The sequence below is a fragment of the Mycobacterium sp. 663a-19 genome, from assembly GCF_035616495.1.
Classification (GTDB): Bacteria; Actinomycetota; Actinomycetes; order Mycobacteriales; family Mycobacteriaceae; genus Mycobacterium.
Genome location: NZ_JAPJAV010000011.1, coordinates 57,672 through 173,014, shown reverse-complemented (window position 1 = coordinate 173,014; position 115,343 = coordinate 57,672). Strand labels below are relative to the sequence as shown.

Below are 115,343 nucleotides of genomic sequence, written 5' to 3'. Positions count from 1 at the left end.
GCGCGTCCACGGATACTTGGTGACCGCATCCAGCGACGCGCGGGTCAGGTTCAGCCCGACGCTGTCTCCTTGCGCGTCAAGCACTTTCGGTTCGAGGCTGGTCAGGATTCGGAAGTTCTGCGCATTGCCCTCGAAGCCGCCGTAGGCGGCGGCGACCTCGTCGAGGGCGCGCTCGCCGTTGTGGCCGTAGGGCGGGTGCCCGATGTCGTGGGCCAGGCCGGCGAGCTCGACGAGATCGGGGTCGCAGCCCAGGCCGACCGCCATGCCGCGGCCGATCTGCGCCACTTCCAGCGAATGCGTCAGCCGGGTGCGCGGGGTGTCGCCCTCCCGCGGCCCGACGACCTGCGTCTTGTCGGCCAGCCGGCGCAGCGCGGCGCTGTGCAGGACGCGGGCCCGGTCCCGCGCGAAGTCGGTGCGATGCTGGCCTTCGGTGCCCGGCAGGCCCGCGGTCTTCGGCGCTTCGGGCACCCGTCGCTGACGGTCGAAGTCGTCGTAGGGATCTTGCTGTTTTGCGGCCACCGCAGCACAGTCTGCCAGGGACGGGCGCGCCTCGATGCCCGCTCGGCCGCACCGCGGGCCGGGCTTTAGATTGACGTATGCGCACTCGCCTGTTCGGTGTGATCCTGGCGATCCTCGCCACGGGGCTGCTGCTGGCCCCCGCGGCCGTCGCGCAACCGCCGTTTCGGCTGCCGGGGCAGATCACCGACAACGCCGGTGTCCTGTCGGAGTCCGGTCGCGCCGCGGTGACCTCCTCCGTCGACAAGCTCTACACCGATCGCCACATCCGGCTGTGGGTGGTCTACGTCGACGACTTCTCCGGGCAGAGCTCAGAGGACTGGGCGAAGCGCACCATCAGCGTCAGCGACCTGGGCGACTACGACGCGCTACTGGCCGTGGCCACCGCCGGCCGGGCGTACGCGTTCCTGGTGCCGTCGGCCGTGCGCAGCGTCACCCGAAGCCAGGTGGATAGCCTGCGGCACAACCGGATCGAACCCGCGCTGCACGCCGGCGACTTCGGCGGCGCGGCCGTCGCCGCGGCCGACGGGCTCGACGCGCCGCCCGGATCGGCCAACCGGGTGGTTCTGCTGGTGGCGCTGGGTGTCATCGTCATCGCGGCGGCGGTGCTGGTGTCGGTCATGCGCTTTCGCGCCCGGCGGCGCCGCGGCGCCGCGCTGGCCGCGGCGCGGCGAGTCGACCCGACGGACGCCGATGCGCTGGCCGCCGTGCCGCTGGAGGCCCTCGACGACCTGTCCCGCTCGATGGTGGTGGAGGTCGACAACGCGCTGCGCACCAGCTCCAACGAACTCGCCCTTGCCGTCGACGAATTCGGCGAAGAGCGGACCCAACCGTTCACCCGAGCGGTGGACAACGCCAAAGCGGCTCTGTCCCAAGCGTTTACCGTGCGACAGCAGCTTGACGACGGCATACCCGAGACACCGGCGCGGCGTCGCGAGCTGCTCACCCGCGTGATCGTGTCGGCGGCGCGCGCCGACCGCGAACTGGAGTCGCAGGCCGAGGCGTTCGAGAAGCTGCGGGATCTGGTGATCAACGCGCCCTCGCGGCTGGACGCGCTGACCCGGCAGGTGGTCGAGCTCACCAGCCGCCTCGGCCCGGCCGAACAGCGGCTGGCCGAGCTGCACAACGAATTCGACCCCGCCGCACTGGCTTCGGTCTCCGGGAACGTGACGACCGCCAAGCAGCGGCTGGCGTTCGCCGACCGCAACATCGGCTCGGCCCGCGCCCTCGCCGACAAGGCGGTGAGCGGGCAGCAGACCGGCCTGGTGGACGCCTACCACGCCGCCGAGTCGGCGCTCGGCCAGGCGCGCACGTTGCTCGATGCGGTCGACAGCGCGGCCGGCGACATCCGGCACGCCATCGACAAGCTGCCGTCCGTCATGGCCGACGTCCAGGCGGGCATCGAGCACGCCGACGAGCTACTGCGCGACCGGAACGCCAAGTCCGCCCACGGCGGCGAGCTGCTCGCGGCGCGGGACGCGGCCGCCAACGCCGTCGACGGCGCGCGCAGCGGCGGCGCCACCGATCCGCTGGGTGCGTTCGCCCGGCTGACCAAGGCCGACGCCGACCTCAACCGGCTATTGGCCACCCTCGCCGAGGAACGAGCGAACGCCGAACGGCTCAACCGTTCCCTCGAACAGGCCTTGTTCACCGCCGAGTCGCGGGTGCGCGGGGTTTCCGAATACATCGACACCCGGCGTGGCAGCGTCGGACCCGAGGCCCGGACCCGGCTCGCCGAGGCCAACCGGCACCTGGCGGCCGCGCGGGACAAGAAGGCGGCCAACCCGGCCGAGGCGATCGCGCACGCCAACGCGGCGTCGACGCTGGCCGCCACCGCGCAGTCGTTGGCCAACGCCGATGTGCAATCGGCGCAACGCGCCTACGCCGGACGCAGAGGCGACGACACCGGCGCGCTGCTCGGCGGAATCATCCTCGGCGACCTGCTCAGCGGCGGCATGCGGGGAGGGTTCGGCGGCTGGAGCCCCGCGTCGTTCGGCGGCGCCTCGTCCGGGGGCGGCTTCATGGGTGGCGGCGGGCGCTTCTAGGGCGCCCGCGCACCGGCCAAACGGGCTCAGGCCCAGCTGGACCCGACGGCGCTGTCGGTGCTGGCCATGTTGCTGCCGGCGGTCTGCACCTTCTGCCCGTGGGCGTTGGCCTGCTCGTAGATCACCTGGAAGTTGCGGCCCAACTGGGTGATGAACTCCTGGCAGGCCACCGAGCCGGCGCCACCCCAGAAGTCACCGGCGGCAATCACATCGCGCACGATGGCCTGGTGCTCGGCCTCCAGCGAGGCGGCCTGCGCGCGAATCAACGCGCCGTGGGCGTCGACATCGCCGAACTGGTAATTGATCGTCATATCGGTGTTCTCCCGCTAGTGGCTGAGGATCTGCTGCGAGGCCTGCTCTTGGGTCTCGTAGTTGTTGGCGTCGCGGATCAGCCCGTCGCGGACCCCGTGCAGCATGTTGACGATGTTGTTGAACGCCTGGTTCATCTGGCCCATGGTGTCGTAGGAGGTCGCCTGGGCCTGCCCACTCCAGCCGGCGCCGGCGATGTTCTGCGAGGACGCCCACATCTTGCGCGCCTCGTCGGCCACCGTCTGAGCGTGCATCTCAAAGCGGCCCGCCATGGCCCGCATCGCGTGCGGGTCGGTCATAAAACGTGCTGGCATTGGGTGTCTCCTTCTCGACTCGATGTGTTCAGCCAGATCGGCGGCTGTCTTGGGGCGTCAACCGGCCGCCGGAGAATGTGGCACCACACCCGTGATCCGCGGCACCTCGAAGCGGGGCTCGGCTTCGCCTTCCCACTCTTCTTCGGGCGCCGCCTCGGAATTGCGCGCGTCGGGGATCTTGTCGTCGGCATCGGCGCCCTCTTCGGGTTTCGGTGCCCAATGGTCGTAGTCGTCGGGGGGAACGGCCACGCCCCAACTCATCGGAACCGACAAGCGACCGAGCAGACCCGATTCACCCCGAAATGCCAACACCGCATCGTCCGGCAATGGCGAACCAAGAGGCAATAACACGATGCCCCCTTTCACACAAGCGCCTTTATCGTAAATCAGCCCCGACCTTGATATCGGGGATTGACCATTCCTATCCGGCCCCGGTCCGGGGTACGACGGTGGGCCGCGTCGGCACCACGTGAACGCCGCGGCCCGTCATCTTCTTGGGCACGCCGTTGGCGCCCACACCCACGGGCATCGGTGACACCGGTCCGGCGGTCGCGGGAGCGACCTCAGCGGCCTCGGCCAACGCGGCGCTGGGCAGCGCGGACATCGCCGGAGCGGCCAGGCGCATCGGCATCGCCCCCTGCCAGGTCGGCGGCACCGATATCGCGCCCACGAACCGCGCCTGACCGATCCCCGCGCCGACCGGCCCCAAACCGGTGGCGGCGCTACTCAGGGGATTCAGCTGGGGAGCAGGCGAACCGACGAACTGGGGGACATTGGACATCCCGGGGGTCACCGAGCTGACCAACCCCGCTCCGTTCGCGACGTTCGCGACCTGCGCCAGGCCCATCATCGGCGTCGCGACCATGCTCGCGGGGTATATCCCCGCCTGCGCCACCGACACCAAGGACGCCACCGGCACCGACAACGTCGCCGACAGCTGACCCACTGCGCTACTGAGGGCGGCGGGAATCCCCGCTATCAGGGTCTGGATCTGGCCGGCCACGCCCGCCAGGCCCCCGACCGGCAACAGGCCCGACAGGGAGGACACGATCGAGGAGAAGATGTTGCCCAGCCCCGCGCCGAGCCCCGCCAGGCCCACCGGGGGCGCGCTGAACGACGGCAATGTCGAGGCCACCGACATGGCCGAGGCGTGGTAACCGGTCATCGCGGCCACGTCGAGGGCCCACATCTCCAGGTACTCGAGCTCGGTCATCGCGATCGCCGGCGTGTTCTGACCCAGGAAGTTGGTGGCGATCAGGACCATCAACCTCAGCCGATTGGCCGTCACCGCGGACGGATGCACCGTGGCCAGCTGCGCCGTCTCAAACGCGGCCGCCGCCGCCAAGGCCTGCGCGGACGCGCCGGAGGCCTGTGCCGCCGCGGCGTTCAGCCACGCCACATACGGCACGGCCGCGGCCGCCATCGCCAGCGACGACGGGCCCGTCCACATTCCGCCGGTCAATCCCGAGATCACCGAGTCGAACGACGACGCCGCGCCCGCCAGATCCGCCGCCAACGCGTCCCACGCCGACGACGCCGCGAGCAACGGTCCCGGACCCGCGCCGGCGTACATCAGCGCCGAGTTGATCTCGGGAGGCAACCAGGGAAAGAACATCACAACCTCTACACACACCCGCCCGCGGCGACTAGACATGTGAAACCCGCCACAGTGATCCTAAGGCAATCCGGCGACAAAAGAGCCAGGCGGATTGGCGGATCAGCTGCCCTTGAGCCGCACCGCCAGGTAATCGGCGACGGCGTCCATGCCGATCCGCTCCTGTGTCATGTCGTCGCGCGCGCGCACGGTGACGGCGTTGTCCTCGAGCGAGTCGAAGTCCACCGTCACGCAGAAGGGCGTGCCGACCTCGTCCTGGCGCCGGTAGCGCCGCCCGATGGCGCCGGCGTCGTCGAACTCGATGTTCCAGCATTTCCGCAGCTCGGCGGCCAGGTCACGCGCCTTGGGGCTCAGGTCGGCGTGCCGCGACAGCGGCAGCACCGCGGCCTTGACCGGCGCCAACCGCGGGTCCAGCCGAAGCACGGTGCGCTTGTCCATCCCGCCCTTGGCGTTCGGAGCCTCGTCCTCGCTGTAGGAGTCGATCAAAAACGCCATGAACGACCGGCTCAGCCCGCCCGCGGGTTCGATGACGTACGGCGTGTACCGCGTGTCGGTGACCTGGTCGTAGAAAGAAAGGTCGGCGCCGGAGTGTTTTGCGTGCGTCGCCAGGTCGAAGTCGGTTCGGTTGGCCACGCCTTCCAGCTCGCCCCACGGATTGCCCTGAAATCCGAACTTGTATTCGATGTCGACGGTGCGGTCGGAATAATGCGACAGCTTGTCCTTGGGGTGCTCCCACAGCCGCAGATTGTCCGGATTCATGCCGAGGTCGACATACCACTGCAGGCGGGTGTCGATCCAATATTGATGCCATTCCGGGGCGGTCGACGGCTCGACGAAGAACTCCATCTCCATCTGCTCGAACTCGCGGGTCCGGAAGATGAAATTGCCGGGGGTGATCTCGTTGCGGAAGCTCTTGCCGATCTGGCCGATGCCGAACGGCGGCTTGCGCCGGGCGGTGGTCACCACGTTGGCGAAGTTGATGAAGATGCCCTGGGCGGTCTCGGGCCGCAGATAGTGCAGCCCCTCCTCGGTCTCGATGGGCCCGAGGTAGGTCTTGAGCATCATGTTGAACTCGCGCGGCTCGGTCCAGCGGCCGGGCTCGCCGGTCTCCGGGTCGCGGATGTCGGCCAGCCCGTTGGGCGGCGGATGCCCGTGCTTGGCCTCGTAGGCCTCGATGAGGTGGTCGGCGCGGTAGCGCTTGTGGGTGATCAGCGACTCGACCAGCGGGTCGTGGAACACCTCGACGTGGCCGGAGGCCACCCAGACCTGCCGCGGCAGGATGATCGACGTGTCGATTCCGACGACGTCGTCGCGGCCGGTGACCACGGACCGCCACCACTGCCGCTTGATGTTCTCCTTGAGCTCCACGCCCAGCGGGCCGTAGTCCCACGCCGATTTCGTGCCGCCGTAGATCTCGCCCGAGGGGTAGACGAAGCCACGCCGTTTGGCCAGGTTGACTACGGTGTCGATGACGGACGCCACGGGGCGGTGCACTCCCTTTCCGGGTCGGGGTCCGCACCGGCGGCGATCGACCGCCGTGCGCAAAACATCAGTCATGGTATCGACCAGCGCCGCGGTCTTTGACATGCGTCATCATGCATGTGACAGTGGAGGAAGCCCACGCCCGTCCGACGGCGGGCGCTGCTATGGCCCGAGACTTCTCGAGGTGATGACTCTCCGATGGTGATGTCCTCCTCAACGCCGACGGCGGCCGACCACCAGCACGACGCGGCCGGGTCGGGTGCGCACTCCGAATTCGCCGAATACCCCGTACCGCCGCCGCGGGAGATCCTGGACGCCGCCGGCGAGCTGCTGCGCGCGCTGGCCGCACCCGTGCGGATCGCCATCGTGTTGCAATTGCGCCAATCCCACCGCTGCGTGCACGAGCTGGTCGACGCACTGGGTGTGCCGCAGCCGCTGGTCAGCCAGCATCTGAAGATCCTCAAGGCGGCGGGCGTGGTCGCCGGGGAGCGATCCGGCCGCGAGGTGCTGTACCGGCTGGCCGACCACCACCTCGCGCACATCGTCGTCGACGCCGTCGCGCACGCGAGCGAGGACGCGGAGTGACAGGCGCGAGTGTCCGGTCGACCCGCCAGCGCGCCGCGATCTCCACGCTGTTGGAAACGCTCGACGACTTCCGCTCGGCGCAGGAATTGCACGACGAGCTGCGCCGCCGCGGGGACAACATCGGGCTGACGACCGTGTACCGGACGCTGCAGTCGATGGCGGCGGCGGGATTGGTCGACACCCTGCGCACCGACACCGGGGAGTCGGTCTACCGCCGGTGCTCGGAGCACCACCATCACCACCTGGTGTGCCGCAGCTGCGGTTCCACCATCGAGGTGGGCGACCACGAGGTCGAGGAGTGGGCCGCCCAGGTGGCCGCCAAGCACGGCTTCTCCGACGTCAGCCACACCATCGAGATCTTCGGCACCTGCTCCGAGTGCGGGTCATAGGCTGACCCGACGCGGCCCCCCACCGCGTCCCCGGAGAAAGTTCCGGAAAATGTGTCCGACACGCGTCCGCCGCGTGCTCCTACCCATGAGTGGCCCACGGGCCGAGATCCTCAAGGGAAGTGAGAACACGATGCGGGACCACCAAGCGCCCCACCTGCGGCCGGTACGCGACGTCGAGGCTCCGTCACTGCAATTCCGGACCATCCACGGCTACCGCCGCGCCTTCCGGATCGCGGGGTCCGGTCCGGCTCTGCTGCTGATCCACGGTGTCGGCGACAAATCCGCGTCATGGGGGCCGGTGCACGCCAAGCTTGCGCAACGGTTCACCGTCATCGCACCGGACCTGCTGGGCCACGGCGAGTCCGACAAACCACGAGCCGACTACTCGCTGGCCGCCTTCGCCAACGGCATGCGCGACCTGCTCACCGTGCTCGGCATCAACCGCGTCACCGTCGTCGGGCACTCGTTCGGTGGCGGCGTCGCGGCGCAATTCACCTATCAGTACCCCCAGATGGTGGAGCGCATCGTGCTGGTGAGCGCCGGCGGCGTCGCGCAGGACGTGAGCCTGGCGCTGCGGATGGCGGCGAGGCCGATGGGCGCCGAGGCGCTGGCCATGGTGCGCCTGCCGGGCGCGCTGCCCGTATTGCGAGTCTTTGGCCGCGCGGTTCAAACCCTCTTGGGTTCCACCAAGTTCGGGCGCGACGCCGTCGACACCGTGAACCTGCTCGAGGGCTTCCGGGACCCCGCCGCGCTGTCGGCGTTCGCGCGCACCCTGCGGTCGGTGGTGGACGGACGCGGCCAGTTCGTCACCATGCTGGATCGCAGCTATCTCGTGCAATCCGTTCCGGTGCAAATCATTTGGGGCGAAGACGACTTGATCATCCCGGTGGACCATGCCCACCAGGCGCACGCGGCGATGCCCGGTTCGCGCCTGGAGATCTTCAAAAACTCCGGGCACGTACCGCATCACGACGACCCGGATCGCTTCGTCGAGGTCGTCGAGCGGTTCATCGACTCCACCCGACCGGCCGATCACGACCCGGACCTGATGCGCTCGCTGTTGCGCACCGGCGCCCGCGACGCCGCCGGTTCCGTGGCCGTCGCGCTGACCGAATCCACCGCCTCCTAGCCCGTCAGCGTGCGACGTATCTGGGCGCCCGTGTCCAGCACCAGCAGGATCAGGGTTCGCAAGGCGTCGTCGGCCAGGCCCGCGCCGGGAAAGTTGTAGCGCAGCATCACATCCGCGGTCTTCGCCGCGCCCCTGCCGGAGTTGCGCCGCACCGCTTTTTCGCTGACCTTCTCGACGATGGTGACGTTGCCGAAGTTGCTCTCGCGCGCCTGCTTGGCCACCAGGTCGCTGACCTTCTTGGTCAGCGGCAGGTCCCACACCAGTATCTGGGTGAGCGACACCAGGTCGAGGCCCTCGGCGATGTTCACCACCCGCAGCGACGCGATGGTGCCGTCGTGGCGCACGGTCAGCGCGCCGTCGGGTTCGTCCTCGACGGGCAGCACGTCGCGGAGGATGACCGCCAGCCGCTCCTGCAGTGATGGCATCAGGCGCTCCCGAACCGTCGGTTGCGCGACGCGTATTCCTCGCAGGCCGCCCACAAGTCGCGCCGGTCGTAGTCGGGCCACAGCTTGTCCTGAAAGATGTACTCGGCGTAGGCGGCCTGCCACAACATGAAATTGCTGGACCGCTGCTCCCCCGACGTCCGCAGGAAAAGATCGACGTCGGGAATGTCGGGGCGCTGCAGGTGGCGGGCGATGGTCCCCTCGTCGATCCGCTCCGGGTTCAGTCTGCCCGCCGCCGCCAAACGCGCGATTTCCCTTGTCGCATCGGCGATTTCGGCGCGCCCGCCGTAGTTCACACAGTAGTTCACCGTGATGACGTCGTTGCCGCGCGTCATGGCCTCCGCGATCTCCAATTCGTTGATGACGCTGCGCCACAGGCGCGGCCGTGAGCCCACCCAGCGGATCCGGACCCCGATCGTGTTGAGGTTCACGCGGCGCATGCGCACCACGTCGCGGTTGAATCCCATCAGGAAGCGGACCTCCTCGGGGGAACGCTTCCAGTTCTCGGTGGAGAACGCATACAGGCTCAGCCACTTGATACCGAGTTCGATTGCACCGCAGACGATGTCGATGACGACGGCCTCGCCGGCCCGGTGGCCGTCGGTGCGGGCCAGCCCGCGCTGGGTGGCCCAGCGGCCGTTGCCGTCCATCACGATGGCGACGTGATTGGGCAATCGGTCGGCCGGGATCCGCGGCGCGGCCGCCTTCGAAACGTGCTGCGGGGGCCGGCACGGACCCCCGTCGGCGGGCGGCGGCAACTCCGGGAAGACGACCGGCCATGTCGATTTGTCGGGGAAGGTCGGGTAGTCGTCGGGGGCGGGGGGCAGCTGCGGGAAGTCGGTGGACTTCGGCTTGCGCTCGGCCTTTCGGCCGGATCCGGTGGCCCGGTACTTAACCACAGGCCTCATCCTGCCCGATCGGCGCCGCGCGCCGTTCGGCGATCTGATAGGTGCGCTCCACCAGCGGCAACGTCTTGAGCTGCCGTTCCAGGTGCCACTGCAGGTGCGCGGCGACCAGCCCGCTGGCATAGCTGCGATGGGATTGCGGCGCCGCCCCGGCGGCCTCCCAGTCGCCGTCGTGCAGCGCCGACATCAGGTCCAGCACCCCCAGCGGCGGCGTGCTGGAACCGGCCGGGCGGCACTGCGCGCAAACGCTGCCCCCGGCGGCGATGTGAAACGCCCGATGCGGACCGGGCGTGGCGCAGCGGGCGCACTCGGTCAGCGCCGGTGCCCACCCGGCGATGGCCATGGCGCGCAGCAGGTAGGCGTCCAATAGCAGGTCACGGGGGCGGTGCCCGTCGGCCACCGCCCGCAGCGCGCTCACCGTGAGCCGGTGCAGGGCCGGGGCAGGCGCGCGCTCCTCGCCGGCGAGGCGCTCGGCGGTTTCCAGCATCGCGCATCCGCAGGTGTAGCGGCCGTAGTCGCTGACGATGTCGGTGGCGAACGCGTCGATCGAAACGACCTGGGTGACGATGTCGAGGTTGCGCCCGGGGTGCAGTTGCGCATCGATGTGCGCGAACGGCTCCAGCCGCGCGCCGAATTTGCTGCGGGTGCGGCGGACGCCCTTGGCCACCGCGCGGACCAGCCCGTGGTCGCGGGTCAACAGGGTCACGATCCGGTCGGCTTCGCCGAGCTTGTGCTGGCGCAGCACAACAGCCCGGTCTCGATATAGCCGCATCACAATAGTTTTGCACCCCGCCGCGACATTGCGGGTATCCGCGCCGTTAGTCTCGTACCCCGTGGTCGGCGCTTCTGGGTCCCTTTCCGGGTCCGCTTCGGGGTCTCGCAGCCAGCGCCTGCCAACGCTGACCGACCTGCTCTATCAGCTTGCCAGCCGCTCGGTGACGTCCGTCACATTGGTGCGCCGCTCGCTGCAGGCCATCGAGCAGAGCCAGCCCACCCTGAACGCGTTCCGCGTGGTGCTCACCGAGTCGGCGCTGGCCGACGCCGCCGAGGCCGACCGGCGGCGGGCCGCCGGCGACACGGCCCCGCTGCTGGGCGTCCCGATCGCGGTCAAGGACGACGTCGACGTTGCTGGAGTGCCCACCGCGTTCGGCACCGAGGGGTACGTCCCGCCGGCCACCCAGGACGCCGAGGTGGTCCGCCGCCTGAGGGCGGCCGGCGCGGTGATCGTCGGCAAGACCAACACCTGCGAGTTGGGCCAATGGCCGTTCACCAGCGGACCCGGTTTCGGGCACACCCGCAACCCGTGGTCGCGCCGGCACACCCCGGGCGGGTCGTCCGGCGGCAGCGCCGCCGCGGTGGCGGCGGGTCTGGTCACCGCGGCCATCGGCTCCGACGGGGCGGGCAGCGTCCGGATCCCGGCCGCGTGGACGCACCTGGTGGGCATCAAGCCGCAGCGCGGTCGGATCTCCACCTGGCCGCTGCCGGAGGCTTTCAACGGCATCACGGTCAACGGCGTGCTGGCGCGCACGGTGGCCGACGCCGCGCTGGTGCTCGACGCCGCGTCCGGCAATGTCGAGGGCGACCGGCACAAGCCGCCCCCGATCAAGGCATCCGACTATGTCGGGATCGCGCCCGGCCCGCTGAACATCGCGCTGTCAACCCGCTTCCCGTACACGGGTTTTCGGCCCAAGCTGCATCCCGAGATCCTGGCTGCGACGCGTGCTGTGGGCAAGCAGCTGGAACTGCTCGGCCACACCCTGGTGACCGGAAACCCGGACTACGGGGTGCGGTTGTCGTGGGACTTCCTCGCCAGATCTACTGCGGGCCTTCGGGAATGGGAAGAGCGGTTGGGCGACGGCGTCATCTGGGATCCCCGCACGCTGTCCAATCTGCGCGTGGGCCATGTGATGGGTGAGGCGATCCTGCGCAGCGCGCTCCGGCATGAGGCCGCCGACCAGCGTCGGGTGGGTTCGATCTTCGACATCGTCGACGTGGTGCTGGCGCCGACGACCGCGCAGCCACCCCCGCTGGCGCGCGCCTTCGACCGGTTGAGCGGCTTCGGCACCGACCGCGCGATGATCGCCGCGTGCCCGCTGACATGGCCGTGGAATGTGTTGGGCTGGCCGTCGATCAACGTGCCGGCGGGGTTCACCTCCGACGGCCTGCCCATCGGCGTGCAGCTGATGGGGCCGGCCAACAGCGAGGGCATGCTGATCTCGCTGGCCGCCGAGCTGGAGGCGGTCTGCGGCTGGGCGAGCAAGCAGCCGGTGCCGTGGTGGCAGCACGGCATCGAGTCCGTACACGATTGACGGACGCTAAAATCCCAGCCGGCCAAGCTGTTTCGGGTCGCTCTGCCAGTTCTTGGCGACCTTGACCCGCAAGTCCAGGTAGATCTTGGTCCCGAGCAGCTTTTCGATCTGAGCGCGCGCCGCGGTGCCCACTTCCCGCAGCCGGGCGCCGCCCTTGCCGATGACGATGCCCTTCTGGCTGTCCCGCTCGACGTAGAGGATCGCGTGCACGTCGATCAGATCGTCCCGGTCCTCGCGCGGGTTGACCTCGTCGATCACCACCGCCAGCGAGTGCGGCAGCTCGTCGCGCACTCCCTCGAGGGCGGCCTCGCGGATGAGCTCGGCCATCAGCATCTCTTCGGGTTCGTCGGTCAGCTCGCCGTCGGGGTAGTAGGCCGGGCCGGGCGGCAGCGCCGCGGCCAGCACGTCGATCAGCACGTCGACCTGGGCGCCGGTCACCGCCGACACCGGCACGATCTCGGCCGGGTTGTCCAGGTCCTTCACCAGCTCGCTGACCGCCACCAGTTGGGCGGCGACCCGGTCCCTGGGCACCTTGTCGATCTTGGTGACGATGACGACCAGCGTGGTCTTGGGCGCGACCGAACGGATCTGGTCGACGATCCAGCGGTCGCCCGGGCCGATCCCCTCGTCGGCCGGGATGCACAGCCCGATGACGTCGACCTCGGAGTAGGTGTCGCGGACCAGGTCGTTGAGTCGCTTGCCCAGCAGCGTGCGCGGCCGATGCAGGCCGGGGGTGTCGACCAGGATGATCTGGAAGTTCTCCCGGTGCACGATTCCGCGGATGGTGTGGCGGGTGGTCTGTGGCCGCTTCGAGGTGATCGCCACCTTGGTGCCGACCAGCGCGTTCGTCAGCGTCGACTTGCCGGTGTTCGGCCTGCCCACCAAACAGACGAAGCCGGAACGGAATTCAGCCATGCCTGCCCGCCGCGGGGGCTGCCGCCGAGACGTTCGGCGTCACGTCGGGACCCCGTCGCGGTCGGTGAGGATGACCACCGCCGTCGGGGACAGCTCGCGCACCGAGGCAATGCCCGGGTCGTCGGCGGATGCGGCCACCAGCACGGCGGCCTCCAGGCCGGTCGCCCCGCTGGACACCGCGGCGGCCACCGCCGCCTGCAGCCCGGTCAGCCGCAACGTCGAAAGGTTCACCGGCGCGGCCGCATACGTGCGGCCATCGACATCGCGCACGGCGGCGCCGCTGTCGGCGTCGGCGCGGGCCATCGCGGCCCGCGCCAGCACCACCAGCTTGGCGTCCTCGGCGTCCAGTTGCTCAGCCATCATGATCGCCTCCCTGCTCGACGGGCTCGGCCGGGCTCAGCAGCACGGTGTTGATCCGCACCCGCCCGCGATGGTCGGGACCGCCCTCGGCGCGCAGCCGCAGGCCGTGCGTGACCACCTCGGCGCCCGGCAGCGGGACCCGGCCCAATTCCAGGGCCAGCAGGCCGCCCACGGTGTCGACGTCGAGGTCGTCGTCGAATTCCACTCCGTACAGTTCGCCGACGTCCTCGATCGGCAGCCGCGAGGAGACTCGAAAACGCTTGTCGCCCAGGTCTTCTATGGGCGCCGTCTCTTCCTGGTCGTACTCGTCGGCGATCTCGCCGACGATTTCCTCCAGCACGTCCTCGATGCTGACCAGGCCGGCTATCGCGCCGTACTCGTCGACCAGAAGCGCCATGTGGTTGCGGTCGCGCTGCATTTCCCGCAGCAGCGCATCCAGTGGCTTGGAGTCCGGCACGAACACCGCGGGGCGCATCACCTGCGACACTTTGGTGTCCCGTCCGCCGTCGGGAGACAAAACCGTCTGCTGGACAAGGTCTTTCAGGTACACCACCCCGACGATGTCGTCGACGTTCTCGCCGATCACCGGGATGCGGGAATGCCCGCTGCGCACCGCCAGGTTGATGGCTTGGCTGGCGAACTTGTCGCTTTCGATCCAGATCATCTCGGTGCGCGGCACCATCACCTCGCGCGCGGGGGTGTCGCCGAGTTCGAAGACCGACTGGATCATCCGCCGCTCGTCGGCCGCGACCACGCCGCGCTGCTGGGCGAGGTCGACGACCTCGCGCAGCTCGATCTCGGACGCGAACGGCCCGTTGCGCAGGCCGCGGCCCGGGGTGAGCGCATTACCCACGACCACCAGCAACCGGCTGAGCGGCATCAGCAGCCACGAAAGCGCCTGCAGCGGAAGGGCCGTCGCTAACGAAATGGAGTACGCGTGCTGGCGGCCGAGGGTGCGCGGGCCCACGCCGATGACGACGAAGCTGGTCAGCACCATGGTGGTTGCGGCGCCGAACAGCGCCCACTTGATGCCGAAGTTGTCGTAGAGGAACACCACCAGCAGCACGGTCGCCGTGATCTCGCAGATGATCCGCAGCAGGACGACCAGGTTGATGTAGCGCGGCCGCTCGGACATCACCTTGAAAAGCGCGCCCGCGCCGGGCCGCTCGTCGCGCACCAGCTCCTGCACGCGGGCCAGGGATACCGTGCTGATCGCGGCGTCGATCGCCGCGAAGAGTCCGCCCAGCGCGATCAGCGCGATCGCGCCGAGCAGCTGGGACACACCGGTCAATTGTCGAAATACCTTGACTTGTCCAGCAACCGACGGTCCCGTTCCTCCTGACGGTCCTGCTGGTAGGCCTCGACCTGTTCGGCGACCCACTCCTCGAGCAGCCGCTCCTGCAGGGCGAACATCTCTTTTTCTTCGTGGGGTTCGCCGTGGTCGTAGCCGAGCAGGTGCAGCACGCCGTGGATGGTCAGCAGCGCCAACTCATGTCCGAGGCTGTGGCCGGCCGCGGCCGCCTGCTCGGCAGCGAATTCCGGGCACAGCACGATGTCGCCCAGCATCGACGGCCCCGGCTCGGGGGCGTCGGGGCGGCCACCGGGCTCGAGCTCGTCCATCGGGAAGCTCATCACGTCGGTCGGTCCGGGCAGGTCCATCCAGCGCATGTGCAGGTCGGCCATCGCCGCGGTGTCCAGCAGCACCATCGACAGCTCCGCGCTCGGGTTGACGTCCATCTTGGCGATGACAAACCGGGCGACGCTGACCAACTCGGCCTCGGAGACGTCGATGCCCGACTCGTTGGATACCTCGATGCTCATGGGACCATCACCGGCGATTGCGGCCACCGGAAGCCCGCCGGGCCGCCCGATTCATACCCAGGCCAGGTTCCTCGGATTTCGCGTAGGCGTCGACGATTTCGGAGACCAGCCGGTGACGCACCACGTCGACACTGGTGAGCTCGGCGAAGTAGATGTCATCGATGCCCGCGAGGATGTCGACGGCGGCGCGCAGCCCGGACCGAGCGCCGCCCGGCAAGTCGATCTGCGTAACGTCGCCGGTGACAACGACTTTGGACCCGAATCCCAGCCGGGTGAGGAACATCTTCATCTGCTCGGCGGTGGTGTTCTGCGCCTCGTCGAGAATGATGAACGCATCATTCAAGGTCCGCCCACGCATAAATGCCAGTGGCACAACCTCAATCACGCCGGAGGCTATCAGTTTGGGGATCAGCTCGGCGTCCATCATGTCGTAGAGCGCGTCATACAGCGGGCGCAGATACGGATCGATCTTTTCGCTCAGCGTGCCCGGCAGAAAGCCGAGGCGCTCGCCGGCTTCCACCGCCGGGCGGGTCAGGATGATCCGGCTCACCTGCTTGGTCTGCAGCGCGTTGACCGCCTTGGCCATGGCCAGATAGGTCTTCCCGGTGCCCGCCGGCCCGATCCCGAAGACGATGGTGTTGGCATCGATGGCGTCGACGTAACGCTTCTGGTTGAGCGTCTTGGGACGGATCGTCTTACCGCGGCGCGACAGGATGTCCAGCGTGAGCACTTCGGCCGGTGATTCATTGCCGGTGCCGACCAGCATGGCGACGCTGTGCCGCACCACCTCTGGCGTCATCGGCTGGCCGCTTCCCACGATCGCGACCAGCTCGGAGATCACCCGCTCGGCCAGCGCGACGTCGGCCGGCTCACCCGAGAGCGTGACGGTGTTGCCGCGCACATGCAGGTCGGCGTTGAGCATGCGTTCCAGAGCACGCAGGTTCTCGTCGGCCGAACCAAGCAAGCCCACGACGAGATCGGGCGGTACATCGATGCTGCTGCGAACCTGAGCGTCGGGCTGCAAGGCCCCAGTTGCGTCAGCGGCGCTGGTGTCGCGTGGCGTCACGTGGTTTCCGATGCCTGCTTCCTCGGCTTCTCAGGGGTTTGCTCAGCTGACTCAGTCTACGCCGGGGGCCCCTCGATGGTCAGCCTTCTAGTCACCGTCGCTTGTGCTAAGGGCCCGGATCAACCGATCGATGACCGCGCCGGCATCCCGGCGTGCCGTGTCATGATCCTCCGCCCTCGCCACGTAGAGAGTCGCCTCACGCATGGCGCCAAGCATCGTCAGCGCGGTCGCCTCGATTGGTTGCGGCGGGATGCGGCCGGCCACGATGGCGCTGGAGAGCAGCGCCTGCACCAACCCGATGTTGTAGCGGTTGCCGATCTCGGTCCACCGCGTCCAGCCGAGCACCGCCGGCGCGTCCACCAGCGCGATGCGCTGGATTTCGGGATCGGAGCAGGCGTCCAGCCAGAAAGCGGCGCCCAATCGCATGACCTCTATGGCGTCGGTTTCGCCAGCCGCTGCGATGGCCTCGCCCATGCGCGCGGCGACCTCCGCCTCGACTTGCTCGAACACCGTCGCGAACAGCTCGGTCTTGTCCGCGAAGTGATGGTAGAGCGCGCCGCGGGTCACGCCCGCCGATCGCACGATCGCCTCCAGAGCCACCTCCGAGAAACCGTGGGCCGCGAACAACGGCCGCGCCGCGGCCACCAGCGCCTCCCGTGTCTCCGCGGAGCGCTCCGCCTGGGTGCGGCGATCGTCGTTCAAAGCAGTTGCCTTTCATACATACTGTATGTAGGTTCATACATACTGTATGAATCCCGCCCTCAAGATAGCAGCGGGAAGACCCAACCACGGAAAGGGACACGGTGACATGAGCTCAGCGATACAGGCCGTCGAGGCGGACCGCGCGGCGTTGCTGGCGATTTTTCCGCTCCTCGGAGAATCCGACTGGGCCCGGGCAAGCGGGTGCCCTGGCTGGTCGGTGCGGGACGTCGTGTCCCATATGGCGTGCAGTTTCTGGCTGGCCGTCGACCCGTCGCAGTTACCCGATCCCGACGGCCTGCCTGCGGAGCGGGCAGCGGACCTGTACGTCGAGTCGCGCCGGTCCATGACCTCCCGGGAAATCGTCGACGATTACGAGTCGGTCAGCTTGAAGGGCCTCGAGGTCCTTGCCGCGGCGGAGGGCCAAGACTTCGAGGTGCCGCTCGGCGATGTCGGAACCTATCCCGCATCGGTGATACCGACGGCGTTCGCCTTCGAACATTACGTGCACATCAGGCACGACCTATTGCGGCCGCATGGCCCGCTGCAGGCGGAGCCCCCGGCGTCCGACGGATTGCGGCTGGAGCCAACCGTCGACTGGATCGAGGCGGCGCTGCCCCAGCAGAACGCTGCCCTGCTCGCGCGCATCGGTGGCGCGGTCGAGGTTCGCCTGACCGGAGGCTGCACGCGCACACTGCGCTTCGGGGGTGGGGACGTGACCGCCCAAATCACTTCCGACGCCGACGCATTCGTCCGGTGGGTCAGTCAACGCGGAACGTGGGAAGCCCTCGGTGTGCAAGCGGAGGGGGACCGAGCGAACCTCGAGATCGTGCGCCAGCTCAGCGTTTTCTGAAGCGGCGCCGCCGAGGCGTCATCGGCCGCCGTCCAAACCGGCAGCGTCCCACCGCGGGGTGAGCACGCCCAGCGCGCCCAGCCCCACCGCGGCCGCGCTCGACGTCCGCAGCACCTGCGGGCCCAGTCGGACCGCCACCGCGCCCGCGTCGGTCAGCTCCGCGAGCTCGTCGGGCGCGATGCCGCCCTCCGGTCCGACCACCAGCAGGATCGAATTCGCTTGCGCCACAGCGACATCCGCGAGCCGATCGGTCGCGGACTCGTGCAACGCCAACGCCGTCGCGCCGGCCGCCACCTCGTCGCGGATCCGACGGGCCAGCGCCGCGGTGGACAGCACGCCGTCGACGGACGGGATGTGCGCCCGACGGGATTGCCGGGCCGCCGACCGGGCGACGGCACGCCACCGGCGCAGGCCCTTGTCGACCCGAACCCCCTGCCAGCTCGCCACACAGCGCGCCGCCTGCCAGGCCACGAACGCGTCGGCGCCGGCCTCGGTGGCCAATTCGATCGCCAGCTCCGAGCGCTCGGACTTGGGCAGCGCCTGCACCACCGTCACCGGCGGCCGCCCCGGCGCCACGCTCCAGCGGTCCAGCACCCGGGCGCGCAGGCCGTCGCGCCTCGCGTCTTCGACCACGCAGCGGGCCAGGCCACCGGCCCCGTCGCCGAGGACCAGCTGCTCGCCTGGACGGGTCCGGCGCACGGTGGCGGCGTGAAATCCCTCGTCACCGTCGACGACGGCCAGCGCGCCGGCGTCAGGCAGTGCGTCGATGTAGAACAGCGTCGCCACCATGTGCGCGGTCCGTGGAGCTGCGGCTAGCGCCCGGTGAACGTCTCGCGCAGCCGGCTGAACAACCCGCCGCCGCCGTGCGTCGAACGGACCTCGGCCACGTCGCGGCCGCGGCGGTTCTTGAACTCGCGCAGCAGCTCGGTGTCCTGGTGGTCCAGCCGGGTCGGAACGACCACCTCGACATGGACCTGCAGATCGCCGCGGGTGCCCGAGCGCAGGTGCGGCATCCCGTGGCCGCGCAGCGTGATGACCGAACCCGGTTGCGTGCCAGGCGGAATGGTGATCTCGCTCATGCCGTCGAGGATGGCGTCGAAGGTGACGGTGGTGCCCAGCGCCGCGTCGACCATCGGCACCGAAATCGTGCAGTGCAGGTCGTCGCCGTCGCGGACGAAGATGTCGTGGGCCTGCTCGTGGACCTCGACGTACAGGTCCCCGGCCGGCCCTCCCCCGGGCCCGACCTCACCCTGAGAGGCGAGCCGGACCCGCATGCCCTCGCCGACGCCCGCGGGGATCTTGACGCTGATGTCCCGGCGGGCGCGCACCCGGCCGTCGCCCATGCACTGGTGGCACGGGTCGGGAATGACCACCCCGACGCCGCGACAGGTGGGACACGGCCGCGCCGTCACCATCTGGCCCAGCAGCGAACGCTGCACCGTCTGCACCTCGCCGCGGCCCCCGCAGGTGTCGCAGGGAATCGGCGCGGAATCGCCGTGGGTGCCCTTGCCCTGGCAGCGGTCGCACAACACCGCGGTGTCGACGGTGACCTGCTTGGTCACGCCGGTCGCACACTCTTCGAGGTCCAACCGCATCCGCAGCAGCGAGTCCGACCCGGGCCGAACCCGGCCCATCGGACCCCGTGACGTCGCACCACCGGTGAACCCGCCGCCGAAGAAGGCCTCGAAGACGTCGCCCAGGCCGCCGAAGCCGCCGAACCCTCCGGCCGACGCGGCCGCGTTCTCCAGCGGATCCCCGCCCAGGTCGACGATCCGGCGCTTCTCCGGATCGCTCAGCACCTCGTAGGCGACGCTGATCTCCTTGAATTTCGCCTGCGCGGCCTCATCGGGGTTGACGTCGGGATGCAGTTCGCGCGCCAGCTTGCGGTACGCGCGCTTGATGTCCGCATCGCTGGCGTTTCTGCTCACGCCGAGCAGCCCGTAGTAGTCGCGTGCCACGCCTGACCTTTCTTAGGCTTTTTGCGGCCGCGCTACGGCGGCCGTCCACAAATTGTCGGGGTGCGCGTTCATCGAGCACCCAGGACTTCACCTATATAGAGAGCAACCGCGGCCACGCTGGCGATAGTTCCCGGATAGTCCATCCGGGTGGGCCCCAGCACACCCATGCCGCCGTACACGGTGTCGGTGGTGCCGTAGGCGGTGGACACCATCGAGGTGCCCGCCATCTCCTCGACCGCCGTCTCGTGACCGATGCGCACCGTGACCTTGCCGGCTTCCTGCTGCGCCGCCAGCAGCCGCAGCACCACCACCTGCTCCTCCAGAGCCTCCAGGATCGGGCGCAGCGACCCGCCGAAGTCCGCGGCGTTGCGGGTCAGGTTGGCGGTGCCGCCCATCACCAAGCGTTCCTCGGTGTGCTCCACCAGCGACTCCAGCAGCACCGTCGCCGAACGGCCGACCGCGTCACCCAAACCGCCGGCGCCGTCGAACCGGCTGGCGAGGTCGGCGACCGCGGTCGAGGCCGCCGCCATCCGTTTGCCTTCCAGCGCCTGGGCGAGCAGCTCGCGCAGCTGGGAAAGCTGGTGGTCGTCGATGACGTCGCCGAGTTCGACGATGCGCTGGTCGACGCGGCCGGTGTCGGTGATGACCACCATCAGCAGCCGCGCCGGTGTCAGCGCGATCACCTCGAGGTGGCGAACGGTCGAGGTGGACAGCGTCGGGTATTGGACCACGGCGACCTGCCGGGTCAGCTGAGCCAGCAGGCGCACCGCGCGGCGCAGCACGTCGTCGAGGTCCACGCCCGACTCCAGGAAGTTTTGGATCGCGCGCCGCTCGGCCGACGACAGCGGCTTGACGTCCTCGAGCCGGTCGACGAATTCGCGGTATCCCTTCTCCGTGGGCACCCGCCCGGAGCTGGTGTGCGGCTGGGTGATGTAGCCCTCGGCCTCCAGCACCGCCATGTCGTTGCGGACCGTCGCGCTGGATACGCCCAAGTTATGGCGTTCCACCAGCGACTTCGAGCCGATCGGTTCCTTGGTGGCGACGAAGTCGGCGACGATGGCGCGCAACACCTCGAAGCGACGCTCGTCCGCGCTTGCCATCGACTCCCACCTCCTTGACCGCGTTCATTTTACGGTCTCGGGAGGTGTCACCTGCCATTCGCGGGCGTCGGCGGCCGCGGGCGACGGTTTTGCGGCTAGCCTGTCCAACATGCATCCGTCGGGCCTGGGCGACGCGTAGGGGAAGTTCCACCGATGATTTTCAAGGGCGTGCGGGACGGCAAGCCGTACCCCGAGCACGGGCTTTCCTACCGGCAGTGGTCGCAGATACCGCCCCAACAGATCCGCCTCGACGAACTGGTCACCACGACGACGGTGCTGGCATTGGACCGCCTGCTGTCCGAGGACTCCACCTTCTACGGCGACCTCTTCCCGCACGCGGTGCGGTGGAGGGGCGTCACCTATCTCGAGGATGGCCTGCATCGTGCGGTGCGCGCCGCGCTGCGGAACCGCACCGTGCTGCATGCCCGGGTGTTCGACATGGACGTGCCGCTGAGCCAGCAGACCTGACCGGTCACATTCGGCGGTCGCCGGGTGTCGACGTAGTGAGGACCATTGAAGGTCCGCACCGCGAATCGTCAGGAGGACCGCCATGGCTCGTCTCGAAGGGGTGTCCGACCGCGACGCCGGCCTGGGCGCCAAGATCGCCTTCTTCTTCACCAAGCGCAAGCTGGCGCAGATGACCGGCCTGGAAACGGCCGGGATGCTGGAGCCGCTGCGAATGTACGCGCACATCCCCCGCCTGCTCAACGCCTACGGCAAGCTCGAACAGGCGGAGTCCAAGCTCGACGTCCTCAGCCCGCGCGAGCGCGCGCTGGCCGAGCTGAAGTCGGCAACGACGGTGCGCTGCGAGTACTGCATCGACCTCGGCTCACAGATCGCCCGCCAGTGGGGCATCACCGACGAGGAACTGTTGGCGATGGCCGACTACCAAAACGCCTCGTGCTTCTCCGACGTCGACAAGCTGATTCTGGAGTACGCGACCGCGATCAGCCGCACCCCTGTCGAGGTGAGCGACGAGCTTTTCGACGCGCTGCGCGCCCATTTCGACACGCCCCAACTCGTCGCGCTCACCCACGTCGTCACGCTGGGCAACCTGCGCGCGCGGTTCAACATCGCGCTGGGCATCGGGTCGTCGGGATTTTCCGGCAATCAGGTGTGCGCGCTGCCCGACAAGGGCCGCGCGTGACTCTGGACGCGTCGCTGGCGGAGCGTTTCGAGGCGGCCCGCCCGCAGCTGGGCGCCGTCGCCTACCGCATGCTCGGCTCGATCGACGACGCGCAGGACGCGGTGCAGGAGGCGTGGCTTCGGCTCAGCGGCAGCGCCGACACCGACGGCATCGCCAACCTCGACGCCTGGCTGACCACCGTGGTGGCCCGCATCTGCCTGAACATGTTGCGCGACCGGCACGGCCGCCACCGAGAGGAACCGGTCGCCCACCTGCCGGACCCGATCGTGGATCCCGTCGGCGAGTCCGACCCCGAACACCGGGCGATGCTGGCCGACGCGGTGGGCCTGGCACTGTTCGTGGTGCTGGACACGCTGCCGCCGGCGGAGCGGCTGGCGTTCGTGCTGCACGACGTCTTCACCGTCCCGTTCGACCAGATCGCGCCCATCGTCGACCGGACGCCGGAGGCGACACGGAAGCTGGCCAGCCGGGCGCGCCGGCGCATCGAGCGGGCCGACCCGGTTCCCGACGCCGACATGGCCGCGCAGCGCGAGGCGGTCGACGCGTTCTTCGCGGCGGGTCGCAGCGGCGACTTCGACCGGTTGGTGTCGGTGCTGCATCCCGACGTGGTGCTGCGCGGCGACTTCGGCGCCGGGACGGCCGGGTTCCGGGCCGACGGCGCCGCCGCGGTGGCCAAGCTGGCCCGCAGCTACGCGGGACCCGAGCGCGAGGCCCGCGCCGCCACCGTCAACGGCGCCGCCGGCGCGGTCGTCTTCGTCCGCGGACGCGCCACGGCGATCATGGGTTTCGTGGTGCGCGACGGGCGCGTCGCGGCCATCGACGTCCTAGCCGACCCCGCGCGCATCGCCAAGCTCGACCTGAGCGCGGTCGGCACCGATCACTGACCGGCGGCCTGCAGCAACTCCATCGCCGAGGCGCGCGACAGCACCCAGCCGCCCTGGTTGACGAACGTGACGGTCTGGGTGACCGGCGACGTCAGCTTGGGACCCGAGACCGACACGTCGGCCGTGGCCGAGCCGGGCGCGCCCGGTTGAATGTTGGTCACGTCGAACGCCAGCGGCAGGTCACCGTTCTTGGCCGCCTTCTGCAGCTTCTTGTCGGCGACATGCGCCTCGATCCCACTGATGCCGCCCTGGACCAGGCTGCTCTTGCTGGAGAACGAGACGCTGGGGTCGGCCAGGCTGTTCAGGACACTGGTCAACTGATCGGCGGTCGGGACGTTCGCGTCCACGGCCGGGGCGGGCGGCGGATCCTGCGGCAGTGGCGCACCGACCGCGGCCAGGCGCACCGGGGCCGGCTGGCCTGGCTCCGCGAGCGAAGCCATGCCGGCGGCCCCGATGACGGCCAGCGCTCCCGCGCCGGCGGCAAGGGTTCTAACGATTTTCATGGTCTCCCTTTCATGGGAACGGTTACTCGGTGGTGACCGGTCAGGTCGTCGCCGACGCCGCCTGTATCAGAGCGATCGCCGCGTCGTGCTGCAGGACCCAGTTGCCCCCCTGGTTGATGAACACGAGGTGCTTCGTGACCGGTCCGGCGAACTTCGGGCCCGAGATGGCCACGTCGGCCTGGGCCATGTTCGGGCCGGCCGGCGCGATGTTCGTCACGTTGAACTGCTCGGGAAAGTTCCCGTTGCGCCAGGCCTTTCGCAGGTCGTGGTCGGCCACCATGCCCTCGTTTTGACTGATGCCGTTCTCGACGAAGTTGTTCTTGTCCCGGTAGTTCACGCCGGGATCGGTGACCTGGTTGCACAGGGTGGACAACTGCTCCGGCGTCGGCAGCCCCGGCGCCGCGGGCGGGGGCGGGGGCGGCGGCGGGTCTTGCGGCAGCGGCGCGCCGACCGCGGCCAGCTGCACCCCGGCCGGGCCGGCCGGAATGAACGCGGCCGACGGTAGGACGACGGCGACGCCGATGGCGCCCAGCGCCGCGACGCCGGTCGCGACGGATTTCACGGTCTTCACGGTCTTCAAGGTCGCTGTCATGGTCAGGTTCTCCCCCTTCGATGCGCATGCAATGTATCGGACGGTCCGGTGCCGCCCGTCTTCCATGCGGTTAGGTGCAGTAATTCTGCCCGCTGCGACCGCTGTTTGTGTCACGGCCCGGTCACGTTACGACCAAGCTTCGCGTCTGTTCGGGGGTTCGACGCCCTGGACGGATTGGTGGTGGATCCCAGCACCCGGTCGGACAGCAGTCCCAGGCAGCTCAGGTTGGGAAACCCGGGGCCCTGGGTGAGCCCGGCCAGGTTCGGCAGGAAGAGCTTCGGGGCGACGTCGGTGACGGACAGGTCGTAGCCGATCGCTTCCTGCAGGGTGTCGGCGGTCAGCGGCCCGCCCAGGCCCAGCTCGAGCAGGTCGAGCGCGTCCTGGCCGAACAGGGAGGTGAACCAGAGCGGGTCGGCGCCGGAGCCGTCGATGACGAGATCGAAACCGTGGACCGTCTCCAGGTTCTCGGCGCCCCGGTTGGTGGACAGCGTCAGCCGGATCTGGCCGTCCCAACCGACCGCGTGGGCGACGCGGCCGCGCAGATGGTGGATGCGGTCGTCGGCCAACAGCGCTTCCTGCACGTTGGCCGAGAACACCCCGCGGTCGGTGCGGGCCAGGGCGTCGCGTCGCTCGTCGAGCGTCAGGGCGGTCCAGTCGGTGGGGTCGGAGAACAGCGAGTTCTCGAAGAAGCCCTCGCCGCGGGTGAACAGCGTCACCTGCGGGGAGATTACGGTGATGGTCGAAACCCGGTGGCGGAACAGCTCGTTGAGCATCGACGCGGCCGTCTCGCCGCCGCCGATCACCGCCACCCGCTCGGCGCTGATGCGGTCGTGGCCCGCGGCGCGATCCCAGAACTGGGCGATCGAGAGCATTCGCGGATTGCCCGGCAGCAGCGACTTTTCGGCCTGGCCGGGCCCGGTGATCATCAGCGCGTCGGCGTGCACCGTGGTCTCGTGGGTGTGCAGCGCCCAGCGGTCACCGGCGACGGCCAGCCCGTCGACCTCGCCGTGCACCACGTTCAAGCCCACGTGCTGGGCGACCCAGCCCAGGTACTGGCTCCACCGGCGATGGGTGGGCGCCGGCCTGCCGCGGTCGATCCATTCGGCGAACGACGCCGTGGCGATCAGGTAGGACTGCCAGCTGTAGCGCGTCATCCGCTCGTCGAGTTCGGCGTTGCGGCGCGGCACCAGCGCCGACCGGTACGGAAACCCGACGTCCTTTTCCGGGCTGGTGCCCAGCCGATGCGCGCCGTCGGTCCAGCCGCCGCTGGCCTGCCAATTGGCCCCGACCCCGGTGCGTTCGACCGCGACCACGTCGGGGATCTCGACGCCCATTTCGCGCAGCACGAACGCCTTGGCGGCCACCGCCACCGCCTTGGCTCCGGCGCCCAGGACCGCAAGCGTGCTCATGTCGCCATCTCCCGCAGTGTGTCGGACCAAAGTTCTTGCAGTGCAGCGATATCCGCGGCATCGAGGATGTCTGGCAGCGTGCGCCACTGGGCAATTAGGACGCGGCGATCGCCCGTCCCGACGATTCCCGCAACCACGGTCAGTTCGTGGCGCACCGCCTGTTCGGGCTCCGGCGCCCGATCCAGCCCGGACATCAGTTCGCGGTCGAGCTCCAGGTCGCCCACGCCGCCGTGGACGGTGCCGAGGTAGTTCAGCAGCAGCTGGGGTTCGGGGTGTTCACGCAGCCGCGTGTCGGGCCGCAGATACCGCAGCAGGCCGTAGTCGACGGGGCTGCCGGGAATGCGGGCAAGGTCGGTGGGGCCGTCGCGGTGGATGCGCAACGGGTGGATCGCGCTGAGCAGCCCGACGGTGTCGCTGGTGTCGACGGTTTCGTCGAAGTCCGCGCGGCCGTGCGTCTCCAGCGCCAGCAGCGGTGCCGGTGTGTCCTGGCCGCGGCGCCGCCGCCACGCGGTGACCGTGCGCGCGGTCGCGGTGACGAGTGTGTGGTGGATCGGCTGCGGCATCGCGAGCAGCCGGGCGGTCAGGTCGGCGTCGCAGGTCGAGACGCTGATCGCCATGTCGCCGACCCGGTCGGCGCGCGGGCGCAGCCTGCGGGCGCCCAGCGGCGGGTCGGCGCCCTGCAGTTCGGCGGCCCAGAAGGTTTCGGTGTCCAGGGCCGCGGCCCGCTCGGCCAGCAGCCGCGACCACTGTCGGTAGTCGGTGTGCTCGCGCGCCGGCGCGGGTGTGCGTCCGGCGGCCAGCGCGTGCAGGCCGGCGTCGAGCTCGCCGAGCACGATGCGCCACGAGGCCGGGTCCATCACCAGCACGTGGGCCGTCAGCACCAGCACGCCGGGCCCGTCGGGCACGCGCAGCCACACCGCCGACATCAGCCGGCCGGCCTGCGGGTCGAGGCTCTCGAGCGCGTCGCGGGCCCGATCCGCGACGGCGTCGACCAGGTCGCCGTGGACGCGGACCTCGCCGAGGATGTCCGGTTTCGGTTGCGCGACAAGCGTCATCGCGTCGCGGTCCAGCCTGCAGCGCAGCACCTCGTGGCCCTCGATGACCGCGCCCAGCAGCGCGTCCAGGCCCTCGCGGGTGATCGTGTCGGGCAGCCGGATGACTTCGGTCTGCGCGAGCCGCCGCGGTTCGCCGTATTCGTAGAGCCAATGCGCGTTGGGTAACAACGGGATTGGCTCGGCGGCGTCCGCCGCGCCGTTGACGGACGCGTGCCGGGCGGCGTCGGAGTCGACCGCCGCGGCGAGCTCGCGGATGGTGTCGCACTCCATCATCAACCTCGCCCGCAGCGCGATGCCGCGGCGGCGGGCCGCCTGCACGACCGACAGGGCCGCGATGCTGTCCAGCCCCATGTGCAGGAAGCCGGCCGTGACGTCGACGTCCGCGGTTCCCATCACGTCGGTGAACGCCTCGGCCAGCGCCGTCTCGGTCGGGGTCTCCGGCGGGGCGCCCGGCCCCTGCACGACATCGTGTGCCGCCAAGGCGTTTTCGTCGATCTTGCCGTGCGGGGTCAGCGGCAACTCGTCGAGGACGACGATGTGGTGGGGCATCAGGTAGCGGGGCAGCCTCTCGAGCAGCATGGAACGTAGCTCGGCCACCGCCGGCGGATTGGGTCCGCCCGCCACGTACGCGGTGAGCCGCGGCCCGCCGGCGTGGCCGTGGGCCATCACGTGCGCGCCCCGCACCGCGTCGTGACTGTTGAGCGCCGCGGCGATCTCGCCCGGCTCGACGCGGTAACCGCGGATCTTCAGCTGGGCGTCGCCGCGTCCGAGGAACGCCAAACCGCCATCGGGCATGCGGCGCACCACATCTCCGGTGCGGTACATCCGGCCGCCGCGGCCGTTCGGGTCGGCGACGAACCGCGCGGCGGTCTCCGCCGCGCGCCCGAGGTAGCCGCGGGCAAGCTGGTCGCCCGCCAGGTACAGCTCTCCGGCGACGCCGTCGGGCAGCGGCCGCAGCCAGGGGTCCATGACGTAGGCGCGGGTGCTCCGGGTCGGGCGCCCGATGGCCGGGCGCGTGTGTTCGTCGACGGCGGCGACGACGGCCTCGACCGTCGTTTCGGTCGGCCCGTAGCAGTTGAAGGCGGTCATTCCCGTTCGGGCGCACTCGGTTTGGATCGCTTGCCACGCGGTGCGGCCCAGGGCCTCGCCGCCGAGCGCGAGGACCGCCAGCGGCACCCGTCGCAGCAGGCCCGCGTCGTGCAGCTGGGCGAACATCGACGGGGTGGTGTCGATCATGTCCAACCCGAGCCGGTCGATCGTCTCGACGAGGGCTTCGGCGTCGCGGCGCTGGTCCTCGTCGACGACGTGCACGCAGTGGCCGTCGAGCAGCGCCGCCAGCGGCTGCCAGGCGGCGTCGAAGGTGAACGACCACGCGTGTGCGACGCGCAGCGGCCGCGCGAGCCGGGCGGCCGCGGGCCGCAGCACGCGTTCGATGTGGTCGTCGGCGTAGGCCGACAGCGCGCGGTGGGTGCCGACGACGCCCTTCGGCGTGCCGGTGGTGCCCGAGGTGAAGACCGCGTAGGCGGCATGGTCGAGTGGCACGTTGGCCGCCGGGTAGTCGGCGGGTCCGGCGATGGCAGCCGTGAACAACTCGTCGTTTACGACGACCGGGGCGGACGTCTGGTGGAGGATCTCGGCCACCCGCTCGTCCGGCATCGCCGGGTCGAGCGGCACGATCGTGCCGCCGGCCTTGAGGACCGCCAGCATCGCGGCCACGTAGTTGGGGCCCCGCGACAGCATGATCGCCACGGGTGTCTCGGCGCCGACGCCGGCCCGGCCGAGGGCGGCGGCCACCCGGTCGGCGAGCGCGTCGAGCTCGCGGTAGGTCAGCCGTCCGTCGGCCCAACTGAGCGCGAGCGAATCCGGTTGCGCCGCGGCGATTTCCGAGAATCGGGCATGCACCGTCGGCCCCGGTGCACTCACATCCGTCGGGTTCAGCGGATCTCGCTCGCCGTCGAGCAGGATGTCGACGTCGCGCAGTGGCCGGTCCCACCGCTCCACCAAGCGCTGCACCAGCGTCAGCAGCCGCCGGCCCAGGTCCTCGGGCGCCATTGCGCCCAGCGCTCCGTCGAGTGTTTCCACCAACACCGTGAGGGCGCCGGCCGTCGGGTGCGCGGCGATGGTCACCGGGAAGTGGGACAGGCTCTCCAGCGCCACCGGGCGGATGGTCGCCCCGTTTGCAACGAACTCCAGGTTCCCCACCACCTCCCGGGGCGGGGCGTTCTCGTATACCAGCAGCGTGTCGAACATCTCGCCGACGCCCGCCAGCGAGCGCAGTTCGGCATGCGGCAGGTAGCTGTGTTCGCGCAACGCCGCGAATTCGCGTTGCAGCGCGGCGCATTGCGCCGCGACGGTGTCGCGGGGATCCAGCCGTACCCGCAACGGCACGGTGTTGATGAACAGGCCGATCATGGTGTCGATGCCCGACAGTTCGCTCGGCCTGCCGGCCACCGTCACGCCGAACACCACATCGCCGCGCCCGGTGAACGCGGAAAGCATTATGGCCCAGGCGATTTGGAACATGGTGTTGAGAGTGACCCCGCGCGCCCGCGCGGCATCGGCCAGGGCCGTCGTGCGATCCGGGTCGAGACGCAGCATGGTGCACCGCGGGATGCCCGTCGACGGTGGAGTCGCGGTCAGCGCCGGGGTCAGGAAAGTCGGCGCGTCAAGGCCTTTCAGGTGTTCGGCCCACAACGCGCGGCTGGCCGTCTGGTCCCGGCCCGCCAGCCAGCCGATGTAGTCACGGTACGGCCGCGGCGGCGGCGGCAGCGCGGCGGTGTCGCCGCCGGCGCGATACAGCGCGAGCAGCTCCGAGACGAACAGGGGCAACGACCAGCCGTCGATGACGATGTGGTGCGCGACGATCAGCAGGCGCCAGCGCTCGTCCGGCAACTCGATCAGCAGGAACCGGATCAGCGGCCCGCGACCCACATCGAAAGGGCGCCGGCGCTCTTCGGCCTCCAGCGCCTCGACCTCGTCGGGGGTGGCGCGCAGGCGCCGCCAGGGCACCTCGACGCGGGTCGGTATCACCTGCACGGGCCGACTCAGATCGCCGTGCACGAAGCTTGCCCGCAGGTTCGGGTGGCGCGCCAACATCGTTGCGGCGCAGTCCTGGAGCAGCGCAACGTCGATCGTGCCGATCACGTCCGCGGCCATCGCGATGACGTAGGGGTCGGCCTCGCCGGATTCGGCATCGGTCAGCACCGCCATCGAGTAGAGCCCCTGTTGCAGCGGGCTGAGTGCCATCACATCCTCGAGGGCGGGTCGCTCGCCGGCTCGCGTCACGGCCGATCACCCCACGACGCGGTCAGGGCCGCCAGTTCGTCGGGGGGCAGCCCCGATGCGCTCATGGGTGCGTGATGCGTGTCGTCCGACTCGGTTTCGTCGTGCAACTTGGCATCGAGCGCGGCGGCGACCTCGCCGAGAACGGGATGCTCGAAGAGCATTCGCGGGGTCAGCGGCATCCCGTCGTCCCGGGCCCGTGCGGCGACCCGCACCGCCAGGATGCTGTCGCCGCCGAGGTCGAAGAAGTCGTCGTCGCGCCCGACGTCCTGCGCCTCCAGGACCTCGGCGAGAATGGCCGCCAGGGCCCGTTCGGTCGCGGTGCCGGGCGGCCGTGCGGCACCGGCGAGCGACGCGGCCCGAGCCGGCGCGGGCCGTTCGGGGCCCGCGAACAGCTCCAGTTGGCCGTCCTCGGTCCACATGCCGCGCTCGCCGTTGCGGTAGAGCCGCGAACCCGGTTGGGTGGCAAAGGGATCGGCGACCAAGCGGGTCGCGGTGAGCGATGGCCGCGCCAGCCGGGCGATGACGGCCGGACCGCCGCCGTAGTACACGTCGCCGGCCACCCCGACCGGAACGGGGTTCAGCGACGCGTCGAGCAGGTACACCCGCGCCGCACCCGGATGCGCGTTCGCGAAGTCCAGGACGCGGCGCCTCTCTTGCGGGCCGGTGATCTCGACCTCACGCAGCGGTTGTTCGGGACGGTCGGCGAACGCCTCGACGACGTTGGCGAGCCAGCCGGCGAATCGCTCGGCGGTGCCGCGCCGATACAACTCGGTGCGGTAGATGACGTAACCCCGGTAGCCGTCGCCGTCGGCGAAGAAATTGACGGACATATCGGCTTGTGCGACATCGAATGTCGGTTGCAGCGGGCTGAACGTGGTGTCACCGTCGGGCCCGGTGTCGATGACGCGATCTTGCTGCGACAGTTCGCGAACGTGTACCACCACGTCGAACAGCGGGTTGCGGGACAGCGACCGCGCCGGGCTCACGGCTTCCACGACCTGTTCGAACGGCAGGTCCTGATGCGCGTAGGCGGCCAGCGTTGTTTCCCTGGCTCGCTGCAGGATCTCGCGCAGCGTCGGGTTTCCGTGCAGGTCGTTGCGCAGCACCAGGATGTTGGCGAAGAATCCGATCAGCTGATCCAGCTCGGACTCGCTACGACCGGCCGTGGGTGTGCCGATCGGGATGTCCGTGTTGCCGCTCGCCTTGTGCAGCACCACCGCGACCGCGGACTGCAACAGCATGAACTCGGTGATGCCGAGGTCGCGGGCGAGGGTAAGCAGCTTGTCGCGGGTCTGGCTTCCGATGCGCAATTCGACGGCGTCACCGGCGCCGCTGAGCACCGCCGGGCGCGGGAAGTCCGGGCGCACAACATTTTCGGTGGGCAGCCCCGCGAGATGCCGTATCCAGTAGTCACGTTGCGGGCCGGCGACGCCGGCGCCGTCGTCCAGCAGCGCCGCCTGCCAGACGCTGTAATCGGCGTATTGCACGGGCAGCGGCTCCCACGATGGCCGCTGTCCGCGGCTGCGGGCCCGGTACGCGGTGAGCACGTCGCTGAACAGCACCCCGGCGGACCAGTAGTCACCGGCGATGTGGTGCAGCACCAGCGACAGCACGTTGCGGTCCGGCAGGCTCAGCACCGCCGCCCGCATCGGCCAGTCGTTCTCGAGGTCGAAGACGTGACGTCGCTCGTCGGCCAGTTCGGCCTGCAGCCAGTCCTCGTCGGGTCCGGCGGCGCGGCGCACCAACACCTCGGCGGGCGGGTGGATGACCTGGTGCGGCACGCCGTCGATCTCGCGGTAGGTGGTGCGCAGGATCTCGTGCCGTCCCGCGACGTCGGTGATGGCCGCGGACAGCGCCTCGGTGTCGCAGGGGCCGCGCAGCGCCGCGGTGAACGGGATGTTGTTGACGGCACTGGGACCGTCGAAGCGATACGTGAACCACGAACGCAGTTGCGACGAGGACACCCGCAAGGGGCCGTCATGGCCCACCGCGGTCAGGCGCGGCCGCGCCGACGCCCGATCCAGGGTGCCGATAACGTCAATGTGCGCGGCGATCCGCGCCACCGTCGCCAGCTCGAAGACGTCCCGCACGCCGATGTCGACGCCGAACGCCTTGCGCACTGCCGCAACGAATTTCGTCGCCAGCAGCGAGTGGCCGCCGAGGTCGAAGAACGAGTCGTCGGCGCCGACACGGTCCCGGCCGAGCAGCTCGGCGAAGAGCTCGGCGACGCGGCGCTCGGTCCCCGGCTCGGGCTCGCGGAACTGGACGCCGGAGCTGACCTCGGGATCGGGCAGCGCGGCGCGGTCGATCTTGCCGTGCGCGGTGATCGGAATCTCGTCGAGCACAACGTAGGCCGCCGGCACCATGTACTCGGGCAGCGCCGCGGCGACGCGTGCCCGGATGCGGTCGAGGTCGACCTCCGCCGGTCCGTCGTCGCCGGCCGCGGGTGTCACGTAGCCGACCAGGCTCTTGCCCAGCCGCGGCAGGTCGCTGACCACCACGACGGCCTGCCCGACGGTGGGATCGACCGAGATGGCCGCGGAAACGTCGCCCAGTTCGATTCGGAAACCGCGGATCTTGACCTGTTCGTCGGCGCGGCCCACGAACTCGACGTCGCCGTCCGCGTTGCGGCGCGCGAGGTCCCCGGATCGGTACATCCGGGCGCCCGGGTTGAACGGGTCGGCGACGAACCGCTCGGCGGTCAGCGTCGCCCGCCGATGGTAGCCGTGCGCCAGATGCGTTCCGCCGAGGTAGATCTCGCCGATCACGCCGACCGGCACGGGCCGCAGCGAATCGTCGAGCAGGTGCATCGTGGTGTTGATCTTGGGTCGGCCGATGGGCACGATGCGGGTGCCCTGCGGGCCCTCCACCTTGTACCGGCTGGCGTTGATCACGGTTTCGGTCGGGCCGTAGAAGTTGTGCAGCAGCGCGTCGAACGTGGCGTGGAACCTGTCGGCGACCTCGCCGGGGAGCGGCTCGCCGCCGATCGGCACCCGCTGCAGCGTCCGCCACTGGTTTACCCCGGGCAGCGACAGGAACAGGCCGAGCAGGGAGGGCACGAAATGCATTGCCGTGATTCCCTCGTCGCGCAGCAGGGCGGTGAGGTAGCCGATGTCGTTGAGCCCGCCGGGGCGCGGGATCACCATGCGTGCGCCGCAGGCCAGCGTGCCGAAGATCTCGGCGATGGAGACATCGAAGCTCGGCGAGGCGACCTGCAGCAGCCGGTCGGTGTGGTCGACCCCGTACTCGCCCTTGAACCAGACGAAGTACTCGGCGACGGGGCGGTGCGGCACCGCGACGCCCTTGGGCAGGCCGGTGGTCCCCGAGGTGTAGATCAGGTACGCGGTGCTGTCCGGGGTGAGCGGCCGGACCCGGTCGGCGTCGGTGGGGTCGTCGGCGCGGTAGCCGGCCAGGTCGGTCACCGGCTCGCGCAGCACCAGCTTCGGGTCGCAGTCGCCCAGGATGAAGTCCAGCCGGTCGCGCGGGTAGCTGGGATCCACCGGCACATACACCGCACCGGACTTGGCGATGCCCACCGCGGTGACGACCAGATCGGGTGACTTGTCGAGCAGCACGGCGACGCGGTCCTCGCTGCCTATCCCCCGCTCGATCAGCCAGTGCGCCAACCGGTTTGCGGCCTCGTTGATGTCGCGGTAGGTGAGCCGGCGGCCCTGGTAGCTGACGGCGACGGCGTCCGGGGTGCGCGCGGCCTGCCCGGACACCAGGTCGGCGAGGGTCTTCGGGGCGGTATCGAACGCCTCGCCGCGCGACACCGCGCGCAGCCACCCGGCGCCGGCCTCGTCCATCAGCGTCAGCGCGGCCAACGGCTGGTCCACCCGGGCGAGGGCGTCGTCGAGCAGCACCGCGAAGTGATCCAGCAGCTGGCGCGCCAGGGCGGGTTCGAGGATCTCCAGTTGGTGTTCGGCCTCGACCAGGGCGCCGGTGCCGTCGAATTCGACCATGAAGCCCAGCGGCAGCTGGGTGAGGTTGGCGCGCAGGTCGTAGCGCTCACACTCGACGCCGGGCGGGCGGAAGCCGCCGCCGTCGGGCTCGCGGAATCCGAAGCTGACCCGGGTCATGCGTTCGGCGCCGTGGCGGCGATCGGGGTTCAGCTCGCGCACCGCGCGGTCGAGGCTGACCCGCTGGTGCGCGAAGGCCCCGGTGGCGACGTCGCGTGTCGATTCGAGCAATTCGTGGAAGGTCATCGTCGGCCGCGGCCGCAGCCGCATCACCACGGTGTTGCCGAAATAGCCGATGGCGTCGTCGGTTCCGGCGGCGCGATTGAGCACCGGTGCGGCCACCAGGAAGTCGTCGCTGTGGGTGTAGCGATGCATCAGGGCGCCGAACGCGGCCAGCAGCACCATATAAGGGGTGCAACCGGTTTCGCGCGCCATCGCCTGCACCCGCCGCGCGGTGTCGCCGGGCAGCCGCAGCGTGGCGCGGGCGGCGCGCCAATTGGTCGGCATGGTCGTGCCCGCCGGCCCGGGCAGCTCCAGCGGCTCGGGCGGGTCGGCCATGACGGCGCGCCAGTAGTCGAGGTCGGCGTCGATGGTGTCCGGCCCGGACGGGGCCGGCGGGTGGCGTTCCGGTCCCAGGTCCTCGCCTTCGTAGGACCTGGTGAGGTCTTCGAAGAACACCCGCCACGAGCCGTCGTCCCAGGCGATGTGGTGGGCCACCAGCAACAGCACGTGTTCGTCGGCCCCGGTGCGGATCACGGCGATTCGCAGCGGCGCGTCGGTGGAAAGGTCGAAGGGAGCGGCGAATTCGCGCTGGGCCAGCACCTCGAGTCGCAGCCGCCGGGCGCGCTCCGGCATGTCGGTCAAGTCGTGTTGCGCCCAGCCCGGCCGCAGGTCGGGGTGCACGGTCGGCCGCGGGTCGCCGTCCTCGCCGACGTTGTAGGTGGTGCGCAGGATGCGGTGGCGGCGCGCGACCGCGTCGATGGCGTCACGCAGCCGACCCGGGTCGATGTCACCGGTGATGCGGTACGACACGCAGACGTTGAGCAATGCGCTGCCGGGGTCGGCCATCTGCACGAACCACATTCGCGCCTGACCGTCGGAGAGTTGGTCGGCCGCGGGCGCTCTGGGTGCCTCGGCTTCCGACGAAAGACCGCGATCGGCGAGCCTGCGGCGAAGCAGTTCCAATCGGGCCTCGTCGAGCCGGGGGCCGGTGTCGGCGATATCAGTCACGCGAAACTTCCACTTTCCGTTCGGTGTCGGGGCGCTCGTGGGCGCCCTCGAGTTTCTCGACGAGTTCGGCGCCGGTGATCTCGCCCATCAGCGTGGCCAGGGACACGGTCCGGCCGGTCATGCGTTTGAGGCGGTTGCGCAGGTCCACCGCCAGCATCGAGTCGATGCCCAGGTCGAACAGCGATTCTTCCAGGTTCAGCTCGCCGGTCCGCCGGACTCCGAGCACCGCCGCGAGCTGGGTGCGCACCGTGTCGGCAATCGTCGCGTTGTCGGCGGGGGTAATCACTCGGGCGTCACGCGGTCGGGATTGCCTGCCGTCCAACAATTCCCGCAGCCGGGCCGCGTCGGCGGCGAACACCAGTGGGTCCGCGGAGTGCTCGCGCAGGCTCGCCTCGATCGCCCGCCGGGGCGTCATCTGGCGCAGGCCGGAACGCTCGATGTGGGCGATCTCTGCCGTGTCCGCGATGCCGCGACCCGGTTCGCCTTCAGATGGGGGCTGCCACAACCCCCATTTCACGGCGGTGCAGTGCCTGCCCGCGGCACGCAACTGGGCGGCCATCACGTCGAGCAGGCGGTTCGCCGCCGAATACGCGACGACCCCGTGTCCGCCCCACACCCCCATCACCGAGGAGCACAACAACATTCGCGCGTCCGGGCGCACCGGCCACAGCTCGATTATGCGGGCGAGACCCGCGACCTTGGCCGCGAAGTTTTCGGCGGCGGCCGCCGCCGTCAGCACCGGAGAGGTGCCGGAGACCGCCCGGCCCGCCGCATGGATGATCAGCGAGGCGCCGGAACCAGCGAATTCGGCTGCGGTCGCCGACAGTTGGGCGGCATCGGTGATGTCGCACGGCGGTGACACGACCGCGGTGCCGCACCGCTGCGCCAGCGCCGCCAGCGTGGCCGGGTCCGCGGGGTGGCGGCTCAGCAGCACGATGCGCCGCGCGCCGCGCTCGGCGAGGTGCCGGGCGTAGTGCAGGCCGATGGCGCCGGCGCCTCCGGTGATGACCACCTCGTCCAGCAGCCCGGAGTCCAGGGGCCACTCCGGCGCGGCCGGCGCGTCGCCGAGTGTGCGCTCGAATCGCGCGTATCCACTTACGGCGCGGCGCAGTGCGGTCTCGCCCGCGCACGCCAACAGCGCCTCGACGATGCCCGCGGTCACGTCCGACGACGGCAGGTCGAGGTGGCTGAAAACCAAATCGGGATACTCGATTCCGACGCTGCGGTGCATCGCCGCCAGCGCCGCCTGGCCGGCGGACGGCACCGGATCCCCCGGGCCCACCTGCTCGGCGCCGACGGTGACGAGGCACACCGTTTGACAATGCGGACCGACTTCGGCGGGATAGTCGAGCAGACCGTCCCCGACCAGCTCGGCAAGCACATCGGCTGCGCGGTCCGCGGCGACGTGGTCGAGCGGGGGCGCCGTCACCACGACCAGCTCCGCGTCTCGCGGTGCGCTCCGCTCGGTCGCCGGGTGTTCGTCGATCGCCGCACCCAGCGGTCGGGCGAGCACGCCGTCGGTGCCGAGGTCGAGCACGGCCACGCGCCGGGGCGCCGTTGCGACCGGCCGCACCGGCTCCCGCTGCTCCCAGCGCTCCACCGCGATGGTCAATGCGGTGTTCGGCATCGACGGCAGCGGCTCCGGGTGGGCCCACAAGGGGATCGCCCGCATCGGCGCGTTGGGGAATCCGCGCAAACCGACATCGGCCGCGGCACCGTCGAAATCACCCCACGGGTAGCCCCGGTCGGCCACCGCCGCGGTGACGATGTTCGCCGACAGCGCGTCGACAAGCGGCTCGTCCCTGCGGCCCGAGCCGACCAATACCGCGGGGTCTTCGGGCAGGTTCGCCTCGAAGACCTGGCCGATGGACAACAACAGCGCGGGATGCGCCGACAACTCGATGAACGACCGCGCGCCACAGCGGATCGCCGACTCGAACGCGCGGTCCAACCGCACCGTGTTGCGCAGGTTCGCATACCAGTACTCGCCGAAGGGCGTGTCCGGCGCCACCACCTCCCCGGTGGCGCCACCGATGAATTGCACCGGGGCCTCGGCAAACTCGGACGACGGCAGCAGCGCGAGGAATTCGTCGCGGAGCGGCTCGAGCAGGCTGGTGTGCCCCGGGAAACCCGCGGTGATCTCGCGGGCGAACCGGCCGTCGGCGCGAACCTTGTCGACGATGGCCAACACCGCATCCCGGTCGCCCGATATCGCCACGGTCGAGGCGGAGAAGACCACGGACAGTTCCACCCAGCCGTCGGTGGCCGCGATCAGCGCCCGGGCCGCCTCGGCGCCGACGCCCAGCGTGGCCATCGCGTAGCAGCCGGGGAGGCGGTTCACCACGCCGGCGCGGGCGGCGACCACCGCGACCGCATCCGGCAGGGTGATGCTTCCGGCGATGAGGGCCGCGGCGACCTCGCCGAGGCTCTGGCCGATGGTGAGGTCGGGGACAACGCCGCACGAGCGCCAAACCTCCGCCAGCGCAACGGCGTGCACGAATTGCGCGCCCTGGACTTCGATTTCGGTAAAGGCCCGCGAATCGTCGGCGGCCGTCAGGTAGGCCAGCGGCGACACGATGCCGGCGCTTTCGAACGCCGAGTTGCAGCCATCGGCCACGGCTCGATAGCCCGGGAGCGCCAGGTAGGGGTCGGCGCCCATGCCGGGCCAATGAACGCCCTGACCGGGAAGCACGAACGCCTGCCGTGGCGCCGAACTCAGCTCCGACCGGGCGATCAGCGGATGCTCCAGCCCGTCGGCGAGTGCCCGCAACCCGTCGACGAGCTCCAGCCGATCCGCGGCGCGCAGCACCGCCCGGTGCCTGCGGACGCGGCGGGTCCTGCGCAGTTGCCGGGCCACCTGGTCCACCGTTGTTTCCGGAAAGCGCTCGAGATAGTCGGCGATCGCCCGCGCATCGACGGAGACGAGTTCGCCGGCGTGCGCGCTCAGCAGAACCGGAGTCCGCCCATCGGGGAGTCGTCTAACCGACATCGGCGACCTCGTGACCGGACGCGTTCGCGGTGTCCGGCATCGAGACGATCACATGGGCGTTGGTGCCGCTCATGCCGAACGCGGATACCGCCGCGGTTCGCAGCCCGTCGACCGCGTGCCACGGCGTCAGCTTCTCCGCCAGCCGCAAACCTTGGCCCTCCCAATCTATTTCGCGGCTCGGCTCGTCGACGTGCAGCGTCGGGGGTATCGCGGCGTGTTCGGCGGACACGATGACCTTGGCCAGGCCCAGCGCGCCCGCGGCGGCCTGCGCGTGCCCGATGTTGGACTTGACCGATCCCAACAGCGGTCCGCGCGCGGCCGGTGCCGAGCCGTAGCTGGCCACCAGCGACCGCAGTTCGGTCCGGTCACCGAGCCGGGTGCCGGTTCCGTGCCCCTCGATCATCCCGACGTCGGCGGGCTCGACCCCCGCCTGCGCGATGGCGCGCCGAAACAGCCGCAGCTGCGCGTCTCCGCTCGGGGCCGTCAGCCCGTTGCTTCGCCCATCGGAATTCAGGCAGCTGGCCCGTACCTCGGCGAGGATCCGGCGCCCGTCGGCCTCCGCGCGGGACCGGCGCTGAAGGACGAACATGGCCGCGCCCTCCGCCCACACGGTTCCGCTGGCGTGGGCGCTGTAGGGCCGGCAGTGGCCGTCGTCGGACAGCGCGTGCTGTTTGGAGAACTCGACGAAGTAGCCCGGTGTCCCCATCACGCACACACCGCCGGTCAGCGCGATGTCGCAGTCGCCGGCCCGGATCGCCTGCAGCGCCGTGTGAAACGCGCTCAGCCCCGACGAGCACGACGTGTCGATCGTCAGCGCGGGACCGGCCAGATCGAGCGTGTAGGCGATGCGTCCCGAGATGACGCCCAGCGACGTCCCGCTGATCAGATGCCCACTGTGATAGGAGAATTCGAAGAGCCCGGGACCGTATTCGAGCGCGGAGGCGCCCACGTAGCAGCCGACGTCGTGGCCGGCGAGGTCATCGGGGTTGATGCCGCTGTTTTCCAGGCTGCGCCATGCCAGTCGCAGCCCGACCCGCTGCTGGGGGTCCATGGCGGTGGCCTCGCGCGGCGAGATGCGAAAGAACTCCGGATCGAACGTCGTTGCGCTGGACAGAAACCCACCAAGGTCGTGGATGGGCTTGAAGCCGTCGCGCCGCGAGCCGTCGAACAGCTCGCCCAGCGCCCAGCCCCGATCGGTGGGGAACGGGCCGAGGCCCTCGCGCTGCTCGGACAGCAGCGCCCAGAAATCGTCGGCGGTTTCGACCCCGCCGGGGGCCTCCAGCGCCAACCCGATGATGACGACCGGGTCGTTATCGGACATCGGCGCTCACCATCCGGGCCACCGCGTCGAGGTGGTCGTTGAGGTAGAAGTGACCGCCGTCGAAGTCCGAGAGCGTGAATCGGCCGGACGTGTGAGTTTCCCACGCGGCCACCATGTCCCGGCTGATCCGGTGGTCGCGGTTGCCGCCGACCGCTTGGATGTCGGCGCGGATCCGCACGTCCGGCCGGCACGAATAGGCGTTCATGGCGGTGTAGTCGGCCTGCACCGCCCTTACCAGGAGCTCGACGAATTCCTCGTCCTCCAGCAGCACGGGATCGGTGCCCCCGAGGTCGATCATGTCCGCCAGCACGCCGCCTTCGGTGGTCGGCAGCGGGCCCGTGGCGGTGACCGTCGACGGCGCCTGCCCGGCCGAGGCCCACAGCACGCGCACCGGCACGCCGTGGTGTTCGGCGATGCGGGCGAACTCGAAGGCCACAACCGCGCCCATGCAATGACCGAACAGGCTCAGTGGAGCCACCGTGGCCCAGTCGCCCGCCTCGAACAAGTCGAGCGCCAACGCGCCGACGCTGCCCGCGCCGGGATGGTCGCGCCGGTCGGCCCGCTGCGGGTACTGCACCACGTACGCGTTGACATCGTTGGCGGCCAAAGCTTTTGCCAGCGACCGGTATGCCGCAGCCGCTCCGCCGGCGTGCGGGAAGACGACCACCGAGCCGCTCGCGCGCTCACTGGTGAACCGCTTCACCCAGGGCTGGAACGGCCGCGGCGCCGGTTCGGCCTTCGAATTGTCGAGCGCGGACAACACGTCGCCGCGGGACATGTCCGCGATCTCCAGGTACACGTCGGCGACCAGCTCGAGCCGGTTCCGGTCGGTTTCGCGGCCGACGAGCAATTCCGCCAGCGCGGCCGCGGTCCTCGCGGCGAAGACGTCGGCGACCATGAGGCTCGGCGAGTCCAGCCATTGCCGAATGGCCGCGACCGCCTGCGTCGCCAGCACGGAATCGCCGCCGAGGGAGAAGAAGTCGTCGTGCACGCCCACCGTGTCGCGGTTGAGGAGGCCGGCGACGATGTGGCACAGCGCCCGTTCCAGTTGTGTGCGCGGCGCCGCGTGCGTCGCCGCCGCGTCGCGCGAACTCTCGGCGACCGCGGCGGCCAGCCGGCCGGCGACGGCATTGCGGTCGATCTTGCCGCCGTCGGTGAAGGGGATGCGATCCACCAGCGATATGTGCCGCGGAATCATGTGCGCGGGAACGAGATCGGCGAGGGCCTCGCGAATCGGTTCGGCGTTCGGCCCGGTGTGCCCGGCGTCGGCGCAGACCTGCGCCGCCAGCACCTCGGGGCCGCCGGCCCCGGGCAGCACCGCGGCGACCGCCGCGCGCACGCCGGGCACCCGGCGCAGCGCGGCCTCGACCTCCCCGAGCTCCACCCGATACCCGCTTATCTTGATCCGGTGATCGGCGCGGCCGACGAACTCGAGGGTGCCGTCCGGCCAGTAGCGGGCCAAATCGCCGGTGCGGTACCAGGTCCGGCCGTCATGGCGGACGAAGCGTTCCGCGGTCAAATCGTCGCGGCCGCGGTAGCCCCGCGCCACGCCGCGCCCGGATATCCACAACTCGCCCGTGACCCAGTCGGGGCAGTCCGCGCCGGTGTCGCCGACGACGCGGCACGCGATATTCGGGAACGGGACGCCGTAGGGCACCGCGGTCCAGTCGGCCGGAAGGTCGTCGTCCACCTCGAAAATGGTTGCATGGACGGCGGTTTCGGTGGCACCGCCCAGCCCAGCGAAGCGCACGTTGGGCGCCAGGTCCCGCAACCGGCGGGCCAGGCCGGGGCGCACCCAGTCGCCGCCGGTGGGCACCACCCGCAGCGACGACAGGCGCCCCTGGAATGCGGCCTCGCCGACCTCGACCAGCATCTCCAGCCAGCCCGGCAGGAAGTTCAGCACGGTGACGTCGTGGGCGGCGATGAGCCGGGCCCACGCATCGGGATCGCGTCGCTGCGCCTCGTCGACCACCACGATCGCCCCGCCGGCGCGCAGGGTCGCGAAGACGTCGAGCACCGACATGTCGCATTCCAGCGTCGACAGGGCCAGGCACCGATCGGCGGCGCCGAGATCGAAGTGGCGGCTGATAAATTCCACGGTGTTCATCGCGGCGTCGTGCGTCACCTCGACGCCCTTGGGCTCCCCCGTCGAGCCCGAGGTGAACAGCACGTAGGCGACGTCGGCGGGATCGCAGCTCGCGGGCGCGACGTCCGGCGCGGCGGGCGGGTCGCGCAGCACGTCCGCAATCGTCAACTGCGGCACCGGAAACGACAGCCGCTGCCCGCCGCACACCAGGGCCAGCCGCACCCCGCCGGTGCCCAGGATGCGGAGCGCGCGATCGCGCGGCTGGTCGACACCGATCGGCAGGTACACGCCGCCGACGGCCAGGATCCCGAGCAGCGCGGGCACCTGCTCGGCGGTCTTGGGCCCCATCACCGCGACCGTGTCGCCGACGCCGATCCCGTTGGCGCGCAACGCCGCAGCCACCGCCAGCGCCTGATCGCGCAGCCGCGCATAGCTGAGGTCGCCGGAACCGGCGAACACCGCCGGCGCATCGGGCTGGAGGGCGGCCCGGCGAAAGAAGCCGTCGTCCAGGGTTTCGCCGCTGGGCTCGGCGGTGCGGCCGTTGACCGCGTCGCGCACCGCGCGCTGCGCGGCCGGCAGCGGCGACGGATCGCGCGCGTCCCAAGGGTCGTCGGCCGCGGCCAGCCGGAGCAACTCGTCGACGTGGTGGGCGAACATCGCGTCGACGACACCGGGCGCGAAGACGCCGTCGCGCACGTCCCAGTTCACCAACACCCCGCCGTCGAACTCGGTGACCTGCGCGTCGAGCAGCACCTGCGGGCCCTGCGAAATGATCCAGCCGGGGCGGCCGAATTGCTCGGTGACGTCGGCGCCGAACAATTCGCCCAGCCCCAGCGCACTGGTGAACACAACCGGCGCCAGCACCTGGGTGCCGCGATGCCGGCTCAGGTCCCGCAGCACCGACAGCCCGGGGTACGCGGAGTGGGCGGCGGCGGTGCGCATGGCGTCCTGCACGACGTGCGCGCGCGCCGCCGCGGTGCCCGCGCCGGTCAGGTCGATGTCGAGCAGCAGCGACGAGGTGAAGTCGCCGACCAGCAGGTCGACGTCGGGATGCAGGGCCTGGCGGCCGAACAGCGGGACGTTCAGCAGGAACCGCGGCCCGGTCGACCAGCGCGCCAGGGCGTTGGCGAACGCCGCGGCCAGCGCCATCGCCGGGGTGATGCCGCGCGCCCGGGCGCGGGCGAACAGCGCGTCCCGGCTGGCCGGATCCAGCCAGTGCCAGCGACGGATGCTCCGGCGCGATCCGCGGCCGCCGGTGGTCGGCAGGGCCGGCGGGTCCGGCAGCCGCGGGACGCGCTGCGCCCACCAGTCCCGGTCGGCGTCGTGGGCCGGTTGCGTCTCCTCCCGCGCGATAGCCTGCCGGTATTCCCGGTAGGTGTAAGCCAATTCGGGCAGATCGCGCCCGAGGTAGAGGGCGGCCAGGTCCGACATCAGGGTGCGGTAGCTCATCGCGTCGGCGGCCTGCATGTCCAAATCGACGTGCAGGCGCGAACGCCCGCCGGGCAGCAGCGTCAGGGCGAGTTCGAGGACCGCGCCGTCGAGCTGCTGGTGCGACTTCGCCTCGCGGATCGCGGCCAGCCGCGCCTCGACGAGATCGCCGTCGAGGTCGCGCAGGTCCTCGACGGCGACCGGGAAGTCGCGACTGTCGTTCGCCGGGGCGATCCGCTGCGTGCCGTCGGAGCCGAACCGCACGCGCAGCATCGGGTGGCGGCGCGCCAGCCGGGTGGCCGCGGCGCGCAGCCGGCCCGGGTCGGTGGCGCCGCCGTCGAACTCGACGTAGAGGTGCCCGGCCACCCCGCCGAACCGCTGGTTGTCCTGGCGGCCGACCCACATCGCGTGCTGCATCGGGGCCAGCGGAAACGGCTCCGACGCATCGCCGGCTCCATCGACAGCCGGGGCGGCCGGGGCGGCCGTGTCGGCGGCGATGGCCGGCGAGCCGACGGTCACTAGTTCCGACCACGCCTCGATGGTCGGGGTCGCGGCCAGCGTGGCGAAGTCGATGCCGATGCCGTGCCGGCGCCAGCGGCCGGCCAGCGTCATCATCCGGATCGAGTCGAGCCCCTGGCCGATCAGGTTGCTACCTGGGTGAACGGAGTCGGTGGGGACGCCGAGCAGCTCGGCCACCTCCGCGCGGATATCCTCCGAGCACGCCGGGGCACGCACCACGAACCCTCCCTGGAATTAGCAAAGGCTGCCCTAATTTCTTTGGGTACCCTATCCTCGATCACCGGGTCGCCGCTACCACGCCCCCTTCTAAGGAGTCCGATGCCCGCAGACACCGCGCAACCGGCGGCGGGAGGCCCGGACGGATTCGTGCCGTTTCCCGCCGATCGGGCCGCCGCGTACCGGGCCGCCGGGTATTGGACGGGCCAGGCCGTGGACACGATCCTCACCCGTGCGGCGCGGCGCTGGCCCGACCGGCTCGCCGTGCTCGATGCGCTGCCCGGTGCGCGACTCAGCTACGCCGAACTCGACGAGCGGGCCGACCGCGCCGCGGCGGGCCTGCGCAGCCTGGGGATCGCGCCGGGCGATCGGGTCCTGCTGCAGCTGCCCAACGGCTGCCAGTTCGCGGTGGCGCTGTTCGGGCTGATGCGCGCGCGGGCGATCCCGGTGATGTGCCTGCCCGGTCATCGGGCCGCCGAATTGGCGCACTTCGCCGCCCTCGGCGAGGCCAGCGGGCTGTTGATCGCCGACACCGCAAACGGTTTCGACTACCGGGCGATGGCGCGCGAGCTCGCCGGGGACAACCCCGCGCTGAAGCACGTCATCGTCGACGGCGACCCGGGGCCGTTCGTCTCGTGGGCGCGACTATGCGAATCGGCCGCCCCCTCGCCGGCACCGCCCGTCGACCCGGAATCGCCTGCCCTGCTGCTGGTTTCGGGTGGCACCACCGGCCTGCCCAAGCTCATCCCCCGCACCCACAACGACTACGTGTTCAACGCGACCGCCAGCGCCGAGGTCTGCCGGCTCACCGCCGACGACGTCTATTTGGCGGTCCTTTCCGCGGGCCACAACTTCCCGCTGGCCTGTCCGGGCCTGCTCGGCGCGATGACGGTGGGCGCCGCCACCGTGTTCGGCACCGATCCCAGCCCGGAGGCCGCCTTCGCCGCCATCGACCGGCACGGCGTCACGGTCACCGCCGTGGTGCCGGCGCTGGCGAAGCTGTGGGCACAGGCCTGCGACTGGGAGCCGGTGACACCGAAAACGTTGCGCCTCTTGCAGGTTGGCGGGTCCAAGCTGGAACCCGAGGACGCCCGACGGGTGCGCGAAACACTGACCCCGGGCCTGCAGCAGGTGTTCGGGATGGCGGAGGGCCTGCTCAACTACACCCGCCTCGAAGATCCGCCCGAGCTCGTCGACCACACCCAGGGCCGGCCGCTGTGCGCGGGTGACGAGTTGCGCATCGTCGACGCCGCGGGCGCGCCCGGCGACGAGGGCGAGCTGCTGGTGCGCGGACCGTACACGTTCAACGGCTACTTCCGCGCCGAGCGCGACAACGAGCGCTGCTTCGATCCCGACGGTTTCTTCCGCAGCGGCGACCTCGTCCGCCGCCGCGCAGACGGCTACCTGGTGGTCACCGGCCGGGTCAAGGACGTCATCTGTCGCGGCGGCGAAACCATCGCCGCCGCCGACCTCGAGGAGCAGATGGTCAGCCACGCGGCGATCTTCTCGGCCGCGGCCGTGCCGCTGCCCGATCCCTACCTGGGCGAAAAGATCTGCGCCGCCGTCGTGTTCAACGGCGAACCGGTCAGCCTGGCGGAGCTGAACGCCCACCTCGACCGGCGCGGCGTGGCCGCCCACGCCCGGCCCGACATGCTGGTGGCGCTGCCGTCGCTGCCCACCACGCCCATCGGCAAGGTCGACAAGAGGGCGATCGCCCGCCGGGTCGTCGGCGCCGACTGACCGCTGACTGACGTCGTGCGCCCGCCCCGCGCGTGGTGCTACGTTCGACGGCGGGACAAAGGAGCGCGATGGTTGAGTCCGGCTTGTGGGGTTTTCTGACGCTGCTTTCCCTCGCGCTGGCGCTGGTTTTCGTGGCCGTCGCCGCCGTGTTCGTCAAACGGCTGGGCGACCGGCCGACCACCCTGATAGGCGAAGAAATCGGCAGCGCCACGGCGGTGACGAAAAAGGTGCGCAACCGCGAACCGATGTCCGCCGACGAGTTGGACTTTGCGCGACGGATCGTCGCCGCCCGTAGCTCCCCGATGGCGCTGTGCATCCCCGGTGCCCTGTTCATGGTGGGCTGCTTCTACGTGTTCGGCAGCCTCTACCACCTGCACGGTGCGACGCCCTCGGAGCGGACGTTTCTCGGCGTGTTCCCGATGTTGGCCTCCATCAACTTCACCGCTCAGATTCTGCGCAGCGCGCGGCTGAAAAGGCTCCTGCGGAAGATGTCCTGACCCACCCAAGGGTGTCCATTGGGCACAGGACCGTCTACTATTTGCACTTGCATGAGCGTCGGCGGAGCGAAAACACGAGGTCTCGGGACCTCGGCGGGGAGGTGGTCGGGTGAGCCCTCGTTCGGCCGGCAGGACTGTCCTGGCGCGAATCTGGATGCCGTTGGTCGCCGTCGTCGCGGTCGGGGTGGGCGCGGTGTGCATGTGGAAGGTGCACCAGTTCTCTGCTCCCCCGCCCGTCATCACGGTCAACGGCCCGGCGGCGCCCGAGCAAACCACTCCCAAACAGCTCACGTATGAGTTGTTCGGGTCCCCCGGCGACGGGGGAATGCTCGTCTACCTCGACATCGACGGGCATCCGCATCAGGTCAATCTGACGACCCTGCCGTGGTCGCACACGGAGACGACCACGCTCACCGTGGTGTCCGGCAGCATCTCGGCGCAGGTGCACGGCGGTCAACTCGGCTGCCGGATGCTGGTGAACGGCGTTGTCCGCGACGAGCAGTCCGATAGTCACGGGGACGCGCACGTCATGTGCAGGGTGAAGTCCGCATGAGCGAGCCCATGATCGAACGGCGGCCCCAGCGGCCGTTCATCCCCCGCATGGTTCGCGTCCTCGCGATACCCATCATCGCCTTCTGGGCGCTGCTGGCCGTGTCGACGAACACGTTCATGCCGCAGGTCGAGAGGGTCGCGGAAGAACTTGCGGGGCCGATGGTCCCGCACTACGCGCCGTCGCAGCGGGCGCTGCTGCGCATCGGCGAGAAGTTTCACGAATCCAATTCGACCAATCTGACGATGCTCGTGCTGGAGGCCGACCGGCCGCTGGGCGACGTGGACCATCGCTATTACGACGATCTGGTGCGCCGGCTGAAGCGCGACCCCAAGCATGTGCAGTACGTCATGGACCTGTGGGGCAAGCCGATCACCGCGGCGGGGGCGCAGAGCGTCGACGGCAGGGCCGCGTACGTGCTGTTGCGCCTCGCGGGCGACATCGGCCAAATGGAAGCGAACTATTCCGTCAACGCCGTGCGCGACATCGTCGCGAAGGATCCCGCGCCGCCCGGGCTCAAGGTCTACGTCAGCGGCGCGGCTCCGCTCGCGTCGGACACCGTGGCCATCGCCAATTCGAGCCTGAACAACATCACGATCGTGACGATCATCCTCATCGTCACGATGTTGCTGCTGGTGTACCGCTCGATCAGCACCCTGCTGGTGCCCCTGCTCGGGGTCCTGATCGAGATGCTGGTCTCCAAGGGCGTCATCGCGACCCTCGGGCATTTGGGGTACATCGAGCTCTCGTCGTTCGCCGTGAACATCGTCGTCGCGCTGACCCTGGGCGCGGGGACGGATTACGGCATCTTCCTGATGGGCCGCTATCACGAGGCGCGGCAGGCCGGCGAGAGCCGGGAGGACGCGTTTTACATCGCGTACAAGGGCGTCACGCCCATCATCGTCGGCTCGGGGCTGACGATCGCCGGGGCGTGCTACTGCTTGACCTTCGCGCGGCTCAACTACTTCCACACCATGGGGCCGGCCGTCGGCATCGCCATGCTGTTCACCATCGCGGCGGCGCTGACGCTCGGGCCGGCGCTATTGACCGTGGGCAGCCTGTTCGGGCTCTTCGACCCGAGGCGCAAGGCCAAGGCGCAGCTGTATCGGCGGATCGGGACCAGCGTGGTGCGGTGGCCGGTGCCGATCCTCACGGCCAGCGCCGCCGCCGTCCTGCTCGGGGCGATCTTCGTGCCGACCTACCGGCAGAACTACGACGACCGCGCCTACCAGCCGCACAGCGCCCCCGCCAACCGGGGTTTCGCGGCGGCCGACCGGCACTTCCCGAAGAGCAAGCTGTTCTCCGAGATGCTGATGATCGAGACCGATCACGACATGCGGAACTCGGCCGATTTCATCTCGCTGGACCGGGTGGCCAAGAGCCTGATTCGCCTTCCCGGGGTCGCGATGGTGCAGAGCATCACCCGGCCCCTGGGCCGGCCGCTGGAGCATGCCACCCTGCCCTACCTGTTCACCACGCAGGGCAGCGGGAACGGCCAACAGCTCCCGTTCACCAAGCAGCAGAACGCCAACACCGACCAGCAGGCGCAGATAACGCGGCACACCGTCGCGGTGTTGCGCAAGGAGATCGTCTTCTTCCAGGGCATGTCCGACGAGTTGCACAAGACCGTCCTCACCGTCGAGGACCTGCAGAAGATCACCGACGAGATGAACCAGGAGATCGCGAACGTCGACGATTTCTTCCGACCCGTCAAGAGCTATTTCTATTGGGAGAAGCACTGTTTCGACATCCCCATCTGCTGGGCATTCAGGTCGCTGTTCGACGGGCTGGACAACATCGATCACCTGGCCGCCGACATCAACGACGCCAAGACGTCCCTCGAAGCCGTGGACAGGCTGCTGCCGCAGGTGATAACCCAGCTGAAACTCACGGCCGACGACTCGGAGGAGCTGGCCGCCCTGTTGGTCAGCAGCTACGGCCAGTCGGCCCTGCAGTCGACGGCGACGGACCAGACATTCGACGACCTGGTCAATGTCGGACTCGACTTCGACCGGTCCCGCAGCGACGACTTCTTCTACATCCCGCACGAGGGTTTCGACAACGACGACGTCAAAACCGGTATGCAGCTGATGATGTCGCCCGACGGCAGGGCCGCCCGGTTCATCGTCACCCACGAGGGCAACGCCATGGGACCCGAAGGGGTGCAGCACGTCGACCAGTTCCCCACCGCGATCACCACGGCGCTGAAGGAGACGTCGTTGGCCGGCGCCCGGGTCTACATCGGCGGGTCGGGATCGAACGACAAGGACATCAAGGAATACGCCGCGTCCGATCTGCTCATCGTGGCGATCGCCGCGTTCGTGCTGATCTTCCTGATCATGTTGTTCCTCACGCGAAGTCTGATGGCCGCCTTGGTGATTCCGGGCACCGTCGCGTTCTCCTACGCCGGGGCGTTCGGCCTCGCCATCCTGGTCTGGCAGCACCTCATCGGCCTGCCGCTGCACTGGCTGGTGTTGCCGCTGACGTTCATCATCCTGGTGGCGGTGGGTTCGGACTACAACCTGCTGTTGATCGTCCGGGTCAAGGACGAGCTGCACGCCGGCTTGAACACCGGTCTCATCCGCGCGCTGGGCAGCACCGGCGGTGTGGTGACGTCCGCGGGATTGGTGTTCGCGTTCACCATGCTGGCGATGCTCACCAGCGATCTGCGGACCGTCGGCCAGGTGGGTTCGACGGTGTGCATCGGCCTGCTGCTGGACACGCTGATCGTGCGTTCGTTCGTGGTGCCCTGCATCGTCAGGATCCTCGGGCCGTGGTTCTGGTGGCCCACGCTGGTGCGTTCCCGCCCGCTGCCGCAGCGATCGGCGGTCGGCTAGAAGTTGAGGCCCGAGAACATGATTCGGCCGGGGTCGTACTTCTGCCGCACGGCGACCAGCCGGGGCAGGTTCGGGCCGAAGTAGCGTGACGGCGGCTGGTTGGCCTCGATGTAGTTCACATAGCCGCCCACCGAATACTGTTGCACCGCTTGGTGTGCCGTGTTCAGCCAGCTGGTCGCGGCCGCCGGGTCGCCTGTTTCCACGTACCACTGCACCAGCGCGGACTGCCGGCGCCACGGAAACGCCGTCGCGTCCGGCGCCACGCTGGCCAGCGCCCCGTCGAGCGCGTGCATGATCGCCAGCATGCGGCCAGCGTTGCGGGGAAAGGCGTTCACCGCCGCGGCGATTCCCTGCGCGACGGCCGCGTTGACGGTGGGAAAGACATCGGAGCCGCCCACGTACCCCAGCGGCGACGGGTTGAGATTTCCGACGGCGAGGTAGTTCACCAGGTCCATGTAGTTGAACGTGTGGGTCTCGGTGCCGGACGGCTGCAGTCCCACCGCCTGGGTGATGGCGGCCGCCGCGTTGTTTCCCGATCCGGCGGGGCAGGTCGCCAGGATTCGGCAGTGCGTGCCCATCCCGTCGACGGTGGCGTCGGCCAGCGCCCAGCTGTTGCGGTCGGCGGTGCGCAGCCAGTTCTGCCAACCGACCAGCACCTGCGCGAACGACTGCGGCGGGAAGTTGAGGTTCACGACGTCGACGTCCTTGGTGGGGAACGTGGCGAAGGTCAGCGCGGTCGTCACGCCGAAGTTGCCGCCACCGCCGCCGCGCAGCGCCCAGAACAGGTCGGGGTTGCTGGCCGCGGACGCGGTGACCGCCTGGCCGCTGGGCAGCACCACCGACGCCGACGTCAACTGGTCGGACAGCAGGCCCGCATGGCGGGATTGGGCGCCCATGCCGCCGCCCAGGGCATGCCCCGCGGCACCGACCGACGGGCAGGTGCCCGTCGGGACCCCCCGTCCGGCCGCGGCCAGCGTGCGGTGCATCGTGTACAGGCTCGTGGCCGGCGTCACCGTGACCTGCCCGGTGGCCGGGTCGTAGTGGGCGTCCCCGGGCAGTTGGCGCAGGTCGAGCACCATGGCGCCGTTCGCCGTGGACGCCCCGATATAGGAGTGCCCGCCGCTGCGCGGGGCGACCTTCAGATTGTTGGCGGCGGCGAACGCCATCGCCTTTTGCACGTCCGCCGCCGATTTCGGGGTGACGACCGCCGCCGGCGTGAAGCCGTTGTAGTTGGTGTTGAAAACCTGCTTGGCCCCCGCGAATTGCGGACTGCCCGGCAGCAACACCTCGCCGCCGAGGGCGCTCGAAAGCCCTTCCCAGCCAGTGGGATTCGGGGCCGCGACGGCCCGCATCGAGCCGATTCGGCCCGACGAAAGAACCGCGCCGGCGGCCAACGCCCCGGCGGCGCCCCGCAGAAACGCCTGCCGCGAGATCTCACGCGCCATCGTCGGGCTCCCGCGACTGCGTCATGTTCCGCATTCTCGACCAGGGGAACCGCGACGCCGGGTGACGTGTCGCGGGGTGATTGAAATGTGCCCGGACCGTGACCCGCCCGATTGAGTCAGCTATGGCGGCCAGAGCGAGGACAACACGTGCGGTGTCCACGTCGGCCAGGTGGGGGCGCCGATGACGTGGCCGCTGCTCAGTTGGGCGACGACGCGAGGACCTTTGAGTGCGCTGTTGTCGAACACGGTGGCGGTGTCGCAGCGGGCGATCGCGGTTGCGACGAGTGGCCAAAGGCGTTGGTAGCGTTGACGAATCTTGCCCTCGGGGACGTTGTGTCCGCCGGCGTCAACTCTGTGTCTGACGCGCTGCACGGCCAACTCTTCGGGGACGAGCAGCACGTGCAGGATCACCGTGTAGCTCGCCGCGTGTGCGGCGTCGATCAGCTCGAGTTTGGCGGCGTGTGAAAACACGGTCTCGGCGATGAACGATCGGCGCAGTTCGATCAGCCTGGTCCTGGTGTCCGCGGCGACCCGGGCGGCGTCGTAGGCGTGTGCGGCCGGGTCGGCGGGCCAGCGATGTTTGGCGATCTCGTCGGCGTTGACGACGACGCTTCTCGGTAGCAGCGGGGCGAGAGTGAGCTCGACGAATGTCGATTTGCCGGCTCCGTTGGGACCGACGACCAGGTCGAGCCGGTTCATCGGGCCGCGGCGTTCACTTCTTGTTGCGTCGTGTCGGTCGGCGTTTGGCCGTCACCACCACCGAAGTGCCGTCGGGCCGGTGCTCGACGATCTCACCGGCCTCGTTCAGGGCTACGGTCGTGATCCCGCGCTTGGCCAGCACCTCGCCGTAGTTTGACTCCGCCAGGTTCTCCTGGATCGCCGCGGCGATCTCGGCGTTGAAGACGACGCCTTCCTCGACGCTGAGTTCGCGCAATTCCAGTTCCCCGGCCAGCGCCGCTTCGACCCGTCGACGTGCGGCGGTGTGCTGGCTCGACACGGCGCGCCCTACCCGTGCCCAGTGATCGAGTTGCTGCTTGGCCGAGCGGCTCTGCCGTGCGCCCTCGGCCGCGGCGCTGTCGAACAGGTCCGCGGCGAACCGGGTAACCCGATCCGCGGTATCAGCCATTCGCCCCTCGATTCTGTAGCAATCTGCAACAAGCGTAGCACCTAGCTACGGATGGCGGGTCCGCAACGACCGACCGCAAAGCTGCCATTGACTAATGTCACCATTTGGTATTGACTGCGTTGCATGACGGACGTCGTTCCGGCCCGGGGGTCACTGCGCTCCCGCGGCGCGGCCGCGGTGAGCGCGTACACACTGCGGCCGATCACCGCGGCGATACCGCCGGAGCGGGCGTGGGGCATCTGGATGTCGCGCCGCATCATCGCCAGGATCATGGGCACGCTGGGCCCGTCGCTCGCGGGCACCCGCGTCGAACAGGTCGACGCCAGGCTGCCCGACGGGCGACGCGTCAAGGGCGAATGGGTGAGCGGGCCGCGGACCCCGGCGAGTGAGACCCCGCGCGCCATCGGAACCGGCGCGGGCGCCATCTACTACGTGCACGGCAGCGGCTACGCCGTCTGTTCGGCAAAAACCCACCGGCGGTTGACCTCCTGGCTGTCGTCGTTGACCGGTTTGCCGGTGTTCTGCGTGGATTACCGGCTGGCGCCGCGCCATCGCTTCCCCACCGCGGCCGACGACGTCAGGGCGGGCTGGGACTGGCTGCTGCAGGCCCGCGAGGTGTCGCCGAAACAGCTTGTGATCGCCGGCGATTCGGCGGGCGGGCACCTGTCCGTCGACTTGCTGCTGCAACCCGAGGTCGCCGCGAATCACCCGGCCGCCATGGTGCTGTTCTCGCCGCTGTACGACATCACCTTCGAGCTGTCCCTGGCGCGCGAACGGGTGCGTCCCGACCCGGCCGCCCGCGCCGCCGACGCGCTTCGCTTGGTCCGCCTCTACCACGGCGACATCGATCCCACCCATCACCGGTTGACGCTCGACGTCGCCGGCGGCCCCCCGCTTCCCCCGACCCTGATCCAGGCCGGCGGGGCCGAGATGCTGCAAGAGGATGCGCGCCAGCTCGCTGCCGACATCCAAACCGCCGGTGGCCGTTGCGAACTGCAGATCTGGCCACACCAGGTGCACGTCTTCCAGGCGTTGCCGCGGATGACGCCCGAGGCGGCCAAGGCGATGGCGTACGTCGCGCGTTTCATCGCCCACACGCTGCAGGACGCGCGCGTCCTCGCCGACGAGGCGGGCTGAAAATGCTTGGGCCGCTGGGCAACCTACTGGGCACCTCGAAGACCACCAGCCGCGGCGCGTCGGCCGTGGTGACCGGGGCCGGCAGCGGCATCGGCGCGGCCTTCGCCGTCGAACTCGGCCGCCGCGGTGGCGCGGTGGTCTGCAGCGACATCGACGAGGCCGCCGCCCAACAGACGGCCGACGCGATCACCGCGGGTGGCGCCAAGGCGGTGGCGGTCCGTTGCGACGTGTCCCGGTTCGACGACGTGTGCGCGCTGGCCGAGCAGGCGCAGGCCTGGTTCGGCGCGCCACCCACGCTGGTGATCAACAACGCCGGCGTCGGCTCCGGCGGCGCGGCCATCGGCGATGCGCCCCTGGACGATTGGGCGTGGACCCTGGGCGTCAACCTGTGGGGCCCGATTCACGGCTGCCACGTCTTCACCCCGATCCTGCGCGAGGCCGGCCCGTCGCACGCGCCGCGGGGCATCATCAACGTCGCGTCGGCGGCGGCGTTCGGTGCCGCCCCCGGCATGGCCGCCTACAACGTCAGCAAGGCCGGCGTGCTGTCGCTGTCGGAGACCCTGGCGGCCGAATTGTCCGGAACCGCGGTCAAAGTCACCGTGCTGTGCCCGACCTTCGTCAAGACCAACATCGTGGAATCGGGCCGCATCAGCGAGGAGTCCGGCGAGCTGGCCACCAAATTGATGCGCTGGACCGGCTTCTCAGCCGCGCGGGTCGCCCGCATCTGCCTGAACGCGCACGACCGCGGCGAACTGTACTGCATGCCCCAGCTCGACGCCAAGCTCGGCTGGAACGCCAAACGCCTGGCCCCGCAGGCATACACGCGTGCCATCGGCCTGCTGTCCCGGGCGACGACCAACCACTAGAACGAAAGGAGCTTCCGGTGGCCATCGACATGGAAGCCATGCTCGCCAAGATCAAGGATCGCCAGTGGGCGCTCGCCGACATCGACTGGGACGCGCCCGGCGCCGACATGATCACCGACGAGCAGCGGCCACAACTGAAGGCGTTCATGGCCGACCTGTGCTGGATCGAAAATATCGGCGCCAGAGGATTTGCGGCACTGGCCAAGAAGGCACCCACCCCGACCGTCGGCGAGATCTACCGCTACTTCCACGCCGAGGAGCAGCGTCACGCCAACGCCGAACTGGCGCTGATGAAGCGCTGGGGCATGCTCGAGGACGGTGAGGTTCCCGAGCCGAACGTGAATATCCGACTGGCCATCGACTGGCTGGACCGCTGGGCTGACGACATGCCACTGTCGCTGCTCGGCACCGTCATCCCGATGCTGGAAGTCGCGCTGGACGGCGCTCTGCTGAAATTCCTCCTCGACGAGGTGCACGATCCGGTGTGCCATCAGGTCTTCGAGAAGATCAACAATGACGAATCACGGCATCTGGTTGTCGATTTCGAAGTTCTCGACATGATTGGTCACGCGAAGATTCGACGGCTGCTGATCGACTTCGTCGGCCACCACGCAACCCCGGGCCTCATCATCGGCGCGGTCATGGGCGCACCGCTCATCAACAGAATCCGCAACGAGATCACCGCCATGGGCATGGAGCCCGAGCGGCTCTACAAGGCCGTGAAGCGATTCAAAGAACTGGGCGACCGCGCCGAACACGCCAGGCGGGTGCCGACCTACCGGTTCCTGAGGCGCTACGCCGGCGTGGTGACGAATCCGCGTCACCCCTACCATCTGCTGGCCAATTCGATGGTGTGGCTTTCCGACCGGTATCCGCGGCCGCTGCTGCCGTCGGTACCCACCTGGGTCCGAGAAGTCACCTACAAGCCGGCGGCGTGACGATGGCGAAAAACCACACCCACGCCGCCCTCATCGTCGGGGCGGGCTTCACCGGGCTCGGCGCGGCGATCCGGCTGGCCGAGGCCGGCATCGACGACATCGCCATCCTGGAGCGTTCCGACCGCGTCGGCGGAACATGGCGCGACACCACCTATCCCGGTGCCAGCTGCGACATCCCGTCGCTGCTGTACTCGTACTCCTTCGTCAAGAACCCGGCGTGGTCGCGCACCTACTCGCGCGCCCCGGAGATCCGCGGCCACCTGGAGGACATGGCGACGTCGTTCGGCGTGCGCCGCCACATCCGGTTCGGCCACGAGGTCAGCGGCCTGACGTTCGACGAGGATGCCGGCGTGTGGACGGCAAAAACAAAGGCCGGCAAGAAGTTTCGTGCCCGCACCGTCGTGCTGGCCTCCGGGCCGCTGTCCGACGTCAGCCTCCCCGACATCCGCGGGCTGGACAGCTACGAAGGCCACAAGATCCACAGCGCCCGCTGGGACCACGACTACGACTTCGCCGGGAAGCGGGTGGCCGTCGTCGGCACCGGAGCCAGCGCCATCCAGATCATCCCCGAACTCGTGAAGAAGGCCGGGTTCGTCAAGGTCTTCCAGCGCACCCCGGGCTGGGTGCTGCCGCGCCTGGACGTCGCCACCCCGCCGGCCGTGCAAGCGTTGTTCGCCAAAGTGCCCGCGGCACAGCAGCTTGCCCGTCAGGCGCTGTTCTGGGGGCACGAGGCCAGCGCCACGGCGCTGGTGTGGGACACGCCGCTGACCTCGCTGCTGGCGCGGCTGGGGCGGGCGCACCTGCGGATGGCCGTCAAGGACCCATGGCTGCGCCGCCAGCTGACGCCCGACTTCACCCCGGGCTGCAAACGCATGCTGGTGTCCAGCGACTACTACCCGGCGCTGCAGCGCGACAACTGCAAACTCATCGACTGGCCGATCGCGACGCTGAGCCCGGCCGGCATCCGCACCAGCGACGGCATCGAACACCACCTCGACTGCATCGTGTTCGCCACCGGTTACGACGTCCACCTGACCGGGCCGCCGTTCGAGGTGACCGGGCTGGGCGGGCGCTCGCTGGCCGCCGAATGGGCGCGTGGCGCACAGGCTTACAAGAGCATCAACGTGCACGGGTACCCGAATTTGTTCTTCATGACCGGGCCCAACTCCGGCCCCGGCCACAACTCGCTGCTGGTCTACATCGAGGGCCAGCTCGATTACGCGGTGCGCGGCATCACCACCATCCTCGCCAGCGACCTGCGCTATCTCGATGTGCGCGAGGACGTCCAGCGCCGCCACAACGAGCGGATTCAGCGCCGGCTCACCAAGACGACCTGGATGTCGGGTTGCCGCAGCTGGTATCTCACCGCGGACGGGTTCAACGGGTCGATGTACCCCGGGTTCGCCACGCAGTATCTTCGCCAGATGAGGGATTTCCGAGTCTCCGACTACCACGCGGTGGCACGCCACGCCCAGACGTATGCCGTCTCGTCCGCCTGAACCCGGCACGATCGCCAGCGTGCTGCACAACGTGCGGCGCGCCCCCAAGCGCGTCCGGCGGCAGTCTCGCGATTTCATCGAGACGGCCGTGTCGCAGCTCTTCGACGCGGCGACCCGCCATGGCGCCGCACCATCGGGGGCGTCCGGTGAGTACCGGATCGACGACCTGGCCCGGCTGGCCGGCACCACCACCCGCAACATCCGCGTCTACCGCGATCGCGGGTTGCTGCCGCCGCCGTTGCGCGTCGGCCGCATCGCGTTGTTCAACGACACGCACCTGACGCGGCTGCGACTGATCACCTCGATGCTCGACCGCGGATACAACATCGCGCACGTGCGCGAAATGCTCAGCGCGTGGGAGGAGGGCAAGGACCTCGGCGACGTGCTGGGCCTGGAGACGGCGATCGTGGGCACCTGGACCACCGAGAAACCGGAAACCATGCCGCTCGGCGACGCCCAGCGGCTCGTGGACGACCCACGCGCGTTCGATCGGCTGGTCGCGCTGCAACTGATCCGGGTCGACGGCGCCCAGGCAACCCTCACCCGGCCCAAACTCATCGAAGCCTTCAACGAAATCCGCGGCTATGGCGTCAAATTGGGCAAGCTCATCGACCTGCACGAGCAGATCGTCCCCGAGATCGACAAGATTAGCGACCTGCTGGTGCGCGCGGGCGCCGAACACGTCATGGACCGGATCAAGCCCGGCCAGCCGCTGCCGGCGGACGCCGAGATCGCCGAGCTGATCACGATGCTGGTCCGGTTTCGCACCCAGGCCGTGGCGAGCGTCACCGCCACCCTGGCCGCGTCGATCGAATCGAACATCGAGTCGCTCGTCAGCCGCATACTCGCCGACTACCTCGAGCAGTCCGCCGACAGCGAGCCGCACCTGCGGCAGGTGAAGTAGGCGGCTACCTGCCGCTGAGCGTAAGCGTCCCTTCGGTTTTGAGCACCCGGCTGGCCGTGATCCGCTCCGCCTTGCGGGCTTCCCGCTCCAGGTAGCGCTGCTTGGATTCGTCGAACTTGTCGCCGGCCACCTCGAGTTCCTTGATCAGCACGGCCAGGTCGTCGCGCATCTGGGCGGCGTCGCCGGTGAAGTCCTCGCGTTCGAAGATGCGCCACTTCTTCAGCACCGGCATGACCACCTCGTCGAGATGGATCCGCGGGTCGTAGACGCCGCCGACCGCGATGATCACGGCCTTGCGCCGAAACTCCGGCACCGTGAACCCGGGCATCTTGAAGTTGCGCAGGATTCGGTGCACCGACCTCATCGCCTGGTTGGGCGCGATGTCCAGGCCCGCGGCGCTGACGTCCCGGTAGAAGATCATGTGCAGGTTCTCGTCGTGCGACACCCGAGCCATCAACTGTTCGGCGATCGTGTCGTCGGCGGCCTTGCCGGTGTTGCGGTGCGCGACGCGGGTGGCCAGCTCCTGGAATGACACATACATGACCGAGTCGAACAGGCTCTCGGCGAACATGTCGCCCTGCTGGTTCTGGCCCGGGCTGAAGCCCCGCGTCATTTGCTCCATGCGCAGCTTTTCCAGCTCGACGGGGTCGACGGCGCGGGTGACCACCAGGTAGTCCCGCAGCGCGGTGCTGTGCCTGTTCTCCTCGGCCGTCCACCGATTCACCCACTGCCCCCACGGGCCGTCCATGCTGAAGTTCATCGCGATCTCGCGGTGATACGACGGCAAGTTGTCCTCGGTCAGCAGGTTTTGCACCATCGCGACCTGCGCCACGTCCGAGAGCTGGCTCTGTTCGGGCTCCCAATCCTGACCGTCCAGCGCGTAGAAGTTCTTGCCGTCCGACCACGGCACGTAGTCGTGCGGGTTCCACTCCTTGAACAGCGAGAGGTGGCGGTTGAGCAATTGCTCGACGACGGGCTCGAGCTCGTGGAGTAGCTGCAGGTTGGTCATGCCGTCGGACACGAAGTCCTCCCAGTTATGTGTGGCGATCAGTAACACTGACTTTACCTGTGTCGTGCAGTTACACCAAGGTGACACGCGGAAAATATGGCGACTAGTGCCAAAAGTCCCTACGGACGTCACGAAACGGCAGCAGCGGTTCGGGCGCTACTGCCGGGCAACCAGGTACGGGGCGAGCGTGGAGAGCTTCTCGCAGGTCTCCTCGAACTCGCGCTCGGGGTCCGACGCCTCGATGATGCCGGCCCCCGCTCTCAGCCAGGTCTTCCCGTCGCACTCGTAGGCCGCCCGCAGCGTCAGCGCCGCGTCCAGCCCGCCGCCCGCCGAAATCATCACCACCGCACCGGAATACAGGCCACGCGGGCGGTCGTCCAGGCGCAGGATGGCCTCGACACCCGCCGCCTTCGGGATGCCCGATGCGGTGACGGCGGGGAAAAGCGCCTCCAGCGCGTCCATCCGGTCGCGCGACGGGTCCAGCCGCGCGCTGATCGTGGAGCCCAGGTGCTGCACGCTCCCCCGCTCGCGCACCGTCATGAAATCGGTGACGGCCGGCGTCCCCGGCACGGCGACCTCGGAGATCTCCCGAAGCGAGCTGCGCACCGAAATCGCATGCTCGACAATCTCTTTCGAGTTCGACTCCAGCTCTTCGCGGGCCGCACGGTCGAGCGCCGAACCACGGCCGAGCGCGCGGGTGCCGGCCAGCGGCTCGGTCACCACTTCGCCGTCGTCAGCGACCGCGGCGACCAGCTCGGGACTGTAGCCCACGGCGCGAATCCCGCCCAGCCGCAACAAGAACGAGCGCACCGGGGTGTTGTGCCGGCGGCCGAGCCGGTAGGTCGACGGGAAGTCCACCGCGAAAGGCACTTCGACACAACGCGACAGGATCACCTTGTGGTAGCCGCCCGCGCCGATCTCGCGGACGGCCGTCGCCACCCGATCGCGGTAGCCGGACGGGTCGGCCGTCACCGTTACTCCGCGGGCGTCGCCCACGTGTGGCACGCCGTCGCCGACCACCCCGAGCACGGCGTCGCGGTGGCTCGCGCCCGCGTCGAAAAGCTGAACCGCCCCGGGGGTGACCACGATGCGCGTCCGCGGCCAAAACAGCCGGGCCAGTGGCGTTCCCGGCGACAGCCGCTGCTGCAGCCCGTAGCGATAGACGCCGAATTCGAACGCGATCCAACCGAACACCTGATCGGTTTCCAGCAATAGCCGGTCGACGGCCTCACCCAGGGCAGGCCCCGGGCGCCCGGACCACTGCTGCCGCTGAATCACGCCGTCGCGGATGACGCGCAGCTCGTCGCTGTCCAGTTCGACCATCGCCTGCACGCCGCTGGCGAGCACCCATTGACCGCCGTGCTCGTAGAGCAGGTACTCCTTGCCGAGCCGCTCCGGCAGCACCGCGGCCAGCTCGGCCGCCAGGTCGGCGGGGTCGATATGCGGGGGCAGCGGAATCGGCGGGGATGTGATGCCGGCGGAACTCGTCTCGACGCTGACCCCAGTCACGGTTAGTAAATGTAGCCTAACCTATGTAAGCGCGCGCAACCCCCTCCGCCTCGGGGCAAAGGTCGCGGCGGCCCCGCCTCCGGGTGGCCCGCCCGGCCCGACGGGCGGTGTCCCCCGTGTTTCCCGCGTCACGATTTCGAGGAAATCGCCCATTTTCTTCGCGTTAATGCTGCGTTCACCACACAGTAGATGCACAGCTGATTCACACTGAATTGTACTGATGGCTCGTTTTCCCGCGCGACCAGCGCGGCTGTGACCTCTGGTTTTATTACGGCCAGCCATACCGGTACCGAGCGGACTGGCCTGCGCTTTTCGCAGTCTCGCTGAGTGGCGGTTTGGCGGTGGCACGGCTAAGTTTCTGCACGGTCGTCGGGAAGTTCGTGGTTGGTCCGCTTGCGGATGGTGCTTTCCCGACCGTCACACGGTCAAGGAGAGGCCCCCAAATGCTGCAAGAGTTCTGGCACAACTTCACCCACAACCTATTCAAGCCACTCCTGCTGTTCTTCTACTTCGGCTTCCTGATCCCGATCCTCAAGGTGCGGTTCGAGTTCCCGTATGTCATATATCAGGGCTTGACGATGTACCTTCTGCTGGCGATCGGCTGGCACGGAGGCGAAGAGCTCGCCAACGTCAACGCCTCCAGCGTCGGGGCAATCGTCGGATTCATGGTGTTGGGCTTCGTGCTGAACTTCGTGATCGGGGGCATCGCCTACCTGCTGCTGAACGCGCTGACATCCCTGAAGAGCGTCGACCGCGCGACGGTGGCCGGCTACTACGGATCGGACTCCGCCGGAACTTTCGCCACCTGCGTGGCGGTCCTGGCCGCGGTCGGTATCGCGTTCAACGCCTACATGCCCGTGATGCTGGCCGTGATGGAGGTTCCCGGCTGCCTGGTGGCGCTGTACCTGGTGGCGCGCCTGCGGCACCGGGGTATGGACGCATCGGGGTACATGCCCGGCGAGCCGGGCTACACGCCACCGGCCAAGGTCGGGGTCGGGCCGGGCACCGCCGCACGGCCGCCGCACGGCCAGAGCCTCGAGTCCGAGGAGGAACGCGCCATCGAGCAGGAGCTGGAGCTCTCGCTGGAAAAGATGGAGCATCCGGACTGGGAGCCCAGCCCCGTCGTCGCGAAGCGCAAGGCGCCGCTTTTCTCCCGCGAGCTCTTCCAGGAAGTGTTCCTCAACCCGGGCCTGGTCCTGCTCTTCGGCGGAATCATCATCGGGCTCATCAGCGGCCTGCAGGGACAGAAGGTCGTCGCCGACGACGACAAGTTCTTCGTCCTGGCATTCCAGGGAGTGCTGTGTCTGTTCCTGCTCGAGATGGGCATGACGGCGTCGCGCAAGTTGCGGGACCTGCGCTCGGCAGGCCTGGGTTTCATCTTCTACGGTGTGCTGGCGCCGAATCTCTTTGCGACGCTGGGAATCATCGTCGCCCACATCTACTCGTCGGTCAGCCACGTCGATTTCAAGCCGGGAACCTACGTGCTGTTCGCGGTGCTGTGCGGCGCCGCGTCCTACATCGCGGTCCCGGCGGTCCAGCGGCTGGCGATCCCCGAGGCCAGCCCGACGCTGCCGTTGGCCGCATCGTTGGGCTTGACGTTTTCCTACAACGTCACCATCGGCATCCCGCTCTATATCGAACTCAACCGGCTGATCTCACACTGGTTCTAGCCGGCCGAAATCGGTCCGGTGAGCGACGAAACATCCTGGGCAACAGGACTATTGGCAGTATCGATGGATTGCGTAGATGCCTTTGCCTCGCAAATCCCGCTGAGCACACCGACAACCGGTGCGCCGCACGGATTATTGCGCCTGTCAACAAGTTGTTAATTGTTCGTAAAGACGCGTTCACCAAGTTGACTCGGATTTCGTGAGTCCTCAAGGTTTACTCGTGTCCGTAGAAGCCCCTCGTCGATCCGCCGCTTCCCGCATTGCCGGACTGACTCAGCGGAAGAGACCACCGGGTCATGAGGCCGCTGTCGTCGGCCGTCCACACGCGCGACAGGCGTTAGCCGTTGCAACCGAAAAACCCCGCAACGGCCTGGCCGGTCTCAAACACTGGCGATACGACCTTCGCTCGGGCTTCACCGTGGCCATGATCTCGCTACCGTTCTCGATGGGAATCGCGATGACCTCGGGTGCGCCGCCGATCTGCGGGATCATGTCGGCGATCATCGCCGGTTTCATCCTGCCGTTCTTGGGCGGCTCGTACGTGACGATCAGCGGCCCGGCCGCGGGGCTGGCGCCGGCCCTGTTCGCCGGCATGATCGCGTTAGGGCACGCCCGCCTGGGTCGGGGCGCCCCCACATCCGAATTGCTCGCGGTTGGTTACCCTCTGGTCCTGGTCGCCATCGCCATCGCGGGCGTGCTTCAAGTGATCCTCGCCAAGTTGAAGGTGGCGCGCCTGAGCGCCATCTTCCCGGCCGCGGCCATCCAGGGCATGCTGGCGGCGATCGGCCTGATGATCATCGTCAAGCAGATTCCGCTCTTCATGGGAGTGAAGTTCGAGGCCCACGAGTTCTGGGCGGTCCTGGGCGAAGTGCCCAGCCACGTCTCATCGATGCACCCACAGGTCTGCGCGCTGGGGATCGGTTGCCTGGCGGCGCTTTTCGTGCTGGCGGCCCTACCCGGGCGGCTCCTGAAGATCATGCCGCCTCCGGTCTGGGTGTTTCTCGCCGGCACGATGTTCAGCACATTGATCCTGAAGTTGGACAAGCACTACCTGATCAACGTGCCCGACTCGCTCGAGCACGGGATCGTCTTTCCGCAGTTCGGTGAGGCACTCACCGATACCGCACTGTTGCTGCCGCTGGGCTACCTGGTTGTCACCCTGCTGTTGATCGACGCGACCGAGTCCCTCGCGACGATCGCGGCCGTGGACAACATCGACCCCTATCGCCGCCGGTCCGACCCGGACCGAACCTTGCTCGCCATGGGGGTGTCCAACGGCGCTTCGAGCATGCTCGGTGGCTTGACCATCATCCCCGGCATGGTCAAGAGCACCGCGAATGTCCTGGCCGGCGGCCGGACCCAATGGGCCAACTTCTACAACGCCTGCTTCCTGCTGACGTTCGTGCTGTTCGGCCGCTACGTCATCGACATGGTCCCGATGGCGGTCCTGGGCGCCATCCTCGTCTTCATCGGCTACAAGCTGTGTAAGCCCGCGGTTTGGTTCAAGGTCGCGCGGGTCGGCACGGAGCAGTTCGTTGTCTTCGCCACCACGTTGCTCGTGACGGTGACGACGGACCTGCTCATGGGTATCGTCGCCGGCATCGTCCTGGAGCTGGTGCTGAACCTGTGGTACGTGGGCCTCTGGCACACGCTGCGGAACGGCTCGGAATTTGTGAAACCGAATTTTGCCGTCCGCTTTCTCAGCCTCTTCCGTAATCCGGTGTCGGAACGGGAATTCGAGGACGGCGCCTACCACTTGTACCTGGATGGTCCACTGGTCTGCTTCAACCTGTTCCACGTGATTCGGGAGCTGCGGCAGCTTCCGTCGGATACGCGCACGGTGCATCTGCACTTGAGCTCGCATGTGCCTCTGGTCGATCACACGACGGGTGAGTCCCTCCGTTATTACCTGGACGAGTTCAGCGGCCGAGACCAGAGTCCGAGGCTGGTCATCGAGGGTTGGGATCACATGCGGCGCCTGTCCAAGCATGAGACAAGCACGCGCATCGCCCTGGGCAGCCTCGAGAAGTTGGGAATCCCACAACCAACGGATTGACGGGGTCGATTAATGGAACCCGTTTATCCCAGCAGCGTTCGCACCACCCCGTCGGCCAGCAGCCGCCCGCGCGACGTGAGCACCAGCCGGTCGCCGTCGGGCACCAGCAACCCGTCGGCGACCACGGCCTGGGCACGTTCGCGCTCGGCAGCCCCCAGCCGGCTTAACGGAAGCCCTTGGCGCAGACGGGTTTTCAACAGTAGTTCCTCGGTGTGCAAGGCGTCCGGGCCGAGCTCCTCGAAGTCTGCGACAGGCAGGGCGCCAGCGGCCAGCATTTCCGCATAAGCGTTGGGGTGCTTGACATTCCACCATCGTGTCGTGCCCACGTATCCGTGCGCCCCGGGGCCTGCCCCCCACCATTGACCACCGTCCCAGTAGCCGAGGTTATGCCGGCACTCAGCGCCCGGTCGCGACCAGTTGGACACCTCATACCAGGTCATCCCGGCCGCGGACAGCCGGGCATCGACCAGCTCGTAGCGATGCGCCAGCACGTCGTCGTCGGGCGCATCCAGCTCCCCCCGCCGGACGCGCCGGGCCAGCGCGGTGCCCTCCTCGACGAGCAGGGCATAGGGCGACACGTGATCTACGCCCGCCTCGACCGCCGCGTCGACGGACCGCATCAGGTCGTCATCGCTTTCCCCGGGGGTTCCATAGATCAAATCGAGGTTGACATGTTCGAAGCCCGCGGCCATCGCCTCGCCGGCCGCGGCGCACGCCCGCCCGGGCGAGTGCACACGATCCAGGGTCGCCAATACCCGTGGGGCCACGGACTGCATGCCGAGCGACACCCGCGTGTATCCGGCCGCGCGGATGGCATCGAAAAATTCTGGCCACGTCGACTCGGGATTGGCCTCGGTGGTCACCTCCGCATCCGGGGCCAGCGCAAACTGCTCGCGCACCATGCCCAGCAGTGTCGCCAGGCGTTCACCACCGAGCAGTGACGGTGTCCCGCCCCCCACGAACACCGTGTTCAGCGTCGGTGCGTCCAACCGTTTGGCCGCGAGTTCGAACTCCGTTCGCAGAGCCGCCAGCCAGGCATCCGGGTTGACGCCGCCCAACTCCGCCGGCGTGTAGGTGTTGAAGTCGCAGTAACCGCACCGGGTGATGCAGAACGGGACATGCACATACAGGCCAAACGGCCGTCCACGAGTCGGCTGCACGTCGGGCAGGTCGACCGGTGCGTCGCGAAGGGCCATGCCAAATCCTCCCATGCCGGGCAGGTTGAACCGCGTGCTCGAGAATTCTCGTCGAGATCGACCCTAGGGCGAAGAAGTCCGAGAGTGGACCGCACGCCGGCGGCGATGGTCGGCGTGCAAGGAGGCCGGCGCTCTCAGCGGATTCTCGGCTTTGTCAACCCAATCACCCAGGATTGATCGCTAGTTTTAATCACTGTGAAAAGAAATTTGACCTGGTGGCGACGCCCGCCGGGATTCATGGCAGAATGGGCGCCGTGACCGTCGCCAACCCCACCCTGCGTATCGCCTTAGTGGCGCGGCGGCACATCGACCTCAAGCGCGTCTGCAGCTGTTGCTGTCTGCCTTGACGTCGTAGACCCAGCCCCCTGTACTTCCAGCCGGCCCCGGATCTGCGCAGCCCGGAGATACCGGTTGTTTTGCGCGCCCATGGCTGGCACCGTCCGCGAAGGAGAACCCCCCGGATGACCACGGCACGTCCCGCTGGATCCGCAAACAAGGCCCCCCGCAGCGAGGGCCAGTGGGCGCTGGGCGATCGCGAGCCGCTCAACCCCAACGAAGAGATGAAACAGGCCGGTGCCCCGCTCGAGGTTCGGGAGCGCATCGAAAACATTTACGCCAAGGGCGGATTCGACAGCATCGACAAGAGCGATCTGCGCGGCCGTTTCCGCTGGTGGGGCCTGTACACCCAGCGCGAGCAGGGTTACGACGGCACGTTCACCGGCGACGAGAACGCCGACCTGCTCGAGGCCGAGTACTTCATGATGCGGGTGCGCTGTGACGGCGGCGCGCTGTCGACGGCCGCGCTGCGCACGGTGGGTCAAATCTCAACCGAGTTCGGCCGCGACACCGCCGACATCTCCGACCGGCAGAACCTGCAGATCCACTGGGTCGAGGTGGAGAACGTCCCGGAAATCTGGCGCCGGCTCGACGAGGTCGGGCTGCAGACCGCCGAGGCGTGCGGCGACTGCCCGCGCGTGATCCTGGGCTCACCGCTGGCGGGCGAGTCGCTCGACGAGGTGATCGATCCCACCTGGGCGATCGAGGAGATCGTGCGCCGCTACATCGGCAAGCCCGACTTCGCCGACCTGCCGCGCAAGTACAAGACCGCCATCTCCGGCCTGCAGGACGTCGCGCACGAGATCAACGACATCGCGTTCATCGGCGTCAACCATCCCGAGCACGGCCCGGGCCTGGACCTGTGGGTCGGCGGCGGCCTGTCCACCAACCCGATGCTGGCTCAGCGCGTCGGCGCCTGGATTCCGCTGGACGAGGTGCCCGAGGTGTGGGTCGCGGTGACGTCGATCTTCCGCGACTACGGCTACCGGCGGCTGCGGTCGAAGGCGCGGCTGAAGTTCTTGATCAAGGACTGGGGCATCGAGAAGTTCAGGGAGGTCCTCGAGACCGAGTACCTCAAGCGCCGGCTGATCGACGGCCCGGCCCCCGAGCCCGTCGCGCACCCGATCGACCACGTCGGGGTGCAGCGGCTCAAGAACGGGCTCAACGCCGTCGGGTTCGCCCCGATCGCCGGCCGGGTCAGCGGCACCATCCTGTCGACGGTGGCCGACCTGGCCGAGCAAGCCGGCTCCAACCGGGTCCGGTTCACCCCCTACCAGAAGCTGGTGGTCCTCGACGTGCCCGACGACAAGCTCGACGACCTGATCGCGGGCGTGGAGGCGCTGGGCCTGCAGTCGAAGCCGTCGCACTGGCGGCGAAACCTGATGGCCTGCACGGGAATCGAATTCTGCAAGTTGTCGTTCGCCGAAACGCGCGGCAAGGCACAGGGTCTGGTGCCCGAGCTGGAGCGCCGGCTGGAGGACATCAACGCTCAGCTGGACGTGCCGATCACCGTCAACATCAACGGCTGCCCCAACTCGTGTGCGCGAATTCAGGTCGCCGACATCGGGCTCAAGGGCCAGATGGTCGACGATGGCCACGGCGGCTCGGTCGAGGGCTTCCAGGTCCACCTGGGCGGCAGCCTAGGCCTGGACAGCGGATTCGGCCGAAAACTGCGTCAGCACAAGGTCACCAGCGACGAGGTGGGCGACTACATCGATCGGGTGGTGCGCAACTTCGTCAAACACCGCAACGAGGGTGAACGCTTCGCGCAGTGGGCGATTCGCGCCGAGGAGGCCGACCTGCGATGAGCGACCAAACACGGACCGAAGCCCAATTGCGTGAGCTCGCGGCGCGCGGCGCCGCGGAACTCGAAGGCGCCAGCGCGACGGACCTTTTGCGATGGACCGACGAGAACTTCGGCGGTGTCAACGGACCCCGCGGCTGGGCGACGTGCAACTACGTGGTGGCCTCCAATATGCAGGACGCGGTGCTGGTCGACCTGGCCGCAAAGGTCCGGCCCGGCGTGCCGGTGCTGTTCCTGGACACCGGCTATCACTTCGTCGAAACCATCGGCACCCGGGACGCGATCGAATCCGTCTACGACATAAGGGTTCTCAACGTCACGCCGGAACACTCGGTGGCCGAGCAGGATCGACTGCTGGGCAAGGACCTGTTCGCCCGCGACCCGAGCGAGTGCTGCCGGCTGCGCAAGGTCGCCCCGCTGGGCAAAGCGCTGCGCGGTTACTCCGCCTGGGTGACCGGACTACGCCGGGTCGAGGCACCCACGCGTGCCAACGCGCCGCTGGTCAGCTTCGACGAGGCGTTCAAGCTGGTGAAGGTCAACCCGCTGGCGGCGTGGACCGATCAGGACATGCAGAACTACATCGACGAGCACGACGTGTTGGTCAATCCGCTTGTCTACGAGGGCTATCCGTCGATCGGCTGCGCCCCCTGCACCGCCAAGCCCATCGACGGCGCCGACCCGCGCAGCGGGCGCTGGCAGGGGCTGGCCAAGACGGAATGCGGGTTGCACGCCTCGTGACTCCCCTGGTGCTGACCGCGCACGGAAGCAGGGATCCACGATCGGCGGCCAACGCGCGGGCCGTCGCGGACCTTCTCGCGCGCATGCGGCCCGGCCTCGACGTGCGGCTGGCCTTCTGCGAGCTCAACGCCCCCTGCCTGGGCGATGTGCTGACGGACCTGTCCGGCCCGGCCGTCGTGACCCCGCTGCTGTTGGCCGACGCGTACCACGCCCGCATCGACATCCCCCGCCAAATCGCGGGTTTCGCGGGCGTGCGGCAGGCGCCCGTGCTCGGCGAGGACGAGCGGCTGGTGGCGGTGCTGCGGCACCGGGTGGCGGAGTTGGGGGTTTCCCGGTTCGACGACCGGCTCGGTGTGGCGGTGGTGGCGATCGGCTCATCGGACCGCGACGCCAACACCCGCACCGCCGAGGTCGCGCGGAAGCTCGCGGCCGGCACCCGCTGGGCCGGCACGACGACCGCGTTCGTGACCCGCCCGGACGTCTCGCCGGCCGACGCGGTTCGCGAGTTGCGGCGCCGGGGCGCGCGTCGGGTGGTTTTCGCGCCGTGGTTTCTGGCGCCGGGGCTGCTGCCCGACCGGCTGCGCGCCTACGCGGCCGACGCCGGCGTCGCGATGGCGCAGCCGCTGGGCGCGCACCGGCTGGTGGCGGCGACCGTGCTGGATCGCTACGAGCAGGCCCGCAAGGCCGCCGCCGACCGGATTGCGGCCTGAACACCGTTCAGTACACTTCGGGTGTTGAAAACGCCCTGGGCAATTGGAGCTGCGCTGGCTGCGCTGGTGCTGTTCCTGGCTGGGTGTAGCGGCGCCAACCACGTGGCCGCGCCGAACGCGGCGGCTCAGTGCGAGATCGTGCCCAACGGCACGCCGGGCCCGGGGACGCCGCGGGCGCCGTCGTCGCGGGTCACCGCGACCAATCCCGAGGTCGCGACCGGGTACCGCCGCGACATGACCGTCGTGCAGACCACCCATTACGCGGTGGCCACGGCCAATCCCCTGGCGACGCAGGCGGCCTGCCGGGTGCTGCGCGACAGGGGCACCGCCGCCGACGCCTTGGTGGTCGCCCAGGCGGTGCTGGGTCTGGTCGAACCGCAGTCGTCGGGGCTCGGCGGCGGTGGCTTCGTGCTGTATTACGACGCGGGCACGGGCTCGGTGCAGGCCTACGACGGCCGCGAGGTCGCCCCCGCGGCGGCGACCGAGAACTACCTGCGCTGGGTCGGCGACGCCGACCACGCCGCGCCCAGGCCCGACGCGCGGGCCTCGGGGCGGTCGATCGGGGTGCCGGGCGTCCTGCGAATGCTCGAGCTCGTGCACAACGACCACGGGCACACGGCGTGGCGCGACCTGTTCAACTCCGCAATGGCGTTGGCCGACGGCGGTTTCGACGTCAGCCCGCGGTTGGCGGCCGCCATCGCCGACTCGGCGGCGCAACTGCGGGTCGACCCGCAGGCCCGCGAGTATTTCCTCAATCCCGACGGCGGCCCGAGGCCCGCGGGAACGCGGTTGACCAATCCCGCGTATGCGAAGACCTTGTTCGCGATCGCCTCGTCGGGCAGCAATGCGTTCTATACCGGTGCCATCGCGCACGACATCGTCACGGAGGCAACCGCTTCCACGGACGGTCGCACGCCGAGCCTGATGACGGACAAGGATCTGGCGGGCTACGTGGCCAAGAAGCGCGAACCGCTGTGCATGACGTATCGAGGCCGACAGGTCTGCGGCATGCCTTCGTCGGGTGGCGTCGCGGTGGCCGCCACGCTGGGGATCCTGCAGCATCTCCCGGTGAGCGACTACCCGCCCGACCGTGTCGATCTCAACGGCGGGCGCCCGAGCGTGATGGGGGTTCATCTGGTCTCCGAGGCCGAGCGGCTGGCCTACGCCGACCGCGACCAATACGTCGCCGACGCCGATTTCGTTGCGCCGCCAGGCGGTTCGCTCAACACGCTGATCGACCCGGGCTACCTGGCCGGGCGCGCCGCGTTGATCTCGCTGCAGCGCAGCATGGGAACCGCCAGGCCGGGCGACTTCGGCGCGCCCGCCGATCTCGTGCCGCCCGGCAGGGAGCACGGCACCAGCCACGTCAGCGTCATCGACTCCTACGGCAACGCGGCCGCGTTCACCACGACCGTCGAGTCGCCGTTCGGCTCCTTCCACATGGTCGACGGGTTCGTTCTCAACAACGAGCTCACCGATTTCGCCGTCGAGCCGCGCACGCCCGACGGGTCGCCGGTGGCCAACCGGGTCCAGCCCGGGAAACGGCCGCGCAGCTCGATGGCGCCGACGCTGGTGTTCGACTCCGCGCCGGCCGGGCGGGGACCGCTGTACGCGGTGACGGGCTCGCCCGGCGGCTCCACGATCATCCAGTACGTCGTGAAAACGCTTGTGGCGATGCTGGATTGGGGGCTGAACCCGCAACAGGCCGTGTCCCTGGTCGACTTCGGCGCCGAGAACTCGCCGCGGACCAACGTCGGGGGCGAGGATCCCGAGATCAACGCGTCCGACGACGGCGACCACGACCCGCTGGTGCAGGGTCTGCGCGCGCTGGGACACCAGGTCAACCTGGCCGACCAGTCCAGCGGGCTGTCGGCGATCACCCGCGCCTCGTCGAAGTGGGCCGGCGGCGCCGACCCGCGCCGCGACGGTTCGGTGATGGGCGACAACGGATAACGGCCACTTACCGGGCCGGGCTACGCCGTCGTCAGCGTGGTCCGTTCCTCGTCGGCGCCGCCGCTGCCGACGATGGGCGGCACCCGGGTGGCGCGCACGTATACGGTGTCGCCCTCGCGCAACGCCAGCGCCTCGGCGTCGCCCCGGGTGATCTGGGCGGTGAACGCGCCGCCGGTGGCCGCGCTGGTCAGCTCGACGCGCACCTCGAAACCCAGTGCCACCACCCGGTCGACGACGGCGCGCACCACCCCGATGGAGTCGGCGGTGCCGTCGCCGCCGGCGATCGCCATGTCGGGCCGACGCCCCACGCGGATGTCGTGCGGTCGGACCAGGGCGCCGTTCAGCGCGGAAACCGCGCCCAAAAAGGACATCACGAACGCGTTCGCCGGGGAGTCGTAAACCTCGGTGGGCGATCCGACCTGCTCGATGCGGCCCTTGTTGAGCACGGCGATCTGGTCGGCCACGTCCAGCGCCTCGTGCTGGTCGTGGGTGACCAGCACGGTCGTGACGTGCACCTCGTCGTGCAGGCGCCGCAACCAGGCCCGCAGGTCCTCGCGGACCTTGGCGTCCAGCGCGCCGAACGGCTCGTCGAGCAGCAGCACCTGCGGGTCGACCGCCAGCGCCCGGGCCAGCGCCATCCGCTGCCGCTGGCCGCCGGACAGCTGGTTGGGATAGCGGGTCTGAAACCCGCTCAGCCCAACCACTTCCAGCAGATTGTCGACCTTCTTCTTGACCTCGGCCTTGGGCCGCTTGCGGATCCTGAGCCCGTAGGCCACGTTGTCGCGGACGGTCATGTGCTTGAACGCCGCGTAGTGCTGGAACACGAACCCGATGCCGCGCCGCTGCGGCGGCACCCGGGTCACGTCGCGGCCGTTGATGGTGACGGTTCCGGTGTCGGGCTGGTCGAGGCCGGCGATGGTGCGCAGCAGGGTCGACTTACCCGACCCGCTGGGGCCCAGCAACGCCGTCAGCGAACCGGCGGGCACGACGAAGTCCACGTGGTCGAGCGCGACGAAGTCGCCGTAGCGCTTGTTGGCGTCGCGCACGACGATCGCCTTTTCGCGCCGGTCCGTCTCGGCGGTGGTCATTTCACGTCCCCCTCGTTTACGCCGTTCTGGTTGCCCGGGCCCGGCGGGCGTCGACAACCACCTGGAAGATCAGCACCAGCACGGAAACGGCCATCAGCAGCGTCGACAACGCGTACGCGCCGTACTCGGCCCCACGGTTGTAGCGGTCGGAGACCAGCAGCGTCAGCGTCTGCGACTTCCCCGGCAGGTTGGAGGACACGATGAGGACCGCGCCGTATTCGCCGAGGGTACGCGCGACCGTCAGCACGATGCCGTAGGTCAGGCCCCACCGGATGGAAGGCAGCGTGATCCGCCAAAACGTCTGCCACCAACCAGAACCCAGCGTGGCCGCCGCTTCCTCCTGATCGGTCCCCAACTCGTGCAACACCGGTTCGACCTCGCGCACCACGAAGGGCAGGGTGACGAAGACGCTGGCGAGCACGATGCCGGGCAGGCCGAAGATGATCTTGAACCCGAGGTCTCTTTCGACGAAGCCCAGCGCGCCGGCCGATCCCCACAGCAGGACCAGCGCCACACCCACGATCACCGGCGACACCGCGAACGGCAGGTCGATGATCGCCTGCAGCACACCCTTGCCGCGAAAACGGTTGCGCGCGAGCACCAATGCCGTCGGGATGCCGAAGACGACGTTCAGCGGCACCACGATGGCCACCACCAGCAGCGACAGGTTGAGCGCCGATACCGCCGCCGGGGTGCTGATCCAGTCGAAGAACTGGCCCAGCCCCGGCCGGAAGGTGCGCCACAGGATCACCGCCACCGGGACGACGAGCAGCACGAAGATGTACGCCAACGCGACATAGCGGATGAGGTAGCGAACCCGCGCGGACGATCTCATGCGGCCAGCTCCTGCCGTTTGGCCGCGCGCGCCCCGACGATGCGCAACACAAGAAGCACGACGAACGAGATCGCAAGCAGCACAATGGATATCGCCGCCGCGCCGGTGCGGTCGTCGTTCTCGATCAGCGTGCGGATCCACTGCGACGACACTTCGGTCTTGCCCGGCACCGCCCCGCCGATCAGCACCACCGAACCGAACTCGCCGATCGCGCGCGAGAACGCCAGCCCCGCACCGGATAACAACGCCGGGGTCAGCGACGGCAGCACCACCGAGGTGAACACCTTCGGCCCGGAGGCGCCCAGCGACGCCGCCGCCTCCTCGGTCTCGTGGTCGATTTCCAGCAGCACCGGCTGGACCGCGCGCACCACGAACGGCAGTGTGACGAACGCGAGCGCCACCGCCACACCCCACGCGGTGTGCTGCAGATGCAGACCCACCGGGCTGTTGTTCCCGTACAGGGCCAGCATCACCAGGCTGGCGACGATCGTCGGCAACGCGAACGGCAGGTCGATGATCGCGTCGACGAGCCGCTTGCCGACGAAGTCGTCGCGCACCAGCACCCAGGCGATCAGCAGGCCGAAGACCACGTTGACGACGGTGACCCCGGCCGAGATCGTCAGCGTCACCCGGAACGACTCCAGCGCGGCGTTCGACGTGACCGCCAGCCAGAAGGCCCGCCAGCCGCCGCCGGCGGCCTGCCACGCGATGGCGGCCAGCGGCAGCAGCACGATCACCGACAGCCACACGATCGCCACACCCACCCGCAGCGACGTGCCGCCCGACGGCCGCCCGCCCGACGCCGGTCGGCCCTGCGGCTCCGGCCGGGTCACCTCCGACGTGATCGCCGCCGTCATCCGGTGGCCTGCGTGTAGATCTTGGTGATGCTGCCGCCGTTCTTGTCGAACAGCTGCGGATCGGCGGTGGCCCAGCCGCCGAGCTCGGCGATCGTCCACAGCTTCGCCGGCACCGGATACCGGTCGCGGAAATCGGCGGCGACCGCGGGGTCGACCGGCCGGAAACCGGCCTGTGCCCACAACTTCTGCGCCTCGGCGGTGTACTGGAAGTTCTTGAAGGCCCGCGCGGCGTCCAGGTGCGGGCTGGTGGTCACCACCGCCAGCGGATTCTCGATCTTGAACGTTTGCGGCGGGGTGACGTGTTGCACCGGCTTGCCCTGCCGCTCGGTGGCGATGGCCTCGTTCTCGTAGCTGATCAACACGTCACCGCTGCCCTGGACGAAAACGTCGGTGGCCTCGCGTCCCGACCCGGGGCGCAGCTTGATGTGCTCGCTCACCAGCTTCCGCACGAAATCGATGCCGGCATCGGGGTTCTGGCCGCCGCTGCTCTTCACCGCGTACGGGGCGAGCAGATTCCATTTGGCCGAGCCCGAACTCAGCGGGCTCGGCGTGATGACTTCCACGCCGGGCCGCACCAGGTCGTCCCAGTCCCTGATGTTCTTGGGATTGCCCGCGCGCACCACCAACGTCACCACCGAACCGAACGGGATGCCCTTGGTGGCGTCGGTGTTCCAGTCCTTGGCAACCTTGCCGGCCTTGACCAAACGGCTGATGTCCGGTTCGACCGAGAAGTTCACCACATCGGCCGGCTTGCCGTCGACAACCCCGCGCGACTGGTCGCCGGAGGCGCCGTAGGAGGTGATCACCTGGACGCCCTTGCCCTCCTCCGAGGCGTTGAACGCGGGAATCACCTTGCTCCAGCCCGGTTCCGGGGCGGAGTAGGCGACCAGGGTCAGGCTCGCATGCGCGTTGGCCAGGCCGCCGCCGCCGACGACGTCGCTGGCGCCGCCCTGGCAGGCCGCGACGACACCGGCAATCAGCGCGAGCGCGACGACATGCGTGCGGCGCAGCGCGCTTCCGATGTCCATTGGTGGCCTTCCGGTGCGGGACTGGGGATATCGGTCCGTTGTTGCGGAAAGGCGCCGAGAACTTCGGCAGGGGTTAGGAACTCCAGACCAGACCGCGCACGGGTTTGGGAGTCAGCGACAACAGTGCACGAATACATAGCACTCCAAAACACCGGTTGCTACGTGCATGGCGCGAAGCCTAACAGGAATCCGCGGGGGTCACCGGGCGGCGCGTCGGCAACGGTTGGCCTCAGCGGGCCAGCAGCCACGCGACGATCACCAGCACCACGAGCGCGACGAGGACCAGCGTCACGTGGGAGCGCGGCATGCGGTTACCCGGGCGTCCCGTCGGCATGGCGGGCACGCCGCATCAACGCGATGCCCTTGCCGAGCAGGCCGTCCAGCAAAGCCGCGGTGAGGTAGGCGACCACCAGCACCACGGGCATCACCACCATGGCCTGCAGCACAAAGGCCAGCCCGGAAAGCCACAGCTCGTTGCCGTCCCACCAATTCAGGAACGCGTCCATCGGGCTCACCCTATTCGCCCCGGCCCCGGTAAACCAAGGCGCCGGTACACCGATGTGCCAAGATCGGCGGGTGCCTCCCGCGTCCGCCGAACCCGAGGCGACGACCTGTCTGATCGCCGGCGGCGGACCGGCCGGCATGGTGCTTGGCCTGCTGTTGGCCCGCGCCGGCATAAAAGTCACCGTGATGGAAAAGCACGCCGACTTCCTGCGTGACTTCCGCGGGGACACCGTGCACGCGAGCACCCTGCGACTGCTCGACGAGCTCGGGTTGGGGCCGCGGTTCGCCCGGCTTCCGCATCGCCTCATCGACACCGTTCACATGGAGATCCAGAACCAACCGGTGAGCCTCGACCTGACCCGCCTTTCGGGCGAGCATCAGCACATCGCCCTGGTGCCGCAGTGGGACTTCCTGGAGATGGTGGCCACCGCCGCCGAGGCCGAGCCCAGCTTCCGGTTGCTGCGCAACGCCGAGGTGGTCGGGGTGATCCGGGGTTCGGGCGGCCGCGTCGTCGGCGCGAGCTACCGCGACGAGACGGGTAAGACCAGGGAGATGCGCGCCGAGCTGACGGTGGGCTGCGACGGCCGCTCGTCGACCGTGCGCTCGGCGGTCAGGCTCACGCCGCGCCGTTTCGGCGCCCCGATGGACGTGTGGTGGTTCCGGCTGCCTCGCCGGCCCGACGACCCGAGCGGCCTGGCCGGCGTGCTGCGCGCCGGGCACGCGACGATCATGGTCGACCGCGGCGACTACTACCAGATCGCCTACATCATTCCCAAGGGAACCGACGCCCAGATGCGCGCCCAGGGCATCGAGGCGTTGCGGCGCGCGCTGGTCGGCATGGTGCCCTGGCTCGTCGATCGGGTCGACCAGCTCACGTCGTTCGATGACGTGAAACTGCTTGACGTGCAACTGGATCGGCTCCCCCGCTGGTACTCCGACGGCGTGCTGTTGATCGGCGACGCGGCGCACGCGATGTCGCCGGTCGGCGGCGTCGGCATCAACCTGGCGGTGGCCGACGCGGTGGCCGCCGCCCGCATCCTGGCCGACCCGCTGCGCGCGGGACGAGTGTCGGCCAGCCGGCTGGCCCGGGTGCAGAGGCGCCGCTGGTTTCCGACCGTGATGCTGCAGGCGGCGCAGCGGGCGATCCATGCCAACGTGATCGCGGCGACGGTGCGAGGCAGCAATGCCGTGCCACGGGGCGTGCGCGTGGTCAGCAGATCGGCGGTTTTGCGGCGGCTCGTCGGCTACCTGGTGGCGATCGGCCCGCTGCCCGAGCATGCGCCCGGGTACGCCAGGCGCCGCGGGTAGGCCACCGCAACGCGCCACATGGGCCAAATCGTGGACTCCGGCCAGGTCGACGGTCGATGATGTCGAAATGGTGCTGCACGCGCAACCCGCCGACCAACCGGCCGACGCCGGCCCCGAGGAAGCCCTTGAAGCGGCACCGAAAAACAGCCGCGAATCCGCCTTGGCGTCGCCCCTCGACTTCAGCGCGCCCGCACCCAATGCGTCCAGCGGGGTGCTGCGCAACCCGTTTCCGCCGATCGCCGATTACGCGTTCCTGTCCGACTGGGAGACGACCTGCCTGATCTCCCCGGCCGGGTCGGTGGAGTGGATGTGTGTGCCCCGGCCGGATTCCCCGAGCGTGTTCGGCGCGATCCTGGATCGCAGCGCCGGCCATTTCCGGCTGGGCCCTTACGGCGTCTCGGTCCCCTCGGCCCGCCGCTACCTGCCCGGCAGCCTGATCATGGAGACCACCTGGCAGACCCACACCGGCTGGCTGATCGTGCGCGACGCCCTGGTGATGGGACCCTGGCACGACCTCGAGCGTCGCTCACACACGCACCGTCGCACGCCGATGGACTGGGACGCCGAGCACATCCTGCTGCGCACCGTGCGCTGCGTCAGCGGCACCGTCGAGCTGATGATGAGCTGCGAGCCGGCGTTCGACTACCACCGCGACGGCGCGGCCTGGGAGTACTCGTCCAACGCGTACAGCGAGACCGTCGCGCGTGCCGTCCGGCAACCCGACTCCCACCCGACGCTGCGGCTGACCACCAACCTGCGCATCGGCATCGAGGGCCGCGAGGCGCGGGCGCGCACCCGCATGACGGAGGGCGACGACGTCTTCGTCGCGCTGAGCTGGACCAAGCATCCGGCGCCGCAAACCTACGCCGAGGCCGCCGACAAGATGTGGCAGACCACCGAGTGCTGGCGGCAGTGGATCAACATCGGCAACTTCCCCGACCACCCGTGGCGCGCGTATCTGCAGCGCAGCGCGCTGACGCTGAAGGGGCTGACCTATTCCCCCACCGGCGCGCTGCTGGCCGCGAGCACCACGTCGCTGCCGGAAACACCGCGGGGGCAACGTAATTGGGACTACCGCTACGCGTGGGTTCGTGATTCGACGTTCGCGTTGTGGGGGCTTTACACGCTGGGGCTGGACCGCGAGGCCGACGACTTCTTCGCCTTCATCGCCGACGTGTCCGGCGCCAACAGCAACGAGCGCCATCCGCTGCAGGTGATGTACGGGGTCGGTGGCGAACGCAGCCTGGTCGAAGACGAGCTGCACCATCTCTCCGGCTACGACCAGGCCCGCCCGGTGCGGATCGGCAACGGCGCCTACGACCAGGCCCAGCACGACATCTGGGGCTCGATCCTGGACTCCTTCTATCTGCACGCCAAGTCGCGCGAGCAGGTTCCAGAGACCCTGTGGCCGGTGTTGAAGAAGCAGGTCGAGGAGGCGATCGCGCATTGGCGCGAGCCCGACCGCGGAATCTGGGAGGTGCGCGGCGAGCCGCAGCACTTCACGTCGTCGAAGGTGATGTGCTGGGTGGCGCTGGACCGCGGGTCGAAGCTGGCCGAGCGGCAGGGCGAGAAGAGCTACGCCCAGCAGTGGCGGGCCATCGCCGAGGAGATCAAGGCCGACATTCTCAAGCACGGTGTGGACTCGCGAGGCGTGTTCACCCAGCGCTACGGCAGCGACGCGCTGGACGCCTCGCTGCTGCTGGTGGTGCTGACCCGGTTCCTGCCCCCGGACGATCCGCGGGTGCGCAACACGGTGCTGGCCATCGCCAACGAGCTGACCGAGGAGGGCCTGGTGCTGCGCTACCGGGTCGAGGAGACCGACGACGGGCTGTCCGGCGAGGAGGGCACGTTCACGATCTGCTCGTTCTGGCTGGTGTCGGCGCTGGTCGAGATCGGTGAGGTGGCCCGCGCCAAGCGGCTCTGCGAGCGGCTGCTGTCCTACGCCAGCCCGCTGCACCTCTACGCCGAGGAGATCGAGCCGCGCACCGGCCGGCACCTGGGCAACTTTCCGCAGGCGTTCACCCACCTGGCGTTGATCAACGCGGTGGTGCACGTGATCCGCGCCGAGGAGGAGTCCGACGGCTCCGGGATGTTCCAGCCCGCGAACGCCCCGATGTAGCTTGTGGCGAGCAGACGCAAAAGCACCGATTTCGTGCCGAAATCGGTGCTTTTGCGTCTGCTCGCCGCTACTTCTTACCCACGGCGTCGGTGGACAGCGCGGCCACAAACGCCTCTTGTGGCACCTCGACGCGGCCGATGGTTTTCATCCGCTTCTTGCCTTCCTTCTGCTTTTCCAGAAGTTTGCGTTTGCGGGTGATGTCACCGCCGTAGCACTTCGACAGCACATCCTTGCGGATCGCCCGAATGTTTTCGCGCGCAATGATTTTCGACCCGATCGCCGCCTGCACCGGCACCTCGAACTGCTGGCGCGGGATGAGTTCCTTGAGCTTGGTGGTCATCTTGTTGCCGTAGGCGAACGCCGAATCCTTGTGCACGATCGCGCTGAACGCGTCGACGGCCTCGCCCTGCAGCAGGATGTCGACCTTCACCAGCTGGGCCTCCTGCTCGCCGGCCTCCTCGTAGTCGAGGCTGGCGTAGCCGCGGGTGCGCGACTTCAGCGAGTCGAAGAAGTCGAAGATGATCTCGCCGAGCGGCATGGTGTAACGCAGCTCCACCCGCTCGGGCGACAGGTAGTCCATGCCACCCAGCTCACCACGACGGGATTGGCAGAGCTCCATGATGGTGCCGATGAACTCGCTGGGCGCGATGACGGTGGTCTTGACCACCGGCTCGTACACCGTGCGGATCTTGCCCTGCGGCCAGTCCGACGGGTTGGTCACCCGGATCTCGGTGCCGTCCTCTTTGATCACCCGGTACACGACGTTCGGCGACGTCGAGATCAGGTCCAGGTCGAACTCGCGCTCCAGCCGCTCGCGGGTGATCTCCATGTGCAGCAAACCCAGGAAGCCGCAACGGAATCCAAAGCCCAGCGCCACCGACGTTTCCGGCTCGTAGGTCAGCGCCGCGTCGTTGAGCCGCAGCCGGTCCAGCGCGTCGCGCAGGTCCGGGTAGTCCGAGCCGTCGACGGGATACAGCCCCGAGTAGACCATCGGCCTGGGTTCGCGGTATCCCGTCAGCGCCTCTGTGGCGCCGTGGCGGGCGGTGGTGACGGTGTCGCCGACCTTGGACTGCCTGACGTCCTTCACCCCGGTGATCAGGTAGCCGACCTCGCCCACGCCCAGGCCGTCGCTGGCCTTCGGTTCGGGCGAGACGATGCCGACCTCGAGCAGTTCGTGGGTGGCGCCGGTGGACATCATCAGGATGCGTTCACGCGGGACGATCCTGCCGTCCACCACGCGCACGTATGTCACCACGCCGCGGTAGATGTCGTAAACGGAGTCGAAGATCATCGCGCGGGTCGGGGCGTCGGCGTCGCCCTGCGGGGGCGGCACCTCGCGCACCACATGGTCGAGCAGGTCCGCGACGCCCTCCCCGGTTTTGCCGGACACGCGCAACACGTCGCCGGGTTCGCAGCCGATGATGTGGGCGATCTCGGCGGCGTAGCGATCCGGGTCGGCCGCGGGCAGGTCGATCTTATTGAGCACCGGGATGATGTGCAGGTCGCGGTCCAGCGCCAGGTAGAGGTTGGCCAGCGTCTGCGCCTCGATGCCCTGCGCGGCGTCGACCAGCAGCACCGCGCCCTCGCAGGCCTCCAGCGCGCGGGACACCTCGTAGGTGAAGTCGACGTGACCCGGGGTGTCGATCAGGTGCAGGACGAAGTCTTGGTCCTCGACTTTCCAGGGCAGCCGCACGTTCTGCGCCTTGATGGTGATGCCGCGCTCACGCTCGATGTCCATCCGGTCCAGGTACTGCGCGCGCATCGACCGCTCGTCGACGACGCCGGTGAGCTGAAGCATCCGGTCGGCCAGCGTGGACTTGCCGTGATCGATATGGGCGATGATGCAGAAATTCCGAATCTGCGCCGGCGCGGTGAAGGTCTTGTCGGCGAAACTGCTGATGGGAATCTCCTGGAAGTGGCGGTTTTCGAGCATCCAGCGTATCCGTGTCCGGTGGCCAAGGCCGAATCGCAACATGGCCCTCGCGTCTATGCTGCGAATATGGCACCGGACGGGAAATCGGCCCGGAAATCGCAGTGGAAGACGTTTCAGCGTTTCGCGGAGAACCTGGTGTTCGAGCGGGCCCCGCGGCTGGTCCGGCAGGTGCAGAACTCGCAGACCGTGCTGCGGGAACTCCAGCAGGCCGTGAAGATCACGGCGAACGTCATCGCCGCGGTCGCCCCGCAGCCGCCGACCGAGATCACGGCGGGCCGCCCGGTGACCCGCACCAGCTTTCCCACCGCGCAGCGGGCCCGCAAGCTGGTCTACTCCCCCGACCTCGACGGCCGGGCCGATCCCGGGGAGATCGTGTGGACGTGGGTGGTCTACGAGGACGATCCCACCCGCGGCAAGGACCGGCCGGTCCTGGTCGTCGGCCGCGACCGCAGCGTGCTGCTCGGGCTGATGGTGTCGAGCCAGGAGCGCCACGCCACCGATCGCGACTGGGTCGGAATCGGTTCCGGCGCTTGGGATTACGAGGGCAGGCCGAGCTGGGTCCGACTGGACCGCGTGCTCGACGTGCCCGAGGAGGGCATTCGCCGCGAGGGCGCGATCCTGGATCGGGAGATCTTCGAGGTGGTCGCCGAGCGGTTGCGCGCGGAATACGCCTGGCGCTGATCATTCGCCGAGCGTGCAACCACGGTGAAAAAACGGCGAAATTCTCGCCGTGAGTGCACGTTCGGCGAAGCGAGCTATCAGCCCTGCGTGATGTAGGACTGCAGCTGCTGCTGCTCGGCCTCGAGCTCTTCCATCCGGGTCTTCACCACGTCACCGATGCTGACGATGCCGATCAGCTTCTTCCCCTCCAGCACCGGAACATGACGCACCCGGTTCTTGGTCATCAGCACGCTGAGCGAGTCAACGGTGTCGGACTTGGTGCACGTGGCAATCGTGCCGGTCATGATCTTCGACACCGGGCGGGACAGCACGCTGGCCCCATGGGTGTGCAGCTGGCGCACGACGTCGCGCTCTGACACGATCCCGACGACGCCCTCGTCACCCACCACCACCATGGCGCCGATGTTCTGCTCGGCGAGGCCGGCGAGCAGCTCCTTGACGGTTGCCTCGGGGTTGATCGTCACCACCGCCGCACCCTTGTTCCGCAAGACGTCCGCGATCCGCATCAGGCCTCCCAGGCGGTTGTGAGCTGCTGCACACCAGGCTACGGCTAACTCGCGCGGCGGGAAAGGCGACGCGAGGACCGGCGGCCGAAACCGGTTCGCGAGCGTGCGCAGAATGCCGGGCGACACGGCGTGTCGCCGCGCAGACTCGCACGCTCGCCGACAACCTCGGCGAGGATGGGCCCATGATCGAGGTCACCCTGCTTGGCACCGGAAGCCCCATCCCCGACCCGAACCGCGCCGGGCCGTCGACCCTGGTGCGGGCCGGCGGGCAAGTGTTCCTGGTGGATTGCGGTCGCGGGGTCCTGCAACGTGCCGCCGCGGTCGGCGTGGGCGCCGCCGGGTTGTCGGCGCTGCTGCTCACCCACCTGCACAGCGACCACATCGGCGACCTCGGCGACGTCCTCATCACGCGCTGGGTCAGCACCTTCGCCCCGGACCCGGCGCCGCTGCCGATCATCGGACCCCCGGGCACCAGGGAAACGGTGCTGGCGACGCTGGACGCGTTCCGCCACGACATCGGCTACCGGATCGCCCACCACGCCGACCTGAACGCGCCGCCGGCCGTTGAAGTCCACGAATGCACCGACGGCGCGGTGTGGGACCGCGACGGCGTGTCGATCCGGGTCGCCCCCACCGATCACAGGCCGGTGGCGCCCACCATCGGGTTCCGGATCGAATTCGACGGCGCGTCGGTCGTGCTGGCCGGGGACACGGTGCCGTGCGCGAGCCTGGACGAGTTGGCCAGCGGCGCCGGCGCGCTGGTGCACACCGTGATCCGGAAGGACATTGTGGTCAACATCCCGCAACAGCGGCTCCAGGACATCTGCGATTACCACTCCTCGGTAGAGGAAGCGGCGGCGACGGCGGCCCGCGCGGGGGTGGGCACCCTGGTCATGACGCACTACGTGCCGGCTCTGGTGCCGGGGCAAGAAGAGCAGTGGCGGGCACTGGCCGCCACCGAGTTCGCCGGACAGGTCGAACTCGGCGACGACCTGCACCGGGTCGAGGTCAGCTAAGCGGACGCCCGCAGCCGCCACCCCGCCGCCACCAGCCAGACCAGCGCCGCCACCCGCGCGATCGGCAGGATGACCCCCAGCGCCGGCCACGCCAGCACCAGCGTCGTCGCCCCCGCGAGCGTGGCAATCACCAGGCCGGCCCAGGCCAGCGGTCCGGGCAGTAACCCCAGCGCACGGCCCGGCACGGCCATGCCGGCGACCAACAGGCCCACCGCGACCAGGTGGCCCGGGCTGCCGACGAGAAACACCAGGAAGTAGATCGCCCGAACCAGCGCGGCGTCCGCGCCCACCTCCGGTCGCGACAACGTCCAGCCCAACAACCCGGTCAGACCCAGCGCGCCGGCCGCCAACGTTCCACCCGCCAGCGCGATCGCCGCGGCGGGCGGGGCGGCGCCGAGCCGCCGCAACCGGGCGCCGGCCGTCGCCGCGTAGACGGCCAGCGGCACCGACGAGGCGAACACCGCGATGGCCATCACCTGCAGCGCGACGGGCTCGGCGCGGACGTACGCGACGACCTCCCCCATCGGCCCGTAGGGCAGCGGCATCAGGCCGCCCAGCGCCACCCCGATGGCAAGCCCGCCGAACAGCAGCGCGATGCAGAGCAGCCCGAGGCCCGGCAGGGCCAGCCGACTCGTTGCCGACGAATCGTGCACTCGGTACTCCTTAGGCGAGCCGTGTGACCTCCACGGTCACGTCGAGGTCGGTTGCGCCCTCGCCCGAGTAGATGCCCTTGAGCGGGGACACGTCGGTGTAGTCGCGGCCGACGCCCACACTGACGTACTGCTCGGTGATTTCGGTGTCGTTGGTGGGGTCGTAGTTCCACCAGCCGCCCGTCCACGCCTGAATCCAGGCGTGACTTCGCCCGTCCACCGTGTCGCCGACGATCGCGTTCCGTTTCGGGTGCAGGTAACCGGAGACATACCGCGCGGGAATTCCCATGGCGCGCAACATCATCAGCGACAGGTGCACGAAGTCCTGGCAGACGCCCTTGCCCTCGTTCAGCGCGTCGAGCCCGGAAGAATGCACACCGGTGGTGCCCGGCAGGTAGTCCAGCTCGTCGTGCGCCCACTTGGCGGCGGCGACGACGGCCTCCTGCGGCTTGTGATTTTTGGCGATCTTCTTGCCAACGGAGGCAACGCGTTTGCTCGACGGGGTGTGGGCGGTCGGGCGGAGAAGTTCGTCGAACCGATCGATCACCGCCTCGGAGCGCAAGTCGCCCCACCCCGCCTCCATCGCGACCGGCTCCGGCTCCTCGGTCTCGATGACCGACGAAGACGTCACGGTCAGGTCGGTGTGCGGCGCGTGCAGATCGAACGCCGTCACGGCGGTGCCCCAGTAGTCGATGTAGCGATAGGACCGGGTCGCCGGGATGGTTTCGACGCGGTTGAGGATGACGTTCTGCCGGGCGTCCGACCGCGGGGTCAGCCGGGCCTCGTTGTAGGAGGCGGTCACCGGCGATTGGTAGGCGTAGCCCGTGGTGTGCACCACCCGCATCCGCCACATCAGGCGTCCCCCGGCCTCGTCGTCAGCCGGGCCCGCTGGCCGGCATCCGACCACGCCACCCACGGGGTGACGTGGAAGTACTGCAGCGACAACGCTTCTCCGACATCGCGGCAGGTTCGCTGCAGGCCCGCGAGGCGGGTCTCCAGCGTCTCGAGCAGCACACCGGGCTGCATGAATTCCAATTCGCTGCGCGCCTGACCGAGCAGGCGCTGCGCCTCGGCGGTGGCCCCGATCCGGCTCTGCGGATTGTGCAGCAACTCGTCGAGGTTGTGTTCGGCCAGCCTCAGCGAGTAGAACACCGAACGCGGGAACAGCCGGTCGAGCAGCATGAACTCGACCACCCGGGCCGCGTCCAGCACACCGCGGTAGGTGCGCAGGTAGGTGTCGTGCGCGCCCGCCGAGCGCAATAGCGTCACCCACGCCGGCGAGGACGCGCTGTCCCCGACCCGCGACAGCAACAGACGCACCGTCATGTCGACGCGCTCGATCGCGCGGCCCAGCAGCATGAAGCGGTATCCGTCGTCGCGGGACAGCGTCGAGTCGGCCAGGCCGGCGAACATCGCCGCCCGGCCCTCGATGAACGACAAAAACTCGTGTGGGCCAAGGCGTTTGGCGGCGCGTTCGCGTTCGGCCAGCGCATGGTAGGTGGTGTTGAGGCACTCCCAGATCTCGCTGGACGTCACCTCGCGCGCCGACTTCGCGTTCTCGCGGGCCGCGGTGATCGCGTCGACGATCGAGCAGCCACCACCCCGGCTGTTGGTGCTGTACGCCACCAGGTCGGTCAATGACCAGACGTCCAGGTCGTGGTCCGGGGGTTCGATGCCGAGGACCCGCAGCAGCAGCCGAGACGCCTGATCGGGGTCGACGCTGGAGTCCTCGAGCAGCTGGTGCAACGCGACATCGAGGATTCGCGCCGTGTCGTCGGCGCGCTCGACGTAGCGACCGATCCAGTAGAGCGCCTCGGCGTTGCGGGCCAGCATCAGCGGATCGCCCTCTGCCGCTGCTGCTGCTGTTGTTGCTGCTGCTGTTGCGGTTGCTCGTCCAGCGCGTGCTCGGCCGACGGCGGCTGTTGCGTGCGGGGCGAGCCGTCACCGGCCGCGTCGGGGATGACGTTCGGCAGCGACCGCACGACCTCGGCGGCGCCCAGTTCGCGCGCGACGGCCGCGGCGCGGGGCGCGAGCACCCAGGTGTCCTTGGAGCCGCCGCCCTGGCTGGAGTTGACCACCCGGGAGCCCTCGACCAGCGCAACCCGGGTCAGCCCGCCGGGCAGCACCCACACGTCGTCGCCGTCGTTGACCGCGAACGGCCGCAGGTCGACGTAGCGGGGCGCCAGCTCGTTGTCGATCTGGGTCGGAACCGTCGACAGTTCCATCATCGGCTGCGCGATCCAGCTGCGGGGATCGTCGCGGATCTTCTTGGCGACGGCCGCAAGCTCCTTCTCGGAGGCCTCCGGCCCGAACACGATGCCGTAGCCGCCGGAGCCCTCGACCGGCTTGAGGACCAGCTCGTCGATCCGGTCGAGCACCTCCTCGCGCTCGTCGTCGAGCCAGCACCGGTAGGTCTCCACGTTGGCCAGCAGCGGCTTCTCGCCCAGGTAGTACTCGATCATCGTCGGCACATAGGTGTAGACCAGCTTGTCGTCGCCGACGCCGTTGCCGATCGCGCTGGAGATGACGACGTTGCCGGCCCGGGCGGCGTTGACCAGACCCGCCACGCCCAGCACCGAGTCGGCGCGGAATTGCAGCGGGTCGAGGAACGCGTCGTCGATGCGCCGGTAGATGACGTCGACCTGGCGCTCCCCCTCGGTGGTGCGCATGTACACCTGGTTGTCACGGCAGAACAGGTCGCGGCCCTCGACCAACTCGACGCCCATCTGCCGCGCCAGCAGCGAGTGCTCGAAGTACGCCGAGTTGTACACCCCGGGGGTCAGCACGACCACCGTCGGGTCGGCCTCGTTGGTGGCCGCGGAGTTGCGCAGCGCGCGCAGCAGGTGCGAGGAGTAGTCGTCGACGGCGCGCACCCGGTGGGTGGCGAACAGGTTCGGGAAGACCCGCGCCATGGTGCGCCTGTTCTCCATGACGTACGACACGCCCGAGGGCGAGCGCAGGTTGTCCTCGAGGACCCGGAAGTTGCCCTTCTCGTCGCGGATCAGGTCGATGCCGGCGACGTGGATGCGCACACCGTTGGGCGGCACGATGCCCACGGCCTGGCGGTGGAAGTGCTCGCAGGATGTGACGAGCCGGCGCGGGATGACGCCGTCGTTCAGGATCTCCTGGTCGCCGTAGACGTCGTCGAGGTACATCTCGAGGGCCTTGACCCGCTGGGTGATGCCGCGCTCCAGCCGGCTCCACTCGGCGGCCGAGATCACCCGCGGCACCAGGTCCAGCGGGAACGGCCGCTCCTGACCGGACAGCGAGAACGTGATGCCCTGGTCGATGAACGCCCGGGCCAGCGCCTCGGCCCGGGCCTTGAGGTCGGAGGCGTCCGACGGCGCGAGCTCGGCGTAAATGCCCTTGTACGGGCCGCGGACGTTGCCCTGGCCGTCGAACATCTCGTCGAAGGCCATCGAATAGGCGTCCGACGTGTTGTATCCGGCGAAGATGCGCTCGGAACGCCTCGGCAGCCGCGCCGGGCCGCGCGACCTGGTCTCCTCGAGCTGGCTCGTAAGGCTCACTTTTCAGATGCTGCCTCAAATCGACGTTGCGGCAGGTCACGGTTTCCCCTTTTGGGAGAAAACGTAACCGACTGATAACCTGGGCAGTCGCCGCCGGCTGTATCCGGCCGCCTCAAGCCAACACCGAATCCAAGAAGGAAACAACGCGTGGCCAACATCAAGTCGCAGCAGAAGCGCAATCGCACCAATGAGCGCGCCCGCCTGCGCAACAAGTCGGTGAAGTCCTCGCTGCGCACCGCCGTGCGCGCGTTCCGCGAGGCCACCGACGCCGGCGACAAGGACAAGGCCACGGCGTTGCTGGTGTCGACCAACCGCAAGCTGGACAAGGCGGCCAGCAAGGGCGTGATCCACAAGAACCAGGCGGCCAACAAGAAGTCGGCGCTGGCCAAGGCCCTCAACAAGCTCTGAGCGCGGGTCCGGCGCTCATCGGCCGCGGTCGGCCACCAGCTCGGCGACCTGCCTGACCGCCGACTCCAAGGCGTAGTCGGCGTCCGCCACCGCACCCTTGACGTTGGCGTTGAGCGCCGCCACCACCTTCATCGCGGTTGCCACCGTGTCGCGCGACCAACGCCGGGCCTGCTTCTGCGCCTTCTGCACCCGCCACGGCGGCAACCCCACCTGCGCCGCCAGGCGGTAGGGGTTTTCGCCGGACAGCGGCCCGACCCGGCCGATGGTGTGCACGGCCTCGGCCAGGGCATCGGCCAGCACCACCAGCGGCTCACCGCGCATCATCGCCCAGCGCAGCGCCTCCAATGCTCCCTCGATGTCGCCGGCCACCGCCTTGTCGGCGATGTCGAATCCCTTCACGTCCGCCTTCCCGCTGTGGTAGCGCCGCACCGCGGCGGCATCGACGGCGCCGCCGGTGTCGGCGACCAATTGTGAACAGGCCGAGGCTAATTCGCGCACATCGGAGCCGACGGCGTCGAGCAGCGCGGTCACCGTTTCCTCGTCGACCTTGGCCCGCAGCGCGCGGAATTCCTTGCGGACGAAGTCGGCGCGTTCGCTGGGTTTGGTGATCCGCGCGCACGGGTGGACCTGCGCACCCAGCTTCTGCAACTCGCCGGCCAGCGCCTTGGCCCGCCCGCCACCGGAGTGCACCACCACCAGCACCGTGCCGGCCGGGACGTCGGCGGCCGCGGCGGCGATCACCGCGGCCGCGTCCTTGCCCGCTTCGCCGGCGGCCTCCAACACGACGATGCGCTCGTCGGCGAACAGCGACGGGCTCAGCAGTTCGGCCAGTTCGTAGGTGCCGACGTCGCCGGCGCGCATCCGGCTGACCGGCACATCGTCGGCCCCGGCGTGGGCGCCGGCACGCTCCCGAGCCGCGCGCAGCAGGTCGGCCACCGCCCGCTCGACCAGCAGTTCCTCGTCCCCCAGGACCAGGTGCAACGGCGCAAGATCGCTCATTCCACGATGGTGTCACGCCGGTCCGACTGGGCTTGACTATGGGCCGACGAGTCCCGACAGCGACCACGCCAACACACACACGACGACCGCCGCGCCGCTCATTCCGGCCGCCACCCGAAACGATCGCCACCGCCACAACGGCGCGGCGATCGCAAACGCCAGGGCAGTTGCGCCGCCGACCGCCGCCACACCGGCCGTCCCGGACGGCACCGGCACGGTCGCCGCGGGGACATCGGCCGCCCACCGCGCCACGCTCGACACCCACCACAGCTCGGGGCCGGCGAATCGGATCAGCAGCTGCGCGCCGGTCGGCCACAGCAGGCACAGCACGGCCGCCGCGCTGCCCAGCACCGTGATCGGCGCGATCGCCGCCGCCACCGCGAGGTTGGCGAAGACCGCCACCAGGCTGAGCCGGCCCGAAATGCCGGCGACCAGCGGGGCGGTAACCACGTGCGCGGCCAACGCCACCGCCAGCGCATCCGCCAGCGGCCTGGGGCAGCCCCGAGCGGTCAGGCGCCGCGACCAGGCCGGCGCGATGACCACCAGCGCCGCCGTGGCCAGCACCGAGAGCGCGAAGCCCACGTCGACGGCCAGGTGCGGGGCGACGACCAGCAGTATCAGCACGGACGCCGACAGGGCCGGAATCGCTTGCCGCCGACGCGAAGACAGCATCCCCGCTAGCGCGATGGCACCCATCACGGCCGCCCTCAACACGCTGGCGGTCGGCTGGACGACGACGACGAAGGCCAGCAGCGCCACCGCGGCCGCCGCCACGGCCGCGCGCGGGCCGATCAGCCGGGCTGAGAACAGCACCGCCGCGCACACGATCGTGACGTTGGCCCCCGACACCGCCATCAGGTGTGTCAGGCCGGCGGCGCGAAAGTCGCGACCGGTCTCGGCGCTGACCGCCGCGGTGTCGCCGAGGACGAGAGCGGGCAGCAGCGCGGCCTGCTCGGCCGGCAACGCGTCGCGGGCCGCGGCGGCGAACCGGGTGCGCACGGTGTGGGCGGCGCGCTGCGCCGCGCCGGCCTCGCCCATCGTGGGACGTCCCGTCGCGTTGAGCACCGCAACCGTCAGGTCATGGCGGGCGGGACGGCTGATCCGCGCGGTGAAGCGCACCGGCTGTCCCGCCATCACACCGCCGAAATCCGCGGTGCGCGCGAAAACGACCACGCGCCCGGATATTTCGTCGGTGCGCAGCCGCTGCAGCGTGGCGCGAAACATCAGCCTGCCGCTACCCAGCGACACCGGGCTCTCGCTGGGAGTGACCGTCATCGGGGCAGCGGTCCCGAACGCCGCGGCGAGGGGATGGCGGGCCACCGCATCGGCGCGCAGCGCGATCGCGAGCCCGAAGCCCGCGCCGACCACACCGATCGCCAGCGCGCCCGCGCCGATCGCCCGCAGGCGGCGGTCGCGTCGCCCCACGCACAGCAGCGCGCACGAGGCGGCGACCAGCCCGGCGCAGCAGATCGCCAGCGCCCGGCCCACCGGCCACACGATCCCGGCGGCGGTGACCGTCCACCCGGTGAGCGCGGCCGGGACCAGGCGCACATCGAGGTGCGCTGGCGACGCGTCCTCGAAGCCGGGCTGGCGCACCGGGTCTCAGACACGGACCAGGGCACGCAGCTTCTCCAGCCGCGCCGGGCCGATGCCGTCGACGTCGGCGAGCTGATCGACGCTGGTGAATTTGCCGTTGGCCTGCCTCCACGCCACGATCGCGGCGGCGGTGACCGGTCCGACCCCCGGCAGCGCGTCCAGCTGCTCAACGGTCGCGGTGTTGAGGTCGACGGGCCCGCCCGCCTTCGGCTTGCCCGGCGTCGGTGCGGGCGCCCCCGGCGTCGACATCCCGGGCGTCGGTGCCGGGCCGGAGGCCACCGAGCTGCCCAACGCTCTCGGCTGTCCCGAGATCGGGGCCAGCCCGACCACGATCTGCTCGCCGTCGCCGACCGGGCGGGCCATGTTCAGCCCGATGGTGTCCGCGCCGTCCACGGCGCCGCCGGCGGCCTGCAGCGCATCGGAGATCCGCGCGCCGGGTGCCAGGGTGACCAATCCGGGCGTGTGGACGAGGCCGACCACGCTGACCACCACCGGCTGGCCGGCGGCCGGACCCGACGAGGATCGCGGGCTCGCCGTGGCTGCCCGCTCGACCGGTGGCAGCTTGGCCGACATCATCGGCGCCGGCTTGTCGCGCACCAGGGTGAAGATCGTGACCAGCACGGCCAGCGCGGCGACCACCGCTAACGCGATCGCGCCGGCGCGGCCCGGATCGGCGCGCAGCCTGGCCACCCAGCCGTCGCGCCGGGAGCCGTCGGGAAGCCACCGCGGCAGCAACGAATTCTGGTCGTCGTCCGGCACGTCCGGGTCGTGCCCGGAGTCCTCCGGATCGGCGCGCGAATCCGCATCGGGGTCGGCGCCGAACCTTCGGTGCAGTCGCTGGGCGGGCAGTTCGGTTCGCATGCGCCGACGGTAAGCGCGCCGACCGCCCGGACGACCCGTCCGGGACCGTTGCGGCGACCGTTTGTGGATTAACCCGAGGCTGTGCACAACCACCACACGGGATGGGTCAAGATGGAGGCCGGAGCGACCGACCGGGACCCGACACCCGAACCGCGGCGGGTCGCCACGCTCACCCCCAGACGACAGGAGGCAGCCATGAAGTTGGCGCTCACACCCGAGGAAGCGGCGTTCCGCGACGAGCTGCGCACCTTCTACACCACCCAGATCCCCGAAGAGCTCCGCGAGGCGGTGCGCCAGGGCGCGCCGGTGACCAAGGAGCTGATCGTCACCAGCCACAAGATCCTCAACGAGCACGGCCTCGCGGTGCCCAACTGGCCCGTCGAGTGGGGCGGCAAGGACTGGACGCCGACCCAGTACCAGATCTGGGCCGACGAGATGCAGCTGGCGTGCGTGCCGGAGCCGCTGAACTTCAACACCAAGATGGTCGGCCCGGTGATCGCCGAATTCGGGTCCCAGGACATCAAGGAGCGCTTCCTGCCGCCGACGGCGAGCATCGACATCTGGTGGTGCCAGGGGTTCTCCGAGCCGGAGGCCGGCTCGGACCTCGCGTCGCTGCGCACCACCGCGGTGCGCGACGGCGACAGCTACGTCGTCAACGGTCAGAAGACGTGGACCACGCTGGGCCAGTACGCGGACTGGATCTTCTGCCTGGTGCGCACCGACCCGCAGGCGCCCAAACGCCAGGCCGGCATTTCTTTCCTGCTCATCGACATGGCGACGCCGGGCATCACGCTGCGGCCGATCAAGACGATCGACGGCGGCCGCGAGGTCAACGAGGTCTTCTTCGAAGACGTGCGGGTGCCGGCCAATCAGCTTGTGGGAGAAGAGAATCAGGGCTGGACGTACGCGAAGTTCCTGCTGGGCAACGAGCGCACCGGCATCGCCGGGGTCGGCCGGACCAAGGTCCGCCTCGCCGAGGTGAAGAAATACGCCATCGAGACGGGCCTGCTCGACGACCCGCTGTTCGCCGCGCGCCTGGCCGAGGCCGAAAACGAGGTGCTGGCACTGGAACTCACGCAGTCCCGGGTGACGACGGACTCCGCGGACGGCAAGCCCAACCCGGCATCGTCGGTGCTCAAGATGCGCGGCAGTCAATTGCAGCAGATCGCCACCGAGCTGCTCGTCGAGGTGGCCGGCCCTGACGCGCTGCCGGTCGACGGTGACGATATCGCGTCACCACCGTGGGCGCAGGCCAGCGCCCCGCGCTACCTCAACTACCGCAAGACGTCGATCTACGGCGGCAGCAACGAGGTGCAGCGCAACATCATCGCGTCCACCATTCTGGGATTGTGAGGCAGCCATGGACTTTCAGCTGAGCGACGAGCAGGCCCTGCTCCGCGACACCACCCGCGACCTGCTGTCGCGCACCTACGATCCCGAGAGCCGCAACAAGATCATCGAGACTGATCTCGGCTGGAGCCGCGACGTCTGGAGTCAGCTCGCCGACACCGGGATCCTGGGCCTCGGGTTCGAGCCGGACGAGGCGGGCCAGATCGAGATCATGGTGGTGCTCACCGAGATCGGGCGGCGGTTGGCGCCAGAGCCCGTCGTGCATGCCGCGCTGGCGCCGGGCGCGCTGATCGCCGAGCGCGGAAGCGACGCGCAAAAGCAACTGCTGGACGAGGTGGCCGCGGGTCAAAGGCTGCTCGCGTTCGCCCATTTGGAAACCGGCCACCGGAAGCCGACCGCGACGGTCACCACTCGGGCTGCGCGGCAAGGCGATTCGTGGACCCTCACCGGAACCAAGAACCCCGTCCCGGCCGGTGACTGCGCCGACACGCTGGTGGTCAGCGCCGCGTTGCCGGACGGCGGCACGGGATTGTTCTTGGTCGACGCCGGCGCCGTGAACCGGCACCCCTACCCGACATTCGACGGTCAGCGCGGCGCTCAGATCGACCTGGACTCCGCGCCCGCCGAGCCGCTGGGCGATGCCTCCGACGTCCGGGATGCCTCCCCCGCCATCCGCGACGCCCTCATCCGCATCCAGTCGGCGTTGTGTTCCGAGGCGGTCGGGGCGATGGAGGAGGCGCTGCGCCTGACCACCGATTACCTCAAGACCCGCAAGCAGTTCGGCGTCACGCTGAACAAGTTCCAGGCGCTCACCCAGCGGGCCGCCGACATGTACGTGTCGCTGGAGTTGGCCCGCAGCATGAGCTTCTACGCCGCGATGTCGATCGCCGACGGCAACCTCGACCCGGTGATCGCGTCGCGCGCCAAGCTGCAGGTCGGCCGCTCCGGACGGCACATCGCCCAGGAGGCCATCCAGCTGCACGGCGGCATCGGCATGACCGCCGAATATCCGGTCGGCCACTACGCCGCCCGGCTCACCGCGATCGAGCACACGCTGGGCTCCTCGCGGGACCACCTCCAGGTGCTGATCGACCACATCGCCGGCTACGACCTGGCGCGGCTCTGACGCATGGCCGAGCTGTCCGACAAGGTCGTCGAATTCCTCTCGGCCGGAACCCGTACCGGGATGCTCGGTTACCTGGCCGGCGACGGCCGGCCGTTGGTCGCGCCGGTGTGGTTCGTCGTCGACGACGGTCAACTGGCGTTCACCACCGGCCGTAGCACGTCGAAAGGCCGTGCGATAGCCCGTGATTCGCGAGTGGTGATCTGCGTCGACGACCCCCACCCGCCGTATTCGTTCGTCCAGGTGCAGGGCGTGGCGACGGCGACCGACGATCCGCGGGACGTGCTGGACATCGCGACCCGCGCCGGCGCGCGATACATGGGCGCCGACCGCGCCGACGAATTCGGCCGGCGCAACGCCGTTCCCGGCGAGCTGGTGGTGCGCGTGCGCCCGACCAAGGTCGTCGCCGGATTCGACATCAGCAACTGAATTTCAGCAACGTCAAAGGAGACGCGATGAGCAAGCCCCCGATGGATCGTCCGTTGCGGGTGATCCAGTGGACGACCGGAAACATCGGGCGGCGGTCACTGCATGCCATCATCGGCAGACCCGACTTGGAGCTCGTCGGCGTCTACGCGCACGGACCCGACAAGGTCGGTGTCGACGCGGCCAAACTGGCCGGCTGGCCCGAGCCGACCGGGGTGCAGGCGACCAACGACGTCGACGCGCTGCTCGCGCTGAAGCCCGACGCGTGTTGCTATAACCCGTTGTGGCCCAACATCGACGAATTGGTCCGCCTGCTGGAGTCGGGCGTCAACGTGTGCAGCAGCGCGGCGTGGATCACCGGCGGCAAGCAGACGCCGCAGGACCGCAAGCGCATCGAGGACGCCTGCGAGCGCGGCGGCTCGACGATCTTCGGCAGCGGCGCGCACCCCGGGATGACGAACATGGTCGGCATGGTGTTGTCCGGCTCCTGCGAGCGTGTCGACGAGATCCGGATCACCGAGTCGGTGGACTGCTCGACCTACGAATCGGCGGAAACCCAGACGGCGATGGGGTTCTCGCAGGATCCCGACACCCCGGGCCTGGCCGACAGCGTGCGCACCGAAAGCGAGGTTTTCGCGGAGTCGGCGGCGATGATGGCCGACGCGATCGGCGCGAAGCTGGACAGGATGACCTTCGACGTCACGTTCACCGCGGCCACCGCCGATTCCGATCTGGGCTTCATGAGGATCCCCGCGGGAACGGTCGGCGGCGTCTACGGCTACCACCGGGGCTGGGAAGGCGACCGCAACGTCGTCAGCGTCGGATTCAACTGGGTCATGGGCGGCCATGTGGTCCCGCCCAAGCCGCTCGAGCACGGCCACGTCATCCAGGTTTTCGGGTTGCCCAACATGCGCACCGTCCTGCACTGCCTGCCGCCCAAGGATTGGACCGAGCCCGGGTTCATGGGACTGGGCATGATCTACACCGCGATGCCGGTGACCAACGCGGTCCCGGCGGTGGTGGCGGCGCAGCCCGGGATCGTGACGCTGGCGGACTTGCCGCCGGTCACCGGGCGAGTGGCGCGCTAGCGGCCCGGCGCGGGCCGGCACCCCCGGAGGAACGCTGCCGTCCTCTAAGGGTTAGAGTACTTAGCCGAGCAAATGGTTCCGGCGACAACTAATGTTGTCGACGACGGCGGCGAGCGTTCCGGCAGGACGGCGGGCCCCGTCGGCGGTGAGCGGAAGGCGGTCGGTGATGGCTGGTCGAGGTTCCACTACCGGTGCCCTCACCCGCCTGTTCAAGCGGGCCTGGATACCGTTGCTGCTGATCGTTGTTCTCGCCGTCTCCGGCCTGGTGGTGATGCGGCTGCACAAGATCTTCGGCTCCCAGGACCTCAACGCGAACGCCGGCGCCGGGATCGAGATCGTGCAGTTCAACCCCAAGGTCGTCGTCTACGAGGTGTCCGGCCCGCCGGGCGCCACCGCGAACATCAATTACTGGGACGAGTACGCCAACACCCACCAGGTCAACTCGGCACCGCTGCCGTGGTCGACCACGATCTCGACGACACTGCCCGCGGTCAGCGCCAACATCATGGCGCAAAGCGATAGCAGCCAAATCAGTTGCAAGATCACCGTGGACGGCGTCGTCCGCGAGCAACAAAACTCCGAAGGCCACAACGCCCAGACCTTCTGCCTGGTGAAGTCCGCATGAGCGACGTGAACAGCAAGAGTCAAACGACCGCCGAAGACGCCGACACGGGGCCGATCGGCAACCTGGGGCGCGCTAGGGCCGAGCGCGGCCACCGGCCGGCCCTCCCGCACACGATCCGCATCTTCGCGGTGCCCATCATCCTGGGCTGGGTGTTCGTGACGGTCCTCGTCAACGTGATCGTCCCGCGATTGGAAGTGGTCGGCGAGGCGCACTCGGCGCCGATGACCCCGCTGGACGCGCCGTCGATGAAGGCGATGATGCTGCTGGGTCACAACTTCCACGAGTTCGACTCCAACAGCACCGTGATGATCGTCCTGGAAGGCCAAAAGCCCCTCGGCGACGACGCGCACCGCTACTACGACAACCTGGTCCGCCAACTGCGCGCCGATCCCAAGCACATCCAGCACATCCAGGACTTCTGGGGCGACCGGCTGACCGCCGCGGGAGCGCAGAGCGCCGACGCCAAGGCCGCCTACGTCATGTTGAACCTCGCCGGCAACCAGGGCACCACGCAGGCCAACGAGTCCGTCGACGCCGTCCGCAAGGTGATCGACCGCAACCAGGCGCCACCCGGGGTGAAGGCCTACGTCACCGGGCCCGCCGCGCTGTCCGACGACATGCACATCATCGGCAACGCGAGCCTGGCCAAGATCACCCTGTTCACCCTGGGCGCCATCGCGATCATGTTGCTGCTGGTGTACCGGTCCATCGTCACGACGTTGGTCCAGCTGTTCATGACCTTCGTCGCATTGGCATGTTCGCGCGGCGTGGTCGCGGTTCTGGCCTATCACAATGCATTTGGGCTGACGACGTTCGCCGCGAACATCCTGACCATGTTGGCGATCGCCGCCGGTACCGACTACGGGATCTTCCTCGTCGGCCGCTATCAGGAGGCGCTGCGGGCCGGCGAGGATCGAGAAACCGCCTACTACACCACGTTTCGCGGGGTGGCCCCGGTCGTCTTGGGGTCGGGCCTGACGATCGCCGGCGCGACCTACTGCCTGAGCTTCGCCCGGCTGCCCTGGTTCAACACCATGGGCGCACCCGTCGCGATCGGTATGCTGGTCGTGGTGCTGGCCGGGCTCACGCTGGGTCCCGCGGTCGTGTTCGTGGGCAGTCGCTTTCATCTCTTCGAGTCCAAGAGAGCGGCCAAGCGGGGTCGGCTGTGGCGGCGGGTGGGCACCGCGGTAGTGCGTTGGCCCGCACCGATTCTGGCCGTCAGCGCCGCGATCGTGCTGGTCGGCATGGTCGCCCTGCCCAGCTTCAAAACGAGCTACAACGATCGCTACTACCTGCCGACCTCGGCTCCGTCGAACCTCGGTCAGGCGGCCGCGGACCGGCATTTCTCACAGGCCCGGATGAACCCCGACATGTTGATGGTCGAAGCGAACCACGACATGCGGAACCCCGCCGACATGCTGGTGTTGGACAGGGTGGCCAAGAATGTCATGCGCACGGTGGGCATCGCGATGGTGCAGGACATCACGCGCCCGCTGGGCATCCCGATCCAGCACAGCTCGATACCGTTCCAGACCAGCATGCAAAGCCAGACGACGATGCAAAACATGCAGTTCCTCAAGGACCGCATCGCCGACATCCTCCGGATGGCCGATGACCTGCAGACCCAGATCGACACCACGCAGCGCCAGTACGAGGTGTCGCTGGATCTTTCGAAGGCCGCCGATGACAGCGCGAAGACCACGGCGACGACCTCGGAGATCACCGACGAGTTGCGCAATCACATCGCGGATTTCGATGACACCTTCCGGCCGATGCGCACGTACTTCTATTGGGAAAAGCACTGCTACGACATCCCGTTGTGCTTTGGGTTGCGATCCCTGTTCGACTCGCTCGACGGATTCGATCAATTGTCCGAGCAGTTCCACCTGCTCACGGCCGACATTCAGCACACCGCCAACGCCACACACGACCTGACGGCGCTGTTTCCCACGCTGATCGCGACGCTGAAGACCACCCGCGGCATCACGCTGACGCTGTACCAGACGTTCAAGGCGATGATCGACCAGATGGAGGCGATGAGTAACACCGGGGTCGTCATGGGCCAGAGTTTCGACACCTCCAAGAACGACGACTTCTTCTACCTGCCGCCGGAGGCCTTCCAGAACCCGGACTTTCAGACGGGCCTGCGAATGTTCCTGTCGCCGGACGGCAAGTCGGCGCGCTTCTTCATCACCCATCAGGGCGATCCCATGACCCCGGAAGGGATTTCGCGGGTCGACTCGGAGCGCACCGCGGCGCAGGAGGGACTGAAGCAATCCTCCCTGTCGGACGCCAAGGTCTATCTCGGCGGAACCGCCGCGACATTCAAGGACATGGCCGACGGTGAAAAGTACGACCTGATGATCGCGGTGGTCTCGGCCCTCACCCTGATCTTCATGATCATGCTGCTGCTCACCCGCAGCGTGGTTGCCGCGCTGGTGATCGTCGGCACCGCGGCCAGCTCCATCGCCGCGTCTTTCGGCCTGTCCGTGCTCATTTGGCAGGACCTGTTCGGCATCAAGGTGCACTGGATCGTCGCGGCGCTGTCCGTGATCATCCTGTTGGCCGTGGGATCCGACTACAACCTGCTGCTGGTGTCCCGGTTCCGCGAAGAGATCCATGGCGGGCTCAAGACCGGAATCATCCGTTCGATGGCCGGCACCGGCGGGGTGGTGACCGCGGCGGGCCTGGTGTTCGCCTTCACCATGGCGTCCATGCTGGGCAGCGACCTGCGGGTGCTGGGCCAGTTCGGATCGACCGTCTGCATCGGCCTGCTGCTCGACACGCTGATCGTGCGCACGCTGTTGATGCCGTCGATCGCCACCCTGCTGGGACGGTGGTTCTGGTGGCCGCGAGTTGTGCACCCGCGCGGCGACAATGCACGACGGGCGGTCAACGCCTAACGCGGCGTGTCCGAAGTCTTTTGACGGCGTGACGCCGCGGTCGGCCTTAAGATGCCGACGATGGCCACCGGACTGCTCGCCGACTCCTGCAACCTCTGGACTGGCTTCGACATGTCGATCGTGGCCAGGACCTACGCGCAATTCACCGGCATCCTCGCCGGGTTCGCCTTCGTCGTCATCAATCTCGTGCTCGACCGCGCCTACCGGCGCCGCGGCGAAGGTCATTCGCCGGAGCCGCGCGAGGTCGAGCACGACACCCAGGTGGGCATCGCGCTGGTGTGTGCGTTTCTGGGCCTGTTCCTGACGACCCTGCGGTACGGCTTGCTGGCCGGCGAGAGCGGCTGCGCCCTCAGCAACGGTCGAGCCGGATCCGTGGAGGTGCTGGGCGCCGTGGCGTTCGGGGCCTCGATCTACATGTTGCTTTACGCCATCGTGCAGTTTATTTCGGGCACCGCGGGCGTCCTCGCCAAACACTGCGTGTTCATCCTGGCGGTGCTCGTGCCGCCGATCACCGTGTTCCTCGTCGAAGACACGATCATGCACCTCGCGCTCTCGCTGGGTGACCCGCAGACGCACCGGCCGCTGCAACCGCTGTGGGACTGGGCCAACCGGCTCTCGATTCCGATACCGCTGGCGATCATCGTCGTCTGCGCCGCGGTGTGGTACGCCGGAATCGGCAGGCGGCGTTCGGAATCACCGACGGGGCGCACGGCGCTTCGGGTCCGCACCGTCGTCCCCTACATCACCGTCGCCGTCGTTGCGGCCGTGATCGTGCGGTCCATCATGGCGTTGCGTTATAAGGATCCGGCCGCGCACATCACTCCTGCCGAAGCATGGCTGTGGGTGGTCGCGCTCGTCGTCGTGTTGGTCGCTCAAAGCGCGGCCTTGTCATTTCAAAAGGGCGTGGAGGTGCCGTTCACCGGCTCTTCGACGCCGACCGGGCAATCAGCGTGACGGCTCCGGCAATTCCAGGCACACCGCGACCGCTCCCGCACCGACGTGCAGCGCGAGCACCGGCCCCAGCGGCGTGACGATCGCCGGCTCGCAGGCCGGTAGCCGCCGCGCCAGCGTCGCCGCCACCTCGCTCGCGCCGTCGGGGTTGGCGACATGGTGCACGGCCAGTGCCGCGGGGCCGTCGCCGACGATCTCGCAGACCCGGTCGATCATCGCCGCCGTCGCGTTGCTGACGGTGCGCACCCGTTGGGCCAGAACAAGTTTGCCGTCCTCGACGCGCAGCAATGGCTTGAGCGCCAGCGCGGTGCCGAGCCACGCCTTGGCGCCGCCGATGCGGCCGCTGCGGCGCAGATTGTCCAGCCGGTGCACCACCATGAACGCGTGGGTCCGGGACACGGCCGAGCTCGCGGCGTCCGCCACGGCGTCCAGGTCGGCGCCGGCGGCCGCGGCCCGCGCGGCGGCCAGCGCGCAAAAGCCGGTGCCCATCGCGGCGGACCTCGAGTCGATCACCCGGATGGCCGGGTCGAGGTCCGCCGCGGTGCGTTCGGCGTTGCCGTAGGTGCCCGACAACGCCGCCGAAATATGCACCGCCACAACGCCGTCTCCGTCGCTGTCGGCCAGCGCCTCCTGGTAGACGTCGGCCAGTTCGGCCGGGGTCGCCGCGGCGGTGGTGGCATGCAGCTGGTAGATGTCGTCGGGGATCTCGTCCACCCCGTCGCGCAGGTCGTCGCCGTCGAGCAGGATGTGCAGCGGAACCACTCGGATGGCCCACTTTTCGAGCAGCTCGGCCGGCAGCCGCGACGATGCATCGGTCACCACCACAACAGGCACGCCCTACCCCCGCGGTTTCCCGGTCGATACGCCGGCCTCGGCCAGCGCCTTGAGCATCAGCTCCGCGACCGCCTGGTGCGCCTCGAAGTTCCAGTGGATGCCGTCGGGGTTGCCGCGTCCGCTCATGACGTGTTCGGCCACCGCGGCTTTGAGGTCCACCAGGGGAATGTCGTGGCGCTGCGCCCATTCGGCGATCGCCGCGGCGGTGCCCGCGCGGCCGTGGTGGGCCTTGCCGTACGTCTCGGCGATGTGCACCGACGGCAGCGACGCCACGATCGGAATGCCGGGGCGGTTGAAATCGATTGCGCCGCGGGTCTGTTCGAGGTATTCGGCGCTCAGGTGCGGCGGCAACGCGGACCGGGCCACCGGTGAGAGCCTGGGCTGCAGCCAGGCGTACCCGTCGCGGACCCAGCGCCGCAGCCGCGGCGGCCGCACGTAGCGGATCAGCTCGCGCAGCGCCGTCGGCAGCACCGAGGGCAGCGAATCCATGCCGCCGGTGGCGAAGATCACCGCCCCGGCCCCGGGCAGCGCCGCCCAGGCCCGCGGATCCTGGGTGGCCGCCCACCAGATGTCGCGGCACGTCCAGCCGATGCGGCCGATCAGTTCCACATCCCAATCAAGCTGTGCGGCAACGATATTGGGCCAGATCCGGGCGTCGTCGGCGGGCAGACCGCCGGTGGGCCCGTAATAGGCCAGCGAGTCCGCGAAGACCAGCAGCACCGGCCGCGCTTCAGAGGACATCGTTGGAGACCTGCGCCGAAGCGTTCCACACATCGAGACGCCAGCGGATGGCATCGAAATCGCCTGCATCGCCGGAGTCCTCGGAGTGGCCGGACAGCTGCACCCAGCTGGCGTTGCCCATGCCGCCCAGGATCGGCCAGTTGGCGACCGGAAGCTTCAGCAGCGCCGCCGACAGCGCCGCGATCAGGCCGCCGTGGGCCACCAGCACCACGGGCCGATCCGGGTGGTTGCTGTCTCCCCATTCCGGGTCGCCGGATACCAGCTCGGCGATCAACGGCAGGCCGCGCGCGGCCACGTCGACCCTGCTCTCCCCGCCGTGGGGCGCCCACGTCGCGTCCTCGCGCCACGCCAGCCGGGCGCCCGGGGCCTCGGCGTCGATCTGGGCATGGGTGAGGCCCTGCCAGTCACCGAGATGGGTCTCCCGCAATCGCTCGTCCACGCACACCGTCAGGCCGGTGCGCTCCCCCACCTTGACCGCGGTGTCGTAGGCGCGCCGCAGATCCGACGACACGATCAGCAGCGGCTGCATCTTGCCGAGCACCTCGGCGGCGGCAACGGCCTGCGCGCGGCCCAGTTCGCTGAGCTCGGTGTCCAGCTGGCCCTGCATCCGGCTGCCGAGGTTGAAGTCGGTTTGCCCGTGCCGCAACATCACCAGGCGACGGACCCTCATCGCGCGCTCGCCGACTCGTCGGGGTTCTCGCCCAAATCCACCGGCACCACCGGGCAGTCGCTCCAAAGCCGGTCCAGCGCATAGAAATTGCGGTCGTCCTGATGCTGGATGTGCACGACGATGTCGCGGTAATCCAGCAGGGTCCAGCGGCCTTCGCGGGCGCCCTCGCGGCGCGCCGGCCGGTAGCCCGCCCTGCGCATCTTCTCCTCGACCTCGTCGACGATGGCGTTGACCTGCCGCTCGTTGGACGCCGAGGCGATGACGAAGCAGTCGGTGATCACCAACTGGCCGGAGACGTCGATGACCACGACGTCGTCGGCGAGCTTGGCCGCGGCCGCCCCGGCCGCCACCGTCGCCATGTCGATGGCCTCGGGGGTTGCGGTCATGCCGACCCCTGGGCGCCGGGCTTGCTGTAAAGCCCGCGCTTCGAGACGTATTGCACGACACCGTCGGGCATCAGGTACCACAGTGGCCGGTGCTCCTCGGCACGGCGACGGCAGTCGGTCGACGAAATCGCCAGTGCCGGAATCTCGACCAGCGTCAGCGCGTCGTCCGCGAGCTCGCCCAGGACGCCGGTGATGTGCTCGCGGCGCAACTCATAACCGGGCCGGCTGACCCCGACGAAGCGCGCCAACCCGAACAGCTCCTCCCAGCCCTGCCAGGACAGGATGGACGCCAGCGCGTCGGCGCCGGTGATGAAGAACAGCTGGGCATCCGGGTTGAGGGCGTGCAGATCGCGCAGGGTGTCGCGGGTGTAGGTGGGTCCGGCGCGGTCGATGTCGACCCGGCTCACGGAGAAGCGGGGATTGGAGGCGGTGGCGATCACGGTCATCAGGTAGCGGTCCTCGGCGGCCGACACGTGCCGGTCCTTTTGCCACGGCTGGCCGCTGGGCACGAACACCACCTCGTCGAGATCGAACAGCTCGGCGACCTCGCTGGCAGCGACCAGGTGGCCGTAATGGATGGGATCGAACGTCCCGCCCATCACCCCTAGCCTGCGAAGCTGCTTTTGCACGATTTGCCAGCTTACTTGAGCGGGCTGGTGCGGCCCGGGTGACGTCAGTGCCCTAATGGTAACCTTTAGGCATGCGTGCAACCATTGACCGGGCGGGCCGCCTGGTTATTCCGAAGGCACTGCGCGACCACCTGGGGATCCAGCCCGGCGAAGTAGAAGTGACGGCCGACGGCGCCGGTCTGCGCGTCGAACCCCTCGCCGGTGGTGCTCTGGAAGAGCGCGACGGGCGCTTTGTCATACCTGCGGGCGGGGCCAAGGTCAACGACGCGGTCGTGCAGGCATTGCGCGATGCCGGCCAGCGCTAGAACAACCGCAGTTCTGGTCGACACCAGTGTCGCCGTGGCACTTGTGGTTGCCGATCACGATCATCACAAGGACACCTTCCACGCACTGCGCGGACGGACCCTCGGTTTGGCCGGTCATGCAACGTTCGAGACCTTCTCGGTGCTGACCCGCTTGCCGCCGCCGGCACGAAGAACGCCCGCGACGGTCGCCCGGCTGCTGGCAAATACGTTCCCCGAGACCAGATTCCTGGGAACACGCGCCGCGGGGTCGCTGCTGGCGACGCTCGGAGCCTGCGGCATCGCCGGTGGTTCGGTCTACGACGCGCTCGTCGGCGCGACCGCGAAGGAGCATCAGCTCACGCTCGTGACACGCGATCGCCGCGCGTTGGAAACCTATCGCAAACTCGAAGTGGAGGTCGAACTACTGGCCTGATGCGCGTCCACGAGCGTGCGCAGTTGTACGCCCGACGCGGCGTGTCGCCGTGCGAACACCTTCGTAAGTGGGTTTTGTCAAGGGTTGGGGGGCCAGCCTGGTCCTCGTCTCTACGTAGTTCGTCAAACGGGTTTTTCCCAACTGCGTGCAACCGAGTTTGGTGAGGACCGGGCGGGGCCTGCTCATGGTGTTTGGCGAGGTCACCTGCTGGTGCCTCAGGCGCGCGTGGAGCTTGGCCCAACCTCGGTTCATTCAAATGGCTCCTTGTTAGGCCGCTGTAGGCAATGCGCCGGCGCCGGCGATGGCGGCATCCCAGTTCACCCGTTGGGTGACGATGACGTGGATCCAGCGCAGCAGCGCGGCAGCAATGGCCGCACGTGCCTGTCCATCGGTCAGCTTGTTGTGGTCGCGGGTAGTCAGATACCGGTAACGGGCGGCCAACACCGAGTTATGGTGCAGCGCACCCCAGGTCGCGCGCCATGCAGCCAGCCGCAGCCGAGGCCGGCCACGCCGGGATATCCGCGACCGGCCCTCAAAGGTGCCGCTGCTGTTATCCCGCGGGCACAGCCCGGCATGTTTGACCAGTGTGCGCGGGCAATCGAAGCGGGCAAGATCACCGGTCTCGGCCAAAATCGCCGCCGCCCCCACCGCGCTGAGGCCGGGGATGCTGGTGACCAGCTCGGCCAGCCCCAGCTCATCGAGCACCTCAACCATGCGGGATTCCACTTGGGCCAGCCGTGTTTTGGCCCCACGCCAATCGGCCAGCACAAAGCTGGCACGCTCCAATGCGCCGCGGCGTTGGGCCATCACTCCTCTGGGGTCGACCAAAGCGGTAAAGACCGCCTCAATGATGGGCCTGCGCCGCCGCTGCCCACCCCAGCGCGCCAACTCGCGGCACACCGCGGCCTCAAACCGCGCCAAACCCCGCCGGGCCAACCGTTCCGGGTGACCATCACAGCGATCGAGCACCACCGCCAGCGCCGCACACCAGTTCGTGGACTCAAACGGTTTGGCCGCAGCCTCCAATACCCCCGGCCACGCACACTCCAGCAGGTCACGCAGCTGCTGGATACACGCGGTGGTCTCAGTGACCAGCCGTTCGCGGCGCGCCCCCAACTGGCGCAGCCGCGCCCAACTCTCCTCGGCACACTCCGGGGCATAACAGTGCAGCCCGGCCACCAACCGCGCGATCAGCATCGCATCCTTGTCGTCGCTTTTATCCCGGGTGTAGTCCTCAACCTCCCGAGCCCGGCCCACCAACATCGGATTCACACACACCAACGTCATATCCCGCTGGGCGGCAAGCTGATTGAGCACCATCCACCGATGCCCCGTGGGCTCACACCCCACCGTCACATCGGCGAAACCGCGCTTGCGGGCAACCCAGCGCGCCCAGTCCAGTACCGGCGCCAACTCCCATGCCCGCGCCTTGACTGTCTTGCGGGCCAGCACCTGCAAATCGTGGTCACAAACCACCACCACCTGCTTACGATCCGCCAAATCAATGCCCACGATCGCGTAATCGGCCGGCACTAATCCCCGCAACCGGGCCAATTTCGCATTACGACGCTTGTCACCACGCGACAAACCACTACCCTGAACCACGACGTCCTCCTCGCTGTCTTGGGACACCAAGCCCGTCAACGACACCAGGAGGACGTCGCCATTTTCTTCATCGACACGCAACGGCATAGTTGTCTTACTACGCACGCTCGCCGGGACCCTCAGACCGGCAGCAGCTGGTCGATCACCGCGGCCAGCTGCTTGGCGGACCGGCACTCGTGCATCGTGATCACCTCTTGGTAGCGCGGCACGGCCGAGTCGCCGCTGCCCCACAGGTGTTTGGGCTCGGGGTTGAGCCAGTGCGCGTGCCGGCTGGCGGTCACCATGTCGGCCAGCACGTCGATCGCCGGGTCACGGTAGTTGGTGCGGCCGTCGCCGAGCACCAGCAGCGAACTGCGCGGCGACAGCACGTTCGGGTTGGCCTGCAGGAACGAGACGAAGGCGTTGCCGTAGTCGGAGTGACCGTCCCGGCTGTAGACGCCGGCCTCCCGGGTGATCCGCTGGATCGCGACGGCCAGGTCGGCCTCGGGCCCGAACATGTGCGTCACCTCGTCGGTGGTGTCGATGAAGGCGAAGACCCGGACGCGCGAGAACTGTTGGCGCAGGGCGTGTACCAGCAGCAGGGTGAAGTGGCTGAACCCGGCGACGGATCCGGACACGTCGCACAGCACCACCAGTTCCGGGCGTGCCGGGCGCGGTTTGGCCAACACCACGTCGATCGGCACCCCGCCGGTGGACATCGACTTGCGCAGCGTCTTGCGCAGGTCGATCGACCCGGCGCGAGCGCGGCGCCGACGGGCCGCCAGCCGCGTCGCCAGGGTGCGGGCCAGCGGCGCGACCACCCGCTGCATCTGGCGCAGCTGGTCGCCGGAGGCCCGCAGGAACTCGACGTTCTCGGACAGCTGTGGGATGCCGTACATCTGGACGTGCTCGCGGCCCAGTTGCTCGGCGGTGCGCCGCTTGGTCTCGGCGTCGACCAGCTTGCGCAGCTGGGTGATCCGTTGCGCGGCAAGCGCTTTGGCGATCTGCTCCTGGGTGGGGCTCGGCTCGTCGCCGTACGGGGCGAGCAGTCCCGCCAGCAGCTTGCCCTCCAGCTCGTCGAGTGCCATCGCCTTGAGCGCCTGGTACGACGAGAACGACGGACCGCGGCTGGAACTGTATTTCCCGTAGGCCTCCACGATCCGCGCGACCATCGCGACCAGCCGCTCGTCCATGTCGGCAAGGTCGGGGTTGTCGGTGAGCAGGTCCAGCAGCATCTGGCGCATCGCCTCGATGTCGTCGGGCGGCAAACCGCCCGGATCACCCTCCGGCCCCGCCTCGTCCTCCGAGACCACCGCGCGCGCCCCCAGCGCCGCGGGGAACCACAGGTCGAACATCGCGTCGTAGGTCTCGCGGTGATCGGGTTGGCGCAGCACCGCGCAGGCGATGCCCTCGCGCAGCACCTCGCGGTCGCCCAGCCCGAGGGTGGCCATCACCCGGCCCGCGTCCACCGTCTCCGACGGGCCGACCGAAATGCCCTGTCCGCGAAGCGCTTCCACGAAGCCCACCAGGTGACCGGGCAGCCCGTGCGGGGCGAGCGGCCGGGTGGGGCGGATGCGGCGGACGGCCATGATTCCTAGTTCAGCCGGAGCTCGCCGCTGGCGCGCTGCTGGTCGGACTGGTGCTTGAGGACCACACCCAGCGTCTGGGCGACGACGGCGTCGTCGATCGTGTCCAGGCCCAGCGCGAGCAGTGTGCGGCCCCAATCGATGGTCTCGGCGATCGACGGCACCTTCTTGAGCTGCATCCCGCGCAGCACCCCGATGATGCGCACCAATTCCTCGGCGAGGTGGGCGGGCAGCTCGGGAACCCGGGACAGCAGGATGCGGCGCTCCAGGTCGGGGCTGGGAAAGTCGATGTGCAGGAACAGGCAGCGGCGCTTGAGCGCCTCCGACAGCTCGCGGGTGGCGTTGGAGGTCAACAACACGAACGGGGCCCGCTCGGCGGTCAGCGTGCCCAGCTCCGGGACGGTCACCGCGAAGTCGGACAACACCTCCAGCAGCAGGCCTTCGATCTCGATGTCGGCCTTGTCGGTCTCGTCGATCAGCAGCACGGTCGGCTCGGTGCGCCGGATGGCGGTCAGCAGCGGGCGCGACAGCAGGAACTCCTCGCTGAACACGTCGCTCTTGGTCGCGTCCCAGTCTCCGGAGCCGGCCTGGATGCGCAGGATCTGCTTGGCGTGGTTCCACTCGTACAGCGCCCGCGCCTCGTCGACCCCCTCGTAGCACTGCAGCCGGACCAAACCCGAGCCGGTGGCCTGGGCGACGGCGCGGGCCAGTTCGGTCTTGCCCACCCCGGCGGGACCCTCCACCAGCAGCGGCTTGCCGAGCCGGTCGGCCAGGAAGACTGCCGTCGCGGTGGCGGTGTCCGGCAGATAACCGGTTTCGGCCAGCCGCCGCGAAACATCGTTGATGTCCGCGAACAGCGGCACGGGTCGGGCGGGCACGCTCACAATCTCAGTTCTCCTAAAGGATTGGCGCCCGGGCGTCAGGCCGGACGGGTTTGGCCGTCCCCCCACGCAATCCATTTGGTCGAGGTCAGTTCCGGCAACCCCATCGGCCCGCGGGCATGCAGCTTCTGCGTGGAGATGCCGATCTCGGCACCGAAACCGAACTGCTCGCCGTCGGTGAACGCCGTCGACGCGTTAACCATCACCGCCGCGGAGTCGACTCCGTCGGTAAACCGTTGCGCGGCAGCCATATTGTCGGTCACGATGGCCTCGGTGTGTCCGGTGCCGTACTCGTTGACGTGGGCGATCGCGGCGTCGACGCCGTCGACCACCGCCACCGCGATCTCCATCGAGAGGTATTCGCGGCGCAGGTGCTCCTCGTCGGGATCGAGGTGCACCGTCACCCCGGCGTCCTGCAGGGCGGCGACCAGCCTGGGCACGGCCTCCCTGGCGATCGCGGCGTCGACCAGCAGCGTCTCGGCGGCATTGCAGACGCTGGGCCGCCGGGTCTTGGAGTTCAGCAGGACCCGTTCGGCCACCTCCAGGTCGGCGCCGCCGTCCACGTAGACGTGGCAGTTCCCCACGCCGGTCTCGATGGTGGGCACCTGCGCGTCGCGGACCACCGCGTCGATCAGGCTGGCTCCGCCGCGCGGGATCACCACATCGACCAGGCCGCGAGCCTGGATCAGGTGGGTGACCGTGGACCGATCCGCGGCCGAAAGCAGCTGAACCGCGTCGGCGGGCAGGTCCTCGCTCACCAGCGAAGCGCGCAGCACCTCGACGAGCACCTGGTTCGACTTCGACGCCGACGAACTGCCCCGCAGCAACACGGCGTTGCCGGACTTGAGCGCCAGACCGAACGCGTCGACCGTGACGTTGGGCCGGCCCTCGTAGATCATGCCGACCACGCCCAGCGGGACCCGCTGCTGCCGCAACTGCAGCCCGTTGGGCAGCGTGTAGCCGCGCAGCACCTCGCCGACCGGGTCGGGCAGCCCCGCGACCTGTCGCAGGCCGGCGGCGATTCCTTCGACACGTTTGGGGTCCAGCGCCAGCCGGTCGAGCATCGCGGACGGTGTGCCGGCGGCCTCGGCCGCCTTGAGATCCTCGCCGTTGGCCGCCAGGATCAAATCGACGTGGGCCGCGATCGCGTCCGCGGCGGACTGCAGCGCCTGGTCCTTGGCCACCGTCGGCAACAACGCCAGGACCCGCGAGGCGACGCGGGCGCGGCGGGCGGCATCATGGACCTCTCGGCGCGAGTCGGATTGCTGCTGTTGGGTCGCTCCGCTCCGGGACGGTGCTTGCAGACTCATTTGACCAGCGTATCGGTCCTTGGCCGACCGGGTTTGGCTGCCCCTCGCGCAGCGTCCGGCGCCGCCGGCTCACGCCACCCGCTCACCGCGCCGGGCCTGCCGCACCTTGCTCTGGCGTTCTTCGAGGATGCGGCCAAAGTTCTGCAGCAGCAACGGTTCACGCATCACGAGATGCTCGACGTGCTCCCGATCGATCTCCAGCGCGGTCACCTCTTCGAGCGCGTACGCGCTCGCCATGTTCGGTTGCCGCGTCAGCGCGGTCAGTCCCAGGAATGATCCCTGCATCAGCGTGCTGATCGGCACGGCCGACCCGTCGTCGGCCGTCGCGACCAGCTGCACGCGGCCCGCGACCAGGAACCTCATCGCATCGGGCACCTGGCCGGCGTACTCCACGGTTTCGTCGGCGCCGTATCGAACGAGCCTGGCGCAGGTGTGCAGCGATCGCTGTTCGTCGGCGTTCAGTCGCAATGCCGGCGCCACCACGGTGCGCACCGCCTTTTCCACGCGTTCGGTGGTCGAGTAGTCGTCGTCGCAGTCGTCGAGGTGCAGCCCGTCGCGCCGGGCCGCGTACCAGATCCAGCGCAGAAACGTTGCCCGCGCGGCGCCGTCATCGGCCGGCGAGGCCAACCCGATGCTGGTGCGGTACTCGGCGCCGCCCAGCGGCACCGAGCGGGGCACGCTGTCGCCCCGCAGCTGCGGCAGCCCGAGGGCGACCCGCGAAAGCATGGCGCACACCTGGTCGGGCGGGTCGGCCACCGAAAACGTGGTCGTCATCGCCAGTTTGTGGGAGCCCGACGGACGGCTGAGGTTCGTGAACGCCGTCGTGGCCAGCATCGAGTTCGGCGTGACGCGCATCCCGCTGCCCGTGTCGATGTGCACGGCCCGCCAGTTCACCTCGACAACGCGGCCCCGCGCCGTCCCGGTGTCCAGCCAATCGTTCATCCGGAACGGCTGCTCGAATAGCATGAACAAACCCGAGACGATCTGGCCGACGGAGTTCTGCAGCATCAGGCCGATGACCACCGACGTCACGCCCAGCGCGGTGAACAAGCCGCCGACCCGCACGCCCCAGATGTAGGACAGGATCACGACCAGGCCCACGCCGATCAGCACGAAGCGCGCGACGTCGATGAAGATGGTGGGCAGGCGTTTGCGCCAGCTGTCTTCGGGCGCGCCCTCGAAGACGGTGGCGTTGAGCCCCGACAGCAACAGCACCATCACCAGGAAGCCGAACACCGTGGTCAGTACGCGCACCGGGACGTCCCCGGCCGGGATCTCCGATGCCTTGACGAGCAACAGCAGCAGCGCGGCCAGCGGCAGCAGGTAGTTGCGAATCAGGCTCACCGGCCCGGCCAACTTGCTGTTCCTGCGCAGGAGCGCGTCCTGCAGCTCGGTGAAAAGGATCAGCCCGACCGGCAATCCCACCGCGATACCCACCGCCCAGTAGAACCACGACGAGTCGAATACGTTCATTACCGCTCCAACAACCGGTAGATCGCCTGATCGGTGCCGCCCACCGAGATCGCGCCGGCGGGAGTGAACTGCCGGACGTCCCGCATCGCCTCGTATACGTGCGAGCTGACATAGATGCCGGGCTGCGGTGCGCCACTGTGCATCTGGTACGCCAGGCTCACCGCGCCACCCCACATGTCGTAGACCAGGCCGGAGCGGCCCACCAGCCCGCTGACGACGTTGCCGGTGTTGACGCCGACCCGGAGGCGAAGCTGGTGGCCGGTCTCGGTGTTGAATCGATCGATGATCCGGCTGATTTCGAGGGCGAAGTCAACGCTGCGGTGAATGCTGTCCAGCCGCGGCGTGACGACGCCACAGCTGGCCAGATAGCCGTTGTGGAACGTGCGAATCCGTTCCACGCCAAGGGATTCCGCGGCCGAATCGAACTGGCGGAACAGTTCGTCGACAATCCCGACCAGTTCGCCCTCCGGCAACACGTTGGAGATTTCGTCGAGGCCGACGATGTCGGCATAGATGATGCCGACGTCGTGGTGTTTCTGGGCGATGTTCTCCTCGCCCTCACGATAGCGCTGCAGCACCGACTCGGGCATCAGCGAAAGCAGCAGGCGGTCGTTTTCCCGGCGCTGCTCGTTGAGCAGCTCCTCTTTGATCGCCAGATTGCGGCTCATCTCGTTGAAAGCCGCAGTCAGATCACCGATCTCGTCGCGTGACCTCACCGGGATGTTGATTTCGTAGTCGCCGGAGCTGATCTTCCGCGTGCCCTCCTCGAGGCGGCGAACCGGTCGCACCGCCGCCTGGGCGATGAGCATGGAGGCCACACAGATGGCGAAAACCATTGTGGTGACCGCGATCACGAGGCCCTTGCTGAATCTGCCCAGCCGCGCGAAGGCGTCGGAATTGTCTCGGGTCGCCAGGACCGACCAATGCAGTTCGGAATTCGGCACGTTCAGCGGGGCGTAGGCTTCCAGTTCTTTGTTGCCGGTGTAATCGGTGGCGCTGACGACTCCGGTCTCGCCGCGTTGGGCGGCCCGAAGGCCCGCGGTTCCAACCGGCTGCACCAGCGTGGTGCCACCCAACCGGATCGCCCGGTCCGCGACATCGGGAGGCGTGCCGGCGTTTATGGCCTCGCGCCGGTATTCCTTCGGGTCTTCCAGGAAGAGCCGCGAATCCGAACGCATCAAGTTGTCGGGACCCGCCAAATACGTCTCGGTGGCGGCGCCCATGCCGGCGCGGTCCCAGTGCTTGTCGGCGGTCATGATCTTGTTGATCTTTGCGATCGGCACCGGCAGGGCCATGACCCCCACGATTTTGCCGTTCATGCCGACCGGCGACACCACCCACGCGGTGGGTTCGCCGAGGTGCGGTTGATAGGTCTGGAAATCGGTGATCCACACGTAGTCGACGTCGTTGGAGGCCAACGCCTTTTCGTATGCGTCGCGCAGGTTCGATTCGCGATACGGGCCGGTGAGGATGTTGGTCCCGAAGTCGGGCCCCTTCATGACGCTGTAAACGACGTTGCCCTGCATGTCCAGCAGCAGCGCGTCCCGATAGGAAAACCGGCTGACAATACCGCGGATATAGAAATCGAAGCGCGCGTTGGCCGCCGACCATGCGCTGCCGTCGCCGGCGTCCTCGACGGGCAGCGAGTCGGCGCTCGGCCTCGGCGGCGCGGTGTAGTACGCCTGAAGGTACTTCTGCGCGGCCGAACTCGGCAGAACCGCGTTGATGTCGATGCCCTCACCGGTGCGCTGTTTGATCGGTTTGAGCATCTCGTTTTCGTAGTAGCCGACCAGCGCCTGTTGCTGGGCGGGGGTGATCGTCGCGTTGCCCAATTGAGCGAAACCCGCGGCAAGCGCCGTCGTGGCGTCGTTGACGGTGTATCCGCCGCTGTAGACGATCAGCGAGTTCGTCACCTCCCGGAACAGCGCCTCCACCGCCCGCTTCTGGGACTCCCGCAGCTCGATCAACCGCTCGGACTCGACTTGCCGCAACGCGGTGCGACCGGACATGGCCCCGATGAGGGCGATCACCGCCACGCCAAGGATGCTCGACAGCAGCAAGGCCACCAGGATCTTGGATTGGATGCCGAACCTGAAACGGCGCCACACCCGTCGGCGGGAAGCACCGTGAGTCTTTTCGGCCGGGGCGGATTCCGGCGCGCTTTCCGGTAGATCGGCGGCCGGTTCGGCGTCTTTTAGCTCGCTCGATGTCAATGCCTTCCGCCTTCCTAGATTCGGCATCGCTAACGCAGCAGACTAGCGCGCAAAACCCGAGAAATTGGGGTTTGCACGAAGCGTTCGGCGTCGAAATGGTCCCACCGATGCGACTACCGTCGGCGGGATGGCGCGGGTTTGCGTGGTGGGCAGCGTGAACATGGACCTCACGTTCGACGTCGCCACCCTGCCGCGCCCCGGCGAGACGGTGCTGGCGTCGTCGCTGACGTACGCGCCCGGCGGCAAGGGCGGCAACCAAGCGGTCGCCGCGGCGCGCGCGGGCGCGCGGGTGCAGTTCGTCGGCGCGGTCGGCGACGATGCGGCCGGCGAACAGTTGCGGGCCCACCTCTTGGTCAACGGCGTTGGGCTGGACGGGACCGTCGCGATACCCGGGCCGAGCGGAACGGCGATCATCGTCGTCGACGCCGGCGCCGAGAACACCATCGTGGTGGCACCGGGCGCCAACGGGCGGTTGGCGCTGGCCGACGGCGCCGCGCGCGCGGCCGTCACGGATTGCGAAGTGTTGTTGACGCAGTTGGAGATTCCGGTGCCGACGGCGGTGGCCGCGGCGCGCGCGGCCCGGGCGGCCGGAGCGGTCGTCATGGTGAACGCCTCACCCGCCGGCCGCGACCAAAGCTCGCTCGCCGAGCTGGCATCCGTCGCGGACGTGGTGATCGTCAACGAGACCGAGGCCCGCGAATGGCCCTGGCGGCCAACCCACTTGGTGACCACCCTCGGCGCGCGCGGCGCCGGCTGCGCCGGTCCCGACGGCGAGTTCCGGGTACCCGCCCCCGCGGTCGACGCGGTGGACACGACCGGCGCCGGCGACGTGTTCGCCGGGGTGCTGGCCGCGAACTGGCCGCGCGACCCGGGTTCGCGGGCCGATCGGCTCGACGCGCTGCGGCGGGCCTGCGCCGCGGCGGCGCTGTCGACGCTGGTTCCCGGCGCCGGCGACTGCGCGCCGGACGCCTCCGCGATCGAGGCGGCGCTGCGCTAGTCCTCGGGGACCTCGCGCTCGATCTCGTCGAGCCAGATGCGCGCCGACATGTCCGAGGGGGCACGCCAATCCCCGCGCGGCGACAGGGCCCCGCCGTGAGACACCTTGGGGCCGTTGGGCAATGCCGAGCGCTTGAACTGACTGAACGAGTAGAACCGCTGCACAAAGACCCCCAGCCAGTGCCGGATCTCCTTGAGCGAATACGACGGGCGCTTGTCCACCGGGAAGCCGGGCGGCCAGCTGCCACGCTCGGGGTCGCTCCACGCATGCCAGGCCAGGAACGCGATCTTCGACGGCCGGAACCCGAAGCGCAGGACATGGAACAGCGAAAAGTCCTGCAGCGCAAACGGCCCCACCTTCGCCTCGCTGCTCTGCAGCTCTTCCTCTTCCCCGCTGGGAACGAGTTCCGGCGTGATCTCGGTGTCGAGCACCGACTGCAGCACCTCGCACACGTCGGATTGGAACTGCCCCGACGAGATCACCCAGCGGATCAGGTGCTGGATCAGCGTCTTGGGCACGCCGGCGTTGACGTTGTAGTGCGACATCTGGTCGCCGACACCGTATGTCGACCAGCCCAGCCCCAGCTCGGAGAGGTCGCCGGTGCCCAGCACGATGCCGCCGCGCTGATTGGCCAGGCGGAAGAGGTAGTCGGTGCGCAATCCGGCCTGCACGTTCTCGAAGGTGACGTCGTAGACCTTCTCGCCGCGGGAGAACGGATGGTCGATCTCCTTCAGCATCAGCTGCGCGGTGTCGCGGATGTCGATCTCGGAGAAGGTGACCCCGAGCGCGCGGCACAGCTCGATCGCGTTGCGCTTGGTGCGATCTCCGGTGGCGAAGCCGGGCAGCGTGAACGCCAGGATGTCGCTGCGCGGCCGCTTCTCGCGATCCATTGCGCGCGCGGCGACGATCAGCGCGTGTGTCGAGTCCAGCCCACCGGAGATCCCGATGACCACCTTCGGGTAGTTCAGAGCGCGCAGCCGCTGTTCCAGCCCGGCGACTTGGATGTTGTAGGCCTCATAGCAATCCTGTTGCAGCCGTTGCGGATCGGCGGGGACGAACGGAAACCGCTCCACCACGCGCCGCAACCCGATGTCTCCGGAAGGCGGGTCCAGGCGAAACTCGATGCGCCGGAACGACTCGGCCGACGCGCGGTGGTGACGCCGGTTGTCGTCGAAGGTCCCCATCCGCAGCCGCTCCGAACGGAGCAGCCCGGTGTCGACGTCGGCGACGCTGCTTCGCTCCCCCTTCGGGAAGCGCTCGGACATGGCGAGCAGCACGCCGTTCTCCCACACCATGGTCTGGCCGTCCCAGGCCAGGTCGGTGGTCGATTCGCCCTCGCCCGCCGCGGCATAGACGTAGGCGGCGAGGCAACGCGACGACGCCGAGCGGGCCAGCAGGCAACGATCCTCGGCGCGCCCGATGGTGATCGGGCTGCCGGACAGGTTCGCCAGCACCGTGGCACCCGCCAACGCGGCTTCCGCGCTGGGCGGAATCGGCACGAACATGTCCTCGCAGATTTCGACGTGCAACACGAAGTCCGGCAGGTCGGACGCGGCGAACAGCAGGTCGGGCCCGAACGGGGCCTGGATGTCGCCGATGCGGATGACGCCGCGCTCGTCGTCCCCGGGGGAGATCTGGCGACGCTCGTAGAACTCGCGGTAGGTGGGCAGGTACGACTTGGGCACCACCCCGAGCACCGCGCCGCGGTGGATGACGACCGCGGTGTTGTAGATGCGCTGCCCGTAACGCAGCGGGGCGCCGACCACCAGCACCGGCAACAGCTCGGCGGAGGCCGCGACGATGTCCGAGACGGCGGCCTCCACGTCGTCGAGCAACAGGTCCTGCAGCACGATGTCCTCGATGGAGTAGCCGGACAGCGTCAGCTCCGGGAACACGGCCAGGGCGACGCCGTCGTCGTGGCACTCGCGCGCCAACCGCAGGACCGACTCGGCGTTGGCCGCCGGGTCGCCGATCGTGGTGTGGTGCGTGCACGCGGCGACCCGGACAAAGCCCTGGCTGTAGCAGTTGTAAAAGTCCATCGCCCTTCCATTGTCGCCTGCCCGGTGTCAAAAAGCATGCGCCGGGTATCCCCGACAGCGTGAGCGATACCGCGGTCGTCGTGATCGACATGATGAACTCCTACCGGCATCCCGACGCCGAAGACCTCGTACCCAACGTCGAAAAGATCATCGAGCCGCTGGCCGATCTGGTTCGCCACGCCCGGGCCGCCGACGGCGTGGACCTGGTGTACGTCAACGACAACTACGGCGATTTCACCGCCCAGTTCTCCGACATCGTCCGCTCGGCGCTGGACGGGGCGCGGCCCGATCTGGTCAAGCCGATCGTGCCGTCGCAAGAATGCCGCGTACTGACCAAGGTCCGCCACAGCGCCTTCTACGCGACGGCGCTGGCGTACCTGCTGGGTCGCCTCGAGACCAAGCGGTTGATCGTCACCGGTCAGGTCACCGAACAGTGCATCCTCTACACCGCGCTCGACGCCTATGTCCGCCACTTCGCCGTCGTGATCCCGACCGACGCCGTCGCCCACATCGATGCCGACCTGGGCGCGGCGGCGCTGAAGATGATGGAGCAGAACATGTCCGCCGAGCTCACCACGGCGGCGGACTGCCTCGGCTGAGCGGCCGGGCGCCTTTTCCGGGCCTTGACGCGGCACGCCGGCGGTGGGACAACTGGCGGTGTGGCTCGCATCGTCGACTCGGACCAACACCTCTACGAGGGCCGTTCGCTGTGGGCCGACCACATCGACCCGGCTGCGCGCGATGATGCGCTGAGCCTGGTCGACGACGAATTGGGCTACACCTGGCTCAGCTGGCACGGCGCTCGCCTTGCGCTGGCCGACGTCCACCTGCCCGGCAACACCGCGTCGTGCGGGGAACACCGCAAGCGCCAGCGGACCGGCAGGCGCTCCTCGTATCGGTACGACGAGGCGCTGCCCGCCTCTTATTGGGAGCCCGCGTCCCGCG

The 115,343-nt window shown here is 69.0% G+C and carries 99 protein-coding genes and 1 pseudogene (2 of these 100 cut by a window edge); 42 read left to right on the top strand and 58 right to left on the bottom strand.

Translation table 11 applies throughout. The features are described from left to right. Positions 1-519 carry the beginning of a deoxyguanosinetriphosphate triphosphohydrolase gene (locus OQ968_RS19680; protein WP_324680936.1) on the bottom strand. 741 nt of this gene lie to the left of the window's left edge, so 519 of the gene's 1,260 nt are visible here — the first part of the coding sequence; the start codon lies at positions 517-519; its stop codon lies off the left edge, out of view. Between the two features lie 77 nt (positions 520-596). Here OQ968_RS19680 and OQ968_RS19675 point away from each other — a divergent pair, with 77 nt between their 5' ends. Then, a complete protein-coding gene (locus OQ968_RS19675) occupies positions 597-2,561 on the top strand; it encodes a TPM domain-containing protein (RefSeq protein ID WP_324680934.1) in 1,965 nt (654 codons plus the stop codon). Between the two features lie 26 nt (positions 2,562-2,587). Here the strand turns inward: OQ968_RS19675 and OQ968_RS19670 are convergent, their stop codons facing one another. The 5 genes from OQ968_RS19670 to OQ968_RS19650 all read right to left on the bottom strand — a co-directional run bounded on the left by OQ968_RS19670 (position 2,588) and on the right by OQ968_RS19650 (position 6,293). Further along, complete coding sequence (locus OQ968_RS19670; protein WP_324680932.1) at positions 2,588-2,872, bottom strand: WXG100 family type VII secretion target; 285 nt, start codon at positions 2,870-2,872, stop codon at positions 2,588-2,590. 15 nt (positions 2,873-2,887) lie between these two features. After that, on the bottom strand, positions 2,888-3,184 hold the full coding sequence (locus OQ968_RS19665; protein ID WP_324674753.1) for a WXG100 family type VII secretion target: 297 nt from the start codon (positions 3,182-3,184) through the stop codon (positions 2,888-2,890). A 57-nt stretch (positions 3,185-3,241) separates the two neighbouring features. Further along, positions 3,242-3,469, bottom strand: a complete 228-nt coding sequence (locus tag OQ968_RS19660) for a hypothetical protein (RefSeq protein ID WP_420715961.1) — start codon at positions 3,467-3,469, stop codon at positions 3,242-3,244. A 136-nt stretch (positions 3,470-3,605) separates the two neighbouring features. Beyond that, the gene (locus OQ968_RS19655) at positions 3,606-4,799 is read right to left on the bottom strand and encodes a PPE family protein (RefSeq protein WP_324680930.1); all 1,194 of its coding nucleotides are present in this window, start codon (positions 4,797-4,799) and stop codon (positions 3,606-3,608) included. Between the two features lie 102 nt (positions 4,800-4,901). Next, positions 4,902-6,293 carry a glycine--tRNA ligase gene (locus OQ968_RS19650; RefSeq protein WP_324680928.1) on the bottom strand — a complete coding sequence of 464 codons (1,392 nt, stop codon included), beginning with the start codon at positions 6,291-6,293 and terminating at the stop codon, positions 4,902-4,904. Between the two features lie 186 nt (positions 6,294-6,479). Here OQ968_RS19650 and OQ968_RS19645 point away from each other — a divergent pair, with 186 nt between their 5' ends. The 3 genes from OQ968_RS19645 (at position 6,480) to OQ968_RS19635 (ending at position 8,384) form a co-directional block, all read left to right on the top strand. Beyond that, positions 6,480-6,866, top strand: a complete 387-nt coding sequence (locus tag OQ968_RS19645; RefSeq protein WP_324680926.1) for a metalloregulator ArsR/SmtB family transcription factor — start codon at positions 6,480-6,482, stop codon at positions 6,864-6,866. After that, complete coding sequence (locus tag OQ968_RS19640) at positions 6,863-7,255, top strand: Fur family transcriptional regulator (RefSeq protein ID WP_324680924.1); 393 nt, start codon at positions 6,863-6,865, stop codon at positions 7,253-7,255. The genes OQ968_RS19645 and OQ968_RS19640 overlap by 4 nt, the downstream gene beginning before the upstream one ends. 130 nt (positions 7,256-7,385) lie before the next feature. Continuing rightward, a complete protein-coding gene (locus OQ968_RS19635; RefSeq protein WP_324680973.1) occupies positions 7,386-8,384 on the top strand; it encodes an alpha/beta hydrolase in 999 nt (332 codons plus the stop codon). Here OQ968_RS19635 and OQ968_RS19630 read toward each other — a convergent pair. From OQ968_RS19630 to recO, 3 genes are read right to left on the bottom strand one after another with little or no spacing between them, the layout of a single operon-like run. Further along, positions 8,381-8,809, bottom strand: coding sequence for a hypothetical protein (locus OQ968_RS19630; protein ID WP_324680922.1), 429 nt, complete (start codon positions 8,807-8,809; stop codon positions 8,381-8,383). The two genes, OQ968_RS19635 and OQ968_RS19630, sit on opposite strands and share 4 nt — an antisense overlap. Then, positions 8,809-9,726, bottom strand: a complete 918-nt coding sequence (locus tag OQ968_RS19625; protein WP_420715957.1) for a decaprenyl diphosphate synthase — start codon at positions 9,724-9,726, stop codon at positions 8,809-8,811. The genes OQ968_RS19630 and OQ968_RS19625 overlap by 1 nt, the downstream gene beginning before the upstream one ends. Then, complete coding sequence (recO, locus tag OQ968_RS19620; protein WP_324680918.1) at positions 9,719-10,504, bottom strand: DNA repair protein RecO; 786 nt, start codon at positions 10,502-10,504, stop codon at positions 9,719-9,721. Before recO ends, OQ968_RS19625 begins: the two co-directional genes overlap by 8 nt. A gap of 61 nt (positions 10,505-10,565) precedes the next feature. Here recO and OQ968_RS19615 point away from each other — a divergent pair, with 61 nt between their 5' ends. After that, positions 10,566-12,041 carry an amidase gene (locus tag OQ968_RS19615; protein WP_324680916.1) on the top strand — a complete coding sequence of 492 codons (1,476 nt, stop codon included), beginning with the start codon at positions 10,566-10,568 and terminating at the stop codon, positions 12,039-12,041. A gap of 6 nt (positions 12,042-12,047) precedes the next feature. Here the strand turns inward: OQ968_RS19615 and era are convergent, their stop codons facing one another. The 6 genes from era to OQ968_RS19585 all read right to left on the bottom strand — a co-directional run bounded on the left by era (position 12,048) and on the right by OQ968_RS19585 (position 16,905). Next, complete coding sequence (gene era, locus OQ968_RS19610) at positions 12,048-12,956, bottom strand: GTPase Era (RefSeq protein WP_324680914.1); 909 nt, start codon at positions 12,954-12,956, stop codon at positions 12,048-12,050. A gap of 39 nt (positions 12,957-12,995) precedes the next feature. Beyond that, positions 12,996-13,319, bottom strand: coding sequence for a cytidine deaminase (locus tag OQ968_RS19605; protein WP_324680911.1), 324 nt, complete (start codon positions 13,317-13,319; stop codon positions 12,996-12,998). After that, positions 13,309-14,607 (bottom strand): hemolysin family protein, encoded by a 1,299-nt coding sequence (locus tag OQ968_RS19600; protein WP_324680910.1) that lies wholly within the window; start codon positions 14,605-14,607, stop codon positions 13,309-13,311. The genes OQ968_RS19605 and OQ968_RS19600 overlap by 11 nt, the downstream gene beginning before the upstream one ends. After that, positions 14,604-15,137, bottom strand: a complete 534-nt coding sequence (gene ybeY, locus OQ968_RS19595; protein ID WP_324680908.1) for an rRNA maturation RNase YbeY — start codon at positions 15,135-15,137, stop codon at positions 14,604-14,606. The genes OQ968_RS19600 and ybeY overlap by 4 nt, the downstream gene beginning before the upstream one ends. A 7-nt stretch (positions 15,138-15,144) precedes the next feature. Further along, a complete protein-coding gene (locus OQ968_RS19590) occupies positions 15,145-16,203 on the bottom strand; it encodes a PhoH family protein (RefSeq protein WP_324680906.1) in 1,059 nt (352 codons plus the stop codon). Positions 16,204-16,290: 87 nt separating this feature from the next. Next, positions 16,291-16,905: a TetR/AcrR family transcriptional regulator gene (locus OQ968_RS19585; protein ID WP_324680903.1), complete on the bottom strand. Its 615-nt coding sequence runs from the start codon at positions 16,903-16,905 to the stop codon at positions 16,291-16,293. Between the two features lie 106 nt (positions 16,906-17,011). Between OQ968_RS19585 and OQ968_RS19580 the strand changes: the two genes are divergently transcribed. Beyond that, positions 17,012-17,755, top strand: a complete 744-nt coding sequence (locus OQ968_RS19580; RefSeq protein ID WP_324680901.1) for a maleylpyruvate isomerase family mycothiol-dependent enzyme — start codon at positions 17,012-17,014, stop codon at positions 17,753-17,755. Positions 17,756-17,773: 18 nt separating this feature from the next. On the opposite strand, the gene OQ968_RS19575 is transcribed toward OQ968_RS19580, so the two are convergent. The 3 genes from OQ968_RS19575 to hrcA form a co-directional block, all read right to left on the bottom strand. After that, positions 17,774-18,544 carry a 16S rRNA (uracil(1498)-N(3))-methyltransferase gene (locus tag OQ968_RS19575; RefSeq protein ID WP_324680899.1) on the bottom strand — a complete coding sequence of 257 codons (771 nt, stop codon included), beginning with the start codon at positions 18,542-18,544 and terminating at the stop codon, positions 17,774-17,776. A 23-nt stretch (positions 18,545-18,567) separates the two neighbouring features. Further along, entirely contained in the window at positions 18,568-19,713 is a 1,146-nt protein-coding gene (gene dnaJ, locus OQ968_RS19570; RefSeq protein ID WP_324680897.1) for a molecular chaperone DnaJ, read from the bottom strand. 68 nt (positions 19,714-19,781) lie between these two features. Beyond that, on the bottom strand, positions 19,782-20,813 hold the full coding sequence (hrcA, locus tag OQ968_RS19565; protein ID WP_324680895.1) for a heat-inducible transcriptional repressor HrcA: 1,032 nt from the start codon (positions 20,811-20,813) through the stop codon (positions 19,782-19,784). A gap of 153 nt (positions 20,814-20,966) precedes the next feature. On the opposite strand from hrcA, the gene OQ968_RS19560 reads away from it, so the two are divergent. The 3 genes from OQ968_RS19560 (at position 20,967) to OQ968_RS19550 (ending at position 22,844) form a co-directional block, all read left to right on the top strand. Then, positions 20,967-21,281 carry a type II toxin-antitoxin system VapB family antitoxin gene (locus OQ968_RS19560; RefSeq protein WP_324680893.1) on the top strand — a complete coding sequence of 105 codons (315 nt, stop codon included), beginning with the start codon at positions 20,967-20,969 and terminating at the stop codon, positions 21,279-21,281. Positions 21,282-21,363: 82 nt separating this feature from the next. Further along, complete coding sequence (locus OQ968_RS19555) at positions 21,364-21,960, top strand: carboxymuconolactone decarboxylase family protein (protein WP_324680891.1); 597 nt, start codon at positions 21,364-21,366, stop codon at positions 21,958-21,960. After that, entirely contained in the window at positions 21,957-22,844 is an 888-nt protein-coding gene (locus tag OQ968_RS19550; RefSeq protein WP_324680889.1) for a sigma-70 family RNA polymerase sigma factor, read from the top strand. The genes OQ968_RS19555 and OQ968_RS19550 overlap by 4 nt, the downstream gene beginning before the upstream one ends. Here the strand turns inward: OQ968_RS19550 and OQ968_RS19545 are convergent. The 8 genes from OQ968_RS19545 to OQ968_RS19510 all read right to left on the bottom strand — a co-directional run bounded on the left by OQ968_RS19545 (position 22,838) and on the right by OQ968_RS19510 (position 43,439). Beyond that, positions 22,838-23,347 (bottom strand): hypothetical protein, encoded by a 510-nt coding sequence (locus tag OQ968_RS19545; protein ID WP_324680887.1) that lies wholly within the window; start codon positions 23,345-23,347, stop codon positions 22,838-22,840. The genes OQ968_RS19550 and OQ968_RS19545 overlap by 7 nt on opposite strands. Before the next feature lie 40 nt (positions 23,348-23,387). Further along, the gene (locus tag OQ968_RS19540) at positions 23,388-23,918 is read right to left on the bottom strand and encodes a hypothetical protein (RefSeq protein WP_324680972.1); all 531 of its coding nucleotides are present in this window, start codon (positions 23,916-23,918) and stop codon (positions 23,388-23,390) included. Positions 23,919-24,049: 131 nt separating this feature from the next. Beyond that, positions 24,050-25,348: an NADPH-dependent L-lysine N(6)-monooxygenase MbtG gene (gene mbtG, locus OQ968_RS19535; RefSeq protein WP_324680885.1), complete on the bottom strand. Its 1,299-nt coding sequence runs from the start codon at positions 25,346-25,348 to the stop codon at positions 24,050-24,052. Beyond that, positions 25,345-29,649, bottom strand: coding sequence for an amino acid adenylation domain-containing protein (locus tag OQ968_RS19530; protein ID WP_324680971.1), 4,305 nt, complete (start codon positions 29,647-29,649; stop codon positions 25,345-25,347). The genes mbtG and OQ968_RS19530 overlap by 4 nt, the downstream gene beginning before the upstream one ends. A 35-nt stretch (positions 29,650-29,684) precedes the next feature. Further along, on the bottom strand, positions 29,685-34,877 hold the full coding sequence (locus OQ968_RS19525; protein WP_324680884.1) for a non-ribosomal peptide synthetase: 5,193 nt from the start codon (positions 34,875-34,877) through the stop codon (positions 29,685-29,687). Beyond that, positions 34,870-37,866, bottom strand: a complete 2,997-nt coding sequence (gene mbtD, locus OQ968_RS19520) for a mycobactin polyketide synthase MbtD (protein WP_324680882.1) — start codon at positions 37,864-37,866, stop codon at positions 34,870-34,872. The genes OQ968_RS19525 and mbtD overlap by 8 nt, the downstream gene beginning before the upstream one ends. Then, positions 37,856-39,187 carry a polyketide synthase gene (locus OQ968_RS19515; protein WP_324680880.1) on the bottom strand — a complete coding sequence of 444 codons (1,332 nt, stop codon included), beginning with the start codon at positions 39,185-39,187 and terminating at the stop codon, positions 37,856-37,858. The genes mbtD and OQ968_RS19515 overlap by 11 nt, the downstream gene beginning before the upstream one ends. After that, the gene (locus tag OQ968_RS19510; RefSeq protein WP_324680878.1) at positions 39,177-43,439 is read right to left on the bottom strand and encodes an amino acid adenylation domain-containing protein; all 4,263 of its coding nucleotides are present in this window, start codon (positions 43,437-43,439) and stop codon (positions 39,177-39,179) included. Before OQ968_RS19510 ends, OQ968_RS19515 begins: the two co-directional genes overlap by 11 nt. Positions 43,440-43,538: 99 nt before the next feature. Here OQ968_RS19510 and OQ968_RS19505 point away from each other — a divergent pair, with 99 nt between their 5' ends. The 4 genes from OQ968_RS19505 to OQ968_RS19490 all read left to right on the top strand — a co-directional run bounded on the left by OQ968_RS19505 (position 43,539) and on the right by OQ968_RS19490 (position 49,060). Further along, positions 43,539-45,176 carry a (2,3-dihydroxybenzoyl)adenylate synthase gene (locus tag OQ968_RS19505; RefSeq protein ID WP_324680876.1) on the top strand — a complete coding sequence of 546 codons (1,638 nt, stop codon included), beginning with the start codon at positions 43,539-43,541 and terminating at the stop codon, positions 45,174-45,176. A gap of 68 nt (positions 45,177-45,244) precedes the next feature. Further along, on the top strand, positions 45,245-45,673 hold the full coding sequence (locus OQ968_RS19500) for a hypothetical protein (RefSeq protein ID WP_324680874.1): 429 nt from the start codon (positions 45,245-45,247) through the stop codon (positions 45,671-45,673). A 154-nt stretch (positions 45,674-45,827) separates the two neighbouring features. After that, entirely contained in the window at positions 45,828-46,226 is a 399-nt protein-coding gene (locus OQ968_RS19495; RefSeq protein WP_324680970.1) for an MmpS family transport accessory protein, read from the top strand. Further along, entirely contained in the window at positions 46,223-49,060 is a 2,838-nt protein-coding gene (locus tag OQ968_RS19490; RefSeq protein ID WP_420715956.1) for an RND family transporter, read from the top strand. Before OQ968_RS19495 ends, OQ968_RS19490 begins: the two co-directional genes overlap by 4 nt. Here the strand turns inward: OQ968_RS19490 and OQ968_RS19485 are convergent. The 3 genes from OQ968_RS19485 to OQ968_RS19475 all read right to left on the bottom strand — a co-directional run bounded on the left by OQ968_RS19485 (position 49,057) and on the right by OQ968_RS19475 (position 51,631). After that, positions 49,057-50,505, bottom strand: coding sequence for an FAD-binding oxidoreductase (locus OQ968_RS19485; RefSeq protein WP_324680872.1), 1,449 nt, complete (start codon positions 50,503-50,505; stop codon positions 49,057-49,059). The two genes, OQ968_RS19490 and OQ968_RS19485, sit on opposite strands and share 4 nt — an antisense overlap. 120 nt (positions 50,506-50,625) lie before the next feature. Then, a complete protein-coding gene (locus OQ968_RS19480; RefSeq protein ID WP_324680870.1) occupies positions 50,626-51,204 on the bottom strand; it encodes a zeta toxin family protein in 579 nt (192 codons plus the stop codon). Between the two features lie 13 nt (positions 51,205-51,217). Further along, the gene (locus tag OQ968_RS19475) at positions 51,218-51,631 is read right to left on the bottom strand and encodes a TA system antitoxin ParD family protein (RefSeq protein WP_324680868.1); all 414 of its coding nucleotides are present in this window, start codon (positions 51,629-51,631) and stop codon (positions 51,218-51,220) included. 123 nt (positions 51,632-51,754) lie between these two features. Here OQ968_RS19475 and OQ968_RS19470 point away from each other — a divergent pair, with 123 nt between their 5' ends. Genes OQ968_RS19470 through OQ968_RS19450 form a run of 5 tightly spaced genes read left to right on the top strand, consistent with a single transcriptional unit; the run spans position 51,755 to position 56,975 of the window. After that, positions 51,755-52,768 carry an alpha/beta hydrolase gene (locus OQ968_RS19470; protein WP_324680866.1) on the top strand — a complete coding sequence of 338 codons (1,014 nt, stop codon included), beginning with the start codon at positions 51,755-51,757 and terminating at the stop codon, positions 52,766-52,768. Positions 52,769-52,770: 2 nt separating this feature from the next. Then, positions 52,771-53,634 (top strand): SDR family NAD(P)-dependent oxidoreductase, encoded by an 864-nt coding sequence (locus tag OQ968_RS19465; RefSeq protein ID WP_324680864.1) that lies wholly within the window; start codon positions 52,771-52,773, stop codon positions 53,632-53,634. A gap of 17 nt (positions 53,635-53,651) precedes the next feature. Next, positions 53,652-54,572 (top strand): ferritin-like domain-containing protein, encoded by a 921-nt coding sequence (locus OQ968_RS19460; protein ID WP_324680862.1) that lies wholly within the window; start codon positions 53,652-53,654, stop codon positions 54,570-54,572. Continuing rightward, positions 54,569-56,071 carry an NAD(P)/FAD-dependent oxidoreductase gene (locus tag OQ968_RS19455; RefSeq protein ID WP_324680860.1) on the top strand — a complete coding sequence of 501 codons (1,503 nt, stop codon included), beginning with the start codon at positions 54,569-54,571 and terminating at the stop codon, positions 56,069-56,071. The genes OQ968_RS19460 and OQ968_RS19455 overlap by 4 nt, the downstream gene beginning before the upstream one ends. After that, a complete protein-coding gene (locus OQ968_RS19450) occupies positions 56,052-56,975 on the top strand; it encodes a MerR family transcriptional regulator (protein WP_324680858.1) in 924 nt (307 codons plus the stop codon). The genes OQ968_RS19455 and OQ968_RS19450 overlap by 20 nt, the downstream gene beginning before the upstream one ends. 4 nt (positions 56,976-56,979) lie before the next feature. Here the strand turns inward: OQ968_RS19450 and OQ968_RS19445 are convergent, their stop codons facing one another. Together OQ968_RS19445 and OQ968_RS19440 are read right to left on the bottom strand one after the other, a co-directional pair. Beyond that, on the bottom strand, positions 56,980-57,984 hold the full coding sequence (locus OQ968_RS19445) for an acyl-ACP desaturase (protein WP_420715960.1): 1,005 nt from the start codon (positions 57,982-57,984) through the stop codon (positions 56,980-56,982). A 156-nt stretch (positions 57,985-58,140) separates the two neighbouring features. Continuing rightward, positions 58,141-59,493 (bottom strand): salicylate synthase, encoded by a 1,353-nt coding sequence (locus OQ968_RS19440; RefSeq protein WP_324680856.1) that lies wholly within the window; start codon positions 59,491-59,493, stop codon positions 58,141-58,143. A 443-nt stretch (positions 59,494-59,936) separates the two neighbouring features. Here OQ968_RS19440 and OQ968_RS19435 point away from each other — a divergent pair, with 443 nt between their 5' ends. Together OQ968_RS19435 and OQ968_RS19430 are read left to right on the top strand one after the other, a co-directional pair. Continuing rightward, complete coding sequence (locus tag OQ968_RS19435) at positions 59,937-61,163, top strand: sodium-dependent bicarbonate transport family permease (protein ID WP_324680854.1); 1,227 nt, start codon at positions 59,937-59,939, stop codon at positions 61,161-61,163. 220 nt (positions 61,164-61,383) lie between these two features. Further along, the gene (locus OQ968_RS19430; RefSeq protein WP_324680852.1) at positions 61,384-63,219 is read left to right on the top strand and encodes a SulP family inorganic anion transporter; all 1,836 of its coding nucleotides are present in this window, start codon (positions 61,384-61,386) and stop codon (positions 63,217-63,219) included. A gap of 23 nt (positions 63,220-63,242) precedes the next feature. On the opposite strand, the gene hemW is transcribed toward OQ968_RS19430, so the two are convergent. Then, on the bottom strand, positions 63,243-64,415 hold the full coding sequence (gene hemW, locus OQ968_RS19425) for a radical SAM family heme chaperone HemW (RefSeq protein ID WP_324680850.1): 1,173 nt from the start codon (positions 64,413-64,415) through the stop codon (positions 63,243-63,245). Positions 64,416-64,660: 245 nt separating this feature from the next. Between hemW and OQ968_RS24925 the strand changes: the two genes are divergently transcribed. The 5 genes from OQ968_RS24925 (at position 64,661) to OQ968_RS19405 (ending at position 69,956) form a co-directional block, all read left to right on the top strand. After that, positions 64,661-64,762: an Ms4527A family Cys-rich leader peptide gene (locus OQ968_RS24925; RefSeq protein ID WP_420715959.1), complete on the top strand. Its 102-nt coding sequence runs from the start codon at positions 64,661-64,663 to the stop codon at positions 64,760-64,762. A gap of 114 nt (positions 64,763-64,876) precedes the next feature. After that, positions 64,877-66,559 carry a nitrite/sulfite reductase gene (locus OQ968_RS19420; protein WP_324680848.1) on the top strand — a complete coding sequence of 561 codons (1,683 nt, stop codon included), beginning with the start codon at positions 64,877-64,879 and terminating at the stop codon, positions 66,557-66,559. Then, entirely contained in the window at positions 66,556-67,293 is a 738-nt protein-coding gene (locus OQ968_RS19415) for a phosphoadenylyl-sulfate reductase (RefSeq protein ID WP_324680846.1), read from the top strand. The genes OQ968_RS19420 and OQ968_RS19415 overlap by 4 nt, the downstream gene beginning before the upstream one ends. After that, positions 67,272-68,003, top strand: a complete 732-nt coding sequence (locus OQ968_RS19410; protein ID WP_324680844.1) for a sirohydrochlorin chelatase — start codon at positions 67,272-67,274, stop codon at positions 68,001-68,003. The genes OQ968_RS19415 and OQ968_RS19410 overlap by 22 nt, the downstream gene beginning before the upstream one ends. Positions 68,004-68,027: 24 nt before the next feature. Then, positions 68,028-69,956: a gamma-glutamyltransferase family protein gene (locus OQ968_RS19405; protein WP_324680842.1), complete on the top strand. Its 1,929-nt coding sequence runs from the start codon at positions 68,028-68,030 to the stop codon at positions 69,954-69,956. Positions 69,957-69,976: 20 nt separating this feature from the next. On the opposite strand, the gene OQ968_RS19400 is transcribed toward OQ968_RS19405, so the two are convergent. From OQ968_RS19400 to OQ968_RS19380, 5 genes are all read right to left on the bottom strand, one after another. Further along, positions 69,977-71,044 carry a sulfate/molybdate ABC transporter ATP-binding protein gene (locus tag OQ968_RS19400; RefSeq protein WP_324680839.1) on the bottom strand — a complete coding sequence of 356 codons (1,068 nt, stop codon included), beginning with the start codon at positions 71,042-71,044 and terminating at the stop codon, positions 69,977-69,979. Positions 71,045-71,060: 16 nt separating this feature from the next. Then, complete coding sequence (cysW, locus tag OQ968_RS19395) at positions 71,061-71,879, bottom strand: sulfate ABC transporter permease subunit CysW (RefSeq protein WP_324680837.1); 819 nt, start codon at positions 71,877-71,879, stop codon at positions 71,061-71,063. Further along, positions 71,876-72,736, bottom strand: coding sequence for a sulfate ABC transporter permease subunit CysT (gene cysT / locus OQ968_RS19390; protein WP_324680835.1), 861 nt, complete (start codon positions 72,734-72,736; stop codon positions 71,876-71,878). Before cysT ends, cysW begins: the two co-directional genes overlap by 4 nt. Continuing rightward, complete coding sequence (locus tag OQ968_RS19385) at positions 72,733-73,764, bottom strand: sulfate ABC transporter substrate-binding protein (RefSeq protein ID WP_324680833.1); 1,032 nt, start codon at positions 73,762-73,764, stop codon at positions 72,733-72,735. Before OQ968_RS19385 ends, cysT begins: the two co-directional genes overlap by 4 nt. A 311-nt stretch (positions 73,765-74,075) precedes the next feature. Next, entirely contained in the window at positions 74,076-74,270 is a 195-nt protein-coding gene (locus OQ968_RS19380) for a hypothetical protein (protein ID WP_324680831.1), read from the bottom strand. Positions 74,271-74,340: 70 nt separating this feature from the next. Here OQ968_RS19380 and OQ968_RS19375 point away from each other — a divergent pair, with 70 nt between their 5' ends. After that, on the top strand, positions 74,341-75,576 hold the full coding sequence (locus tag OQ968_RS19375) for an FAD-dependent oxidoreductase (RefSeq protein ID WP_324680829.1): 1,236 nt from the start codon (positions 74,341-74,343) through the stop codon (positions 75,574-75,576). A gap of 67 nt (positions 75,577-75,643) precedes the next feature. Beyond that, the gene (locus OQ968_RS19370; RefSeq protein ID WP_324680827.1) at positions 75,644-77,695 is read left to right on the top strand and encodes a glycoside hydrolase family 15 protein; all 2,052 of its coding nucleotides are present in this window, start codon (positions 75,644-75,646) and stop codon (positions 77,693-77,695) included. Positions 77,696-77,762: 67 nt separating this feature from the next. Here the strand turns inward: OQ968_RS19370 and lepA are convergent. Next, a pseudogene (gene lepA, locus OQ968_RS19365) lies at positions 77,763-79,701 on the bottom strand (translation elongation factor 4). Here lepA and OQ968_RS19360 point away from each other — a divergent pair. Next, complete coding sequence (locus tag OQ968_RS19360; RefSeq protein WP_324680825.1) at positions 79,695-80,309, top strand: type II toxin-antitoxin system PemK/MazF family toxin; 615 nt, start codon at positions 79,695-79,697, stop codon at positions 80,307-80,309. The pseudogene lepA and the gene OQ968_RS19360 sit on opposite strands and share 7 nt — an antisense overlap. Positions 80,310-80,386: 77 nt before the next feature. On the opposite strand, the gene OQ968_RS19355 is transcribed toward OQ968_RS19360, so the two are convergent. Next, the gene (locus OQ968_RS19355; protein WP_324680823.1) at positions 80,387-80,815 is read right to left on the bottom strand and encodes a CBS domain-containing protein; all 429 of its coding nucleotides are present in this window, start codon (positions 80,813-80,815) and stop codon (positions 80,387-80,389) included. A gap of 182 nt (positions 80,816-80,997) precedes the next feature. Between OQ968_RS19355 and OQ968_RS19350 the strand changes: the two genes are divergently transcribed. Beyond that, complete coding sequence (locus tag OQ968_RS19350; RefSeq protein ID WP_324680821.1) at positions 80,998-81,831, top strand: ribonuclease Z; 834 nt, start codon at positions 80,998-81,000, stop codon at positions 81,829-81,831. Here OQ968_RS19350 and OQ968_RS19345 read toward each other — a convergent pair. Genes OQ968_RS19345 through OQ968_RS19330 form a run of 4 tightly spaced genes read right to left on the bottom strand, consistent with a single transcriptional unit; the run spans position 81,828 to position 86,008 of the window. Next, positions 81,828-82,484 (bottom strand): hypothetical protein, encoded by a 657-nt coding sequence (locus OQ968_RS19345; RefSeq protein WP_324680819.1) that lies wholly within the window; start codon positions 82,482-82,484, stop codon positions 81,828-81,830. The genes OQ968_RS19350 and OQ968_RS19345 overlap by 4 nt on opposite strands. A gap of 10 nt (positions 82,485-82,494) precedes the next feature. Then, positions 82,495-83,334, bottom strand: a complete 840-nt coding sequence (locus OQ968_RS19340; protein WP_324680817.1) for a transglutaminase family protein — start codon at positions 83,332-83,334, stop codon at positions 82,495-82,497. After that, positions 83,334-84,314: an alpha-E domain-containing protein gene (locus OQ968_RS19335; RefSeq protein ID WP_324680815.1), complete on the bottom strand. Its 981-nt coding sequence runs from the start codon at positions 84,312-84,314 to the stop codon at positions 83,334-83,336. The genes OQ968_RS19340 and OQ968_RS19335 overlap by 1 nt, the downstream gene beginning before the upstream one ends. Further along, a complete protein-coding gene (locus OQ968_RS19330; RefSeq protein ID WP_324680813.1) occupies positions 84,314-86,008 on the bottom strand; it encodes a circularly permuted type 2 ATP-grasp protein in 1,695 nt (564 codons plus the stop codon). Before OQ968_RS19330 ends, OQ968_RS19335 begins: the two co-directional genes overlap by 1 nt. Before the next feature lie 147 nt (positions 86,009-86,155). Between OQ968_RS19330 and rpsT the strand changes: the two genes are divergently transcribed. Beyond that, positions 86,156-86,416, top strand: coding sequence for a 30S ribosomal protein S20 (rpsT, locus tag OQ968_RS19325; protein WP_324680811.1), 261 nt, complete (start codon positions 86,156-86,158; stop codon positions 86,414-86,416). A 15-nt stretch (positions 86,417-86,431) separates the two neighbouring features. On the opposite strand, the gene holA is transcribed toward rpsT, so the two are convergent. Genes holA through OQ968_RS19310 form a run of 3 tightly spaced genes read right to left on the bottom strand, consistent with a single transcriptional unit; the run spans position 86,432 to position 89,872 of the window. Beyond that, on the bottom strand, positions 86,432-87,397 hold the full coding sequence (holA, locus tag OQ968_RS19320) for a DNA polymerase III subunit delta (protein WP_420715958.1): 966 nt from the start codon (positions 87,395-87,397) through the stop codon (positions 86,432-86,434). Between the two features lie 54 nt (positions 87,398-87,451). Next, the gene (locus OQ968_RS19315) at positions 87,452-88,966 is read right to left on the bottom strand and encodes a ComEC/Rec2 family competence protein (RefSeq protein WP_324680967.1); all 1,515 of its coding nucleotides are present in this window, start codon (positions 88,964-88,966) and stop codon (positions 87,452-87,454) included. Between the two features lie 51 nt (positions 88,967-89,017). After that, positions 89,018-89,872, bottom strand: coding sequence for a ComEA family DNA-binding protein (locus OQ968_RS19310; protein ID WP_324680807.1), 855 nt, complete (start codon positions 89,870-89,872; stop codon positions 89,018-89,020). Positions 89,873-90,067: 195 nt separating this feature from the next. Between OQ968_RS19310 and OQ968_RS19305 the strand changes: the two genes are divergently transcribed. From OQ968_RS19305 to OQ968_RS19275, 7 genes are all read left to right on the top strand, one after another. Beyond that, a complete protein-coding gene (locus OQ968_RS19305) occupies positions 90,068-91,225 on the top strand; it encodes an acyl-CoA dehydrogenase family protein (RefSeq protein ID WP_324680805.1) in 1,158 nt (385 codons plus the stop codon). A gap of 7 nt (positions 91,226-91,232) precedes the next feature. After that, positions 91,233-92,348: an acyl-CoA dehydrogenase family protein gene (locus OQ968_RS19300; protein WP_324680803.1), complete on the top strand. Its 1,116-nt coding sequence runs from the start codon at positions 91,233-91,235 to the stop codon at positions 92,346-92,348. Positions 92,349-92,351: 3 nt separating this feature from the next. Next, a complete protein-coding gene (locus OQ968_RS19295; RefSeq protein ID WP_324680801.1) occupies positions 92,352-92,774 on the top strand; it encodes a PPOX class F420-dependent oxidoreductase in 423 nt (140 codons plus the stop codon). Between the two features lie 26 nt (positions 92,775-92,800). Beyond that, positions 92,801-93,859 (top strand): dihydrodipicolinate reductase, encoded by a 1,059-nt coding sequence (locus OQ968_RS19290; protein WP_324680799.1) that lies wholly within the window; start codon positions 92,801-92,803, stop codon positions 93,857-93,859. Positions 93,860-94,025: 166 nt separating this feature from the next. Further along, positions 94,026-94,484, top strand: coding sequence for an MmpS family transport accessory protein (locus OQ968_RS19285; RefSeq protein ID WP_324680797.1), 459 nt, complete (start codon positions 94,026-94,028; stop codon positions 94,482-94,484). Beyond that, positions 94,481-97,387, top strand: coding sequence for an MMPL family transporter (locus OQ968_RS19280; RefSeq protein ID WP_324680795.1), 2,907 nt, complete (start codon positions 94,481-94,483; stop codon positions 97,385-97,387). The genes OQ968_RS19285 and OQ968_RS19280 overlap by 4 nt, the downstream gene beginning before the upstream one ends. Positions 97,388-97,447: 60 nt before the next feature. Then, positions 97,448-98,341, top strand: a complete 894-nt coding sequence (locus OQ968_RS19275) for a hypothetical protein (protein WP_324680793.1) — start codon at positions 97,448-97,450, stop codon at positions 98,339-98,341. Here OQ968_RS19275 and OQ968_RS19270 read toward each other — a convergent pair. From OQ968_RS19270 to nadD, 5 genes are read right to left on the bottom strand one after another with little or no spacing between them, the layout of a single operon-like run. Beyond that, on the bottom strand, positions 98,333-99,172 hold the full coding sequence (locus tag OQ968_RS19270; RefSeq protein ID WP_324680791.1) for a DegV family protein: 840 nt from the start codon (positions 99,170-99,172) through the stop codon (positions 98,333-98,335). The two genes, OQ968_RS19275 and OQ968_RS19270, sit on opposite strands and share 9 nt — an antisense overlap. 3 nt (positions 99,173-99,175) lie before the next feature. Further along, entirely contained in the window at positions 99,176-99,913 is a 738-nt protein-coding gene (gene octT, locus OQ968_RS19265; RefSeq protein WP_324680789.1) for a diglucosylglycerate octanoyltransferase, read from the bottom strand. After that, a complete protein-coding gene (gpgP, locus tag OQ968_RS19260) occupies positions 99,903-100,583 on the bottom strand; it encodes a glucosyl-3-phosphoglycerate phosphatase (RefSeq protein WP_324680787.1) in 681 nt (226 codons plus the stop codon). The genes octT and gpgP overlap by 11 nt, the downstream gene beginning before the upstream one ends. Further along, positions 100,580-100,969, bottom strand: coding sequence for a ribosome silencing factor (gene rsfS, locus OQ968_RS19255; protein ID WP_324680785.1), 390 nt, complete (start codon positions 100,967-100,969; stop codon positions 100,580-100,582). The genes gpgP and rsfS overlap by 4 nt, the downstream gene beginning before the upstream one ends. Beyond that, entirely contained in the window at positions 100,966-101,598 is a 633-nt protein-coding gene (gene nadD / locus OQ968_RS19250) for a nicotinate-nucleotide adenylyltransferase (RefSeq protein ID WP_324680783.1), read from the bottom strand. The genes rsfS and nadD overlap by 4 nt, the downstream gene beginning before the upstream one ends. Before the next feature lie 71 nt (positions 101,599-101,669). Here nadD and OQ968_RS19245 point away from each other — a divergent pair, with 71 nt between their 5' ends. Together OQ968_RS19245 and OQ968_RS19240 are read left to right on the top strand one after the other, a co-directional pair. Next, complete coding sequence (locus tag OQ968_RS19245) at positions 101,670-101,903, top strand: AbrB/MazE/SpoVT family DNA-binding domain-containing protein (RefSeq protein ID WP_324680781.1); 234 nt, start codon at positions 101,670-101,672, stop codon at positions 101,901-101,903. After that, on the top strand, positions 101,887-102,315 hold the full coding sequence (locus OQ968_RS19240; RefSeq protein ID WP_324680779.1) for a type II toxin-antitoxin system VapC family toxin: 429 nt from the start codon (positions 101,887-101,889) through the stop codon (positions 102,313-102,315). The genes OQ968_RS19245 and OQ968_RS19240 overlap by 17 nt, the downstream gene beginning before the upstream one ends. 267 nt (positions 102,316-102,582) lie before the next feature. On the opposite strand, the gene OQ968_RS19235 is transcribed toward OQ968_RS19240, so the two are convergent. The 6 genes from OQ968_RS19235 to OQ968_RS19210 form a co-directional block, all read right to left on the bottom strand. Then, a complete protein-coding gene (locus tag OQ968_RS19235; protein WP_324680777.1) occupies positions 102,583-104,007 on the bottom strand; it encodes an IS110 family transposase in 1,425 nt (474 codons plus the stop codon). A gap of 32 nt (positions 104,008-104,039) precedes the next feature. Next, the gene (locus OQ968_RS19230) at positions 104,040-105,488 is read right to left on the bottom strand and encodes a VWA domain-containing protein (RefSeq protein ID WP_324680775.1); all 1,449 of its coding nucleotides are present in this window, start codon (positions 105,486-105,488) and stop codon (positions 104,040-104,042) included. A gap of 5 nt (positions 105,489-105,493) precedes the next feature. After that, entirely contained in the window at positions 105,494-106,369 is an 876-nt protein-coding gene (locus OQ968_RS19225) for an AAA family ATPase (RefSeq protein WP_076064394.1), read from the bottom strand. A gap of 35 nt (positions 106,370-106,404) precedes the next feature. After that, positions 106,405-107,676 (bottom strand): glutamate-5-semialdehyde dehydrogenase, encoded by a 1,272-nt coding sequence (locus OQ968_RS19220; protein WP_324680771.1) that lies wholly within the window; start codon positions 107,674-107,676, stop codon positions 106,405-106,407. 69 nt (positions 107,677-107,745) lie between these two features. Then, positions 107,746-109,149 (bottom strand): mechanosensitive ion channel family protein, encoded by a 1,404-nt coding sequence (locus tag OQ968_RS19215; protein ID WP_324680769.1) that lies wholly within the window; start codon positions 109,147-109,149, stop codon positions 107,746-107,748. Continuing rightward, positions 109,149-111,362 carry an adenylate/guanylate cyclase domain-containing protein gene (locus OQ968_RS19210; protein WP_324680767.1) on the bottom strand — a complete coding sequence of 738 codons (2,214 nt, stop codon included), beginning with the start codon at positions 111,360-111,362 and terminating at the stop codon, positions 109,149-109,151. The genes OQ968_RS19215 and OQ968_RS19210 overlap by 1 nt, the downstream gene beginning before the upstream one ends. Before the next feature lie 127 nt (positions 111,363-111,489). Here OQ968_RS19210 and OQ968_RS19205 point away from each other — a divergent pair, with 127 nt between their 5' ends. Beyond that, entirely contained in the window at positions 111,490-112,359 is an 870-nt protein-coding gene (locus tag OQ968_RS19205; protein ID WP_324680765.1) for a PfkB family carbohydrate kinase, read from the top strand. On the opposite strand, the gene OQ968_RS19200 is transcribed toward OQ968_RS19205, so the two are convergent. Continuing rightward, positions 112,356-114,398 carry an NAD(+) synthase gene (locus tag OQ968_RS19200; protein ID WP_324680763.1) on the bottom strand — a complete coding sequence of 681 codons (2,043 nt, stop codon included), beginning with the start codon at positions 114,396-114,398 and terminating at the stop codon, positions 112,356-112,358. The two genes, OQ968_RS19205 and OQ968_RS19200, sit on opposite strands and share 4 nt — an antisense overlap. Before the next feature lie 59 nt (positions 114,399-114,457). Here OQ968_RS19200 and OQ968_RS19195 point away from each other — a divergent pair, with 59 nt between their 5' ends. Both OQ968_RS19195 and OQ968_RS19190 read left to right on the top strand, forming a co-directional pair. Further along, positions 114,458-114,997 carry an isochorismatase family cysteine hydrolase gene (locus tag OQ968_RS19195; RefSeq protein WP_324680761.1) on the top strand — a complete coding sequence of 180 codons (540 nt, stop codon included), beginning with the start codon at positions 114,458-114,460 and terminating at the stop codon, positions 114,995-114,997. Positions 114,998-115,057: 60 nt separating this feature from the next. Further along, positions 115,058-115,343 carry the 5' end (the start) of an amidohydrolase family protein gene (locus OQ968_RS19190; protein WP_324680759.1) on the top strand. The gene runs 854 nt beyond the window's last position, so the window shows 286 of its 1,140 coding nt (coding positions 1-286); the start codon lies at positions 115,058-115,060; its stop codon lies beyond the right edge, outside the window.

Coding starts and splice junctions, on each gene's coding strand:
- OQ968_RS19465 (WP_324680864.1), top strand. CDS start 52,771: ATGCTTGGGCCGCTGGGCAACCTACTGGGCACCTCGAAGACCACCAGC.
- OQ968_RS19420 (WP_324680848.1), top strand. CDS start 64,877: ATGACCACGGCACGTCCCGCTGGATCCGCAAACAAGGCCCCCCGCAGC.
- OQ968_RS19370 (WP_324680827.1), top strand. CDS start 75,644: ATGGTGCTGCACGCGCAACCCGCCGACCAACCGGCCGACGCCGGCCCC.
- OQ968_RS19245 (WP_324680781.1), top strand. CDS start 101,670: ATGCGTGCAACCATTGACCGGGCGGGCCGCCTGGTTATTCCGAAGGCA.
- OQ968_RS24925 (WP_420715959.1), top strand. CDS start 64,661: ATGGGCGCCGTGACCGTCGCCAACCCCACCCTGCGTATCGCCTTAGTG.
- OQ968_RS19605 (WP_324680911.1), bottom strand. CDS start 13,319: ATGATGGCTGAGCAACTGGACGCCGAGGACGCCAAGCTGGTGGTGCTG.
- rsfS (WP_324680785.1), bottom strand. CDS start 100,969: ATGACCGCAACCCCCGAGGCCATCGACATGGCGACGGTGGCGGCCGGG.
- OQ968_RS19350 (WP_324680821.1), top strand. CDS start 80,998: ATGATCGAGGTCACCCTGCTTGGCACCGGAAGCCCCATCCCCGACCCG.
- OQ968_RS19220 (WP_324680771.1), bottom strand. CDS start 107,676: ATGAGTCTGCAAGCACCGTCCCGGAGCGGAGCGACCCAACAGCAGCAA.
- OQ968_RS19400 (WP_324680839.1), bottom strand. CDS start 71,044: ATGACCACCGCCGAGACGGACCGGCGCGAAAAGGCGATCGTCGTGCGC.
- OQ968_RS19470 (WP_324680866.1), top strand. CDS start 51,755: ATGACGGACGTCGTTCCGGCCCGGGGGTCACTGCGCTCCCGCGGCGCG.
- OQ968_RS19290 (WP_324680799.1), top strand. CDS start 92,801: ATGAGCAAGCCCCCGATGGATCGTCCGTTGCGGGTGATCCAGTGGACG.
- cysW (WP_324680837.1), bottom strand. CDS start 71,879: ATGAGATCGTCCGCGCGGGTTCGCTACCTCATCCGCTATGTCGCGTTG.
- cysT (WP_324680835.1), bottom strand. CDS start 72,736: ATGACGGCGGCGATCACGTCGGAGGTGACCCGGCCGGAGCCGCAGGGC.
- OQ968_RS19675 (WP_324680934.1), top strand. CDS start 597: ATGCGCACTCGCCTGTTCGGTGTGATCCTGGCGATCCTCGCCACGGGG.
- OQ968_RS19490 (WP_420715956.1), top strand. CDS start 46,223: ATGAGCGAGCCCATGATCGAACGGCGGCCCCAGCGGCCGTTCATCCCC.
- ybeY (WP_324680908.1), bottom strand. CDS start 15,137: ATGAGCATCGAGGTATCCAACGAGTCGGGCATCGACGTCTCCGAGGCC.
- OQ968_RS19235 (WP_324680777.1), bottom strand. CDS start 104,007: ATGCCGTTGCGTGTCGATGAAGAAAATGGCGACGTCCTCCTGGTGTCG.
- mbtD (WP_324680882.1), bottom strand. CDS start 37,866: ATGTCGGTTAGACGACTCCCCGATGGGCGGACTCCGGTTCTGCTGAGC.
- OQ968_RS19665 (WP_324674753.1), bottom strand. CDS start 3,184: ATGCCAGCACGTTTTATGACCGACCCGCACGCGATGCGGGCCATGGCG.
- OQ968_RS19380 (WP_324680831.1), bottom strand. CDS start 74,270: ATGGACGCGTTCCTGAATTGGTGGGACGGCAACGAGCTGTGGCTTTCC.
- OQ968_RS19480 (WP_324680870.1), bottom strand. CDS start 51,204: ATGAACCGGCTCGACCTGGTCGTCGGTCCCAACGGAGCCGGCAAATCG.
- OQ968_RS19655 (WP_324680930.1), bottom strand. CDS start 4,799: ATGTTCTTTCCCTGGTTGCCTCCCGAGATCAACTCGGCGCTGATGTAC.
- OQ968_RS19575 (WP_324680899.1), bottom strand. CDS start 18,544: ATGGTGGCGACGCTGTTCTACATCGACGCACTGCCTGACGCCGGCGCG.
- recO (WP_324680918.1), bottom strand. CDS start 10,504: ATGCGGCTATATCGAGACCGGGCTGTTGTGCTGCGCCAGCACAAGCTC.
- OQ968_RS19530 (WP_324680971.1), bottom strand. CDS start 29,649: ATGGCACTCAGCCCGCTGCAACAGGGGCTCTACTCGATGGCGGTGCTG.
- OQ968_RS19410 (WP_324680844.1), top strand. CDS start 67,272: ATGCGGGTTGCACGCCTCGTGACTCCCCTGGTGCTGACCGCGCACGGA.
- OQ968_RS19310 (WP_324680807.1), bottom strand. CDS start 89,872: ATGCGAACCGAACTGCCCGCCCAGCGACTGCACCGAAGGTTCGGCGCC.
- OQ968_RS19505 (WP_324680876.1), top strand. CDS start 43,539: ATGCCCGCAGACACCGCGCAACCGGCGGCGGGAGGCCCGGACGGATTC.
- octT (WP_324680789.1), bottom strand. CDS start 99,913: ATGTCCTCTGAAGCGCGGCCGGTGCTGCTGGTCTTCGCGGACTCGCTG.
- OQ968_RS19670 (WP_324680932.1), bottom strand. CDS start 2,872: ATGACGATCAATTACCAGTTCGGCGATGTCGACGCCCACGGCGCGTTG.
- OQ968_RS19630 (WP_324680922.1), bottom strand. CDS start 8,809: ATGCCATCACTGCAGGAGCGGCTGGCGGTCATCCTCCGCGACGTGCTG.
- OQ968_RS19560 (WP_324680893.1), top strand. CDS start 20,967: ATGATTTTCAAGGGCGTGCGGGACGGCAAGCCGTACCCCGAGCACGGG.
- OQ968_RS19545 (WP_324680887.1), bottom strand. CDS start 23,347: ATGAAAATCGTTAGAACCCTTGCCGCCGGCGCGGGAGCGCTGGCCGTC.
- OQ968_RS19275 (WP_324680793.1), top strand. CDS start 97,448: ATGGCCACCGGACTGCTCGCCGACTCCTGCAACCTCTGGACTGGCTTC.
- OQ968_RS19495 (WP_324680970.1), top strand. CDS start 45,828: ATGCCGTTGGTCGCCGTCGTCGCGGTCGGGGTGGGCGCGGTGTGCATG.
- OQ968_RS19385 (WP_324680833.1), bottom strand. CDS start 73,764: ATGGACATCGGAAGCGCGCTGCGCCGCACGCATGTCGTCGCGCTCGCG.
- OQ968_RS19285 (WP_324680797.1), top strand. CDS start 94,026: ATGGCTGGTCGAGGTTCCACTACCGGTGCCCTCACCCGCCTGTTCAAG.
- OQ968_RS19215 (WP_324680769.1), bottom strand. CDS start 109,149: ATGAACGTATTCGACTCGTCGTGGTTCTACTGGGCGGTGGGTATCGCG.
- OQ968_RS19280 (WP_324680795.1), top strand. CDS start 94,481: ATGAGCGACGTGAACAGCAAGAGTCAAACGACCGCCGAAGACGCCGAC.
- gpgP (WP_324680787.1), bottom strand. CDS start 100,583: ATGAGGGTCCGTCGCCTGGTGATGTTGCGGCACGGGCAAACCGACTTC.
- OQ968_RS19635 (WP_324680973.1), top strand. CDS start 7,386: ATGCGGGACCACCAAGCGCCCCACCTGCGGCCGGTACGCGACGTCGAG.
- OQ968_RS19230 (WP_324680775.1), bottom strand. CDS start 105,488: ATGGCCGTCCGCCGCATCCGCCCCACCCGGCCGCTCGCCCCGCACGGG.
- OQ968_RS19355 (WP_324680823.1), bottom strand. CDS start 80,815: ATGCGGATCGCGGACGTCTTGCGGAACAAGGGTGCGGCGGTGGTGACG.
- OQ968_RS19580 (WP_324680901.1), top strand. CDS start 17,012: ATGAGCTCAGCGATACAGGCCGTCGAGGCGGACCGCGCGGCGTTGCTG.
- OQ968_RS19435 (WP_324680854.1), top strand. CDS start 59,937: ATGCTGCAAGAGTTCTGGCACAACTTCACCCACAACCTATTCAAGCCA.
- OQ968_RS19295 (WP_324680801.1), top strand. CDS start 92,352: ATGGCCGAGCTGTCCGACAAGGTCGTCGAATTCCTCTCGGCCGGAACC.
- OQ968_RS19645 (WP_324680926.1), top strand. CDS start 6,480: ATGGTGATGTCCTCCTCAACGCCGACGGCGGCCGACCACCAGCACGAC.
- OQ968_RS19305 (WP_324680805.1), top strand. CDS start 90,068: ATGAAGTTGGCGCTCACACCCGAGGAAGCGGCGTTCCGCGACGAGCTG.
- hemW (WP_324680850.1), bottom strand. CDS start 64,415: ATGGCCCTTCGCGACGCACCGGTCGACCTGCCCGACGTGCAGCCGACT.
- OQ968_RS19450 (WP_324680858.1), top strand. CDS start 56,052: ATGCCGTCTCGTCCGCCTGAACCCGGCACGATCGCCAGCGTGCTGCAC.
- OQ968_RS19475 (WP_324680868.1), bottom strand. CDS start 51,631: ATGGCTGATACCGCGGATCGGGTTACCCGGTTCGCCGCGGACCTGTTC.
- OQ968_RS19200 (WP_324680763.1), bottom strand. CDS start 114,398: ATGGACTTTTACAACTGCTACAGCCAGGGCTTTGTCCGGGTCGCCGCG.
- OQ968_RS19335 (WP_324680815.1), bottom strand. CDS start 84,314: ATGCTGGCCCGCAACGCCGAGGCGCTCTACTGGATCGGTCGCTACGTC.
- OQ968_RS19555 (WP_324680891.1), top strand. CDS start 21,364: ATGGCTCGTCTCGAAGGGGTGTCCGACCGCGACGCCGGCCTGGGCGCC.
- era (WP_324680914.1), bottom strand. CDS start 12,956: ATGGCTGAATTCCGTTCCGGCTTCGTCTGTTTGGTGGGCAGGCCGAAC.
- OQ968_RS19205 (WP_324680765.1), top strand. CDS start 111,490: ATGGCGCGGGTTTGCGTGGTGGGCAGCGTGAACATGGACCTCACGTTC.
- OQ968_RS19340 (WP_324680817.1), bottom strand. CDS start 83,334: ATGTGGCGGATGCGGGTGGTGCACACCACGGGCTACGCCTACCAATCG.
- OQ968_RS19300 (WP_324680803.1), top strand. CDS start 91,233: ATGGACTTTCAGCTGAGCGACGAGCAGGCCCTGCTCCGCGACACCACC.
- OQ968_RS19445 (WP_420715960.1), bottom strand. CDS start 57,984: ATGACCAACCTGCAGCTACTCCACGAGCTCGAGCCCGTCGTCGAGCAA.
- OQ968_RS19485 (WP_324680872.1), bottom strand. CDS start 50,505: ATGGCGCGTGAGATCTCGCGGCAGGCGTTTCTGCGGGGCGCCGCCGGG.
- OQ968_RS19240 (WP_324680779.1), top strand. CDS start 101,887: ATGCCGGCCAGCGCTAGAACAACCGCAGTTCTGGTCGACACCAGTGTC.
- mbtG (WP_324680885.1), bottom strand. CDS start 25,348: ATGAGCACGCTTGCGGTCCTGGGCGCCGGAGCCAAGGCGGTGGCGGTG.
- OQ968_RS19515 (WP_324680880.1), bottom strand. CDS start 39,187: ATGTCCGATAACGACCCGGTCGTCATCATCGGGTTGGCGCTGGAGGCC.
- OQ968_RS19415 (WP_324680846.1), top strand. CDS start 66,556: ATGAGCGACCAAACACGGACCGAAGCCCAATTGCGTGAGCTCGCGGCG.
- hrcA (WP_324680895.1), bottom strand. CDS start 20,813: ATGGCAAGCGCGGACGAGCGTCGCTTCGAGGTGTTGCGCGCCATCGTC.
- OQ968_RS19500 (WP_324680874.1), top strand. CDS start 45,245: ATGGTTGAGTCCGGCTTGTGGGGTTTTCTGACGCTGCTTTCCCTCGCG.
- OQ968_RS19360 (WP_324680825.1), top strand. CDS start 79,695: ATGGCACCGGACGGGAAATCGGCCCGGAAATCGCAGTGGAAGACGTTT.